Origin of the sequence: Janthinobacterium sp. FW305-129 (genome assembly GCF_020858115.1) — a bacterium.
Lineage (GTDB): Bacteria > Pseudomonadota > Gammaproteobacteria > Burkholderiales > Burkholderiaceae_D > Janthinobacterium.
Genome location: NZ_JACYMM010000012.1, coordinates 1 through 115,343, shown reverse-complemented (window position 1 = coordinate 115,343; position 115,343 = coordinate 1). Strand labels below are relative to the sequence as shown.

The following is a 115,343-nucleotide window of genomic DNA, read 5'->3' as shown; positions in this document are numbered from 1 at the left end:
TTCGCGCAGCGGGGAGGCGGCGAAGCGGCGCCGGCGGCCGCAGGAGCGGCAGGAGCCGCTATGGCGCCAGTCGCCGGCCCGGCCGGCGCTGCCGCTTCCGGCGTGAGCGTGATCAATATGCTGACCATCGCCGCGCCGCAGCAGGTGATGCTGGAAGTCAAGATCGCCGAAGTCTCGAAAACCCTCGTCGACCAGCTGGGCGCCAGCATCGGCGCGCGCGCCAGCAGCGGCAACTGGACTTACAGTTTCCTGTCGAACTTGTTGAGCGGCAACCCCAGCATGATCGACGGTTTTAATGGTAAAAACGGCAACTTCCTCACGCTCGATGCGCAAAAGCGCGACGGCCTCGTGAAAGTGCTGGCCGAACCGAACATCATGGCCATCAGCGGCCAGGAGGCCAGCTTCCTGGCCGGCGGCAAGATCTACATTCCCGTCTCGCAAGACAGCGCCACCAACAAGATCACCCTGGAAGAAAAGGAATTCGGCATTGCCGTCAAGTTCACGCCCACCGTGCTCGACGGCGGACGCATCAATCTGAAGGTGGCGCCGGAAGTGTCGGAGCTCAACAAGGACGGCATCGGCATCACCACGGGCGGCACGGCCGGCAGCGCCATCCTGCCGGCATTTACCACGCGGCGCGCCACCACCACGGTGCAATTGTTCGATGGCCAGAGCTTTGCCATCGGCGGCTTGATCAAGAACAATGTGACGACGAATATCAAGGCGCTGCCGATGCTGGGCGAGATTCCCGTGCTGGGCGCCTTGTTCCGCAGCAGCGATTTCCAGACCGACCGCACCGAGCTGGTGTTCATCATCACGCCGCACCTGGTCAAGCCGCTGGCCGGCGACTACGTGCTGCCGACGGATGCCTATGTGGCGCCCAGCCGCGCGCAATTTTTCCTGCAAGGAAAGATGGAAGGCGATGCCACGCCGCCGCCGGCGGCGGCCGACAAACAACCGGGCGCCCCAGCGGCGACCGGCTTCGACATTCAATAGGAGAGTGAGCATGCAGCGTCCTCCATTCCTTCCCCTGCTGTGCGTGCTGCTGGCATCGATCGCCGCCAGCGGCTGCGCCACCACGCCGCGCCTCGACAGCAACTTCGGCCGCAGCGTCGGTTTGCTGCGCGCCCAGCAAGTGATCAACCCGCAGGCGGGACTGAACCGCGACCCGGTGGCTGGCCTCGACGGCAAGTCGGCGGCGGCGGCATACCAGGCCTACGAGAAGACTTTCAGCGCGCCCGTGCCGCAGTCGGGCGCCATGACGATCAGCCTGGGACGCCAATGAAGATGTCACCGTTACCACAGAATAGGCAAGGCATATCGTGAAAATCGCCATCATATCCCGGGATGACAGAGTATTGGCCGAGCTGGGCCGCCTGGTCGGCAACCGTAATCCGGCGGACGACGTCGACGCCCGCAGCGGACCGCTGGAGCAACTGTATGCGGCGCAAGAGCTGCCAGACGTGCTGATGTTCGACCGGCCCGGCAACGATGGCGCCGACCTGGCCGCCATCGAGCGCCTGAGCAATCAGTTTCCGCGTCTGGCCGTGATCCTGCTGTGCCCGCAGCATTCGCCCGACTTCCTGCTGCAAGCCATGCGTGCCGGCGTGCGCGAAGTGTTGCCGTCGCCGGCGGCCGCCGCCAGCGTCTACCCGGCCCTCGAACGCATCGAGGAAAAACTCGAGCGGCGCGACAATGGCAATGGCAAGGTGCTGGCCTTCATTTCCTGCAAGGGCGGCAGCGGCGCCACCTTCATCGCCACCAACCTCGGCTATGCCCTGGCGGAAAGCGGCCACAAGCGTGTTGCCTTGCTGGACCTGAACCTGCACTTCGGCGATGCCTCGCTGTTTGTCTCCGAAAACAAGCCGCTCGCTACCCTGGCCGACGTCACGCGCGACATCCACCGCCTGGACCCGTCCTTCCTCGCTTCGAGCATGCTCAATGTGCTGCCCAATTTCAGCGTCCTGGCGGCGCCGGAAGACCCGGCCCATGCCAGCGAAGTCCAGCCCGAGCATATCGACGCCATCATCAAGCTGGCGCGGCGCCAGTACGACTTCGTGGTGCTCGACGTGGGGCGCAACCTCGATGCGGTCAGCGTGCGCGCGCTCGACCACGCCGACCTGATCTTTCCCATCCTGCAAACGACCTTGCCCTACATCCGCGACGGCAAGCGCCTGCTGGGCATGTTCCGCTCGCTGGAATACGACAAGGACAAGGTGCGCCTGATCGTCAACCGGCACGACAGGGGCGGCGAAATCCGCCTGCAGGATCTGGAGGCGGCATATGGCACGACGATCGACCGCACGGTGCCGAATCATTATGCGTCGGCCGCCGCATCGGTCAACCAGGGCATGCCGATCTTGCAGCTGGACAAGAACAGCCCCATCACGCGCTCGCTGCAGGAGTTTGCCGCCAGCCTGACGGGCGCCAGCGTCGAACCCGCGCGGCAAGGCTGGCTGAACCGCGTGCTGCGGCGCGCCTAACCCCATTCGAACAGGAATTCTTTTATGGCAACTTCCCCCGTCTCCAGCCTGTCGATCCGCGAGCGTCTCGGCAATGGCAAGATCGCCACCCTGACGCCGCAGCGCGCGCCCTCGATCGACAACCGCAGCTACCGCGAGCTGAAACAGCGCATCCATACGCTGCTGCTCGAGCGCGTCGACCTGGAAAGCATGCAGCGGCTGACGCAGGATCAGATCCGCGACGAGTTGCGCAGCCTGGTCGAGCGCCTGCTCGACGAGGAAGCCGTGGTCATCAACGATATCGAGCGCAAGAACCTGACGCGCGACATCCGCAACGAGATGCTGGGGTTTGGCCCGCTGGAAACCTTGCTGTCGGACCCGAGCGTGTCGGATATCCTCGTCAATGGCCACAAGCAAGTATATGTCGAACGGCGCGGCAAGCTGGAATTGACCGATGTCGTGTTCAATGACGATGCACATTTGATGAAAATCATTGACAAGATCGTCTCGCGCGTGGGCCGCCGCATCGACGAATCGAGCCCCATGGTCGATGCGCGCCTGCCCGACGGTTCGCGCGTCAACGCCATCATCCCGCCGCTGGCCATCGACGGGCCCGTGATGTCGATCCGGCGTTTTTCCGTCGACCCGCTGCGCCTGGCCGACCTGGTCTCCTATGCCAGCATGACGGCCGAGATGGCCGAAGTGCTGCAGGGCCTGGGCAAGGCGAAGATGAATATCCTCATTTCCGGCGGCACGGGCAGCGGCAAGACCACCATGCTGAACGTGATTTCCGGCTTTATCAGCCATACGGAACGCATCGTCACGGTGGAAGACGCGGCCGAACTGCAATTGCAGCAGCCGCACGTGGTGCGCCTGGAAACGCGCCCGCCGAATATCGAAGGCAAGGGGGAAGTGTCGCAGCGCGCGCTGGTGCGCAATGCCCTGCGCATGCGCCCCGACCGCATCATCCTGGGCGAGGTGCGCGGCGCCGAGGCGCTCGACATGCTGGGCGCGATGAACACGGGCCATGAAGGCTCGATGGCCACCATCCACGCCAATACGCCGCGCGACGCCATCACGCGGCTGGAAAACATGATCAGCATGGCGGCCGCCAACCTGCCCAGCAAGGCCATCCGCCAGCAGATCAGCTCGGCCATATCGGTGGTGGTGCAAGTGTCGCGCCTGATCGACGGCAAGCGCAAGGTCACGTCGATCCAGGAAATCACGGGCATGGAAGGCGATGTCATCACGATGCAGGAAATCTTCAGCTTCAGGCAGACGGGGGTGGGGGAGAGCGGGGCCGTCGTCGGGTATTTCTCGGCCAGCGGCATCCGTCCCCATTTCCTGGAACGCCTGAAGAGTTTTGGCGTCGGCATTTCCAGCGCGGTCTTCGAGCCGACCGGCAGCGGGCGCTGACACGGCATGGGCTATCTCTCGTATCTGGTGTATCTGCTGATCTTCCTGGCGGTCATGCTGCTGGTCGGCGCCGTGTATTTCAACCTGCAGTCGCGCGGCGCAGGCGCCGGGCGCGTGGCGCGCCGCTTGCGGGCCATGAATACGGCCAGCGACGACGCGCAGAAAATCGTCTCCATCACCAAGAACCGGCAGCTCAGCTCGCATGCGGGCATACAGGGATTGCTGGAATGGCTGCCCGGCGTGGCCGGTCTGGACCGCTTGCTGCTGCAGTCGGGCAAGGACTGGGACGTGGGCAAGCTGCTCGGCTACAGCCTGCTGGCCTGGCTGCTGGGCTTGCTGTTGGGCAGCATCAGCCCCTTGCCCTGGTATCTGCGCCTGCTGCTCAGTCTTGCCTGCGCGGCGCTGCCGCTCCTGCTCGTGATGCGCGCCAAGGCCCGGCGGCAGGCGCGCATCGAACTGCAATTGCCCGATGCACTGGACATGATGAGCCGTGCCATGCGTGCCGGCCATGCCTTTCCCACGGCCCTGAAAATGGTCGGCGACGAGATGACGGGGCCCCTGGCCGATGAATTCCGCGCCGTGTTTGACGAAGTCAATTTTGGCGTGTCGATGTCCGATGCCTTGTCGGGGCTGGCGGCGCGGGTGCCGAGCACGGACTTGCGCTATTTCGTCATCGCCGTGCTGATCCAGCGCGAAACGGGCGGCAATCTGACGGAATTGCTTGGCAGCATCAGTGCCATCATCCGCGACCGCCTTAAATTGATGGGCCAGGTGCGCGTGCTGTCGGCCGAAGGGCGCATGTCGGCCTGGGTGCTCGGTTCGCTGCCCTTTGCCGCCGCGCTGATGATGCAGGTGACGAACCCCGAGTTCCTCTCCGTGCTGTACACGGATAGCGGCGGGCGCAAGATGGTGGGAGTGGCCTTCGGCATGTTGGTGATTGGCATCTTTGTCATCCGCAAGATTGTGCGGATTCGCGTGTGAGGCTGTGAAATGAGGCAATTGACCATATACAAGGTGGCACGATGAGCGGCATGCAGATGGGCTTGTTGGTGGTGCTGTTCCTGATCGTGTTCGGCATCGTCCTGGTGCTGGCGCGGTTGTTTGCGGGCAACGCGGTGCAAGTGCGGCTCGATACCCTGGATGTGCAGAAAATAGATACGGGCAAGGCCCGCCGGATGAACCAGCGCTGGCTGGGATACCTGATCAGCCTGACCCGTCCGCTGGCCAGACTGTCGCTGCCCGAGGAGGGGTGGGAAGTATCGCCCATCCGCATCCGCTTCATCAATGCGGGCTGGCGCAAGAGCGCCGCGCCGGCGCTGTTTTACGCGGCCAAGACGGGTCTGGCGCTGCTGTTCCCCCTGCTGGCTTATCTGCTGCTGCGGCACGGCGAGTACAACCTGTTCCTGTGGCTGCTGCTGGCCGCGGCCCTGGGCTATTATCTGCCGGACTTCTGGCTCAAGCATTGCTTGAAAGAACGGCAGCGCGAAATCTTCGAAACCTTTCCCGATGCGCTGGACTTGATGACGGTCTGCGTCGAAGCGGGCCTGGCGATGGATGCCGCGCTGGCGCGCGTGGCCCAGGAAATTGGCATGAAAAGCCTGATTCTGGCCGAGGAATTGCAACTGGTGACGCTGGAACTGCGTGCCGGCAGCGCCAAGGACAAGGCCTTGCGCAACCTGGCCCTGCGCACGGGCGTGGAAGATGTCGATGCCCTGGTGACCCTGCTGATACAGGCAGAGCGCTTCGGCACGAGCATCGCCGCTTCCTTGCGCGTGCAGTCGGACGAGCTGCGCACCAAACGGCGCCAGCGCGCCGAGGAAACGGCGGCCAAGATTGCGCTCAAGCTGTTGTTTCCCTTGATTTTTTTCATTTTCCCATCCCTGCTGGTGGTGCTCATGGGGCCCGCCCTGCTGCAGATCCGCCGCGCGCTGCTGCCGGCGATGGGGGGCGCGTGATGCCGCGCTGGTTCAGGATGCCTGTCTGGTGGCTGCTGGCGTGCCTGCTGCAAGGCTGTACGGCCACGCCCGTCGCGCCACAGTGGCAGGTGCAAGGCGTGCAGCGCATCGGCCATTCCGCCGGCCAGAATGCCGCCACGTATTTGCAACTGGGCAAGTTTTACCAGGAGCGGGGCCAGCTGGAGCTGGCGGCCGGCGCCTATGCCGCCTCGATTGCCCTCGACCCGCGGCAACTGGGCGCGCGCAATGCGCAAGCCGTGCTCGATGCGCGCCAGGGCCGGCTTGAACAGGCCGCCACGGCGCTGCTGGCGCTGGTGCGCGACTATCCCGAGGCCGCCCAGCCCATGAACAATCTCGGCTATGTCTACTACCTGCAAGGGGAATTGGCGCAAGCGTCGGGCATGCTCGGGCGGGCCGTGGCGCGCGATGGCGGCACGGCGCTGGCGCGCAATAACCTGCAACTGGTGCAAGCGGCGCAAGCGATGCAGGCGGCACCAGCCGTGGCCGCCGCGCCGGCGGCGCTGGCCGGGATCAAAATCATCAATGGCAATGGCATCCGCGGCATGGCGGCGCAGGTGCGCCAGCGCGTGCGGGAGCATGGCATGGCGGTCAGCCGCCTGGCGAATCAGCCCGGTTTCCGCCAGGCACATAGCCAGATCCTGTACGCCCCCGGCCATGCGCGCCAGGCCGATGCCTTGCGGCAAGTCCTGGCGCAGCAGGGGCCGCCCGTGCAACTGGTGGCCGTCGCCAGCCTGGGGCGTGGCGCCGGCATCCGCCTGATCCTGGGACACGACCAGGCTTAACTGGAACAAGATGGCAGCAATACATTATCAGTATCACAATAACAGGGAGAAGTGCATGTATGGATTGACGAGTAGGGCTTGGCCGGCGCGCTGGGCGCATTGCCTGGCTGCCGGCACGGCAGCAACGTTGCTGGCCGGCTGTGGCGGCGGCGGTTCCGGCGGCAGCGATTGCAGCACCCTGGACCCGGGCCGCAATCCGAACCTGCCCGGCTGCGTGGTGCCGCCCGTCACGCCGGTGGCTCCCGTCACGCCCGTCGTGCCCGTGCCTGCAACCCTGGCGCTGAGCCTGAAGGATGGGGGCGGCAAGGCGACCACCTCGGTCAGCCCCGGCAACAGCGCCACCGTGCAAGCCGTCGTGAAGGATGGCAAGGGTGCGGTGCTGCCGGGCGTCTTGCTAACCTTGAACAGCAGCGACAAGAGCGCCAGTTTCACCCCGGGCGCGGCCAGCGCCCTGACGGACGCGAACGGCGTGGCCAGCATCGTCATCGCGGCGGGCAGCCAGAGCGGTGCTTTTGCGCTGACGGCCAGCGCCACGGTAAATGGCAGCGTGTTGACGTCGAGTATCAATTACACCGTGGTCTACCCGACCCTGACCCTGGGCGGCGTGGGCGTCGTGCCGGCGACCCTGTCGGCGGGCGGCACGGCCGGCCTGAGCGTGACGCTGATGAATGGCCCGGCCGTGTATGCGCCGGTGCAGTCGGTCGTCTTCAGTTCGCCTTGCGCCAGCGCCGGCAAGGCGGCCATCAGCAGCCCCGTGAATACGGTCAATGGCGTGGCCAGCACCTCGTACATCGACAAGGGCTGCGGCGCGCCGGACGTGATCACGGCCAGCACCGTCTTCAATGCCACCACCTTGAGCCAGTCGGGCACCCTGACGGTGCAGACGGCCAATGCCGGCCAGATCGGCTTTGTCTCGGCCCTGCCGCAAAACATCGCCCTGAAAGGCACGGGCGGGGCGGGGCGGCAAGAGTCGTCCACCGTCACCTTCAAGGTGCTCGACAGGAATGGCAATCCCGTCAGCGGCAAAGCGGTCAATTTCGTGCTCAATACGACGGCGGGCGGCCTGAGCCTCAATCCCGCGCAATCGACCAGCGGCGCCGACGGCAGCGTCAGCACCACGGTGGCTTCCGGCACCGTGAACACGCCGATCCGCGTCACGGCCACGCTGCAGGGCACCAGCCTGTCGACGGTGTCGGACCAACTGGTGGTGTCCACCGGCATACCCGAGCAGGACAGCTTTACCTTGACCACGTCCATGTTCAATACGGAAGGCAGCGATTTTGCCGGCTGCACCGCGCCCACGGGCGCCACCATCACGGCGCGCCTGGGCGACCACTTTCACAATCCCGTACCCGATGGCACGGCCGTCAGCTTCACGGCCGAAGGCGGCACCGTCGATGCATCCTGCCTGACGGGCCTGGTCAACACCACCTTGACGGACGGCACGGTGATCACGCAGAAAGGCGTGCCGGGTTCTTGTTCCGTGCGTTTTTGCCCCGGCAATCCCCGTCCGCTTGACGGCCGCGTGACCATCCTGGCGTATGCGCTGGGCGAGGAAAGTTTTGTCGATGCGAATGGCAACAATTTGTTTGATGCCGGCGAAAGCTACGTCGACCTGGGCGAACCGTTCCGCAATGACCGCGCCATCGTCAGCAGCAATGCCAACTTCAAGGACGATGCCTACAGCACGGGCAATGCGGTGCTTGCCGGCAATGAAAAGCCTATCGATTCGAATGGCAACGGCAGCTGGGATCAGGTGGGTGATGGACAGTACAATGGCGTCCGACGCGCTGCCTCCAGCGCCAATGCCACGGCCGCCAACACCGTGCACATACGCCAGGCCCTGGTGCAGGTGTTGTCCGGCAGCACGGCGCGTTTCACGCCCCTGGGCGCCGCTTCCGTTGATCTGGACAAGTGCGTCGATGGCAGCGTGTTCGAGAACCGGGTGCGTACCTTCCCGCTCGCCATCCGCGACGGCAATGACACCGTGTTTGCCATGAATCGTGCCGCCGTGACGGGGCTGGCGATGGATTTGCCCGGCAATCCGTTGCCGGCGGGCACGACGATCAGCTTCTCGGCGAGCAATGGCAGCATCGTCGGCGGCACCAGCTTTGTCGTGCCGAGCATCGACAGCGCCAGTTCCGCGAACTGGATCTATCCGGTGCAGATGATCAGCGACGTGACCCAGATCGGCACCACGTGCCAGCCGAACAGCGTGCGCAACGGCCTGTTGACGGTGACGGTGCGCACGCCGAATGGCATCGTGACGTCGGCGACGTATGGCGTCAGCGACTGATTGTTATACCTGCGGGCAATAAAAAAGCTGCCGGAGTCGCCTCCGGCAGCTTTTTTTAGTTCAACCCTTGCCCGGCAATCAGGCAAATGGCGTCAGCAGGGTGATCATCTGGCCAAAGATCTTCGGGCTGGCGGCGATGACGTCGCCCTTGTACAGGTAGTCCGATTCGCCGGAAAATTCACCGACGATGCCGCCCGATTCCGTGATCATCAGGGCGCCGGCGGCGATATCCCAGGGCTTCAAGCCTTTTTCGTAGAAGCCGTCCAGGCGGCCGCAAGCGACGTAGGCCAGGTCCAGCGCGGCCGAGCCAGCGCGGCGCACGCCCTGGCTGCGTTCGCCCATGATTGCGTACATCTTCAGGTATTCGTCCAGCGCGCGGGCGCTGCCGGCCACGTAGCCGGTGCCCAGCAGGGCGTTCGAGATCCGGTCCAGCTTGGTGACGCGGATGCGTTTTTCGTTCAGGTAGGCGCCGGCGCCCTTGGTGGCCGTGAACAGGTCGTTGCGAACCGGGTCGTAGATGACGGCTTGCGTGACGACGCCGCGATGCGCGAGGGCGATCGAGATGCAGTATTGCGGGAAGCCGTGGATAAAGTTGGTGGTGCCGTCCAGCGGATCGATGATCCACTGATATTCATTCTCGTCGTGCGAGTTGGCGGAAGCTCCCGATTCCTCAGCCAGGAACGCGTGGTCCGGGTAGGCTTTGGACAGCACCTCGATGATGGCTTGTTCGGCCGCCTGGTCGACGTCGGTGACGAAATCGTTATGTTGTTTTTCCGTGACGACGACGCGGTCGAGGTCAAAAGAGGCGCGATTGATGACGGCGGCGCCGCGGCGGGCGGCTTTGATCGCCGTGTTGAGCATTGGGTGCATGTGAGCTTCCGTTAAAAGCACGCGACCGCCCATGGCCGCCTTGCGGCGCCGGTACGGTAGAGTGCAAGAATGAATTAAAGAGCGGAGCGGTGCCGAAGTGGTTAAAATCCCGGCCTGGAGTCAGCGTTTTGTGACTCCGTTTCCCGAAATTTCCTGTATCGATACCGCGCAATAGCGCTATTTTAAATGAATCTGCCCGAAATCAACACGTCTCTTTTCAAACGCCTGCGATTTATTCTTGTCGAAACTAGTCGCTCTGGCAACATTGGCGCCGTCGCGCGCGCCATGAAAACGATGGGTTTTTCCGATCTGGTGCTGGTCAATCCCCGTTTTCCCGATGCCTTGACGGATGCGGAAGCGGTGGCCTTCGCCAGCGGCGCGCAGGATATCCTGTCCGGTGCGCGCATCGTCGGCTCGATCGCCGAGGCGCTCGAAGGCTGCAATTACGCGGCGGCCGTGTCGGCCCGGCTGCGCGAGTTCTCGCCGCCCGTCACGGCCCCGCGCGCCATCGCGGCCCAGCTGGCCGCCGGCGAAGACTTGCATGCGGCCGTCATCTTCGGCAACGAGCGCTTCGGCTTGCCCAACGAGATCGTCGAGCAGTGCAATGTGCTGATCAACATCCCCGCCAATCCCGAGTACTCGTCGCTGAACCTGTCGCAGGCGGCGCAGGTCGTCGCCTATGAATGCCGCGTGGCGGCCCTCGGCGACGGGCAAATCGCCAGTCCTGTCGGATTCCACGGCGACGCGGCCAGCCTGGCGCAGGTCGACGGCATGTATGCGCACCTGGAACAGGCGCTGGTCGCCATCGATTTCCTCGACGCGGATAACCCGAAAAAGCTCATGCCCCGCTTGAAACGCCTGTTTTCGCGCACGGGGCTGGAAACGGAAGAAGTCAACATCCTGCGCGGCATCGCGCGGCATATCCTGGCGGTGGCGAAAAAAGGCCCATGATAGAGACCCGGCTGCTGCGCCAGTTCATCGCCGTCGCCGAGGAACTCAATTTCCGGCGCGCGGCCGAACGGCTGCATATGGCGCAGCCGCCGCTGTCGCAGGCGATTTTGCGGCTGGAAGAAGCGCTCGGCTACCCCGTATTCGAGCGCACGAACCGCAAGGTCAGCCTGACGCCGGCGGGCACGGCTTTCCTGGCCACGGCGCGCCAGGTGCTGGCCAGCCTGGAAGAGGGCGTGGCGGCCACGCGCCGCGTGGCGCAGGGCATCGAGGGCCACTTGCGCCTGAGCTTTATCCACATCACGCCGTATGCCCACGTATTGAATGCCTTGCGCGCGTTTCGCGCCGCCTCGCCCGCCGTGCAATTCACCTTGCGCGAAGCGTCGACGCAGCAGCAGGTCGAGTGGCTGGAGCGGGGCGAGGTCGATATCGCGCTGCTGCGCGCGCCCGGGCGCAGCACGCCGGGCCTGCGCTTCGAGCGCCTGTCCGGCGAAGATATCGTGATCGCGCTGCCGTCGGACCACCGCTGCGCGGGGCAGGCGCGCGTGGACCTGGCGGACCTGGCCGGTGACGATTTTGTCGCCTCGCCGCGCGAGCTGGGCCAGGGTTTCCACGATCAGCTGGCCAGCCTGTGCCTGCATGCGGGCTTCGTGCCGCAGGTGGCGCAGCAGGCGCGCCGTTTGCAAACGGTGCTGGGCCTGGTGGCGGCCGGTTTCGGCGTGGCCCTGCTGCCGGCCAGCCTGGCGTCGTCCAGGCCTGCCGGCGTCGTCATGCTGCCGCTGGCAAGCAGCGCGCCCGAGGCCTTGCGCCAGCTCGACCTGTACATGGCGTGGAACCCGCAGCGCACGTGCGCCGTGCGCGAGCGGCTGCTGGCGCAGCTGCGGCTGTCCGCTGTTCAATAAGACTTTAAACGTCTCGTTTCAAGATAAATAAGATATTTTACAGATGATGGCCCAGGGGCCAGCATGGCGTTTTGATTGCCGGGAATGCCATGTCCAACGTTTCATCGCCCAGCCGCGCGCTGCCTCCTTCCATTTATTGGCTGTCCTTGTGCAGCTTTGCCTTCGGCTTGTCTGAATTCATCGCCGCCGGGCTGCTGACCCCCATGGCGCGCGACTTGCACGCCAGCGTGGCGGCGGCCGGCGGCGCCATTGCCGCGTATGCGCTGGGGGCGGCCATCGGCGCGCCCGTGCTGACGGCCCTGTTGGCGCGCCGGCCCGTGCGCCAGGTGCTGGTGGCCACCATGCTCGTGCTGGCGGCCGGCAGCGTGGCCATGGCGGCCGCGCCGGCGCTGGGCGCGCTGCTCGGTGTGCGCTTTGCCGTGGGCCTCGCGCATGGCGTGTTCATGGCCGTGGCTTCGCACGCGGCCACCAGCCTGGTCGACCCGTCCCGCGCGGGAAGGGCGCTGTCCATCGTCTGGCTGGGCCTGACCCTGGCGCTGGCCGGCGGCGTGCCGCTGGGGACGTGGCTGGGCGCCGTCTCGTCGTGGCGCTGGGTATTTACGGCCATCGGCGTGCTGGCCCTGTGCGGCGGCGCCGGTTTGCGCTGCGCCATGCCCGACGCGCGCCGGCAGGCCGCTGCCACGCCGGCCCTGTCCAGCCTGCGCGCCATCCTGCAGCCGCCGCTGCTGCTGGCGGCCGGGGTGGCGGCGCTGGTCAGCGTGGCCACCTTCAGCTTTTTCACGTATGTTTCGCCGTTCCTGCTGCAGCTGGGCGGGCTCGATGCGGGCTGGCTCAGCGCCGCCATGCTGTGCTTTGGCGCGTGCGCCATCGTCGGCAACCTGCTGGGCGGCTGGTGCGCGGACCGCCCCCACGCGCTGCGCTGCACCGTGCTGGCCCTGGCCGCGCTGGCGCTCAACCTGCTGGGATTTTATGCGCTGCGCACGCATCCGTTTGCCATGCTGGCCCTGTGCGGCACTTTGGGCTTGCTGTTCTTTGCCCTCGTGACCCTGTCGACCATGCGGCTGCTACGCCTGGCGCAGCAGCATTGCCCTGGCAGCGACGCCGTGGCGGCGGGCCTGAATATCGCCGCCTTCAATGCGGGGACGGCGGCTGGCGGGGCGCTGGGCGGCATGCTGATCGTCGCGTTTGGCTTGCCCGGCATCGCCATTGGCGGGGCGCTGGCGGCGCTGCTGGCCATGCTGCTGCTGTGCTTCCAGTCGCGCAAACTAGATGGCCCGCTCTAGTTTTTGCGTTCAAACGCCCACTGCCTTTGGCGTACACTGGCCTGCAAAAGGCGGTACACAACAAGGGGAGACATGGGAATGCGACGCAGATCGTTTCTGAAAATGGGCTTGCTGGGCGCCTGCGCGCTGGCCGCCAGCGGCGCCGCGTATCGGCTGGTGCGCGGGCCGGCGCCGCCGGGCCGTTTCGTGCTCGATGGCGAAGCGCGCGCGGCGCTGGCGGCCATCGTGCCGGCCATGCTGGGCAGCGCGCTGCCGCAGGATGCGGGCGCGCGGGCGGCGGCCCTCGATGGCGCCATCGCCGGCGCGGAGACGGCCATCCATGGTCTGCCCCTGGCGGCGCAGCAGGAAGTGCAGGATTTGTTTGGTTTGCTGGCGCTGGCGCCCGCGCGGCGCTTCGTCGCCGGCGTCAAGGATGGCTGGCGCGAAGCCGACCCGGCCCAGGTGGCCGCCTTTCTGCAGTCGTGGCGCACGCACCGCCTGGCCACCCTGCAGACGGCGTACCTGGCCCTGCACGACCTGATCCTCGGCGCCTGGTATGCCGATGCCGCCCACTGGGCCGCCATCGGCTATCCGGGGCCGCTGCCCGAACTGAGCGCATAAGGCATCCCATCCATGAGCACATCCCCCATTCTTGACCCCATCGCCATCGGCGTGGCCGGCGGCTGGAACGTCACCGACGCCAGCACCGTGGCCGCCGACCGCAGCTTCGAAGCGGACGTCGTCGTCATCGGCAGCGGCGCCGGCGGCGGCGTGACGGCGGAAATCCTCGCGCTGGCCGGCCTGAAAGTGCTGATCGTCGAGGAGGGCGGCTTGAAGTCATCGCAAGACTTCAAGATGCGCGAAGCGCAGGCCTATCCCGCGCTGTACCAGGAATCGGCCGCCCGCAAGACGCGCGACAAGGCCATCAATATCCTGCAGGGGCGCACGGTGGGCGGTTCGACCACCGTCAACTGGACCTCGAGTTTTCGCACGCCGCCCGGCACCCTCGACTACTGGCGCCAGCATTTTGGCTTGTCCGGCTATTCGGTGGACGCCATGGCGCCGTGGTTTGCCATGATGGAAAAACGCCTGCACGTGAGCGACTGGGCCGCGCCGCCCAATGAAAACAACGACTTATTGCGCCGTGGCGCCGCGGCGCTGGGCATCCCCACGGCCGCCATCCGGCGCAATGTGAACGGCTGCTGGAACCTCGGCTACTGCGGCATGGGCTGTCCGACGAACGCCAAGCAGTCGATGCTGGTGACGACGATCCCCGCCGCGCTGGCGCTGGGGGCGGGTTTGCTCGTGCATGCGCGCGCCGAGCGTTTCACTTTCAAGGGCGAGCGCATCGACAGCCTGCAGGTGACGGCGCTGGAAGCGGCCGGCCAGGCGCCGACGGGCGTGCGCCTGACGCTGCGCGCCAAACACTTTGTGCTGGCCGGCGGCGCCATCAACTCGCCGGCGCTGCTGCTGCGCTCGCAGGCGCCCGACCCGCACGGCTTGCTGGGCCGGCGCACCTTTTTGCACCCGACCGTGGTGTCGGCGGGCCTGTTCCCGCAGCGCGTCGACGCCTATGCGGGCGCGCCGCAGACGATTTATTCCGACCATTTTCTGCACACGGCGCCCATCGACGGCCCCATCGGCTACAAGCTCGAAGCGCCGCCTTTGCACCCGCTGCTGATGGCCACCACCATGGGCGGCTTCGGCGAGGAACATGCGCGCACCATGCGCGAATTTCCCCATGCGCACGCCTTGCTGGCGCTGCTGCGCGACGGCTTTCACCACGATTCGGCGGGCGGCAGCGTGTCCATCGACAGCTTCGGCGCGCCCGTGCTCGACTACCCGCTCACGCCCTTCATCTGGGATGGCGCGCGGCGCGCGCTGCTGTCGATGGCGGAAATCCAGTTCGCGGCCGGCGCGCGGAGCGTGTATCCCGTGCACGAGCTGGCCAGCCACTACACGAGCTGGGCCCAGGCGAAACAGGCCATCGGCGATTTGCCGATGAAGGCGCTGCTGACCAGGGTGGTCTCGGCCCACGTGATGGGCGGCTGCGCCATGTCCGACGATGCGCGCCTGGGCGTGACGGGGGCCGACGGCCGCTACCACGGCGTGCGCAACCTGTCCGTGCACGACGGCTCGCTGTTGCCCACCTCGATAGGCGCCAATCCGCAACTGACCTTGTATGCGCTGGCCGCGCGCCTGGCCAGCGGCCTGGCGCGGGAGCTGACGGGCAAGCCGGCACCCGTGCCCGCCCCAGCTTCCGCATGATCGCGCGCATCCTCAAATGGCTGATGCTGCTGCAGGTGCTGGCCGTGCTGGGCGTGGCGTACCTCGCCATGCAGGCGTGGGGCGTCGCCTCGCCCGTCGCGGCCCTGCTGCTGGGAGCTGCCATGCTGCTGGCCGTGCGCGCGCTGCTCGTGGCGCGCAATTTCTGGGACAGCCGGCGCCTGGGCAGCCCCGTGCCGGCGGAACACCAGCTGGGTGCCGGGGGCGCCGCGCGCCTGTTTCTGGGCGAATTGCGCGCCACCCTGCGGGCTTCGTCGTGGGACATGCTGCGTCCGCGCCTGGCGGCGGCTGACATCACCGCGCCGGGACGGGGACTGCCCGTGCTGCTGGTGCACGGCTATGTGTGCAACCGCGGCTACTGGGCGCAGCTGAGCCGCCGGCTGGCGCGGGCAGGCATCGCGCATGACGGCGTCGACCTGGAACCGATAGGTGCCAACATCGAGGAGTTCGTGCCGCAGGTGGAGCAAGCCATCGCGGCGCTGTGCGCCCGCACGGGCAGCGGGCAGGTCATTCTGGTGGCCCACAGCATGGGCGGCCTGGTGGCGCGTGCCTGGCTGCGCCATTACGGCGCGGCCCGCGTGGCGCGCATCATCACCATCGGCACGCCGCACCACGGCACGGCGCTGGCCAATCTGGCGGCGGGGAAGAATGCGCGGCAGATGAGCCGTATCGGTGGCGCACCGAGCGGCTGGCTGGCGCAGCTGGCCGCCAGCGAGACGCCGGAACTGCGCGCCCTGATCACGTCGATGTATTCGCACCACGATAATATTGTCGCGCCGCAAAGTTCCGCCCGCTTGCCCGGCGCGCGCAATCTGGCCTTCGGCGGCATCGGCCACGTGGCGCTGGCCAGCGATGCGCGCGTGCTGCGCCTGGTGCTGGCAGAAATCACTATCAAGAACGAAGTCGCCCGGCCCCCTTCGGCCCCCCATTTCGCCTGAATCGTGTTGTGTTTTATCTGCATGGCAAGACTGTCTCTTTTGACTCTGCTGTTGCCCGTGTTTAACAACGCAAGGGGCAGATAATGCTGTTTTCCACTGGCGTAGTGTATTAAGCTAACGTCGGAAGACGGTCGGTGGAAATTCGTTCTTGAGGCCGCTTCCGACCTTCCGCAGGCATCCGGCGGCCAGATATTTTTCTGGATGTATGGCAAGATGTTGTAGGATTGTTATGTAGCCCGCGCATGCGGAAAGATCAACGCAGGCAGAAAATGAGTCCATGCTGTTTTTATTGGGGGCGCTAATTGTCCGCACGTATCCTGATTATCGAAGATAACGCCACCAATATGGAATTGATGGTGTATTTGCTGCGTGCCTTCGGGTACACGCCGCTGGCCGCCTATGACGGTGAAGAGGGCGTGCGCATGGCGCGCAGCGAATTGCCCGACCTGATCATTTGCGACGTGCATTTGCCCAAGCTCGATGGCTATGGCGTGGTGGCGGAGCTGAAGAAAGACCCGCTGCTGCGCAAGATCCCGGCCCTGGCCGTGACGGCGCTGGCCATGGTGGGCGACCGCGAGCGCCTGCTCGAAGCGGGCTTCAATGGCTATATCGGCAAGCCGATCGAGCCCGACCTGTTCGTCGCGGAGCTGGAATCTTTTTTACCCGGGGCGCCGTCGACGCCAGTTAAAAACGACATAGCCACCATCCTGATCGTCGATGATCATGTGCTGAACCGCGAGTTCCTGACCGCATTGCTCGGTTACGGCGGCCACCGCCTGCTGGAGGCGGCCAATGGCGCCGATGCGCTGGAAATACTGCGCACCGAGCGGCCGGACCTGATCATTTCCGATATCCTCATGCCGAACATGGACGGCTACGAATTCGTCACGCGCGTGCATGCCGATCCCGCGCTGACCGACGTGCCCATCATCTTTTATACGGCCACCTACCGCGAGCAGGAAGCGATCCTGCTGGCGCAGGCGTGCGGCGTGCGCTGGGTGCTGCCCAAGCCATCCGACCCGGAAGTCATCGTGCGCACCGTCAACGAGGCGCTGGGCTTGATGCCGGCGGCGCCGGGCGCGGGCGGCGGTGCGGTGCTTCCCGCCACGGGCAAGCTGGCCGGCATCGAGCACCAGGTCAGCGGCTATCTCGACGAGCTCGAGTCCAGCAGCCAGCAGATTTCGCAGCTGGCCAGCCAGCGCGAGGGCCACGCCGCCCTTCCCGAAGACCTGGGCGTCATGACGGAGCGCCTGTCGCGCTCGCTGTCCAGCCTGCAGGCGGTGAGCCTGCGCCTGACGGCCCTGATCGAACTCGGCATCGAGCTTGGCACCGAACGCGATCCGCGCGCCCTGATCGAGGCGGGCTGCAAGGTGGCGCAGAATATCTGCGTCTCCAGGTACGCCTGCATCGGCGTGCTGGAAGAGGGCGCCGACAAGCTCAGCTATTTTTCCTCGTGCGGCGCCGAAAAAAACCTCGAGCGCATCGCCAGCGCGCCGCGCACGGGCATCCTGAACCGCTTGCTGGAACAGCGCCAGCCTTACCGCGTCAATGGCTTGAAGGGCGACCCGGGCGCGCTGGGCCTGCCCGACACGCACCCGCCCGTGCACTCCTTCCTGGGCGTGGCCATCGCCTCGCGCGAGCGCAGCCACGGCTGGCTGTACCTGGTCGACAAGCTGGGCGCGAACGAGTTTTCCGAAGTCGACGAGCGGGTCGCCGCCACGGTGGCCGCGCAGATCGCCGTCGCCTACGACAACCTGCTGCTGTACGACGAAATCAAGCGCCACCACGAGCAGCTGACCCTGGACATGGCGGCGCGCATCCGCCTCGATGAAGACTTGCGCCGCTTCCGCCTGGCGATGGACGCCACGGCCGACGCGATTTTCCTCGTCGACCGCGCCGGCATGTGCTTCGTCGACGTCAACCAGACGGCTTGCCGCATGCTCGGTTTCGAACGCGAGGACTTCCTGCGCGTGGGGCCGGGCCGCGCGCACGAGGGCGAAGCCCAGCTGGAAGAGCTGTACAACAAGCTGCTGGCCGGCGACCAGGGCGGGCCGATGACGGAATTGCAGCTGCAGCGCAAGGATGGCTCGCCGCTGTCGGTGGAAGTGCAGCGGCGCACCCTGCGCTCGGGGCAGAGCTGGATCCTGGTGGCCGTGGCGCGCGACATCACCGAGCGCAAGGATGCCGAGCAGCGCCTGATGAAGCTGGCCCATTTCGATACCTTGACGGGCTTGCCGAACCGCAGCCAGTTCTTCGCCTCGCTGACCCATTCGCTGGCCCAGGCGGCCGAGCACCAGTGGGCCGTGGCCGTGCTGTTCATGGATATCGACCGTTTCAAGAACGTCAACGATACCCTGGGCCACACCATCGGCGACGACCTGCTGCGCCAGTTTTCCAGCCGCCTCGTCGATTGCCTGCGCGTGCGCGATACCATCGGCCGCTTTGGCGGCGATGAATTTGCCACCATCCTGGTGCTGCCCGAAGGCGCCCAGCATGCCGTGGGCGTGGTCGATAAGATCCGCGAGGCGATGCGCAAGCCCTTCGACCTGCAGGGCCACGAGGTGACGGTGACGGTCAGCATCGGCATTTCCGTGTTCCCCGAAGATGGCGTCGATGCCGACACCCTGATTCAATATGCCGACACGGCCATGTACCGCGCCAAGGAAGCGGGCCGCGACGCCTTCCGCTTCTTCACGGCGGAAATGAACGCGCAATCGATGGCGCGGCTGGACATGGAAAATGCCCTGCGGCGCGCCATCGACAACGAGGAATTCGTGCTGTTCTTCCAGCCCAAGGTGAATATCATTTCGGGGCGCATCAGCGGCGCCGAAGCCCTGATACGCTGGCGCCGTCCCGGCCACGGCATGGTCTCGCCGGCCCTGTTCATCCCCCTGCTGGAAGAAACGGGCCTCATCGTGCGCGTCGGTAACTGGGTGCTCGACGAAGCCTGCAGGAAGATCAGCGAGTGGGGCGCCAGCAGCATCGGGCCCGTGCACCTGTCCGTCAACGTGTCGGGCATCCAGTTTTTCGTCGGCGGCCTGGAAGAGGAGGTGCTCAAGGCGATCCGCAAGTACGACATCGCGCCCGAGCTGCTGGAGCTGGAGCTGACGGAAAGCTCGCTGATGTCGAATGCCGAGGAAACCATCTCCGTATTGCGCAATCTCAAGGCGCTGGGCATCCAGATTTCCATCGACGATTTCGGCACCGGCTATTCCAGTCTGGCCTACCTGAAACGTTTCCCCATCGACAAGCTGAAGATCGACATCGCCTTCGTGCGCGAAGTGACCAGCAATCCGGACGACGCGGCCATCGTGCTGGCCATCATCAGCATGGCGCACAGCATGAAGCTGGAAGTGATCGCCGAAGGCGTGGAAAACGATGCGCAACTGGCCTATCTGCGGCGCCACGGCTGTGACGAGATGCAGGGCTATTATTTCAGCCGCCCCGTGCCGCACGAGGAATTCGAGCAGATGTTGATGGGTGGCAAGTTGCTACAGGCGCCGCAGGATACCGATAGCGAAGAGCAGCAAACCTTGCTGATCGTCGACGACGATGTCTTCATGCTCGACGTGCTCAGCGATTTCCTGGCGCAGGACGGCTACCGCATCCTCACGGCGCAGACGGCCGCCGAAGGCTTCGACATCCTGGCGCGCCACAAGGTGCAGGTGATCCTGTGCGACCAGTGCATGCCGCTCATGAGCGGCACCGAATTCATGGAGCGGGTCAAGCACCTGTGTCCCGACACCTTCCGCATCATGCTGTCGGCCTTTGCCGACCTGACGCCCATCATGGCGGCCATCAACCGCGGCGCCGTCGACCGCTTCTATACCAAGCCGTGGAAGGGCGCCGTGCTGCGCGAGAATATCCGCGAAGGCTTCCGCCTGCACAAGCTGCTGCATGGCCAGGTGAAGGCGGCGGCATAGGCGCTGGCCGCGTGCAAGCGACGGACTGCCGCGTGCGCTGGCGCACCTTGGGGCGCAGCTCGCTATCGAATTAGACTCCCGTCTCTAGTTTTGCTCTCTAGAATAAAAAGCATCCATGGAGTGGCATGGCCTTTCACATGACGGGAGCTGGCGATGGTGAAGAAATTGAAGGACCTGGCGGAAGACAAGGAATTGGCGAACGCCGTGCGCTCGTCCGCGCAGCAGATCTGGCAAGCGGGCCTGGGCGCCTTCGCCAAGGCGCAGGAAGAGGGCGGGCGCGTGTTTTCCAGGCTGGTGAAGGAAGGCACGGAATTCCAGAAGCGTGCCGAAGACAAGGTGGCCGATGTCAGCGACAGCGTCGGCAAGCTGGCCGATGGCGTGGGCAAGCAGGCCAGCGGCTCCTGGGACAAGCTGGAGCAAGTGTTCGAAGAGCGCGTGGCGCGCGCCCTGGCCACCATCGGCGTGCCCATGCAGCACGACATCGCCGCGCTGCACGCCAGGATCGATGCCTTGAGCACGCAGGTGGAGGCACTGTCCGCCAAGCCCGCGCCGGCGGCCAGGCCGAAGGCCGGGGCCAAGCCTGCCGTGAAGGCGGCACCGAAAGCGGCCGTCGTCAAGGCCCCGGCCAGGCCGGCAGCCAAGGCCGCGCCGCGCGCCGCAGCCAAGCCAATAAGCAAGCCAATAAGCAAGCCAGTGGGCAAGCCCGCCGCCAGGCCGGCGGCGAAGAAAAAAGCACCGGCCGCCTGAGCTGGCGCAACATCCCTCCAGCCTGCTCGCGCAGGCTTTTTTTGCCTGCGGTTTTCGCTGGCGCCGTGGGGCGCAGTGTTTCATTACGGCTATCTTAGGTGGTATGCTTGAGGCAGAACACAGAGAGATTGCCCGCCATGCTACAAAAAGCACCACGCCGTACCCGCGAACGCATCCTGGAGTTGTCGCTGCGCCTGTTCAACGAGTTTGGTGAGCCGAATATCACGACGACCGTGATCGCGGAAGAGATGAACATTTCGCCGGGAAACCTGTATTACCACTTCCGTAACAAGGACGACATCGTCAATTCGATCTTCGTCCAGTTCGAGGCGGAAATCGAACGCATCCTGACCGTGCCTGACGGGCGCCGCTCGAATATCGAGGATGTCTGGCTGTATCTGCACCTGATGTTCGAACTGATCTGGCGCTACCGTTTTTTTTACCGCGACCTCAATGATTTGCTCTCGCGCAACCGCAAGCTGGAATTGCACTTCAAATTGATCCTGGCGCACAAGATCAAGGTGGCCACGCAGCTGTGCGAAGACTTGCGCAGCGAACAGTCGCTCGAAGCGTCGGACATGGAAGTGGCTGCCATGGCGACGAATATGGTGGTCGTTGCCACCTACTGGCTGTCGTACGAGTATGTGCGCAACCCGCGCAAGTACAGCGAGCAGCAATCGATGTCCGATGCGCTGGCGCGCGGCTGCTACCAGGTGCTGTCCCTGATCGGGCCGTATTTGCGCAATGAAACGCATTTGCTGTTTCGCAAACTGTCGGAAGAGTATGTGACCAAACTCAAGAACGACTGACGCGGCTGCTGGCGCCGCGTCGTCATTTACAGGAGAGATCGATGGCTTGGAAACAATTTCCCTATCCGGACGAGGCATATGTCTACACGCCGCAGACCCTGGAAGCGGCTTGGGCGCGCCTGCATGCGGGCGACGTGGAACCGTTTCCCACGCACCCGGCGCTGGTGCAAGCCTGGCTGGCCTTCCATGCGGGCGACTTCGAGCGCGCCGTGAAGCTGGGCCTGGCCATCGGCGTGCCCGGCTATGCGGTGGCGCATAAGGCGACCTGCATCTATGCCACGCACCTGGAAGTGGACGACAGCCAGAAACTCGACATGTACGAAGAAGTGGCCGAGCGCTGCGAGCGCCAGCAGAGCGAGCAGCCGGACAATCCGGCCGGCTACTACTGGCATGCCTACAGCCTGGGCCGCTATGCGCTGGGCACCTCCGTCGTCAAGGCCCTGGCGCAAGGCATGGGCGCGCGCGTGCGAAACAGCCTGGACCGCACGATGACGGTGGCGCCCATGCATGCGGAAGCGCATATCGCGTTTGGGATTTATCATACGGAAATTATCGACAAGGTCGGCGCCATGATCGGCAGCCTGACCTACGGCGCCAACAAGGAAGACGGCTACCAGCACTTCAAGACGGCGCTGGCCCTGACGCCGTATTCGGCGCTGGCGCACAGCGAATATGCGCGCGCGTTGAATATGCTCGATGGAAAGAAAAAGCTGGCGGAAGCGCTGGCCCTGTATGAAAAGGCGGCCCAGTGCGTGGCACTGGACGCCAAGGAGCGCCTCGAGGTCGAGGCGGCGATCGATGAATTGAAAGGGTAGGGATTACTGTGATCAAGGCTTTATGTGTGTATTGCGGCGCCAACGCGGGCGTCTCGCCCGACTATGCGGTGGCGGCGCGCGAACTGGCGCGCGTGCTGGTGGCGGAAAATATCTCGCTCGTGTACGGCGGCGGCAAGGTGGGCCTGATGGGCGTGATCGCCGACGAAGTGCTGCGCCTGGGCGGCGAGGTGACGGGCGTGATCCCGACCCAGCTGGTCGAGCGCGAAGTGGGCCACATGGGCTTGACGCGCCAGTTCATCGTGAAGGACATGCATGAGCGCAAGGCGATGATGGCCAGCCTGTCCGATGCCTTCATCGCCATGCCCGGCGGCTACGGCACCCTGGAAGAGCTGTTCGAGATGCTGACCTGGGCCCAGCTGGGCTTGCACGCCAAGCCCATCGGCTTGCTCAATGTCGACCGTTTTTATGATGGCTTGATCGCCTTCGTGCAAAACGGCAAGGAGCAGGGTTTCATCCGTCCGCAGCACGCCGCTTTCCTGAACGCCGATGCCTATCCCGCAGCGCTGGTGCAGCGCCTGAAGGAGTGCGCGCCCTAGTATTGTCGGTGCGATGCGATACGGCCATGCCCTGAAAAGTGCATGGCTTTTTTTATTTCTACACGGAAAAATTGATCGAGCTCAACAATTCAATTAATAAAAATATGTCCAGAATGTTTCTTTGTATGCATGTTTTTTTGAAAATGAAGATGCTTTTTATATATGAATGTGCTCTACTGGCGTTGTTCAAAAGACAGGTCGCCGGACGCCCGGTGCAGCGCTTCCCGCGTTCCCGCGGCGACGCCCAGGAATTGCAAGTTGCCACAATCTCGCCACTTCATCATCTTGAAAGGATGCTATTTTGAAACCAATGACCTTCTTGCGCGCGACCGCCGTCGCCGCCATCCTCGCCGCTGGCGGTGCCCACGCACAAAGCACCACCATCGGCTTCGATGCGCTGGAGCAGCCCGGTATCTTCGGTTCCGTCTTCAACTCCTATTCCGAAGGGGGCTACGATTTCGACAGCAGCTTCCTGGGCCTGTTGAGTTCTGCCCATCAAAGCAACTTCGCCTATGCGGGCTCGGCCGGCCTTGGCGCCACGGTGCTGACGACGACAACCTTGAGCCGTACCGATGGCGCGGCCTTTTCGCTCAGCTCGATCAGCCTGGCTGACTTCGTGAGCTTGCCAGGCTCCTACGATGTCACGTTCGTCGGCCACCAGGTGGGCGGCGGCACGGTGACGCAGACCTTCAGCCTCGATGGCAGCCACACGTTCAGCGATTACACGTTCACTGGCTTCAACAACCTGCTGTCGGCATCGTGGAAGGAAGGTGCCTTCCACACCTTCCAGGTCGATAACATCGCCGCCAGCGTGAGCGCCGTGCCGGAACCTGCCACGTATGGCATGTTGCTGGGTGGACTGGGCCTGCTGGCCTTTTTGCGCCGCCGCAAGAACGCGGCCTGAGCCTGACCATGGCGCCGGCTTTGCCGGTCCGCGCGTAAAAAAAAAGCCGCCATTTGGCGGCTTTGTCATGCTGTCCGGCACTGGCCGTCACGACCACAGGCGCTGGCCCGACAGGTCGAGCTGGGTCAGGTACAGCCGCACGTCGAATTCGTACTGGTGGTATTGCGGTTCCATATACGTGCACAGCTTGTAGAAAGCCTTGTCGTGTTGCTTTTCCTTCACGTGTGCCACTTCGTGCACGGCGATCATGCGCAGGAATTCCAGCGGCACTTCCTTGAACATGGTGGCCACGCGGATTTCATGCTTGGCCTTGAGTTTGCCACCCTGCACGCGCGAAATCGAGGTATGCAAGCCCAGCGCATGCTGGATCACATGGATCTTGCTGTCGAACGCCACCTTGTTGATGGGCTCGGCATTGCGCAGGAATTCATTCTTCAAATCCTGCACGTACTGGTATAAAGCCTTGTCGTTGCGCACGTCGTGCGCGTTCGGGTAGCGTTTTAACAACACTTCTCCCAGCTTGTCCTGCGCGATCAGTTGCTGCACTTGCGTTTGCGTTTGTTCGGAATAGGCGCTCAGGTATTTCAGGGATGGCTGCATGCGGGGGCGGGCGGGGCGCGGAGGTGTCGGTAAGGCGAGAATGTACCATACCGCCGCGCCCCGCGTGCTGCGCCTGCCCCGGCACGGGGCCGCTGCAGCCGCCCCGTGCCGTCGTCAAGCCGGGTGGCAGCCCAGCCGTCAACCCTTGTCGTCCTCGTCCTTGTTGCCCTGCCGGCCAGTCTTCGATTGCTGCTCGGTGCTGCCGCTGCGTGCCGCCGTGCTGCTGCGGCTTTCATTGGCGCGCTGGGCCGATTGCCGGCTTTCACCGCCCTTGCGGCCGATTTCCGCCATGTGTTCGCGGTTGCGGCTGACGGCTTCGCCCCCTTTCTGTCCGGCCCGGCGCGCTTCTTCCGAGTCGAATTCATGCGCCGTGCCCTTTTGATGGGCTGCCTGGCCGCCCTTGCTGGCGATTTCGCGCTGCTGCTCCTCGTTCATGGCGGCGAAGCCGCGCTTGCTCGTGCCTTTGGTGCTGCCCGCTTCGCCGGCTTTCTGGCTGCTGCCAGCGCCTTTGCCCTGTTCATTACCTTGATTGCTAGCCATGTCGCTCTCCTTGCTGTCGAGTGGTGGTGTTCAATGTGCCTGATCGGATTGCCGGCTGGTATCGCGGCTGCGGGCCACACCGTCGCTGCGGCCCGCGGCATGCATTTTTTCGATCATTTCACGCTGGCGCTGCGTGGCTTTTTCCGTTTCTTCCGCCGTCTTGCGCACCACTTCGTCAGCGAAGGCCACGGCCGTGCGGCTCGCTTCGGGCAGGTGGTTTTCCGCCGTGCGGTTCATCTCGACATTGGCGTTGGCCATAAGGTTGCCGAGCTGATGCTGGTACTGCTGCAGCTTGTTGCTGCCGGGCTGCAGCTGCGCGGCCGCCAGCGACATGAATTCGCCCGTGTCGCGCGCGGACAGCAGCTGCTGGCTGGCGTTGCTCCATTCCTGCAGCAGATCTTGCGCCAGCCGCAGATGGAGTTCGCTCAGTTGCTGCGCTGTATCGAACAGCTTGCGCGATAGTTCCGTGGCGAAATTGCACTGGGCCTCCAGGTGGGACTTCAGGGCGGGGCTGAGACTGGGGGAAAGACTGTTTGTGAACATGTTCTACCTCAATGAAAAGCTGATTCAGAAAACACCCGGTGCACCGGATGCGACGTATGGTGAAACAAGCAAAGGGATAGACGCCGGATGGCGTGCCAGGTTCCATGGCGGATGGGCGTTTGGCGCGAGAATGGCCGCTGGCCGCCAGAAAAACGCGATGACTTTGTGCCAGATCAAATGAACGTCAATCGGTTTGCCGCGCCGCCGCCATGCCGCTTGTGTGGAAAATGCAGGTTTACAGGCCCGGCCGTGCGACAATAGCCGGCTCGCGGCAGCGCAGCCGATGGCCGGCGCGCGTGGCTGAGCCGAGCATCGCCTTACTTTTTTACCTATTTCCGCGACCATGACGCATCCCGAATACATCCTGACCCTGTCCTGCCTGGACCAGCGCGGCATCGTGCACCGCGTTTCCGGCTTCCTGGCCGAACGCGGCTGCAACATCCTCGATTCCGCCCAGTTCGGCGACCAGGAATCCCAGCTGTTCTTCATGCGCGTGCATTTCGCGCTGGAAGACGGCGCCGTCAGCGACGCCCAGTTGCGCAGCGACTTCGCCGCCCTGTCGCAAGCCATGCAGCTAAACGGCCCCTTCCACGGCCAGTTGCACGATGCGCGCGTCAAGCCGCGCGTGATGCTGATGGTGTCGAAGATCGGCCATTGCCTCAACGATTTGCTGTTCCGCTACAAGAGCGGCTTGCTGAACGTGGAAATTCCCGCCATCGTCTCGAACCACATGGAGTTCTACCAGTTGGCGGCCAGCTACAATATTCCCTTCCACCACCTGCCGCTGGCGGCCGGCGCGCCGGAAGCGGCCAAGCTGGCGCAGGAAGCGAAGATCCTCGACCTGATGGACACGCACAAGATCGACCTGGTGGTGCTGGCACGCTATATGCAGATCCTGTCGCCGGGCCTGTGCCAGGCGCTCGACGGCCGCGCCATCAATATCCACCATTCCTTCCTGCCCAGCTTCAAGGGCGCCAAGCCGTATGCGCAGGCGCATCACCGCGGCGTCAAGCTGATCGGCGCGACGGCCCATTTCGTCACGGGCGACCTGGACGAAGGCCCGATCATCGAGCAGGACGTCGAGCGCGTCGACCATGCGATGGATGCGGAAACCCTGACGGCCATCGGCCGCGACGTCGAGTGCGTGGTGCTGGCGCGCGCCGTGAAATGGTTCGTCGAGCACCGTATCCTGAAAAATGGCGACAAGACGGTGGTTTTCCGCTGATACCGACTTCACAATTCACTTTACCGAGACAGAAACACGATGGCCCTCAAAGCAACAATTTTCAAAGCCGATCTGCAGATCGCCGACATGGACCGCAATTACTACCAGGATCACGCGCTGACCCTGGCGCGCCACCCGTCCGAAACGGACGAGCGCATGATGGTGCGCCTGCTGGCGTTCGCCATCCACGCCAACGAGGCGCTGACCTTTACCAAAGGCCTGTTCGACACGGAAGAGCCGGACCTGTGGCAGAAGGACTTGACGGGCGCCATCGAGCTGTGGATCGAAGTGGGCCAGCCCGATGAAAAACGCATCCTGAAGGCGTGCGGCCGTTCGGAGCAGGTGATCGTCTACAGCTATGGCGCAACCAGCCACATCTGGTGGAAGCAGATCGCCAATAAACTGGAACGGGCGAAGAACCTGACCGTGATCAACCTGCCGTCTGACGCGGCGCAAGAGATGAGCAAGCTGGCGCAGCGCAGCATGCAGCTGCAATGCACGATCCAGGATGGCCAGATCTGGCTGACCGACAGCGTCAACACGGTGCTGATCGACCGCGAACCGGTGAAGCCGGCGCGCTGAAGTTGACTGTCTGAAACGCAAAAAGCCCGGATCGCTCCGGGCTTTTTGCATTGCGGCGCCGCTTTACGGGGCCGCGTCTTCGTCGTTGCTGACGATCACCAGCAGCTGCGCCTGCTGCGCGCCGATGCTGCGCGTGCGGTGCGGAATCAGGGCGTTGAAATACACGGAGTCGCCCGTGTGCAATTGCACGGTTTCCTGCGGGAATTCGATTTCAATCGTGCCCTGGTGCACGAACAGGAATTCCTCGCCCGCATGTTCCTTGAAGGCGGAGGCAGCGAAATCGGGCGCCGGATACACCATGAAGGGCAGCATTTTCTTCGGTGCCACGCCGGCGGCGATGCTGGCGAAATGCGGCAGCGGCGGCGTCGCGCCCGCGCTGCCCGGATCGCCGGCGCGCGTGATGGTCACGGCCGCCTGCCGGTGGCTGTCGCTGAACAGCTGCTCCACGTCCACCTGCATCGCGTGCGACAGTTTCAGCGCCACGGCGATCGAGGGCACGCTCAGGCCCCGCTCCACCTTGGACAGGTAACTCTTCGTCAAGCCGCTTTTTTCCGCCAGCTGTTCCAGTGTCCAGCCCTTGTGTTTTCTCAGCAGTTTCAGACGCATAGCCATGGTTGCATCGGTCGATTTAAAAAAACTATTGTACCTCATGACACAAAGTGTCCTAAAATACACTCAGTTTCCTCGGATTGGGTTGCACGGCTGCTGCCGTGCATGCCGGGAAGCGTAGTCAGCATGAGTGAAGGAAAGACGATGCAGCAAAATACTCCATATGAAGTCGCCGCCCCGGGCGCCAGCCTGGCCTTGTCGAAAGACGCACTGGTGGCCATCGCCGAGCGGCGCCTGGCCAGCGTCACGCCGGACAGCTCCTGGTCGGCGCAGCAAACCCTGGCGCTGTCCTGCCGCATCCTGTTCGATGGCGGGCATGATTCCGGCCTGGCAGGGCAGATCAGCTGCCGTGGCAGCCAGGACGGCACGTTCTACACGCAACAGCTGGGCCTGGGCTTCGATGAAATCACGGCCAGCAATCTGATCGAGGTCGACCAGGACCTGCGCGTGGTGCATGGCGAGGGCATTCCCAACCCGGCCAACCGTTTCCACAGCTGGATCTACCGCCAGCGCCCGGACGTGGCCTGCATCATCCACACGCATCCCACGCACGTGGCGGCGCTGTCGATGCTGGAGCAGCCGCTGCAGGTGTCGCACATGGATACCTGCCCCCTGTTCGACGATTGCGCCTTCCTGCCCTCGTGGCCGGGCGTGCCGGTAGGAAATGAAGAAGGCGAGATCATCGCCGGCGCCCTGGGCGACAAGCGCGCCATCCTGCTGGCCCATCACGGCCAGCTGGTGGTGGGCCGCACGGTGGAAGAGGCGTGCATGCTGGCCTTGCTGATGGAACGGGCAGCCCGCCTGCAACTGCTGGCCATGGCGGCGGGCGCCATCCTGCCCTTGCCGCCGGCCCTGGCGCGCGAGGCGCACGACTGGATTTCCACGGCCCGGCGCGATACGGTGACCTTCGCCTATTACGCGCGGCGCGCCCTGCGCCAGCACGCCGATTGCCTGGCATAACGACACTCACCGGAGAACACGACATCATGCAAACCTTATTTCACGGCATCATTGCCTACCCTGTCACCCCGTTCACGGCCGATGGCGGCGACGTCGACCTGCCGCGCCTGCAGCAACTGATCGAGCGCCTGATTGCCGACGGCGTGCACAGCATCGCCCCGCTGGGCAGCACGGGCGAGAGCGCCTACCTGCAGGACGCGGAGTGGGAGGCCGTTGCCGCCACGTCGCTGGCCGCCGTCGCCAGGCGCGTGCCCACGGTGGTGGGCATTTCCGACCTGACCACGGCGGGCGCCATGCGCCGCGCCCGCTTTGCGGAAAAGCAGGGCGCCGACGCGGTGATGGTCTTGCCCGTGTCGTACTGGAAATTGAGCGAGGAAGAAATCGTGCGCCACGTGGCGCGCATCGGCGACGCCGTGGGCATTCCGGTCATGCTGTACAACAATCCGGCCACCAGCGGTATCGATATGTCGCCCGAGCTGATCGTGCGCATCTGGCGCGAGGTGCCGAATGTGACGATGGTCAAGGAAAGCACGGGCGACATCCAGCGCATGCACCGGCTGGCGCAGCTGAGCGGGGGAGAGTTGCCGTTCTACAACGGCAGCAATACCCTGGCCTTTGCCGCGCTGGCGGCCGGAGCCCGCGGCTGGTGCACGGCCGCGCCCAACCTGCATGCGGGCTTGCCGCTGGCCCTGTATGCGGCCGTGCAGGCGGGCGACCTGGCGCGGGCGCGTGAACTGTTCTTCCAGCAATTGCCATTGCTGCAATGCCTGATGAAAGGGGGCTTGCCGCCCACCGTCAAGGCGGGGCTGGCGCTGCGGGGCTTTGATGTGGGTACGCCGCGTGCGCCGCTGCAGCCGCTGGGCGAGGCGGCCACGCGCGAGCTGGCCGCCGTGCTGGCCGGCCTGACGGCTTAATTCGGCGCGGCGCCCAGGCGCTTGATGCTGCTTGAGCGCTGCATGCTGCGGCTGATGCGCGGATCGCCGTAGTAGCTCACTTCGCCCGAGCCGCCGATGCTGATGGTCAGGTCGTCCTTGGCCCACACTTGCGCCTCGCCCGAGCCGCCGATGCTCACCTGCACTTCGCGCGCGGCCAGGCGGCCCGCCTGGATATTGCCCGAGCCGCCGATCGAGGCCGTCAGCTGCTCCGTCTTGCCGCTGGCCTTGAAGTTGCCGCTGCCGCCGATGGCGATGGAAACCTGGCGGCTGTCGAGGTCGCGCGCATCGATGGAGCCGGAACCGCCCACGTCGAAGCGCAGCTTTTCCGCGCGCAAGCCCGTTGCCGTGATGTTGCCCGAGCCGCCCACGCTGATGCGTTCCACCTGGCGCGCCTGGATGACGATGGTCAGGCTGCTCTGGCGGAAGTTGGCGTTGCGCTTGGCGGGGCGGATGCGCAGGGTGCCGTTTTCCACCGCCGTGTCGATCAGCGGCAGGATATTGTCGTCAGCCTCGATGGTGACGCTGTCCGTGTTGCCAATGCGCAATTCGACCGTGCCCGGCACGTTCAGCGCCACGGCATGGAAATTGCCTACTTCGCGCGTCTGCTTTTGCAGCTTGCCGCTGCCCTGGATGCTGTTGCCGGAAATCCAGTCGAGCGGCGACGCCAGCGCCGGCGCGGCCGGGATGGCCAGCGCGCAGGCGGCCAGCAGCAGGGCGGTGGCATGGCGGCGGTGGAAAAGTGGCTGTGTCATTCTTGCTCCCTGTGTTGAATTGGTATAAGTGCATGGTATGCCAGCCGGCCGCGCCCGCGTACCGCGCTGCGACAGACTGCACCGGCAGCGGCATGGAATGCAGGAGGATGCGACAGGATGGCATGAGGTATCATGCGGGTATTGGACATACGACGAGCGGCACGCGCCGCTCACACTACTGGAATTACATGCTGATCATCACCATCAAACAGGGCAAGGAAAAGAGCTTGCTGGGCCAATCGTGGATTTACGCGTCCGCGATTGAAAAAGTCGAAGGCAAGCCGCAGGAAAAAATGAAGCCCGGCTCGACGGCCATCGTGCAGAGTTCGTCGAAGCAATTCATCGCCCGCGCCGCCTACAATTCGAAGTCGCAGATCCGCGCGCGCATCTGGAGCTTCAAGGAAGACGAACCGGTCGACCACGCGCTGATCAAGCGCCGCGTGAAGGCCGCCATCGAGAAAAAACTGCCGGCCATCAAGAAGGCGGGCGAAAACCAGCTGTTGACCCTGATCAAGGGCGAGGACGAGGGCTTGCCGGGCCTGGTGGTGCAGCTGTTCGGCGGCGTGCAAGGCTATCTGATCTGCGAATTCAACGCCGGCGGCGTCGACGCGTGGAAAGTGGCCATCGTGCAATCGCTGATGGCGTCCACCGGTTGCGCCAATGTGTACGAGCGCTGCGACGACCTGATGCGCAAGGGCGAAGGCTTGCCCCTGATCGACGGCGCCCTGGCCGGCGAGGAACCGCCCGATGAAGTCATGCTGACGGACAATGGCGTGCGCTATGCGCTGGACCTCAAGACTGGGCACAAGAGCAAGTTCCGCTGAGAACTGCTGTCTGACTTGAAAACCGGCGCGAGCCGGTTTTTTACTTCATATGCGTGTCTGCAAAACGTTCAGGGCAAGGCGCATCGACGCAGACAGTACGAATAGTACGGCAAGGAGATGCAACGCCGCCATGGACGTTTTTCAGGCGCGCTACTCCAGCGGCACGCTGCGGTATTTATTCACCTCCAGCGCCGACACCGCCGGCGCATCATTGCCCCACGACGCGCGCAGATACGTCACCACGGCGGCCACTTCGGCGTCATCCATGACGGGTCCGAACGGCGGCATGCCGTAGGGGCGCGGGTTGCCGGTGGTGCCGGGCGCGAAGCCGCCGTTGAGCACGAGGCGGATGGCGTTCACGGCCGAATCCGTCGTCAGCGCGCGGTTGCCGGCCAGGGGCGGGTAGCCGGGCGGCACGCCCTTGCCGTCGGCCTGGTGGCAGCTCGCGCATTGCGCCTCATACAGTTTCGCGCCCAGCGCCAGTTGCTGCCGGGCTTGCTCCGACGTGTCGCGCGGCACCTTTTTCGCCGCTTGCGCTGGGCCGGGCAAGCTTTTCAGGTACACGGCCATCGCCTGCACGTCGGCGGTGCCCATGTGCTGCAGGCTTTGCCGCACCACTTCGGCCATGGGGCCGAAGACGGTGGCGCGCGGCGAGACGCCCGTTTGCAGCAATTCCACGATATGCGCCGTGTCCCAGTCGCCCAGGCCCGCTTCCGCGTCCGACGTCAGCGACGGCGCATACCAGCCCAGCACGGGGATCAGGCCGCCCGACAGGCCGTCGTCGCTGCCGCCCAGGGTGGTGCGGCTGCTATGGCAGGCGCTGCAGTGGCCCAGGCCCTGCACCAGGTAGGCGCCGCGGTTCCATTCCATGCTTTTTTCCGTGAGCGGCTGGTACACGCCCGGCTTGAAATACAGGGCGCGCCAGGCGGCCAGCGCAATCTGCTGGTTGTAGGGGAAGCGCAGCGCGTGCGGCGTATTCTCCTGCCGGTGCGGCGGCACGCTCTGGAAGTACGCATACAGGGCATCGCTGTCCTCGCGCTGCACCTTGGTGTAATTGGTGTACGGAAAGGCGGGATACAGCAAGCGGCCGTCTTTTGACTTGCCGTTATGGATGGCGCGCCAGAAATCGTCGGCCGTCCAACTGCCGATGCCCGTTTCCTTGTCGGCCGTGATGTTGGGCGAAAGCACCTTGCCGAACGGCGTTTGCAAGGCCCGGCCGCCCGCGTAGGGCACGCCGCCGCGCGTCGTGTGGCAAGCCATGCAATCGCCCGCCTTGGCCAGGTAGGCGCCGCGCGCGACCAGCTGTTGCTGGCTCAGGGGGCTGGCGGCGGCGGGCGGGCCGATGTCGTCGCCCGGGTACAGCACGAACCGGGCGCCGGCCACGCCGAGGGCCGCGATGGCGGCGGCGATCATCCATTTTTTCATGGCGCCACCTGCGCGCTGGAACCGGGCACGCCGCCGCAATGCAGGGGCAGGGGCACGCTGATGCCGCTGGCGGGGCGCGCATCGGCGCTGGCCACTTGCGTGCCCAGCCAGGCCGAGACGGCGCCCACGTCCGCATCCGACAGGCGCTGCGCCACTTGCGCCATGCAGTCGGGCGCGTGGGCGCGGCGGATGCCGTTCTTCCAGGCGCCCAGCTGGGCATTGATATAGTCGCGCGGCAAGCCCAGCAAGCCGGGGATGGCGGGCGCCACGCCGGCCAGTTGCTGGCCGTGGCAGGCGATACAGGCTGGAATCTTCTTGCCGGCATCGCCATGCAGCACCAATTGTTTACCCCGCGCCAGGGCCGTCGTGCCGGCGCTGCTGGGCTGGGCCGGCGGCGGGGCGGGGTGCTGCGCCGCGAAATAGTCGGCAATTTCGCGCAGGTAATCGTCCGGCAAGTGTTCCACCATATAGTTCATCATCGGATACTGGCGCCGTCCCTCGCGAAAGTTCAGCAGCTGGTTGTACAGGTAGCCGGCCGGCTTGCCGGCGATGCGGGGAAAGAAGGCGTCGTGGCGTTCCTTGGGCGCATGGCAGGCCGTGCACGCCTTGATGCGCTGTTCCAGGCTGTCGTGGCCGGCTGGCAGCGCGGCCGGCGCGGCCAGCGCCATGCCGGGCAGCGCGATGGCCAGTGCCAGCACGAGGGGGGAATGCAGTTGCACGGAAAGTCGCATGGGAAGTAACCTGTCTCGTCGGTCGATATGATGTCCCGGTGTTGCTGCCCGGATGTTGTTACCCTAGCATATACTGCGTGCTGTCACTGTGACAGGATCAGTTGTGCAATAAAACTACGGATCAGTTTGAGGAGCAGGGTTGAAACGATATGAGGAATTGGCGGAAGAAGTCGCCGCCATGATAGCCACGCAGTTGTTGTTGCCTGGCGATAAATTGCCCTCCGTGCGCCAGCAGCATGCGCGCAGGGGAGTCAGTCCGTCGACCGTGTTCCAGGCGTATTATTTGCTCGAAGCGCGCGGCATGATCGTCTCGCGCCCCCGCTCCGGCTATTACGTGGCGCCGCAGCGCGCCGCGCTGGCGCCCGAGCCGGACAGTTCGCGCCCGCTCGACGCCAGCACCACCGTCGACGTCAGCGACCTCGTCTTCGAGGTGCTGGGCGCCGTCGGCGCGCGCGACATCGTGCCCTTCGGCTCGGCGTTTCCCAGCCCGCACCTGTTTCCGATGGAAAAGCTGGCGCGGGCCGTGTCGGCCAGCATGCGCCGCCTCGACCCGTGGAGCACCGTCACGGATTTGTCGTTGGGCAATGCGGAGCTGCGCCGCCAGATCGCCTTGCGCTACCAGCTCGATGGCGTGCCCGTGTCCAGCGACGACATCGTCATCACGAACGGCGCGCTGGAAGCGCTGAACCTGTGCCTGCAAGCCGTCACGCGGCCCGGCGACACGGTGCTGATCGAGTCGCCCAGCTTTTATGCCTGCCTGCAGGCGCTGGAGCGGCTGGAACTCAAGGCGGTGGAAATTGCCACCAGCCCCCGCGACGGCGTCGATCTGGCGGCACTTGAGGAATTGCTGCTGCGCCACCGGCCCAAGGCGTGCTGGCTGATGACGAACTTCCAGAACCCGCTGGGCAGCCTGATGCCGCCGGAAAAGAAGCGCGCGCTGGTGGAGTTGCTGGCGCGCCATGGCGTGCCGCTGATCGAGGACGATGTATATGGCGAGCTGTACTTTGGCAAACAGCGCCCCGGCCTGACGAAAAGTTACGACAGCGCCGGTCTCGTCATGCATTGCAGCTCGTTCTCGAAGACGCTGGCGCCCGGTTTTCGCCTGGGCTGGGCCGTGGCGGGCCGCTACGCGCGCCAGGTGGAACGTTTGAAACTGACGACCAGCCTGTCGGCGCCGATACCGCTGCAGATGGCGCTGGCCGATTACCTGGCGCACGGCGGCTATGACCGCCATTTGCGCCAGCTGCGGCTGACCCTGGCGGCGCAGCAAAACACCATGCTGCAAGCCATCGCCGTGCATTTTCCGCCTGGGACGCGGGTGACGCGGCCCCAGGGCGGCTATTTTGTGTGGGTCGAGATGCCGGCGGGCGTCGATGCGCTGGCCTTGCACCGCAGCGCGCTGGCGGCCGGCATCAGCATCGCGCCCGGTCCCATCTTTTCCGCCACGCGCGCGTTTCGCCACTGTATCCGCCTCAATTACGGCCACCCGTGGAGCGCGCAGCTGGAAGCGGCCATCGCCGCGCTGGGGCGGCTGGCGCTGGCGGCGGCATAGCGGTACATAAAAAAGTCCCTTGCGGCAGCAAGTGTTTCATTTCAAAAAGAAATATTACTGTTATATTGGTGTATCTATAACTAATGATGGGAATGATAATGGATAACACGCAGCCGGAAGTGGGTCGTACGCCAGATACGACGATGGCCATTCTGTCCCATGTTGGCGGCCTGTTCACCAGCTGGGTGGCGCCGCTGATCATTTATTTGATCAAGAAGGATGATGCGGATAAATTTTCGGCCGAGAACGCCCGCGAAGCGCTGAATTTCCAGATCACCCTGATCATCTGGTACTTCGCCTGCTTCATCCTGTCGTTCGTGCTGATCGGCCTGTTCCTGTTCTGGATCGTGGCGCTGGCCAACCTGGTGTGCTCGATCGTCGCGGCCGTCAAGGCCAGCAATGGCATCACTTACCGTTATCCCCTGACCTTGCGCCTCGTCAAATAAGGCTGACTCGGCCGCCGGGTTCAGCCCGGGCGGCCGGGCAGTATCAGGAATGACGCAAAGTCGGGCGCCACCGCCGTGGTGGCGCCTGTTTCGTGCGACCACAGCACGACCACCGGTTCACCGGCCGGTCCCGTTTGCGCATAATCAAAACAATAGTAATCGCCCGTGCCGAACTGGGCAAACGGCAGCAGGGCGGCGGCAGCGCCGCCATCCACATTCTCCAGCCACTCTTGCCAGTCTGTGCGGTAATGGCGATCGATCGATTCCCACGTCTTGCGCGCATTGGCCGCGTCGTAGACGGGAAATACGCTCAAGGCGCCCAGCGCGCGGCCATTGTTCACCAATAACCATTGCACGTAGGAAGCGGGCAGCGCTCGCCCCAGCGCCTGTTCGGCGGCGGCGATCGCGTCGGGCGTGGTACCGATGGACTTGCTCTTGCTCATGCTGCGGGAAGGCGCACCGGCTCAGGCGGCGACCGGCGGCGGGACAGGCGGCGTGCTGGCCCGCGGGGCTTTTTGCGGCGCCACCTTGCCGCCGTCGGCGATCCAGCGGCGGTACACGCGCAGGGCCACTTGCGCATCGTCGGCCGCGTACAGGATCTGCTTTTCCGTCAGGCGCGAGGTGGCCCAGTTGGTGGTGGAGATCTTTTTCGATTTCTGCAGGTGCAGGCCGAAGAACTTGGCCACGGCCGTCTTCGCGCCCAGGTCGTTGCGCTGGCCGCCGCGCAGGGCGACGGACAGGTCGAGCACTTGCGCTGGAGCAATACCCAGCTTGTTTCGCAGGCGCTTGACGTCGTCGGACAGGCCGAAGCCCACCTTCAGGGTGGTGGTCGATTCAAGGATGGCTTTGAGTTCGGCCAGGGGCGGCGTGGCGCCCACCTGGAACAGGTAGGCGATGTCGTCGGTGGCCAGCTGGATCAGATGCGGTCCCGTGGAAGACTCGCCCTTGACGAACGTCGGCTTCGATTCCGTATCGAAGCCGATGGCATCCGCTGCCAGCAGGGCGGCCATGGCCGCTTGCGCATCGTCGCTGGTGCGTACCAGCTTGACGTGGTCGAGTGCGATGCCTTGATAGGGGGGCAGTGGCGGTGCGGCAGCTGTGTCCATGAAGCTGGATCAGCCTTTGCGCGAGAATTTCGCGGTCAGCTGATTCAGTTTTTCCAGGCGCAAGCGGTTCGCTTCTTCGGCGGCGGCCGCGTCGCGCTCGGCTTTCTTGCGCTCGGCTTCCTTCTTGAAGCGCTGCTGCAACACTTGCGTGGCGTGGTCGCGGTGGGTTTGCGTCACTTCCGCGCCGGCCGTGCCGTCGAGGTCGTAGCGTACCTTGGCTTTTTCCATCACGCGCAGGTAGCGCAGCGAACCCGTGTGGATGCCCAGCGCCGTGCGCATCAGCTTGCGGTCCAGGTCCGGCAAGCGCGCCAGGATCTGCTTGTCGATGCCGATGGACAAGGGCAGGCAATCGCGGAATGGCGGGAATTGCTCCTGGAACTGCTTCAGCAGGGCGCGCGCGGTCAGGCCGGCAGGCGCCGGCGTGGTCGCCGCTGCGGCCGCTGGGGCTGCATCGACTGGCGTGTCAGGAGTGGTGGCTTGCTGGTCTGGCGTGGAGCTGGTCATCGACATCATTGGTTGGGCTATAAAAGGGGAGCATAGCACGCGCCACAGGCAAGTGCATTGTCTTTTTTGGCAACTTGCGCACAGATAGGCGGGTCCGTGCTACAGCGGACGCAGCGCGAAATGCGGGAAATGTGTATAATGTCGGCTTGCGCTGATGACTGGACCCCGTATTCGACGGTCTGGCTCAGGTGTGCAGGGGATAGGAGCAGTGCGGTGCAGGGCCATCATTATTAATATTTTTGATATCAGATATTTTGCTTATCAATTATCCAGATAACTGGCCTTCGTGCATAATCTTGCTCTCCGCTGTGTCTTCACTGAACAACAATAGATTCAAGCCCGTTCTGGTACGGGCTTTTTTTCATTCCGCAATGTACATCGCTTATTTATCTGACCCGGCTTCGGCCCCGCCGCCGCTGGATGCGCGGGCTTTGAACGTCCCGATAGACAGGCGCCGCTGCCGTTAACACGGCAGCCGCAACAATACGCTCCATCGAGTCCGGTTTCGCAGGCTTAGGTGGAATCATTCACTTCGCGCCGACACCATCTGGTCTCGCATTAAGAGATATCTCATGAAGAATACGCCAAAAACTTTAACGTTGTCTGCCAAGGCGCCACGCCCAGCCGCGGCGCCGCTTGCCGTACCAAAAACGACTTTATCTTACTTCATCGATAATGCGCAAGCGAATCCGGAAGCCACCGTCACCACGGCGCCCACCGTCGTCACCGTGGTGAAGAAAAGCCGCTCGCGCCTGGCCGCCGTGCCGCCGGCCGAGCCGGTTGCCGAAGCGCCCGTGGCGGCTGTCGACGCCGTTGCCGAAGTCGCGGAAGCGGCCGACGCTGCACCGGTCAAGACGCCGAGCGTAAAGATCGCCCCTGGCGCCAAGGCCCCGGCCGCGCCGCGCAAGGTCAGCGAAAGCGCCGCCACGAACAAAGTGGTGACAGCAGCCCGTTCGAAAGTCGTGCGCGCCAAGCCTGAAGCGGCGCCCGTGACCATCATCACCGGCGCGCAAGTGGTCAGCAAGACCACGGACGCCGATGCCCTGGCCGCCATCGATACCTCGAATTACTTCTTGCCAACCGTCAAGGTGCCAGGCCGCCGTGGCCGTAAACCAAGCGAATTCACGCCGGAAAACGATGAAGTGGCAGCACTCAACGCCGTCGAGCGGGCCGAACTGAAGGCCGTGTCGAAAGCGCGCGACCGCAAGGCCAAGGGCGGCCTGGCCGATGCGCTGGGCGATCCGGAAGCGTCGGCAGCGGACCTGGAACGCCGCCGCAAGCAGATCACGGGCTTGATCAACATGGGCAAGGAACGCGGTTTCCTCACCTATGCCGAGATCAATGACCAATTGCCGGAAAACATCATCGATCCGGAAGCCATCGAAGGCATCATCGCCACCTTCAACGACATGGGCATCGCCGTCTACGAGCGCGCCCCTGACGCGGAAAGCCTGTTGCTGACCGACAACGTCGCCACCGTCACCAGCGACGATGAAGTGGAAGCGGCTGCCGCCACCGCCCTGTCGACGGTCGACTCCGACTTCGGCCGCACCACCGACCCCGTGCGCATGTACATGCGTGAAATGGGCGCCGTGGCGCTGCTGACGCGCGAAGGCGAGATCGAGATCGCCAAGCGCATCGAAGGCGGCCTGAAGGACATGATCCAGGCGATTTCCGCCTGCCCCACCACCATCGGCGAAATCGTTGCGCTGTCGCAAAAGATCGCGCGCGATGAAATCAAGGTCGATGAAGTGGTCGACGGCTTTGTCGACTTGAACGAAAGCAATGCCCCGGCGCCTGCCGCTGCCGCCGCGCCCGCCGCTGCCAGCGACGAGGACGAAGAGGAAGAGGAAGCCGAGGAAGAAGACGGCGACGCCAATGGCGGCGCGGCCGGTTTCTCCAGCGAACAATTGGCCCAGCTGAAAAAGAATGCGTTGGAGAAATTCAACGTCATTTCCACGCAGTACGACAAGATGCGCAAGGCGCCCGAGGGCTACAACTCGAAAGCCTACATCAAGGCGCAGGAAGCCATTTCGCAGGAATTGCTGGGCATCCGCTTCACGGCCAAGGTCGTGGAAAAGCTGTGCGACACCCTGCGCGGCCAGATGGAAGAGGTGCGCCACATCGAGCGCGCCGTGCTGGAACTGTGCGTGAACAAATGCGGCATGCCGCGCGCCCACTTCATCAAGGTGTTCCCGGGCAATGAATGCGACCTGGAATGGGTCGACCGTGAAGTCGATTGCAAGTATCCGTACAGCGCCATCCTCAGCCGCAACGTGCCTGCCGTCAAGGAACTGCAAAAGAAGATGATCGACCTGCAAGCGCGCGTGGCCCTGCCGCTGGCGGACTTGCGCAAGATCAACAAGCAGATGGCGGCCGGCGAAAAGCGCGCGCGCCACGCGAAACGCGAAATGACGGTCGCCAACTTGCGCCTGGTCATTTCGATCGCCAAGAAATACATCAACCGCGGCTTGCAATTCCTCGACCTGATCCAGGAAGGCAACATCGGCTTGCTGAAGGCCGTCGATAAATTCGAATACCGCCGCGGCTACAAGTTCTCGACCTACGCCACCTGGTGGATCCGCCAGGCCATCACGCGTTCGATCGCCGACATGGCCCGCACCATCCGCGTGCCGGTGCACATGATCGAAACGATCAACAAGATGAACCGCATCTCGCGCCAGATCATGCAGGAAACGGGCAGCGAGCCGGACCTGGCGACCCTGGCCGTCAAGATGGAAATGCCGGAAAACAAGGTGCGCGAGATCATGAAGATCGCGAAAGAGCCGATTTCCATGGAAACGCCGATGGGCGAAGATGGCGATTCGCAACTGGGCGACTTCATCGAAGACAACACGACGTTGGCGCCGCTGGACGCCGCGCTGCACGCATCGATGCGCAACGTGATCAAGGAAGTGCTCGATTCCCTGACGCCGCGCGAAGCGAAAGTGCTGCGCATGCGTTATGGCGTGGAAATGTCGAACGACCACACCCTGGAAGAAGTGGGCAAGCAGTTCGACGTGACCCGCGAGCGCATCCGCCAGATCGAGGCGAAAGCCATGAGCAAGCTGCGCCAGCCTTCGCGTTCGGATAAATTGAAGACTTTCCTGACGCAAAACTAAGCAGCAGGTAATTAAAAAAAAGAGGCGAAAGCCTCTTTTTTTACGTCTGTCGCTGTCTTACAGCAAACGCGTGCGATGCCCCTGCACGCCCGTGCGGTAGTTGCGCTGCAGCTTGTACAGCACCACGCCGCTGGCGCCGATGACGAAGGTGATCAGCAGCCAGTCCAGCGGATTGCCGCGCTGTGGCGGCGGCGCCGCGCGCGACGAGACGGCAAAAGCCTGGAATTTATGGCCGGTGTAGATGGCGCCCACCACCAGGCCGGCATCCGTGATCTTGTTGGTCAGGTACAAGCCGTCATCGCGGCGGCGCACCGTCATCACGCCTTCCTTGTAGACAAAGGTCATCGGCTCATAGCCATTGATCTCGACGCTGCCAACGATGTGGCCGGCCGCATTGACGGCGGTAGCGTAGCTGTCGCCCTGGCCTATCATGGCGCCCAGGTCGAGCATGCGCTTGCCATCCCAGGCGAACGCATGCCAGCGGCGTTTTTCCGTTTCCGACGCGCCCACGATCAGACCCGCATCATTGATGGCGGTGGCGGAACTGATGCGTCCGCCTGGCAGCGTGCCGATTTCCCGCATGCCCTCGCCGGGGCGGTAGACGAACGCGCGGCGGTAGCCGTCGCTGCGCTGTGCCGTGCCCACCACCACGCCATGCACATTCAGGCCGCTGGCATAGCTGCTGGCGCCGCCCAGCGTGCCCAGGTCTTGCAGGCTGTGGTCGGCCTGCGTGACGAACGCATGGAAGTCGCCGCCGCTCGTATCGGCATAGCCGGCCACACGGCCGTCGCGCGTGATGGCGGTGGCATAGCTGCTGTTGCCGCCCAGGGTGCCCAGGTCGCGCATGCCGAGCGTTTCCTCGTAGCGGAATGCGTGCCAGGTACCGCTGGCCGTCTGCGCGGAGCCGACCACCACGCCGTGGGCATTGATGGCCTTGGTGAAACCCTCATTGCCGCCGAGCGTGCCCAGTTCACGGATGCGGCCATGTTGGTAGACCACGGCGCGGCGCCGGCCTTCCTCTTCCGTGATGATGCCGGCGACCAAGCCCGCCGGGTTCAGGTCGGACGCGATGCTGCCATCGCCGCCTTTCTCGCCGAAGCCATGTTCGGCATGGATGCTGGCGCCGGCAAGGGGCGTTATGGACAGCAACAGCAGCAGCGCCAGGCGCGGCAGCGGATTGGCGGGAAAGCAGGAGAACCGTGGCGGCATGATAGTTTCCTCAAAGAAAAACCCTACGATACGTTCGTATGTCGTCAATACATACCTAATTTGCTACTGTTTTTGGTAACTTTTCGGCTTTCCTGTCCTGGGTGTGGCTGGGGGACGCCTGTGGCAGACGGATCGCCAGGGCCGTGCCCTGGCCCGACTGGCTGTCGATGCGCAGCTCGCCGCCCAGCGCATGCACGCGCTCGCGGATGCTTTTCAGGCCGAAGGCGGCCCGCTTGCCGTCGTCGCCCGGCTGCATGCCGATGCCGTTGTCGCTGATGCGCACGACGATGGCATCCTGCTCCTGTGCCAGCGCCACTTCCACTTCGCTGGCCTGGGCATGGCGCACGATGTTCGACAGCGACTCTTGCAGCACGCGGAAGATGGCCGACGTCTGGCGCTGGTCCAGGCCCAGGTCGGGCGCCTCGCTGTCGAGCGAGAGCTGGTAGCGGATGGCGCCGCGGCTCTGCATCTGGCGTATCAGCCATTCGGCCGCCGGACCGAGTCCCAGCTCCAGGGTGCTGGGATGCAAGTCGTTGATGATGGTGCGCACGGAGCGGATGGTGGCGTCGATGGTGTCGAGCACGCGTTGCGCATGGCTGTGCAGGCGCGGATGGCTGCCGGCCGTGCGCGCATGCAGCAGCGAGACATCGATGCGCAGCACCATCAGGTTCTGCCCCAGGTCGTCGTGGATGTCGAGCGCGATGCGGCGCCTTTCCTCTTCCTTGATGGTCTGCTGGTGGTCGGTCAGTTCGCGCAGCTGGGCCAGGGTACGCTGCAGGTTCTCCTCGTTGCGCTTGCTTTCCGTGATGTCGATGCCCATGGCGATGATCATCTGCGGCTGGCCTTGCGCGTCGAAGATGGGTTTTTTATGCGTCTGCAGCAGGCGGTTTTCCTGCAGCTGCGCATTCCATACCAATTCTTCGCGGATCACCACCTGGCGGCTGGCAAACGCTTCCTGGTCCGCCGCGTGGAATCCCTGCGTCTGGTCCGGGGGGAAGTGCTGCACGTCGCGTCCCTCGGCGATATCCTGGAACCGTACGCCCCATTGCTGCTCGCAGGCCTGGTTCATCAGCAGCATGTGCGAATCGGCATCTTTCAGGAACAGCGACAGGGGCATCATGGAAATGATGTCCTGCAGCCGCTCTTCGCTGCGCGCCAGGGCCGCTTCCGTTTGCGCGCGCATGGCGATTTCGGCGGACAGCTGGAGATTGACATCGAGCAACTGGGCCGTGCGCAGGGCCACGCGGCTTTCCAGCTCCGCATGGGCGACGCTCAGCGCGTGTTCGGCCCGCTTGTGTTCCGTGATGTCGCTGGCCAGCACGAGCGCGCCAGTCAGCTTGCCCTGCTGGTCGTACAGGCAGCGGCCGGTGATCATCGCCCAGCGTTCCGAGCCGTCGCTGTGCCAGTACTGCAGTTCACCCATGCAGCTGTGTTCCTGCGCGCGCATCAGCGGGCACAGGCGCAGCAAGGTCGCTTCGTCATAGAAGTCGCGCATCTTGTGGCCCAGCAGCTTTTCCGCCGGGATGCCCAGCATGTCGCTCAGGCGCTGGTTGACATGCAATATCGTGCCTTTTGCATCCGTTTGCCACATGCCATCCTGCGCCGTCTCGCTCAGGTCGCGGTAGCGCATGGCACTGGCGTCGAGCTGCAGGCGCGTGCTGGCGAGGCGGGCGCGCAGCACGCGCATCAGCCACATGGCCGTGCCGGCGGATACCGCCAGCAGCAGCGACAGCCAGAGATGTTCCCAGAAGTCGAGTTCCTGCCAGGCTGCGCCCGCCAGCCAGCCCAGCATGATCAGGATGAGGGCGGCGCATGCCGTACTCAAGGTTTCAATCGACCATTTGCTCATCCGCGCCCCTGGCGTCATGGTTGGCCGCTGCCGTGCGCCTGGCGCCGGAGTGGAAAAGTATCCGACGCTAGTGTAATACCAAATGTTGCTTTATTGAGAATATTTTTCCATCAGGCAAGCAAAAGGGCCGGCCCTTGCGGCGCCGGCCCCTGTGTGCCGATGGCGATGCGGCGCGATCAGCCCGTGTTGCGCAGGCCGGCGGCCACGCCGTTGATCGACAACTGGATGCCGCGGTGCACCCTTTCATCGATGCGGCTTTCCGCCGACAGGGCGCGGTTGCGCTTGATCAATTCCACTTGCAAGTGGTTCAGCGGATCGAGGTAGGCGAAGCGGTTCTGGATCGAGCGGGCCAGCAGCGGATTGCCCGCCAGGCGCTCGGTGTTGCCGGTGATCAGCTCCAGGCAGCGCAGGGTGGTGCCATGCTCGTCCGTGATGCGCTTGTAGATGCGTTCGCGCAAGTCCTGGTCCGCCACCAGTTCCGCATAGCGCGAAGCGATCGCCAGGTCCGTCTTGGCCAGCACCATGTCCATGTTCGACAGCAGGGTAGCAAAGAAGGGCCATTCGGCGTACATGGCGCGCAGGGTGGCGATTTTTGCATCTTTCGCGGCGCCGTCGGCCTCGTTGATCCAGGCGTCGATGGCGCTGCCGAAGCCGAACCAGCCGGGCAGCAGCAAGCGGCACTGGCCCCAGGAAAAGCCCCAGGGAATGGCGCGCAAGTCTTCGATGCGCTGGTTGGCCTTGCGCGAGGCGGGACGCGAACCGAGGTTCAGTTCGGCGATTTCCGCGATCGGTGTTGCTGAAAAGAAATATTCCGTAAAGCCCGGCGTTTCATACACGAGGTGGCGGTAGGCGTGATAGGCGCGGTCCGACAGCTGCGCCATCACGGCTTCGAACTGCGCCAGCTGGCCGTTGCGGGCCGGATTGGCTTCCTGCGGCGCCAGGCTCGCTTCCAGGGTCGCGGCCACCAGCAATTCCAGGTTGCGCCGGCCGATTTCCGCGTTGGAAAACTTCGAGGCGATGATTTCGCCCTGTTCCGTCAGGCGGATCTGGCCGTTGACGGTGCCCGGCGGCTGGGCCAGGATGGCTTCGTAGCTGGGTCCGCCGCCACGGCCCACGGTGCCGCCGCGGCCGTGGAACAGGCGCAGCTTGACGCCGGCCTTCCGGAAGTCGGCCACCAGCGCCAGTTCCGCCTTGTACAGTTCCCAGTTCGAGGTGAGGAAGCCGCCATCCTTGTTCGAATCGGAATAGCCAAGCATGACTTCCTGCAACTGTCCCTGCTTGGTGATCAATTGTTTGACCAAAGGCAAGGCCATGAGCTGGCTCATGATGCCGGCCGCGCGCTGCAGGTCGGGGATCGTCTCGAACAGGGGGATGACCATCAGCTCGCAGCTGCTGTCGCCTTCGCCTCCCGCCTTCCAGTCGGTGCGCAGCAAGCCCGTTTCCTTTTGCAGCAGCAACACTTCCAGCAAGTCGGACACGGTTTCCGTGTGCGAAATGATGTAATTGCGAATGGCCCGCGCGCCGTAGCGCTGGCGGATGTCGCGCGCGGCGCGCAGGATCGCCAGCTCGGAATCCGTTTCCGTGGCGTAGCTGATGTAGGGCGAGTACAGCAGGCGCGGCTGCGCCAGTTCGTTCAGCAGCAGCGCCTGCTTGTCTTCCTCGGACAGGGCCGCGTAGTCGGCGGCCACGCCGCTTTGCGCGAACAGGTCGGCCAGCACCCGTTCGTGCACGTCCGAGGTCTGGCGCATGTCGAGCGACGCCAGGTGGAAGCCGAAGATGTCGGCCGCGCGCGCCAGGGTGGCCAGGCGCGGGCGCACGAGGGCCGCGCCGTGGTGCGCTTCGAGCGAGGCGATGATGGTGCGCAAGTCGGCCACAAAGGCGGTCGCGTCCGGATAGGGGGCGGCCGCGCCCACTTCCTTGCGCAGGATGTTGGTGGCGCCCAGGGCGCGGGCCGTGGCGGCCAGGCGCGCATAGATGCCGATCAGGGCGCGGCGGTACGGCTCGTCGCTGCGGTGCGGCGAGGCATCCGGCGACTGGTCGGCCAGCGCCTGCAGTTCCGCGCTGACGCCCACCATCAGGGTCGAGACGGACAATTCCGCGCCCAGCGCGTGCACTTCATCGAGGTAAAAGTCGAGGATGGTGGTGGCGTGGCGCGCCAGCGCATGCTGCATGGTGCCCGCGTTGACGTTCGGGTTGCCGTCGCGGTCGCCGCCGATCCAGCTGCCCATCTGCACGTAGGCGGCATTGATCGGTTCGATCGTGCCGTCGCCGTTCGGGTATTCGGCAGCGATATCGTCCTCGATGTCGTCATACAGGCCCGGCAGTTCGCGCAGGAAGGTGATGCGGTAGTAGGACAGGGCGTTTTCGATTTCGTCGGCCACCGTCAGCTTCGAGTAGCGCAGCATGCGCGTCTGCCACAGGGTCGCGACGCGCGAGCGCAGCAGCTGCATGTTGGCTTGCCGCTCTTTCGGCGTCTGCGGCAGGTCGCGCTCGGCCAGCAGGCGGGCGATGTCGTGCTCGGCGTCGAGGATGCTCTTGCGCTGCACTTCCGTCGGGTGGGCCGTCAGCACGGGGGCGATCAGGGCGTCCTGGAAGAAGGTGTCGACGGTCTTGCGGGGCACGCCGGCCAGGCGCAGTTTTCTCAGCGCGAAGCTGACGCTGCCTTTTTGCGCCGGCGAGCCGGCCAGCAGGTGGGCGCGGCGGCGGCGGATGTGGTGCTGGTCTTCCGCAATGTTGGCCAGGTGCGAAAAGTAGGAAAAGGCGCGCACGACGGAAATCGTCTGTTCGCGGCTCAGTTCCTTGAGCATGGCGTCGAGTTCCAGCGCGGCGCCAGCGTCCGCTTCGCGGCGGAAGCGCACGGACGTCTGGCGTATGGTTTCCACCACATGGAAGACGGCATCGCCTTCCTGTTCGCGCAGCACGTCGCCCAGCAGGCGGCCCAGCAGGCGGATATCTTCTTTCAGCGGCGCATCCTTGTCGGAGCCGGCCGCCGGGACTATTTCTGGTGCTACTGCGTCATTGAGCATAATAAAGAACCAAAGTAAGTGTAAAAGCAAGGGAATGTGGATCGCACCGGGCGTTTGGCCGCAGAGGGGAGGGGGCGCATGATAAAATTTGTGGTCTTCAACATGGACGCTAGCCTGACTTGGCCTTCTAGGCTAAGGGATAACGATTATAGCGACGCCGGGCGCCATTCCGATACAAATTGATATCGGACGGGCGAATTGGCAACGACAATGACAGCCACAGCGAAAGAACTTGTTTTGAAAGCATCTGAATTGACCCAAAATATTCCTTCCCGCCTGGTGATCGCCACGCGCGAGAGCCGTCTTGCCATGTGGCAAGCAGAACACGTGCGTGCGCGCCTGGCCGCCCTGTATCCGCAGTGTAGCGTTGAAATTCTCGGCATGACCACACGCGGCGACCAGATTCTGGATCGCGCCCTGTCCAAGGTAGGCGGCAAGGGCCTGTTCGTCAAGGAGCTGGAAGTGGCGATGGAAGAGGGCCGCGCCGACCTGGCCGTGCATTCGCTGAAAGACGTACCGATGGAGTTGCCAGAGGGCTACAGCCTGGCCGCCATCCTCGAACGTGAAGACCCGCGCGACGCGTTCGTGTCCAACGATTACGCCAGCCTGGCCGAGCTGCCGCACGGCGCCGTCGTCGGCACCAGCAGCCTGCGCCGCCAGTCGCTGATCGCCGCGCGCTATCCGCACCTGACGATCCTGCCCCTGCGCGGCAACCTCGACACGCGCTTGGGCAAGCTCGACCGTGGCGACTACGCCGCCATCATTCTGGCCGCCGCCGGCTTGAAACGCCTGGGCCTGGCATCGCGCATCCGCGCCGTGCTGGCGCCGGAAGACAGCTTGCCGGCCGCAGGCCAGGGCGCCATGGCCATCGAGATCCGCAGCGGCCGCGCGGACGGCGCCGACCTGGTGCGCCTGCTGGCGCCGCTGAACCATGTTGATACGGCGCAAGCCGTCACGGCCGAGCGCAAGGTATCGAAGATTTTCGGCGGCAGCTGCCAGATTCCCCTGGCCGCGTTTGCCACCGTCGATGGCGAACAGATGCGCTTGCGCGCCATGGTCGCCACGCCGGACGGCGCGCGCATGGCCAGCGCCGACGTCAGTGGCCCTGCCGGCGCGCCGGAACTGCTGGGCGAACAGGTGGCCGAACTGCTGCGCGGCCAGGACGCCGCCGGCATCCTGGCCTCATGCGCCGTTACCCCCGACAACCATGAAGGCCTGGCGCCGCATGCCTGACAGCGTGGTGATCACGCGGCCCGCGGCGCAAGCGGGGCCGCTGGCCGCCAGGATCGCGGCGCTGGGCTGGCCCGTGACCCTGCTGCCGCTGCTGGAAATCCATGCGCTGGACGGTGAACAGGAATGCGCGCAGCTGCAAGCCGTGCTGGCGCGCCTGGCCGCTTACGACCTGGTGGCGTTTGTTTCGCCCAACGCCATCGACTGCGTCTTTGCGCACTTGCCCGCCTGGCCGCCAGGCGTGCCGCTGGCCGTGGTGGGCGAGGGCAGCAAGATGGCCTTGGCGGCGCACGGCGTCACGGATGCCAACGCCAGTATCACCAGTCCGCTCGACACGGCGCGCAGCGATTCCGAACACTTGTTGCTGGCGCTGGACTTGCCGGCCCTGCGCGGCAAGCGCGTGCTGATCGTGCGCGGCGATGGCGGGCGCGATTACCTGGCCGACGGCTTGCGCGCGGCCGGCGCCGAAGTCGAGTTCGTTACAGCCTACCGCCGCCAGGTGCCCAGGCTGACGCCGGCCTTGCGGGCGACCCTGGAAAACCTGTTGCAGCATAATAATGACTGGATCATCACCAGCTCGGAAGCGCTGCGCGGTTTGCTGGCGCTGCTGGGCGAAATGGGCGATGAAAAGACGGCTGTTGTGAAAATGCAACAGCAGCATCTGATCGTGCCGCACGCCCGCATTGCACAAACGGCGGCGGCCCTGGGTTTTGCCCGCGTCACCCTGACAGGTTCAGGCGACGCAGGCGTGCTCGCCGCGTTACAATCACGACCATGAACGAAATGCCTACACTCTCCGAACCGAATGCAACGCCTGGCAGCGCCGTGAAGACGGCGCCGCAGGCGGCCGACCAACCTGCCGGCCGCGCGCCGACCCTGCTGGAGCAGCTGCAAAAGCCCATGAGCATCGCCGTCATCGTGCTGGCCGTGCTGCTGGCGGCGCAAAGCTGGTCGACCAGCAAGCAGATCCGCAACCTGCGCGAAGAGGTGGCCAAGCGCCTGCAAAAGGGCGATGTCAGCAATGCCGAAACGGGCGTGCTGGCGCGCAACGTGCAAGAAGGCACGAAAGAGCTGCAAATCAAGGTGGGCGCGCTGGAAAACCGCCAGAGCGAAACCCAGAGCCAGCAGCTTGCGCTGGAACAACTGTACAACGACTTGTCGAAGAACCGCGACGAGTGGGCGCTGACGGAAATCGAGCAAGTGCTGTCGACGGCCAGCCAGCAGCTGCAGCTGGCCGGCAACGTGCCGGGCGCGCTGATCGCCCTGCAAAACGCGGACCGCAGCCTGTCGCGTTCCGACAAGCCGCAATTCATCACCATCCGCCGCGCCATCGGGCGCGACATGGAAAAACTCAAGGCCCTGCCCAGTGTCGATTCGACGGGCGTGGCCCTGCGCCTCGACGCCGTGATCGCCCAGATCGACTCGTTGCCGATGCTGTCCGACGAAACGCCGGCCTCGCCGGCCGCGCCGGAAAAGCCGGGCAAGGCCAAGGCCAAGGCCGTGCGCGATGCCGGCGGCAAGCTGGTGGGACCGCCGGCGCCGGAACCGCTGCTGCAAACCGTGCGCGACGGCTGGAATAGCTGGAGCGGCGACATGTGGGCCGATGTGCGCCAGTTGATCCGCATCCGCCGCGTCGATACGCCGGAAGCGCTGATGCTGTCGCCGACGCAATCGTATTTCTTGCGGGAAAACGTCAAGCTGCGCTTGCTGAATGCCCGCATGGCCTTGTTGTCGCGCAATGAAACGGCTTTCCGCAACGACTTGATCGCCGCGCAGGATGCGCTGGCCAAGTATTTCGACACCCGCGCCAAGGGCACGCAGACGGCGCAAGCCCTGCTGCGCCAGGTGCAGGGCAGCAATCTGGCCATCGAAATGCCAACCTTGTCCGACAGCCTGACGGCTGTGCGCAACTACAAAGCGAAGTCCTGAGCCCATGCGTCTATTTCTCTGGTTACTCGCCCTGATGGCCGCGGCGATCGGTATCGCCGTGACGGCCCGTTTCAACCCCGGCAACGTGGTGCTGTTCTATCCGCCGTACCGCATCGACTTGTCGCTGAACTTCTTCCTGCTGCTGCAGGTCGTGCTGTTCGTGCTGCTGTATTTGCTGGTGCGCGCGGTGCGCGCCACCGTGCGCATGCCGGCGCAAGTGGCGGCCTACCGCCAGCGCAAGCGTGAGCGCGATGGCAACAAGGGCTTGCGCGAAGCCTTGAAGGCCCTGTTCGAAGGCCGTTTCGGCCATGCGGAAAAAGCTGCCCTGCGCGCCGCCGAGCTGGAAGAAAACGCCGGTCTGGCCGCGCTGATCGGCGCGCGCGCCGCGCACCGCATGCGCCAGTCCGAGCGCCGCGACAGCTGGCTGTCCCGCGTCGAAGGCGATGCCAGCCTGAAAACGGCCCGTTTGATGACCGTGACGGAATTGCTGGTCGACGACCACCAGCCGGAAGCGGCCCTGGCCGCCGTGCGCGAACTCAACGCCAGCGGCACGCGCCACATCCACGCGCTGCAATGGTCGCTGAAGGCCGAGCAGCAGGCGAAGAACTGGCCGGAAGTGCTGCGCCTCGTGCGTTCGCTCGACAAGCACCGCGCCCTGCATCCGGCCCTGTCGTCGCGCCTGCGCGAGCTGGCCTACGACCATTTGCTGTCCGACCCATCGCATGACGCCGAATCGCTGATGCGCGTGTGGTCCAGCGTGCCGAGCGCCGACCGCGTCAAGCCGTACATCGCCTGCCGCGCCGCCACGGCCCTGAATGCGCGCGGCTTGCACGACGAAGCGCGCCTCGTGTGCGAAGAGTCGCTGGCCGCCGACTGGGACGAGCGCGTCGTGCGCGCCTACCGCGAAGCGGCGGCGCCGGCCGGCACGCCGGCCCTGCTGCTGCAGATCGAGCATTGCGAGCAATGGATGAAACAGCGCCCGCTGGACGCGGAACTGGCGCTGACCCTGGGCACCCTGTGCCTCAAGCAAAAACTGTGGGGCAAGGCCCAGCGCCACCTGGAGCAGGCTTTGTCCGACGCGAACGAGCCGCAGATGGTGCGCGACGCCCACCTGAAGCTGGCGCAGATGCACGATGCCTTGCAGCAGACGGAACAGGCCGCCGCGCATTACCGCCAATGCGCGCTGGCCACCATCCTGTAATCTGTTTCCCCAGACGTAAAAAAGCCGTTCAGTGCAGACTGAACGGCTTTTTTTATGCGCGCACTCCAGGGCGGAGTGCGTTGCTAATTACTTCTTCGGTACCGCAGTGCCTTCGGGCAAGGCATATGCGACCAGGGTGTCGCTCATCTTGGTGCCCAGCGAACCGTGGCCGCCGGCCATGACGACGACGAACTGGCGTCCCGACTTGTTCGACACATAGCTCATCGGCGTAGCCTGGCCGCCGGCTGGCAAACGGGCTTTCCAGATCACTTTACCGTTGCTGACGTCGTAGCCGCGGATGTAGTAGTCGAGCGTGCTGCTGAGGAAAGTCACGCCGCCACCGGTGGTGACCATGCCGCCCAGGCTGGGCACGCCCAGCGGCAAGGGAATCGGCACGGGACCGCTGTCGCGCGTGGTGCCGTTCTTGTGCATCCACACTTTCTTCATGGTGCGCAGGTCGACGGCGGCCACATAGCCCCACGGCGGTGCCTGGCACGGGAAGCCCAGCGGCGACAAAAAGGCCTTGATTTCCACGGCGAACGGGACGCCCGTCTGCGGCTGCAAGCCCATTTCGCCACCCGTGCCGCCCTTGGCCGTCGTTTCCGCGCGCGGCACGAGTTTTTCCAGGAAGCCCATGTAGTCAGGGTTGACGATCAGCAACTGACGCACGGGGTCGATGGCCGCGCCGCCCCATTCGAAGATGCCGAGCGGGCCCGGCGAGATGACGGCGCCCTTGCCGGCCGTTTGCGGCGTGAACGGGCCTTCATAGCGGCGTTCCTTGAAGATGATGCGGCAAGCGAGCTGGTCGAACGGCGTCGTGCCCCACATGTCCGCTTCGCTGATATTGCGTTCAGGCAAGAAGGTCAGGGCCGAGAACGGCTGCGTGGGCGACAGGGTGTCGCCGGCGGCAGGATTGCTCGTCGGCACGGGTTTTTCCGGTGCCGGCACGACCAGGCTGCCGTCGCGGCGGTCGATCACGTAGATGTCGCCGCGTTTCGTCGTGGCGACAACGGACGGCACTTTGCCTTTCGGCGTGTCGATGTCGACCAGCGAAGGCTGGCCGCCGATGTCCATGTCCCAGATATCGTGGTGCACGGTCTGGTAGACCCAGCGCACTTTACCCGTCGCCAGGTCCAGCGCGACGATGGCGCTGTTGAATTTCTCGCCGTTCTTGTTGCGGTTGCCGCCCCAGGTGTCGGGGGTTTCATTGCCCATTGGAATGTAGACCATGCCCAGCTTTTCATCGATGCTGGCCACGCCCCACGAGTTGGGCGAGTTGTTGGTGTAGTTCTTGCCTTCAGGGAAGGGCTTGGTATCTTCCGGCGTGGCCGGGTCCCAGTTCCACAGCAGCTTGCCCGTGACGGGATCGTAGCCGCGGATCACGCCCGATGGCTCTTCCGTCGAATGGTTGTCCGTCACGCTGGCGGCGATCACGGCCACGTTTTGCGCCACGGCCGGCGGGGAAGTTGGCATCAGGAAACCGCGTTTGATCATGGCCATGTTTTTATACAGGTTGACCACGCCGTTGTTGCCAAAGCTCTTGCACGACTCGCCCGTGTCGGCATTGACGGCGATCATGGTGCCGTCCATGGTCGGCGCCAGGATGCGGCGCGGGCATTCCATGCCAGCCGCTTCAGGGGCCGGGTTGTTCTTCGCGCGGCCCGCGTTGACGTCCCAGTAGGCGACGCCGCGGCAGATCATGTGCTGGTAGCTGGCCGCGTCGCGGTTGATCTTCGGATCGTGGCGCCAGATTTCCTTGCCCGTGTCCGGGTTCAGGGCGATGACGATATTGTGCGGCGTGCACAAATACAGCATGTCATTGACCTTCAGCGGCGTCACTTCATTGGCGATCTCGCCCGGATCGTTCGGCCCCTTGAAGTCGCCCGTGTGGTAAGTCCAGGCTTCTTTCAGGCCGGAAATATTGGCCGGCGTGATCTGCGCGGCCGGCGCGTAGCGGTCGCCATAGCCGGAGCGGCCATACGCGGACCAGTCATTGTGCTCGACGCCGGGCGCGAAATCGCCGCTGGCCGTGGCGGCCATGCTGTCGGCCGGCACGTCGCCATGCAGGTCATGGTAGTCCTGGAACAGGGCGATGACGCCGGCGATGACGGTCAGGGCCACGGCGGCGGACAGGGCCGTCCTTCCCAATTGCGGCTGTTTCTCCGCGGCGGGTGGCGCCAGGCGGCGGCTGACGAAGGGCAGCAGCAGCCAGACGGCGGCGGCAAACCAGATGTCGAGGCGCGGCAGCAATTGCCACCAGTCAAATTTCACTTCGATCACGGACCAGATCAGGGTGGCGAGCAGCAGCAGCGCCATGAATGGTTGCGCACTGCGCTTGCCTTGGAACACGAGCGCGCCTGCGATCAGCATGCCTATGCCGGCCAGCAAGTAGTACCAGGAGCCGCCGAGCGTGGCCAGCCAGATGCCGCCGCCCAGCAGGGCGAGGCCGAACAGAATGAAAATAACGCCAGTGACCTTTAATAAAGGACCGGGCCGGAAAGAGGGAATCATCATATTCCTTTTTGCAAGGATTTATCGGTGGCGCGTGATGCGCCATATTGAATTCAGGGAAGGCGTCGATTGCAGAATATGCAAAGTTTGGAATCACCAGAATGTGACAGTTTATCAGAATTGATGATTGTCTTCCGGTAGTGCCATTTTTTGGCGGGGTCGCCATTTGAATCAGATAAACTCTTCAAATAAGAGCAAATATTATGCTGGAAGAGCAGATTGCGGGGCTGGATGGGCGTTTGGCGAAGCATGTTGAAACGCCCGCGTCATTATATGCAGGCATCGCCGGATGCATGATAATGAAATTGTTGCTATAAGTGGCTGCAATAAATGCAATGCCGATTATAATAACCATGTTTGCCGCATGGTGATATTGAAATGAAAATACGCAGATATTCCAGATATTAATTCAGGCGTGAGCGTAGTATTACTTACGTGTTTTCACTTATTATTTTGGGCCGCCTGTTTATTCTTTCGCTGGCAGGCTGCGGGGGCCAGCGGGCCATGCATGCCACTGTTGCTGGCTGGACGCGCAAAACGCCGCCAGGCCGCTGCTGCATCGCACAAGCTGCCTGTACTTCGCTATAATTGCGCGGTTATAACACCATCCGCTAATGAGGAACCCCATGAGTTTGAATAACGTCTCTTCCGGCCGCGACCTGCCGAACGATTTCAACGTCGTCATCGAAATCCCGATGAATGCCGATCCGATCAAGTACGAAGTCGACAAGGAAAGCGGCGCGATCTTCGTCGATCGCTTCATGGGTACCGCCATGCATTACCCGTGCAACTACGGCTACGTGCCGAACACCCTGTCGCCGGACGGCGACCCGGTCGACGTGCTGGTCATCACCCCGTTCCCGCTGATCCCGGGCGTGGTCGTGCGCTGCCGTCCTATCGGCGTGCTGAAAATGACCGACGAGTCGGGCGAAGACGCAAAAGTGCTGGCCGTGCCAGTCGACAAGGTCCTGTCGATCTACAGCCACTGGCAAAAGCCGGAAGATCTGAACGAACTGCGCCTGCGCCAGATCCAGCATTTCTTCGAGCACTACAAAGATCTGGAAAAAGGAAAATGGGTCAAGATCGACGGCTGGTATGGCCCTGAAGTGGCCAAGGAAGAAATCCTGGGCGGCGTTGCCGCCTACAAGGCAGATGCTGCAAAAGCCTAACGTCACCCGTTAAAAAACGCTCCCCGCCAGTCATGGCCGGGAGCGTTTTTTTATGCGCGAAACGGGCTGTGCTCGTTCAATTCATCGAGATAGGCATCGATGCCGCCCCGTTCCCGTTCGAGGAAGCGCTGCACGGCGTCGGCAAAGGCCGGATGCGCCAGCCAGTGGGCGGACCAGGTCTTTTGCGGCAGGAAGCCGCGCGCCATCTTGTGCTCGCCCTGGGCGCCGCCCTCGAAAGTGGCGATGCCGTTGGCGATGCAAAATTCCAGCGGCTGGTAATACGCCGTCTCGAAATGCAGGCACGGTACGTGTTCGAGCGCGCCCCAGTAGCGGCCATACAGTGTGTCGGCCGTGTGGATCACCAGCGAGGCGGCAATGGCCCGGCCTTCGCGCTCGGCGATCACCAATAAAATATTCTGCGGCATGGCCGCGCCTATGCGCCGGAAGAAGTCCAGCGACAGATAGGGCGAGGAGCGGTGTTCCGCATAGGTATTGCTGTAGCAGCGGTGGAACAGTTTCCAGTCCGCGTCCGTGGCGTCCATGCCGCGCACCTGGCGCATGGTCACGCCCGCTTCCCGCACCTTGCGCCGCTCGGCGCGGATATTCTTGCGTTTCTTGTGCTCCAGGGTGGCAAGAAATTGCTCGAAATCCGCGTAGCCGGGATTGAGCCAGTGAAACTGCACGCCGCTGCGCAGCAGGTAGCCGGCCTCGGCCAACTGGCGTGCCTCGCTTTCCGGAGGGAACAGGATGTGGCAGGACGACACCTCGCTGGCCTGCTGCTGGGCCTGCAGGAAGGCCAGCAGGGCGGCGCGCGCTTCGCCATCGCGGGCCAGCAGGCGCGTGCCGCTGACGGGCGTAAAGGGGATAGCGGACAGCAGTTTCGGGTAGTATTCGAGGCCATGTTGCTGATAGGCATCGGCCCAGGCCCAGTCGAACACGTATTCGCCGTACGAGTGCGTTTTCAGGTACAGGGGCAGGGCGGCGGCCAGCGTGTCGCCTTGCCACAGCGCCAGGTAATTCGGTTGCCAGCCCGTGTCCGCGCTGGCGCAGCCGGACTCGTGCAGCGCATGCAAAAAGGCATAGGAGAGGAAGGGGGTGGCCTCCGCCTTGGCGTCCGCCTGGCGCGCCAGCAGTTCTGACCAGGCCGCTTCGCCAATTTCAGCCAGGGTAGTGACGATAGCCGTGCGATAATTCATTGTTGTAGTGTGCATTCATCACTCTCGGGGCGCCACCGTCGGCCTGCGCGCCCCTGTCTTGTTTAATAGAACGAAAAATATCCATCATCATCATGACAGTCAAAGTCGCAATTGCTCAAATGAATAGTACGGTCGGCGATCTGGCCGGCAACCGTGCCAAGATCTTCGACCTTTCCCGCCGCGCGTTCGAGGCGGGCGCCGATATCGTGCTCACGCCGGAACTGTCGCTGGTTGGCTATCCACCCGAGGACCTGTTGCTGCGCAATGCATTCTACGCAAAAACGCAGGAAGCGTTTGCGGCGCTGGCGGCCGACCTGGCCCAGTTCAAGGATATGCACGTGGTGGTGGGCTTGCCGCTGCAGGACGAGAAGGGCGTGCGCCACAATGCCGCCTCCGTGCTGGTCAATGGCGAAGTGCTGGGCACCTACCGCAAGCACGACTTGCCGAATACCACCGTGTTCGATGAAAAACGCTACTTTACGTCGTCGGACCAGGCTTTCGTGTTTGGCGTGAAGGGCGTGCGCTTCGGCATCAATATCTGCGAAGACACGTGGTTCGAGCACGCGCCGATGCGCGCCCGCGCGGCCGGCGCGCAAGTGCTGCTGGTGCCGAACGGCTCGCCTTATCACATGAACAAGCAGCATTTGCGCTATGAAACCATGCGCAAGAACGTCAGCGCGCAAGGCATGGCCCTCGTGTACGCCAACCTGGTCGGCGGCCAGGATGAGCTGATCTTCGACGGCGACTCGTTTGTCATGGATGCGGCCGGCACCATTTGCGCCCAGCTGCGCCATTTCGAGGAAGATCTGCAACTGGTCGAGTTCGACGGCGCCACGCCCGTGCCGCAGCCGCTGGCCACGCCGCTGACCACCGAGGCGCAGGTATACCAGGCGCTGGTGCTGGGCGTGCGCGACTATATCGGCAAGAACGGTTTCCCGGGCGTGTTGATCGGCATGTCGGGCGGCGTCGATTCCGCGCTGACCCTGGCCATCGCCGTTGATGCGCTGGGCGCCGACAAGGTGCGCGCCGTCATGATGCCGTCGCAATTTACGGCCGATATCTCGTGGATCGACTCGCGCGACATGGTAAAACGTCTGAATGTGCGCTACGATGAAATTCCGATCAAGCAAACTTTCGACGCCTTCCGCGCCACCCTGGCCGAGGAGTTCGCGGGACTGGCGGAAGACGCGACGGAAGAGAATATCCAGGCGCGCATCCGCGGCACTTTGCTGATGGCCTTGTCGAACAAGCATGGCAGCATTGTGTTGACGACGGGCAACAAGAGCGAGATGGCCGTCGGCTATTGCACCCTGTACGGCGACATGGCGGGCGGCTTTGCCGTGATCAAGGATATCGCCAAGACGCTCGTGTACCGCCTGTGTGCATACCGCAACAGCATCGCAAGCGTGATTCCCGAGCGTATTTTGACGCGCGGGCCATCGGCCGAGCTGCGCGCCGACCAGCTGGACCAGGATTCCTTGCCGCCGTATGAAATACTCGACGGCATCATGCAGATGTACATGGAAGAAAACCGGCCGATCGCCGACATTATCGAGGCTGGCTACCCGCCGGCCGACGTGGCGAAAATCACGCGCCTGATCAAGATCAATGAATACAAGCGTCGCCAGTCGCCGGTGGGCATCCGCGTCACGCACCGTGGCTTTGGCCGCGACTGGCGCTACCCCATCACTTCCAAGTTCTTTGAGTAAGCAGCTAAAGCCCACAATCCAACAATTTTAAGGAGTAGCCATGAAGCAGATTACCGCCATCATCAAACCATTCAAGCTCGACGAAGTGCGCGAGGCCCTGGCCGATGTGAACGTGACGGGCTTGACCGTGACGGAAGTGAAGGGCTTTGGCCGCCAGAAGGGCCATACCGAGCTGTACCGTGGCGCCGAGTACGTGGTCGACTTCTTGCCGAAAGTCAAAGTCGAAGTGGTGGTGGATGACAGCGTGTCGGAACTGGTGGTCGACGCCATCATCAAGGCGGCCCGCACGGGCAAGATCGGCGACGGCAAGATCTTCGTGCGCGACGTGGAGCAAGTCATCCGCATCCGCACCGGCGAGACCGGTCCTGACGCAGTGTAAGTGTTTCTGCCTGGGCTGCTGACCTTCAGCGTCCCAGGCGCATGTCGAATTTCCAGCAGATCAGGCGCAATATCGTGATGCCGCTGGCGCTGGTCCACAGCGCGAAGTCGTGCTCGGCGCCGAAGTGCATCTGCAATAAATAAGCCCAGCAGCCGAAAAACGCGCAGATGGCGTAGGGTTTTCCGTCACGAAACACCATCGGCACTTCGTTGCAGACGATGTCGCGCATCACGCCGCCGAAAATTCCCGTAATCACCCCCATCATCGAGGCAATAAAGATCGGCATGCCGGCGCGCATGGCTTCGGCCACGCCGGCGATGGCGAACATGCCCAGGCCGATGGCGTCGGCGATGACGATCAGGCGTTCCGAGACGATCTGGCGCAAATGCTGGATCAGCGGCGCGGCCGTCAGGGCCAGCACGAAGATCAGGATCGCGTATTCCTGGTGCGAAACCCAGAACAAAGGGCGCTTGTCGAGCAGGATGTCGCGCAACGTCCCCCCGCCGAACGCCGTGATGAAGGCCACGACGAACACGCCGACCAGGTCCATGCGCTTGCGGCGCGCTTCGATGAAGCCGGAAAACGCGCCCACCAGGATGGCGATGACCTCAATGATCTTGATCAGCGAGCCAGGTGGCAGTTGGGGTGGCATCATGGGTGGAGCGCGTGCACGAGACGCTAAGCAGGAAATAATTGTCACAGGTTAACATGACACGGCCCCGAATGGTGACAAACGGGGCCGTGTGCGGGGTGTAACTTGTTACTGAATTGTAATTTCTTGCTGCTAGGGCTAGCGGATGGGCTGCAGCGCTGCCGAGAGCAGCACGACGAGGGCGCCATCGCCCCCTTCCGAGCGGCGCGCCTGGCAAAAGGCGACGACTTCATCCTTTTGCACGAGCCAGCTGTGCACCATCGATTTCAACACCGGTTCCTGGCCTTTCGAGCCGAAACCCTTGCCGTGGATCACGCGCACGCAGCGCAGCTTGCGCCGCGTCGCCTGGTTCAGAAAGGCGCCAATGCCGTCGCGCGCGTCGTCGCGGCGCAAGCCGTGCAAGTCCAGCTCGTCCTGGATGGGCCAGTGGCCCTTGCGCATCTTCTTGACCACGTCCGGCCCCACGCCGGGGCGGGCGTAGTTCAGGGCCGGATCGTTTTCCAGATAATGGTCGACTTCGAACAAGTCCGACAGCGACTCGCGCAGCACGGCCGCATCGTCCTCTTCCGGAGACAATTTGCGCGCCGGCTGCTGGACGCTGGCCGTGCCCGCCTTGGGCAGGCTGGGCACGTAGCGGTCCGACTCGGGCAGGCGCTTGACGCCGCCGATGCTGGCCTTGAACAGATTGCTTTCCACGGCCTGCACCTTGACCTGCTTGGCGCGCTCCGCTTCAGCTTGCGCGCGCGCGTCCGCCTGCTCCTTGAGCTGCTTGCTGACCGCTTTCAGGTCGGCAAAGTCTTTCATCGACGCCATGCGACGCTTACTCCTGGCCTTCCAGGTAGCGCTGGGCGTCCAGTGCTGCCATGCAACCCGTGCCGGCGCTGGTGATGGCCTGGCGGTAGATATGGTCTTGCACGTCGCCGGCCGCGAACACGCCCGGCGCGCTGGTGGCGGTGGCCATGCCTTCCAGGCCGGTTTTCGTCTTGATGTAGCCGTTGTGCATGTCCAGCTGGCCTTCGAAGATGCCCGTGTTCGGCTTGTGGCCGATGGCGATGAAGACGCCATGCACGCTCAATGCTTCGACCTTGCCGTCGATGGTCGACTTGATGTTCAGGCCCGTCACGCCGCCTTCGTTGCCCGTCACTTCGTCCAGAGTGTGGTTATATTTCAACACGATCTTGCCTTCGGCAACCTTGGCATTCAGGCGGTCGATCAGGATCGCTTCCGCGCGGAACTTGTCGCGGCGGTGGATCAAGGTGACTTTATTGGCGATGTTCGACAGGTACAGCGCTTCTTCGACGGCCGTATTGCCGCCGCCGACGACTGCCACTTCCTGGTTGCGGTAGAAGAAGCCATCGCAGGTGGCGCAGGCGGACACGCCCTTGCCCATGAATTCCGCTTCCGACGGCAGGCCCAGGTACTGTGCGGATGCGCCCGTGGCGATGATCAGCGTGTCGCACGTGTATTCGTGGCTGTCGCCCTTCAGGCGGATCGGCTTTTCATTGAGGAACGTGGTGTGGATGTGGTCAAACACGATTTCCGTATTGAAACGCTCGGCGTGCTGCAGCAAGCGCTGCATCAGGTCCGGGCCTTGCACGCCCATGGGGTCGCCGGGCCAGTTTTCCACGTCGGTGGTGGTCATCAACTGGCCGCCTTGTTCCACGCCGGTGACCAGCATCGGGTTCAGGTTGGCGCGGGCGGCGTAGACGGCGGCGCTGTAGCCGGCTGGGCCGGAGCCGAGGATCAAAACGCGGGCGTGTTTGGTAGTGGTCATGGGAAGCTTCTCTATGAGTGGGGTCTATCCGAATTGGGGGCATACGCGCGAAGAACAAGGCCGTATTGCGCTTGCGCAAGCAATCCTCGATTATAGACCAAGCCGCCTGTAGCGACGAATCGTGGGGCCGCCCGGGGCATATATGGCTTAGAATACTTCCTTATTATGGGAAATTCCCTTTCAGAAACATTTTTCACCTTGCAGCGCTTCCCAGAATGACTAAACCAGCCCAGGCCAATCAAAATAGCTACACCCGAAAACCGGTCGAACGCCGGCCCTTGCCCAACCGGCTGGTACGGCTGCTGTCCGAGGCGCGCTGGTTCGCGCTGGCCGCGTTTGCCCTGTATTTCGTGCTGATACTGGCCAGCTTCAACAAGCTCGACCCGGGCTGGTCGCATGCCACGTCCGTCGACAAGGTGGCAAACCTGGGCGGCAAGCTCGGTGCGACCTTTTCCGATTTGTTGTTGTATATCTTCGGTTTTTCCGCCTGGTGGTGGTGCGTGTGGCTGCTGCGCACCGTGTGGAATGGCTACCGCCGCCTGAGTAAGCGCTTCCTGCTGGAAGAAGAGGACGTGGAGCGCGAGCACCATGTCGAGATGCTGATCCGCATCGTCGGCTTTTCCATCATGCTGATCGGCAGCATGGGCCTCGAATACCTGCGCATGGCGAAAAGCCTGCACGTGCAGCTGCCGCGCGACCCGGGCGGCGTGCTGGGCCAGCTGGTGGGGCATTCGGCCCACGTGGCTTTCGGCTTCACGGGCGCCACTTTATTACTGTTGCTGCTGTTCGGCCTTGGTTTTAGTCTGTTCTTCCACGTTTCTTGGTTGCAAGTGGCCGAACGCATCGGCGGCGCTATCGAAGACGCGTTTAATTGGTTCGTGCTGCGCTACCAGGATCGCGAAGACCGCCGCCAGGGCGAAGTGGCTGCCGTGCGCCGCGACGAAGTGGTGGTCATCGAACGGGCCAAGCACGTGGAAAAGCACGTGGCCGCGCCGCCCGTCAAGATCGAGCCGCAAGTCGTGACCGTGGTGAAATCGGAGCGCGTGGAAAAGGAGCGCCAGGCGCATTTGTTCGAGAACTTGAGCGATGGCAAGCTGCCGCCGCTGTCCTTGCTCGATGAAGCGCCGCCCGTGGTGGAAACGGTATCCGTGGAAACCCTGGAGTTTACGAGCCGCCTGATCGAAAAGAAATTGTCGGACTTTGGCGTGGATGCCAAGGTAGTGGCCGCTTACCCCGGCCCTGTCGTGACGCGCTATGAAATCGAGCCGGCCACGGGCGTGAAGGGTAGCCAGATCGTGGGCCTGGCGCGCGACCTGGCCCGTTCGCTGTCGCTCACCTCGATCCGCGTCGTGGAAACCATTCCCGGCAAGAACTATATGGCCCTGGAATTGCCGAACACCAAGCGCCAGATCGTGCGCCTGACGGAAATCCTCGGCTCCAAGGTCTACAACGATGGCGTGTCCAGCCTGACGATTGCCTTGGGCAAGGATATCGCCGGCAAGCCCGTCGTGGCCGACCTGGCGAAAATGCCCCACTTGCTGGTGGCCGGCACGACCGGTTCCGGTAAATCCGTGGGCATCAATGCGACGATTTTGTCGCTGCTGTACAAATCCGACCCGCTCGACGTGCGATTGATCCTGATCGATCCGAAGATGCTGGAAATGTCCGTCTATGAAGGCATTCCGCACTTGCTGGCGCCCGTCGTCACCGACATGCGCCAGGCCGGTCACGCGCTGAACTGGGCCGTGAACGAGATGGAACGCCGCTACAAGCTGATGAGCAAGATGGGCGTGCGTAACCTGGCCGGCTACAACGCGAAGATTGCCGACGCGAAAAAGCGCGAAGAACACATCCCGAATCCGTTCAGCCTGACGCCGGACTCGCCCGAGCCGCTGGAAAAACTGCCGACCATCGTCATCATCATCGACGAGCTGGCCGATTTGATGATGGTAGTGGGCAAAAAAGTCGAGGAATTGATCGCGCGTATCGCGCAAAAGGCCCGCGCCGCCGGTCTGCACTTGATTCTGGCCACGCAGCGCCCATCTGTAGATGTGATCACGGGTTTGATTAAAGCCAACATCCCGACGCGTATCGCCTTCCAGGTGTCGTCAAAGATCGACTCGCGCACCATTCTTGACCAGATGGGCGCGGAAACCCTGCTGGGCATGGGCGACATGCTGTACATGCCGCCCGGCACCGGCTTGCCGATGCGCGTGCACGGCGCGTTCGTGTCGGATGAAGAAGTTCACAGGGTCGTCAGCCATTTGAAGCTGCAGGGCGAACCGAATTACATCGAGGGCATCCTCGAAGGCGGCACCCTGGAAGGCGACGGCGCCGAAGGCGGCGCGCCGGGCGAGGGCGGCGGCGAGGCCGATGCCCTGTATGACCAGGCGGTGGCGGTGGTGCTGAAAAACCGCCGCGCCTCGATTTCGCTGGTGCAGCGTCATTTGCGCATCGGCTACAACCGCGCCGCCCGTCTGCTCGAACAGATGGAGCAGAGCGGGGTGGTATCAACCATGCAATCCAATGGCAACCGGGAAATCCTGGTGCCGGCGGCGAGTAGTGAACAAGGGTAAACAGAATGAAGAACACGACTTTCGCAGCAAAAATGATCATCGGCGCGGCCAGCGTCGCCTGCAGCCTGCTGTTCGCGGCCAGCGCCTCGGCCAGCGCGCTGGAACAATTCAAGAGCTTTGCCGCCGGCACCAAGTCGGCCAAGGGCGAGTTCGTGCAGCGCCAGGTCAAGAAGGCGGACGCCAGCGGCAAGGCCAAAGTTTCCACGCCAGCCAGTGGCACGTTCGAGTTTGCCCGTCCCGGCAAGTTCATCTGGACGTATCTGAAACCGTACGAGCAGCTGCTGCAAGCGGATGGCGACAAGCTGTATATCTACGACAAGGACTTGAGCCAGGTGACGGTCAAGAAACTGGGCGACGCGCTCGGTTCCTCGCCGGCCGCCATCTTGTTCGGCAGCAACGACCTGGAAAAGAATTTTACGTTGGCCGAAGCAGGCACGCGCGATGGCCTGGAATGGCTGAAAGCGACGCCGAAAGCGAAGGACACGACGTTCGACGAAATCACCATCGGCCTGCGCAACGGCGTGCCGGAAGCGATGGAATTGCGCGACTCGTTCGGGCAGACCTCGGTGCTGGCGTTCAAGAATTTCCAGAAGAATCCGGCCTTATCTGCCAATCACTTTAAATTTGTCATGCCCAAGGGCGCCGACGTCATTAATAATTAAGACTGTCGCGCCTTGCGTATGAGCCGGCCTCGCAGCAATGCGGGGCTTTTGCATTCTTGTTAGGTACCTCATTATGGCGGATCTCTTTTCCACCGCACCGCGCCAGCCGCTGGCCGAAGCCTTGCGGCCTGCTACCCTCAACGAAGTCATCGGTCAGACGCATCTGCTGGGCGTAGGCAAGCCGCTGCGCCTCGCGTTCGAGGCGGGCAAGGCCCATTCGATGATTTTATGGGGGCCGCCCGGCGTGGGCAAGACCACCCTGGCGCGTCTGATGGCGAACGCGTTCGACAGCGAATTCATCGCCCTGTCGGCCGTGTTTGCAGGGGTGAAAGATATCCGCGCAGCCATGGACCAGGCGCGCCACAGCCTGGACCAGTTCGGCAAGCACACCTTGCTGTTCGTCGACGAAATCCACCGGTTTAATAAATCGCAACAGGATGCCTTGCTGCCCTTCGTCGAATCGGGCCTGGTGACGTTCATTGGCGCCACGACGGAAAACCCCAGCTTCGAAGTGAACTCGGCGCTGCTGTCGCGCGCGCAAGTGTATGTATTGAAATCGCTCAACGAAGACGAGATGAAGCAGTTGCTGGCCAAGGCGCAAAGCACGGCGCTGACGCACCTGACGTTCGACGAGGCCGCCGCCGACACCCTGATCGGCTACGCGGACGGCGATGCGCGCCGCTTCTTGAACTTGCTGGAGCAGGCCGAGACGGCCGCCAGCTCGACGGGCACGACGGCCATCGACGCGGCCTTCGTCGACAATGCGCTCACATTAAATTCGCGCCGCTTCGACAAGGGCGGCGATAATTTCTATGACCAGATTTCCGCGCTGCACAAGTCCGTGCGCGGTTCCAACCCGGACGCGGCCCTGTACTGGTTTTGCCGCATGATCGACGGCGGCGCCGACCCGCGCTACCTGTCGCGGCGCATCGTGCGCATGGCCTGGGAAGACATCGGCCTGGCCGACCCCCGTGCATTGACCATGGTCAATGATGCGGCGGAAACGTACGAGCGCCTCGGTTCGCCCGAAGGCGAGCTGGCCCTGGGCCAGGCCGTGATCTACCTGGCGATTGCGGCAAAGAGCAATGCCGGCTACAACGCTTTTAATACCGCCATGGCGTTCGTCAAGAAAGACAAGTCGAAGGAAGTGCCGGTGCACTTGCGCAATGCGCCGACGAAGCTGATGAAGGAACTCGGCTATGGCCATGCCTACCGTTATGCGCATGACGAGCCCGATGCCTACGCGGCCGGCGAAACGTATTTTCCGGATGGCATGGCCGAACCGGGCTGGTACCAGCCCGTGCCGCGCGGCCTGGAAAGTAAAATCGCCGACAAGCTGGCGTGGCTGCGCGAGCTGGACAGGAAAGCAGGAAAACCGGCCGGCAAGGGTTGAATTACAGTCCCAGCAAGCTAAAACCGTCGTCCTGCGGCGCGTAGCCGACCAGCCGGCGCGTCGCGTCGATGGATAGCCGCTTGTAGCGGTTGTCCGACACGCCATGCACGACGTGGTAGCCGGCCGGCACGTCCGCCGCGATGCAGCAGGCCAGCAGCTGCACCACGTCGCGCTCGCTGATGAAGGCGGCGATGTCGCGCGCGCTGTGTTGTTGACCTGGCGCAAACCGGGCCACGTTGGCGATGCGCACGGCGATTGCCGTTATGCCATGCTGGTGCGCGAATGCGGAGGCCACGCCTTCGCCGAAGGCCTTGCTGGCGCCATACATGTTGGCCGGGCGCGCCGGCATGCTTTCGTGCACTTGCGCGTCCAGCGGATAGCCTTCGATGGCTTGCGCGCTGCTGGCGAATACCACTCTTTTCACCCCCTGCGCCTGTGCCGCGCGGAAGATGTTGTGCGTGCCGACGATATTCGGCTGCAGCAATTGCGTATCGAAATCGGCGCTGGCGTGCGGCACGCCGGCCAGGTGCAGCACCACGTCGATATCGGTGCAGGCGGCCAGGCAGGCGGCGTAGTCGCTGACGTCGAGCTGCATGGACGGGCAGGGCGCTTCGGCCAGCTTGCCTGTGTGCAGGTCGGCCAGGCGCAGGGAGAATTCCCCGTGCCGGCTCTTCCAGAAAACGGTGCCGATAACGCCGGCGGCGCCCGTGACGAGGACGCGCAGTGGTGGTGTTTGAGTCATGTATTCCTAATATTCAAGGTGTGAGGCAGTGCCAGGTTCAGCCAGCGCAGCAGGGCGGGGCGCGGTGCGGCCGTCCCATGCACGCGGATGCGTCCGCTGCCGACGGCTTCGACCAGCACCAGGCCGTCATTCGGGATCGTGTAGCGTTCGCCGCTGCGCAGCACGCAATCCTCGAACTGGGCGTAGGCCGTGATCCAGGCCGTGCCGGACAGGCATTCGATGACCCTGGCGTGCGCTTTTTCCAGACGCAAAGGCCGTTCGCTGCGTAATTCGTGGTCGGTATGCATGGCATCGCTCCTGTTGGTGTGCTGACAGGAACAGCTTAGGCGCTTGCGGTGAACCATGACAGATGCAGGAAAACGAAATTGTCATGCATACAGTGCGCTTCATCGTACACTGTGCTTGTCAAAAAAACGGGCAACTGTATCTGTGCGTGCCGCGCGCGGCAGCCGCATACTGAAGGGATGAACATGAGCGCGCATTTGAATCTGTACGAGCACCTGGCCAACGAGCTGGGTGCCTTGATCGACGCGCGCGTGTTCGCGCCCGGCGACCGCTTGCCGTCGATCCGCCACCTGGCGCAGCAAAAGCGCATTTCCGTCAGCACCGTGATGCAAGCCTTGCGCCTGATGGAAGACCGGGGGCAGGTTGATGCGCGGCCCCAGTCCGGCTATTTCGTGCGCCACCGGGCGCCCCGCAGGCCCTGCAGCGCCGACGCCCAGCACTTGAAGGAGCCGGCCTTTGTCGGCATCAACAATCTGTTGATGCGCGTGCTGAAGGAAAACGAGGCGCCCGATATCGTGCAGCTGGGCACGGCCTGGCCGCCCGACGAGATTTTGCCCATCAAGCGCATGCAGCGCACCATCAGCGCGGTGGCGCGGCGCGAACCGGCTTTGTTGAGCAAGGTCAGCTGCTACGACGTCAGCGAAAGCAACTTTCTGCGCCAGGTCACGCGCCGCGCGCTGGATTGGGGCAAGCTGGACCCGCACGAGATCGTCGTGACGAATTCCTGCACGGAAGCGATCAGCCTGTGCCTGCGCGCCGTCGCCAGGCCGGGCGACACCATCGCCATCGAGTCGGCCACGTATTTCGTGCTGCTGCAGATGATCGAAAGCCTGGGCATGAAGGCGTTGGAAATTCCCACCGACCCGAAGACGGGGCCGTCGCTCGATGCGCTGGAACTGGCCCTGCGAGCCGGCCTCGTGCAAGCGTGTTTGTTCGTGCCGAACGCGAATAACCCGCTCGGCTGCGTCATGCCGGAGGCCAACAAGAAGCGCTTGGCGGGCTTGCTGTCGGAATTTAATATTCCGCTGGTTGAAGACGATGTATATGGCGACCTGTGCTTTGCGCCGCAGCGCCCGTGGCCCGTGAAGGCTTACGATACGAGCGGCAATGTGCTGCTGTGCTCCTCGTTTTCCAAGGCCATCACGCCTGCCTCGCGCGTCGGTTACGTGCTGGCCGGGCGCTTCGCGCAGGAAGTGGCCCTGCTGAAAACCGTGTCGAGCGGCGCCACCAGCCATTTCTTCCAGGCCGTGCTGGCCGATTTTTTGGAAGGCAGCAGCTACGACCAGCAGCTGCGCAAGATGCGGCGCACCCTGGTGCAGCGCATCGCCCGGATGTCCGACGCCGTGGCGGCCAGCTTTCCGGCGGACTGCATGCTGTCCGAGCCGCAGGGCGGTTTCGTGCTGTGGGTGCAGATGCCGCCGCAAGTCGATGCGCTGGCCCTGCACGGCCACGCCATCGCGGACGGCGTGGCCTACATGCCGGGCCGGCTGTTCTCGGCCTCGGGCAAGTTCGGCAATTATCTGCGCCTCAATTGCGGCAATGCCTGGACGCCGCGCATCGAGCAGGCCATCGGCCGCCTGGGCCGCCTGGTGCATGAGGCCTTGTAACTATTCTTTGCGTTTCAGTCCCGCATTTTCACCGTTCGCTCCCTGTTTTTCGCCGCTGGTCGCAAGCCGGTGGCCTTGTTTGCCGCCGTTGGCTAAAGTACCACCATACCAGCAGCAGTCAAACACACAAACTAACCGGGAGTCACATCATGAACGCACTGAAAAACATGGAAATCACCTTTGTCGCCGCCGCCATCATCGCCATCGGCGCCAGCTTCGCCACCGCAGGCGCGAACACGGTGGAAGTGAGCGCCAGCAGCGTGATCGCTCAGGCTGCCGACAGCACGATGCCTGTCGTGACCGTCAGCGCCCGCCGCCTGACCGCTGCCGAAAAAGCCGCGTTCATTTAAGCAATAAGCTAAGCAGAAAATGTAAAGCGGGCGCGAGTGCCCGGCCAGGCTGCCATGACGATGGTTGACCTTGCGCAAAACTCATCGAAGTGAACTGGGTCTTGGTACAATGAGTGCTTTCGATACATCGGCACCGCCATCCACCCATGATAGATATCCAACTTCTCCGTAAAGACATCGCCACCGTCGCAGAACGCCTGGCGACGCGCAAATTCCAGCTCGACGTGGCAGGTTTTACCGCCCTCGAAGCCGAACGCAAGGCGATCCAGACGCGCACCGAGGAACTGCAGGGCAAGCGCAATGCGTTGTCCAAGCAAATCGGCATGTTGAAAGGCAAGGGGGAAGACACCTCGGCCGTGATGGCGCAAGTGGCCGGCCTGGGCGATGAGCTGAAAGCCGATGAAGCGGCCCTGAGCGTAGTGCAAGCCAAGCTGAGCGATTTCATCATGGCCGTGCCGAACTTGCCGCATGAATCGTCGCCCCTGGGCACGGACGAGTCGGGCAACGTGGAAGTGCGCAAGGTCGGCACGCCACGCACTTTTGACTTTGAAGTCAAGGATCACGTCGACGTGGGCGGCCCGCTGGGCCTCGATTTCGAAGTGGCCACCAAGCTGACCGGTTCGCGCTTCTCCGTCATGAAGGGCGGCATCGCCCGCCTGCACCGCGCACTGGCGCAATTCATGCTCAACACGCATGTGGACGAGCATGGCTACACGGAATGCTATACGCCGTACATGGTCAACGCCGATTCCCTGCGCGGCACGGGCCAGCTGCCGAAATTCGAAGCCGACCTGTTCTCGGTGAAAAAAGGCGGCGCGGAAGGCGAGGGCGAGACCTTCTACCTGATCCCGACGTCGGAAGTGTCGCTGACCAATATCGCGCGCGATGAAATCCTGGCGCTCGATCAACTGCCCCTGAAAATGACGGCCCACACGCCATGCTTCCGTTCGGAAGCGGGCAGCTACGGCCGCGACACGCGCGGCATGATCCGCCAGCACCAGTTCGACAAGGTGGAAATGGTGCAAGTGGTGCACCCGGACACCTCGTACCAGGTGCTCGATGAAATGGTCGGCCATGCGGAAGCCATCTTGCAACGCCTGGGCCTGCCATACCGCGTGATGTCGCTGTGCACGGGCGACATGGGTTTCGGCGCCACCAAGACCTTCGACCTGGAAGTGTGGCTGCCGGCGCAAAACACCTACCGCGAAATCTCGTCCCTGTCGAACTGCGAAGCCTTCCAGGCCCGCCGCATGCAGGCGCGCTTCCGCAACGCCGCCGGCAAGCCGGAACTGGCGCACACCCTGAACGGCTCCGGCCTGGCAGTGGGCCGCACCCTGGTAGCGGTGCTGGAAAACTACCAGCAGGCAGACGGCAGCGTCGAGATCCCGCCAGTGCTGCGCCCGTACATGGGCGGCTTGACGCATCTGAAGGCTTAAAATAGTCCTTTTCTTTTTGTCGCGGGCTGCTATAATCTTGCCTTCTCGCAGCAATGCGGGAAAAGACCGCAGCAAATGGAGAGGTGGCAGAGTGGTCGAATGTACTTGACTCGAAATCAAGCGTACGTTAAATCGTACCGTGGGTTCGAATCCCACCCTCTCCGCCAGAACAAATAGAGAAAGCTCCCGCAAGGGAGCTTTTTTTATTTGTGGCGGCGGAAAGGAGTACGCCCCCTGCGGGGCGTACGCGTGGGATTCGAAGACGAGCGCGTACTCGCGCGAGGCTCCCCGAATCGCCCAGATAGGTTTTGGTTTGCCAGCCCTCAGTTGCAAATCACCAATAAACCCCTACCCAACCCAACAACACCCATGCTAAAATAGCGCCTCGTTCAAACAGGCACGCCAGTTTGAATGAATAGACCGCAGTAAACGGAGAGGTGGCAGAGTGGTCGAATGTACTTGACTCGAAATCAAGCGTACGTTAAATCGTACCGTGGGTTCGAATCCCACCCTCTCCGCCAGAATAAATAAGAAAGCTCCCGCAAGGGAGCTTTTTTTATTGGGAACGCCAAAAAGCTTGCGACACATCAACGCAGGTAGAAAAACCGCCCAAAGCGCGCAGCGCAAGGCGTTTTTTCCTCCATTCAAGCTCTAATTGCCAGCGCCGCCACGAACTCAAGCTAGTGCACCAGCCGCGCCACCGCAAACGCCACACTCGACAGCGCAATCATCGTCCCCACGCAAGACAGGATGACAGCCGACTTCGCCTCAGCCACATCGGACCTGGTCGCGTAATTGGAGCGCACCACCGCCAAGTCCAGTTTCAAGCTGCTGACATCCGTCTTGAGGACAGTGATATCCGTTTTCAGGCCGGCGACATCCACTTTAAGGTCTGTCACATCCACCTTGAGACCAGCGACATCCGTTTTCAGGTCTGCCACATCCACCTTGAGACCAGCCACATCCACTTTGAGGCCAGCCACATCCGTTTTCAGACCAGCTACATCCACCTTGATGCCAGCCACATCAACCTTCAAATCAGCAACGTCCAGTTTCACGCCGGCCATGTCTTTTCCCAGTGTGTTGACTTGCTCGTCCATGGCGCAATCCTCCGTGCTTGTCACTGCATGCTCCTCGCTTTTTTCACCGCTGTCAAACAGTGTCCCGAGGGTATCGCGCATGGCTTTGCTATTGTTTGCCAGGCGTTGTGCCAGTGCCGTCACGCGCTGCAAGTCGGCCATTCCTTCGCCCTGTAGCTGCTCCGTGGCAGTCTGCAATTCGACGGTGATCTGTTCGCTGAGACTGGCTGCGACCTGCAGCCACGCATCGATCTTGCGCTGGCGCGCCTGTTGCGTGAGCGCGTCATGCCGCACCCGCGTATCGCTCAGCTTGTGCATGCTGTTCATGCCACGTCCTCTACAGTCTGGGGCCAATGCCGCTGCTGTCCACGCTACCCCTTGTCGATGCACCCCACCTTGACCCAGCTCAGCCTATGTTAATCTACTCCCTCCCATCCCGACCCCACCAATGAAAGCAATGAGCCGATTCTGGAGCAACATCGTCAGCGAGCTGACCCCCTACGTCCCCGGCGAGCAGCCGAAACTGCCCGACCTGGTGAAACTCAACACCAACGAAAACCCCTACGGCCCGTCGCCGCAGGTGCTGGCCGCGCTGCGCGAAGCGGCCAACGACTGCCTGCGCCTGTATCCCGATCCCACCGCCAGCGAACTGAAGCAAACCCTGGCCGCCTACCATGGCCTGAACAGCGCGCAAGTGTTCGTCGGCAATGGTTCCGACGAAGTACTGGCGCTGGCCTTCATGGCCTTGCTCAAGCACGATGCGCCCTTGCTGTTCCCGGACATCAGCTACAGCTTCTATCCCGTGTATTGCAAGCTGTACGGCATCGATTACCGCACGGTCGCGCTCGACGACACCATGCGCATCCGTCCTGAAGACTACCGGGGGCCGTGCGGCGCCATCATCTTCCCGAATCCCAACGCGCCCACGGGCGTGGACTTGCCGCTGGCCGGAGTGGAAACCTTGCTGCGCGATCATCCCGACGCCGTGGTGGTGGTCGATGAAGCATATGTGGATTTCGGCGGCGAGAGCGCCGTGGCCCTGCTCGACCGCTATCCGAACTTGCTGGTGGTGCAGACGTTCTCGAAATCGCGTTCGCTGGCCGGCTTGCGCGTCGGCTGCGCCTTCGGCCATGCGGACCTGATCGAGGCGCTGGAACGGGTGAAGAACAGTTTCAACTCGTATCCGCTGGACCGGCTGGCGCTGGCCGGCGCCGTCGCGTCGCTGCATGACGAAGCGTATTTCCAGCAGACGCGCCAGGCCGTGATCGCCAGCCGCGAACAGCTGACGGCGGACCTGGCGGCGCTGGGCTTCGAGGTGCTGCCGTCCGTGGCCAACTTCGTCTTTGCCCGCCACCCGCAGCATGACGCGGCGCAACTGGCGGCCGGCTTGCGCGCCAGATCGGTGATCGTGCGCCATTTCAATGCGCCGCGCATCAGCCAGTATTTGCGCATCAGCATCGGCAACCCGGCAGAATGTGCGGCCCTGATGGCGGCATTGCGCGCAGTGGTGTGACGCCATGCTGACCTTCGTACCTGCCAGCATCGCCGATGGCGAGGCGCTGGCCAGCCTGCGCGTGGCCGCCATGCGCGAAAGCCTGGAGCGCATCGGCCGCTATGATCCGCAGCGGGCGCGCCAGCGTTTCCTGGCCACCTACGACCCCGCCTGCACGTGGCAGTTGCGCCACGGCGGCGCGCTGGCCGGCTTCTATGTGTTGCGCCCGCAAGCGGATTATTTGCTGCTCGACCACCTCTACCTGGCGCCGGAATGCCAGCGCCAAGGCATGGGCGCGGCCGTGCTGGCGCGCGTGTTTGCCGAGGCCGATGCGGCCCGCAAGAGCGTGCGCGTGGGCGCCTTGCGCGGCAGCGAGGCGAACCGCTTCTATGTGCGTCACGGCTTCGTGCCGGATGGCGAGGAAGAGTTCGACCTGTATTATCGGCGCGCTCCCGCGCCTTGATGCTGCCGGCGGCGACTGTTTGTGCAACAATAATCGGATTCACACATCGACAGGACGGACAAAATGGCAAAAGTGGCATTCATCGGTTTGGGCGTCATGGGTTTCCCCATGGCAGGTCACCTGGCGGCGGGCGGGCACGACGTCACCGTGTACAACCGCAACCCGGCCCGCGCGGCAGCCTGGCTGGAGCAGCACAAGGGCAGCAGCGCCGCCACGCCGGCCGCGGCCGCTGCCGGCGCCGAGTTCGTCTTCACCTGCATCGGCAACGACAATGATCTGTATCAAGTCATCCTGGAAGAGGGCGGCTTGCTGTCCGCCATGGCGCCGGGCAGCATCCTGATCGACCATACGACGGCGTCCGCCGAAGCGGCGCGCACCATCCATGCGGCGGCGAAGGAGAAGGGCGTATTCTTCCTCGACGCGCCCGTGTCCGGCGGCCAGGCCGGAGCGGAAAACGGCAAGCTGACCGTGATGGTGGGCGGCGATGCAGAGGCGTATGCACGGGCCGAGCCCGTCATCGCCCTGTTCTCGCGCGCCGTCACCTATATGGGCGCTTCCGGTTCCGGCCAGCTGACAAAAATGGTCAACCAGATCTGCATCGCGGGCCTCGTGCAAGCCTTGAGCGAGGGCATCGCCTTCGCGGAAAACGCGGGCCTCGATGCGGCGCTGGTGGTGGACGTGATTTCCAAGGGCGCGGCGCAGTCGTGGCAGCTGGAAAACCGGGGCAAGACCATGATCGAGCGCAAGTTCGACTTCGGTTTCGCCGTCGACCTGATGCGCAAGGACCTCGGCATCTGCCTGGCCGAAGCCAAGCGCAACGGCAGCGACTTGCCCGTGACGACCTTGACGGACCAGTTCTATGGCGAAGTGCAGCAGGCGGGCGGCAACCGCTACGACACCTCCAGCCTGATCACCCGCCTGAACAAAAAGTAACTTTTTAACGCTTAAGTAAAGAGCGGCGCGTCCCTGCCCAGGGCCGCGCCGCTCGTCGTTTACGGGGGTGAAAAGTAAAAAACGTCAGTTTCCGGAACATCTGGTTTCGATTTTCATGGAAAAGCATGGACTTCGCTAGCTCATCGTGTATTATTAAAAAACGAGATGAAATGTCCCAATTTTTAAAACATTATGAGCGGACCAGCATGAAAACTAACTCCTCAGCGATAACACGCGTTGTCGACAAGAACATCCCCTATGTGTCTTCCGCCGTTGCCATCTGGCGTCCCCGCGCCGTGCTGCGCAGCTGGCCCGGCGTGGCCATCGCGCTGGTGATCGCCCTGTCGGCCACCTTTATTTCCAGCAATTACGGCGGCCCCCAGCTGCTGTATGCGCTGTTCTTCGGCCTGGCCTTCCACTTCCTCGCGTCCGACCCCACCTGCAAGCCCGGCATCGAGTTTTGCAGCAAGGTGCTGCTGCGTACGGGCGTGGCCCTGCTGGGCGCGCGCATCACCTTCAACCAGATCGCCTCGGTCGGCGTGACGCCATTGCTGATCGTCGTGGGCGGCCTGATCGCCACCTTGGGCTTCGGCTACCTGCTGGCCAGGTGGCTGAAACGCCCGATTACGGAAGGCATTCTGTCGGGAGGTTCCGTGGCCATCTGCGGCGCCTCGGCCGCGCTGGCCATCTCGGCGGTGCTGCCGCAAACCAAGGAAAACGAAAAGTTCACCTTGCTGACGGTGGTCGGCGTGACGTCGCTGTCGACCTTGGCCATGATCGTCTACCCGCTGCTGGTCAAGCTGCTGGGCTTTGACCCGACGGAAGCGGGCGTGTTTATCGGCGGCACCATCCATGACGTGGCGCAAGTGGTGGGCGCCGGCTACCTGGTCAGCAACCATACGGGCGACGTCGCCACCTTCGTGAAACTGACGCGCGTGGCCTGCCTCGTGCCCGTCGTGCTGGGCCTGTCGATCATGTTCAAGCGCAAGGACGGCAAGAGCGAAGTCGATGCGCCGCCGCTGGTGCCGTTCTTCCTGATCGGCTTTGTCTGGCTCGTCATCACCAACAGCCTGGGCCTGATCCCGCATGAAGTGAATGGCTGGATCAACAATGCCTCGCGCGCCTGCCTGGTCATTGCGATTGCCGCCCTGGGCGTGAAAACCTCGTTCCAGTCGCTGGCCTCGCTGGGCTGGCGTCCCGTGATCATGCTGGTGATGGAAACGGTGTGGATCGCCGCCTTCGTCGCCATCGCCGTGCTGCTGACGCGCTGAGCGCTGGCCATTCGCCATGAAGATCCTTGTCCTCGGCGCCGGCGTGGTCGGCACGGCATCGGCCTGGTACTTGCGCCAGGCGGGCCACGACGTGCGCGTGCTCGAACGCCAGGCGGGCGCGGCGCAGGAAACCAGTTTCGGCAACGGCGGGCAGATTTCCGTCTCGCATGCGGAACCGTGGGCCAATCCCGCCACCCTGCGCAAGGTCGTGCGCTGGCTGGGCAAGGACGACGCGCCGCTGCTGTTTCGTCCCCGCCTCGATCCGCTGCAATGGCAGTGGGCCGTGCACTACCTGCGCGAATGCCTGCCGGCCAGGGTGGCGCGCAATATGCGCCAGATCGTCGCCCTGGCCGAGTACAGCCGCCAGAGCCTGCAAGCCTTGCGCCGCGAGACGGGCATCGCCTACGATCACCTGGAACGGGGCATTTTGCATTTCTATACGGACCAGCAGGAGTTTGATAAATCGCAAACGGGCGCCGCGCTCCTGCGCGAACTGGGCTGCCCGCGCAATACCGTCAGCGCCGATGAAGTGATCCGTCTGGAACCAGCCTTGCGCCACGCGCGCAGCCGCATCGTCGGCGGCGATTTTACGGCCAGCGACGAATCGGGCGACGTGCATCTGTTTACCACGGCGCTGGCCGCGCGCGCGGCGGCGGCCGGCGTGGATTTCCAGTACGGCACCACGGTGACGCGCCTGCTGGCCGATGGCGAGCGCATCACGGGCGTGGAATGCATCGATGCGCAAGGCCGCCACCGAATCGAGCATGCGGACGCCGTGCTGGTGGCCATGGGCAGCTTTTCCGCGCCCTTGCTGCAGCCGCTGGGCATCCGCTTGATGTTGTATCCGGGCAAAGGTTATTCCGCCACCTATCCGATCATCGACCCCGTCAGCGCACCGAGCGTATCGCTGACGGACGACGGCCACAAGCTTGTGTTTTCGCGCCTGGGATCGCGCCTGCGCGTGGCCGGCACGTGCGAGCTGAACGGCTACACGCGCGAACTGAACCCCGTGCGCTGCGCCGCCATCACACGCCGCGTGCAGGCCCTGTTTCCCCACGCCTGCGATTACGGCGACCCCGTCTACTGGGCCGGCTTGCGCCCCCTGACGCCGTCGAATGTGCCCTACATCGGCGCCACGCGCTACCGCCAGCTCTACCTCAACACGGGCCACGGCACCCTGGGCTGGACCATGGGCTGCGGCGCGGGCAGGGCGCTGGCCGACCTCGTGTCGGGACGGCGGCCCGACGTCGATTTTGCGTTTTGCGGCGAAGCCCCCCGGCATGAGGCCGCTTTGGTTCAACTTAGGAGAGCACCACGATGAGAGACGACGCCATCCCCAGCCATACCCCCGGCGGCCTGACCCTGGCCGGCACCACCTACCAGTCGCGCCTGCTGGTGGGTACCGGCAAATACAAGGATTTCGAGGAAACGCGCCTCGCCATCGAGGAAAGCGGCGCCGAGATCGTCACCGTGACGATACGGCGCGTAAATATCGGCCAGGAAAAGGGCGAGCCGAACCTGCTCGACTTCATTCCGCCGTCGAAATACACGATCCTGCCCAACACGGGCGGCTGCTACAACGCGCGCGACGCCGTCTATACCTTGCAGCTGGCGCGCGAGCTGCTGGGCGGCCACCAGTTGTGCAAGCTGGAAGTGCTCGGCGATGAAAAGACCCTGTTCCCGAACATGCCGGAAACGTTAAAGGCGGCGGAGCAGCTGGTGAAGGATGGCTTCCAGGTGATGGTGTATTGCAGCGACGACCCTATCCAGGCGCGCATGCTGGAAGATATCGGCTGCATCGCCGTCATGCCGCTCGCGTCATTGATCGGCTCGGGCATGGGCATTTTGAATCCGTGGAATCTGTCGCTGATCATCGAGCAAGCCAAGGTGCCCGTGCTGGTCGACGCAGGCGTGGGCACGGCGTCGGACGCCGCCATCGCCATGGAACTTGGTTGCGACGGCATCTTGATGAATACCGCCATCGCGGCGGCGCGCGAGCCGATCCGCATGGCGCGCGCCATGAAACTGGCAGTGCAGGGCGGACGCGAGGCCTATCTGGCCGGGCGCATGCCCCGGAGAGCGGGCGTCATGAGCGCTTCGCCCTCGTCGCCGATGGCCGGGCTGATCGCCTGAGTTGCCGCATTTACCGCATTTACCGCAGTTTGCAGCACCGTTGTTGATTCTGTTTGAAGCACCCATAAAAACCACAATACCTGGAGATGACATGAAACACACACTCGTAGCGGCAGCCATCCTGGCCTCCTTCTTCGCCGGCAACGCCAGCGCCCAATCGTCCGTCACCGTGTACGGCTTGCTCGACGCGGGCTTGACGTCCGAGCACGGCGGCGCGGACGGTTCCGTCACCAAGCTGGCCACCGGCGTGCAGTCGGGCAGCCGCATCGGCTTCAAGGGTACGGAAGACCTGGGCAACAATCTGAAAGCCAATTTCCTGCTGGAAAATGGCCTCGACGTGGACACGGGCGCCAACCGCCAGGGCGCCTTGTTCGGGCGCAAGGCCTACGTGGGCCTGTCCGGCGACTTCGGCACCGTGAATCTGGGCTTGCAGCACAACCCGCTGTTCACGGCGCTGGACAATATCGACCCCTTCGAGACGGGCCTGACGGGCGCCTCGATCAACCTGATGAGCGTGGCCAGCCTGCGCACGAAAAATTCCATCATGTACGAGACGCCCAAGGTCAAGGGCCTGTCGGCATCGATCATGTATGGCCTCGGTGAAAAGCCGGACAGCAATACCCTGGGCCGCACCATCGACTTTTCCATCGACTACGCCAACGGCCCGCTCGTGCTGACCCTGGCGCACGACAACCGCAAGGATACGCCGCTGAACACGGCGAAAGTGACCTTGCTGGGCGGCACTTACGACTTCGGCCCCGCCAAGCTGCATGCCGCGTATGAAACGGACAAGGACGATGCGGGCACGGATTTCCGCAACTACATGCTGGGCGCGTCGGCTCCCGTGGGCGCGGCCGGCAGCGTGATGGCGTCGTACATCCGCAAGGATGACCGCACGAATGCGCGCCGCGGCGGGCGCCAGCTGGCCATCGGCTACACGTATGCCTTGTCCAAGCGCACGAACCTGTACACCTCGTACGGGCGCATCAGCAACGATGGCGCGGGCACCAACTTCGTTGGCGACGCCTCGAGCGGCGGCAGCGTGCCCTTGCCTGGGCATAACTCGAGCGCCTTCACGGCCGGCATGCGCCTGAAGTTCTAAACGCGGCAGTGCAGGTAGCGATGGCGGCTTGTCTGTTGCGGATAAGCCGCCATTGTTGTTTCAGGAGTGGGGCAAAGTCACAGATTCCGGATTCAGGAATGAAACAGTCCGATTTTTCATGAATTTTCATTGACAGCGCATTTCGCAACCGTTAAATTGAACACGTATTTCAAATATCGGAACAAAATATACCGATTTTTTATAAAACCGTAAGGAGACTGAGCCATGACCGATTTGTCCGACCAAAAAGCCGCCGCCGCTGCCGTTCCCGTTGGCCCGCAAAAGATGACGCCTTCCGAAGCGTTCGTGGAAACCCTGGCCGCCAATGGCGTGACCGACATGTTCGGCATCATGGGCTCGGCCTTCATGGACCCGATGGACATTTTTGCCCCGGCCGGCATCCGTTTGATCCCCGTCGTGCACGAGCAGGGCGCCGGCCACATGGCCGACGGCTATGCCCGCGTCTCGGGCCGCCATGGCGTCGTCATCGGCCAGAACGGCCCCGGCATCAGCAATTGCGTCACGGCCATTGCCGCCGCCTACTGGGCGCACACGCCCGTCGTCATCATCACGCCGGAAACGGGCACGATGAGCATGGGCCTGGGCGGCTTCCAGGAAGCGAACCAGTTGCCGATGTTCGAGGAATTTACGAAATATCAAGGCCACGTCACGAATCCCGCTCGCATGGCGGAATTCACGGGCCGCTGCTTCGACCGCGCCATGTCGGAAATGGGTCCGACGCAACTGAACATCCCGCGCGACTATTTTTATGGCGAAATCAAGGCCGAGATCCCGAAACCGAACCGCCTGGACCGCGGCGCCGGCGGCGAGCAAAGCCTGAACGATGCGGCGGAACTGCTGGCCAAGGCCAAGTTCCCCGTGATCATCTCGGGCGGCGGCGTCGTCATGGGCGAAGCGATCGAGGAATGCAAGGCCCTGGCCGAGCGCCTCGGCGCGCCCGTGGTGAACAGCTACCTGCACAATGACTCGTTTCCCGCCAGCCACCCGCTGTGGTGCGGTCCGCTCGGCTACCAGGGTTCCAAGGCGGCGATGAAACTGATCGCCCAGGCCGACGTCGTCGTCGCCCTCGGTTCGCGTCTGGGACCGTTCGGCACCTTGCCGCAGCACGGCATGGATTACTGGCCGAAGAATGCCAAGATCATCCAGATCGACGCCGACAACAAGATGCTGGGGCTGGTCAAAAAGATTTCGGTGGGCATCTGCGGCGACGCCAAGGCGGCCGCCAAGGCGATTCTTGCCCGCCTGGATGGCAAGACGCTCGACTGCGACGCCACGCGCGACGCGCGCTATGCCACCGTGCAAGCGGAAAAGGCCGCGTGGGAAGAGGAATTGACGAACTGGACGCACGAAAAAGATGCGTACAGCCTGGACATGATCGAAGAGCAAAAGAAAGAGCCAGGCAATTATCTGCACCCGCGCCAGGTCTTGCGCGAGCTGGAAAAAGCCATGCCGGAAGACGTGATGGTGTCGACCGACATCGGCAACATCAACTCGGTGGCGAACAGTTACCTGCGCTTCGAAAAGCCGCGCAGCTTCTTTGCGGCGATGAGCTTTGGCAACTGCGGTTACGCGTTTCCGACGATTATCGGCGCGAAAGTTGCCGCGCCGCACCGTCCGGCCGTGTCGTATGCGGGCGACGGCGCCTGGGGCATGAGCCTGATGGAAACGATGACTTGCGTGCGCCACAACATTCCCGTGACGGCCGTGGTGTTCCACAACCGCCAGTGGGGCGCGGAAAAGAAGAACCAGGTCGATTTCTACAACCGCCGCTTCGTTGCCGGCGAGCTCGACAACCAGAGCTTTGCGGAGATTGCGCGCGCCATGGGCGCCGAAGGCATCACGGTCGACAAGCTGGAAGACGTGGGCCCGGCCCTGAAGAAGGCGATCGACATGCAGATGAATGAAGGCAAGACGACCATCATCGAAATCATGTGCACGCGCGAGCTGGGCGACCCGTTCCGCCGCGATGCGCTGAGCAAACCGATCCGTCACCTCGACAAGTACAAAGACTACGTGTAATCAGTCAGCCCGATCCTTGTATGACCCCGGCATTGCGCCGGGTTTTATGTGCCGGAGCCATTGCTTCATGCTTCCATGGTTCCGGCACTTTTTTTACCGAATTGGAGTCGCCATGAAAGCCCTGCACCGCATCATCGAACAAGCCCGTGCCGTGCCGAAAAACATCGTCTTGTGCGAGGGCGGCGACGTGCGCGTGCTGCAGGCGGCCGCGCGGGCCGCCGCCGAAGGGCTGGCGCACATCACCCTCGTCGGCAAGCCGGCCGCCATCCTTGCCCTGGCGCACGAGCACGGGCTGGACCTCGATGCCGTGCGCCTGGTCGACCCGGCAACGTCCGAGGAGTCGGAACACTATGCCCAGCAATTGTTTGTGCTGCGTCAAGCCAAGGGCATGACGGTGGAGCAGGCGAGGATCGCCGTGCAAGACCCGTTGTGCTACGCCAACCTGATGGTGCGCCTGGGCGACGCCGACGGCTGCGTGGCGGGGGCCGTGCACACGACGGCCGACGTGGTGCGCAGCGCCATCCAGATCATCGGCGTCGATCCGGCCTTCAAGCTCGTGTCGAGCTTTTTCCTGATGATGCTGTGCGAACCGTTTCACAGCCTGAAGGGCGGTTTCATCTTTTCCGACTGCGCCCTGGTGGTCGACCCGAAGGCCGAGGAGCTGGCGGACATCGCCATGGCCGCCGCCGACAGCGCGCAAGCCTTGCTGATGGAAGAGCCGCGGGTCGCCATGCTGTCGTTTTCCACCAGCGGCAGCGCCCACCATGCGGCCGTCGACAAGGTGCATGCGGCCACGGACCGGGTCAAGGCCCAGCGTCCGCTGCTGGCCATTGATGGCGACGTGCAGCTCGACGCGGCCATCGTGGCCGAGATTTCGCAGAGAAAAGTCAAGGATTCCGTCGTCAACGGCCGCGCCAACGTGCTGGTGTTCCCGAACCTGGACGCGGGCAATATCGGCTACAAGCTGGCCGAGCGCATGGGCGGCGCCGTCGCCATCGGCCCCTTGCTGCAAGGCTTGAACAAGCCGGCCAACGATTTGTCGCGCGGCTGCAGCGCGATTGACGTGTACAACGTGATTGCCGTGACGGCCGTGCAGGCCCAGGGTGGACGCTGAATTGTTCAGCCTGCCCATGCTGGCGCTGCTGGGCGTGGTGGCGGCCGGCACGTATTTCCAGACCGTCACGGGCTTTGGCCTGGGCATGATCGTCATGGGCGTGGCCAGCGGACTGGGCCTGGCGCCCGTGCCCGCGCTGGCGGCCCTCGTCAGTTTGTTGTCGCTGGCCAATTGCCTCGTGGCATTGCCTGGCGCCTTGCACCACCTGGACTGGCGCGCCATCCGCGCGGCCAGCATCGGCTTGCTGCCGGCCATGGCGGCCGGTGTGTTGCTGTTGGGATATCTGGACCAGGCGTATGCGCCCGTCCTGAAACTGTTATTGGGCGCGGCCATCGTGTATGGCGGCGTCAGCATTTTGCTGCAGGCGCCACCGGGACCGGGCGCGGCGGACAAGCGCAGCTTTTTCATCAGCGGCGTGTGCGGCGGCCTGTTTTCTGGCCTGTTTTCGCTGGCGGGCCCGCCCCTCGTGTACCAGTTCTACCGCCAGGAAATGAGTTTAAAAACCATCCGCTACAGCCTGATCTTCCTGTTCGCCATCAGCGCGGGCGGACGTTCGCTGATGGCGGGCAGCCAGGGCCAGCTCGATGCGAAAGTGTTACTTTTGTGCATGCTAGCCCTGCCTGTCGGCGTGCTGGCCACCATGGCCGGCAAGCGCTACCCGCCACCGATCGCCCAGCGCGGCATGCGCCGCATCGCATTTGCCGTGCTGACGGCCATCGGCTTTTCGCTGATGGCGGCGGCCGTGCCGCAATTGCTGCACTAGGCCTTGAACGTCAATAAAGGTTTCAAGCGCGCCACCGATTGCAGCAAGCCCGCTTCCTCCTGCGCGGCGATGACGGGACCGATCTTTTTATACGCCATCGGCGCTTCCTCGACGCGGCGTTCTTCGCGCAGGGTCACGCACTGGAACGCCATCTCGTCGCCGCCCACCGTGGGCCGGATGGCGCGCATGGCTTGCCTGCGGATGCTGCGCCCCGCGCCGTGCGAGCACGACCACAGCCAGTCGGGATTGCCCATCCCCGTTGCCACGTAAGAATAATCGCCCATGGAGCCGGGGATCAGCGCCAGGTCGCCTGAGCGCGCCGGCGTGGCACCCTTGCGGTGGATGTTCATGCCGTGCTCGCGCAGGATAACGTTGTGCGGCACGTCCACCACCAGGCGCGATTGATCCTGCGCAAACACTTGCGCCAGGCTGTCGCGCACCAGTTCGGCCAGCACCATGCGGTTGACCCAGGCGTAGCGCGAGGCCACGCCCATGGCGTCCATGTATTCGCCGGCCAGCTCGCCCGTCAAGCCGTACAGGCCCGACTGCGGGTGGCGCACGCCTGCCGGCCACGCCTCCCTGGCGCGGTCCATCCAGCGGCTGCCGACAAAAAAACCCACGTCGCGGCTACCGCTGTGGATCATGACGACCACTTCGCCGGGCACCAGCCCGTGCCGGTACGCGGCGTGGCGGTCCATGACCGTATCGACCAGCTGGATTTCCACGAAATGGTTGCCCGATCCCGTCATGCCCAGGCTGGGGTCGCGTATCACTTCGCGCGTGCCGACCAGCGCTTCGGGTGCATGGCGCAAGCCGCCGCCCAGTTCGCGCAGGGCGATGCAAGCGTCGAGCTCGCGCAGCAAACGCTGCTTGTCGACGCGGGGCCACAAGCCATCGCCATGCAGGCTGTCGATGAACGCTTCCGGCCCCACGTCGAACAGGGCGGCAAACGCCTTCGAGCGCAGCGGCACGTTGCGGCCGTCTTCCAGCAGCACATGCTTGAGCTTGCTCAATAACTGCGGCTTGCGTGCTTCGAACTGCGCCAGGGTCAAGCCCGTCGTGATCAGGCGCATGCCGCAGGCGATGTCCGTGCCGGGGATGGCGGGGATCACCATGTCGGGGCTGGTGGCGACGATGCTGCCGACGGGCGCGATGCTGCCCGGATGGAAGTCGGGCGTGGCGCACGCCTTGCACACATGGCCATCCTGGCCCGGCACGGCGACGGCGGCAAACTCCATCAGCTGGCGCACGGCTTTTTCCTCGAGGGGAAAGTTGTGGGGCAGCAGCACGGACGCCTGGGCGTGCGGATTGCTGAGCGTATAAATGCCGTCGGCATAGGCGACGGCGATGCCCTGGCGGCGCAGGGCTTTTTGTAATCTGGATATGGGAAACACGATTCTGCTCCGGAAATAACGAATGCACGGCCCTTTTGCAAGGGCCATGTTTGTTTTCCACGCAGCAGCGACAGGAAGTGCCGCCAGCTTAGCAAATTTTACGGGGATTGCAAAGCCAGGGATGCGCACGATAGGATGAGCCACTTGCAAAATAATCAAACAGCCTTTATATTCGCGGTTCTTTCTCGAACCTCTTCCTTATTGGAGCCAAAAGTGCCTCGCTTCTTCGCCATCACCTGCTAACGCTGACGAAATGCTCTCTGCAGCATCGTTCGGCGCGTTGACGCCCCCGATTGCTGCGGCACTGTTTTTGCTCTTTCCGCACACGTATCCAGGACCACCGTCCTGATCGTCCACGCCCGAACACGTCGTCAGCACCCCTGACCCTGTATGGACACGCCCCGGTGAACGCGGCGTGGGACGCTATGTTTTTACAATCTTTGCCCTTATTTAAATACCCGCGCACGCCGCACCTGGAAGGCTCGCGCCTGCAGGACGGCGACGACGGTTCCGACCAGATGCCCCTGAAAAAGCTGGCCGGCCGGTACGTCGTCATCGAGGAAAAAATCGATGGCGCCAACTCCGCCGTGTCGTTCAGCGATGCGGGCGAGGTGCTGCTGCAGTCGCGCGGCCATTACCTGGCGGGCGGCGGCAGCGAACGCCAGTTCAACCTCTTGAAACCGTGGGCGCATGCGCATGAGCACGCCTTGCTGCATATGCTTGAAGATCAATTTGTGCTGTTTGGCGAATGGTCTTACAGCAAGCATTCCGTGTTTTACGACCGGCTGCCCCATTATTTCAACGAGTTCGACGTGTATTGCCGCCGCAGCCAGATGTTTTTGTCGACGGCGCGCCGCCACGCCATGCTGGCCGGCTCGCCCGTGCTGTCCGTTCCTGTGCTGTATGCGGGCCTGATGCCCGCGTCGCCGAAACAGCTGTGGCAGCTGCTGCGCCATTCGCTGGCCAAGTCCCGGTTGTGGCGCGACGCCTTTGAAAACGTGGTGGCGCGCGAACGCCTGCCGCTGGACCTGTGCTGGAAGCAGACGGACAAATCCGACCACGCGGAAGGCCTGTACCTGAAAGTGGAAGACGACGAGCAAGTGCTGGCCCGCTACAAGCTGGTGCGGCATGACTTTACGCAAACCATCCTTGACAGCGGCTCGCACCACAGCACGCGGCCATTGATCCCGAACCAGCTGGCGGACGGCGTCGACCTGTACGCGCCGCAGCCGCTCGTCACGTGGGAAAGCCTGGGTTTACACACCTGCAGCTCGCTCGACGAACTGGCAGCATTCTCAAGGAGTACAAAATGATGAACTGGAAAACCCTGCAGCAACTGGTGCCGCAAGCGGGCCGGTCGCCCGATTTCAACGCTTGCCTGGCCGCCTTCCCGCAACTGGAACTGGCGAAGACGACGCCGCAAAACCCCGTCTACCACGCGGAAGGCGATGTGTGGACGCATACGATGATGGTGGTGGAGTCCCTGCTGGGCATGCCTGAATATCAGCAAGCCACGCGGGCGCAGCAGGAAATCGTGTTCCTGGCCGCCTTGCTGCACGACGTGGCCAAGTGCAGCACCACGGTGATCGACCCGGTGACGGGCGCCATCGGCCAGCCGGGCCACTCGCGCAAGGGCGCGCTCGATGCGCGCATCGCCCTGTGGGACTATGACGTGCCGTTTGCCGCGCGCGAGGAAATCTGCCGCCTGATTAACGTACATCAAGTGCCGTTCTTTGCGCTGGAACAATCTCGGCGCGGCGTCACGCCGGAATTTACCGTGCGCGAACTGTCGTGGCAAGTCGATATCCGCCTGCTGGCCATGCTGGCCGAGGCCGATATCCGCGGCCGCATCTGCCCCGATCCGCAGCGCATTCTCGACGCGATCGAGCTGTTCCGCGAACTGGCGCGCGAGGAAGGCTGCTATGGCCAGCGCAGGGTCTTTGTCGACGATCACACGCGCGTGAAATATTTTCGCGGCGCCGAGGCGCATCCCGATTACTCGCTGTTCCAGGAGCCGGGTTCGCGCGTGATCGTCATGTCGGGCTTGCCCGCTTCCGGCAAGAATACGTGGGTGGACAAGCACCATCCGCGCTTGCCCGTCGTGTCGTTTGACGATGCGCGGACGGCCTTGGGTTTGAAGCACGGCAAGAACGAGGGGCAGGTGGGCGACTATGCGGAAGAGCGGGCGCGGGAACTGCTGCGCAAGGGCGAACCGTTCGTGTGGAACGCCACGCATCTGTCCAAACTGATGCGTGAAAAGACGCTCAACCTGCTGTACAAATACCATGCGCAGGTGGAGCTCGTGTACCTGGAGCAGCCGCGCAAGGAATTACTCAGGCGCAACGGCCAGCGCGACACCTCGCTCAGCAACAAGAAGTTGCAAGCGATGCTGTGGAACTGGGAAATCCCGCTGCCGATGGAGGCGCACACGGTGCGCTACGAAGTGGCCTGAAGCCCTATCGCCTCAAGCCACCCAGCAATTGCGCGATCTCGCTGAACAGCTCATTGTTCAGCGAGGCGGGCAGGGTGGTGGCCAGGCTGCGGCTGTAGTAGGCGCCCAGGTCCAGGCCCAGGCCCAGCCCGCAAATTTCCACGGCGCCCTGTGCTTCGCGGCGCGCCACCACTTGCTTTAAATGTTGCGCCAGATAAAACTCGTCGTTGGCCAGATTCGTGGCCGTATCCATCGGACAACCGTCTGACACGACGAGCAGGATGCGCCGCCGCTCGGGCCGCGCCAGCATGCGGCTGCACGCCCAGTCCACGGCTTCGCCATCGACGCCTTCGCGGTACAGGTCCGCCTTCAGCAGGGCTGCGATGTCGGGCCGCGCGCGGCGCCAGTTCGTGCCGCCATCCTTGAACACCATGTGCACGAGTTCGTTCAAGCGGCCCGGATGGGCGGGCGAGCGGGCGCGCATCCAGTCGCGTTTGACGCGGCCCCCATTCCACGCGCCCGTCGTAAAGCCCAGCAATTCCGTCGTGATGCCGGCCTGGTCCAGCGCGCGCAGCAATATGTCCAGCAGCACGGCCACGGATTCCGCATGCGTCTTCATGGAGCCGGAGCAATCGACAAGAAAAGTGACCAGGCAATCGGCCTGCGGCAAAAATTGTTCCTTGCGAAACAGCCTGCGTTCGGAAGGTGAGCTGATCAGCTGGGCCAGGCGCCGGCCGTCGATATAACCCTCTTCCTCGCCGAACGACCAGCCGTCGCGCTCGGGCACGGCCAGCAATTGCGTGAAGCGCCGGGCCAGGCGGGCCGTGTTGATGCCGAGGCTGGCGATGCGCGCATCCATGCGTTCGCGGTAGTCGAGCAGCAGGGCGCGGCGCACGAGTTCGCCCGCCCTGTCTTCGCGGTCATATGCCGTGCAGTAAATCTTGTAGCCGCCGTCGCCATCGCTGAACGCGCGGCTGTCGCCCAAGGGCGCCGCGTCGGGCAGGTGGTCGTTATCGCTGTCGAAATCGAGCAGCAGCTTGAACGCCGCCTGCGCTTTCGCGTCGCCGGCCTCGTCCTGGCTGCCGTCGCGCGCCGCTTGTGCCTCTTTCAGCATGGCATCGACGGCATGGGCGATGGCCAGCGCATGGCGGGCAAAGGCGGCCTGGTCGGCGCGGTGGCGGCGCAAGCCCGCCAGGTCGCCGCTCAGTTGCGAGGAAACGGACCAGCGCGTCGCCTCGATGAAATCTTCCGTCTTTTCCAGCACGGGCCGGGCCGTCAGGCGCGACCAGCACATCTGGAATACCGTATACAAGAGCAAGCCGGAAGCGCCCTCGGCCAGGCCGGAATCGTAGAACGCGTGCGACCAGGCAGTAAAACGGTGGCGCAGGTTGGCGATGACGCCCGCATGTTGATCTGGCGCAAGCGTTTCCACCCTTAACTGTTCCAGCAGCTCGAAGACGAGCCGCGCCACGGGCTCGGGCGGGCACAGCGACTTGTGCAGGGCCGCATCCGTGTGCAGCAAACGCAGGGCCACGCTGTCGGCCGCGCCGCGCAGCGACGGCAAATCCTGCAGCGCCGCATCGGGCTGCAGATGGGCGGCGTGGATGGGCAGGGGACGGTGGCCGTCGTGCAGGCGCCGTCCGCGGTAGCGGATCGCCGCCTGTCCGCTCAGTGCGCGGATGGCGCCCGCGCACAGCTCGTCCGTTTCCTGCTGTTCGCGCGTGTAGGCGGCGGGAGCAGTGACTTCGGCGCTCATGCCTGGCTCGCCAGCAATTCCTCATTGAAACAGCGCTGGTAATACTCGGCCACCATGGGCCGCTCGGCCTCGTCGCATTTGTTGAGGAAGGACAGGCGGAAGGCGAGGGCCGGGTCGCGGAAGATCTGGCAATTCTCCGCCCAGGTAATCACCGTGCGCGGCGACATCAGGCACGCCAGGTCGCCCGCCGCATAGCCGTGGCGCGTCAGGCTGGCCACGGCCACCATGCTGCTTGCCAGCTGGCGGCCCGCCGCGTCGTTCATGGCGGGAACTCGCGCCAGCACGATGTCCGTTTCTTCGTCCTGCGGCAAATAGTTCAGGGTGGCAACGATGTTCCAGCGGTCGATCTGCGCGTGATTGAGCACTTGCGTGCCGTGGTACATGCCGTTCAGGTTGCCCAGGCCCACCGTGTTCGAGGTGGCGAACAAACGGAAGTGGGGATGCGGCGTGATGACCCGGTTCTGGTCGAGCAAAGTAAACTTGCCGTCGCGTTCCAGAATGCGCTGGATGACGAACATCACGTCGGGGCGGCCCGCGTCGTATTCATCGAAGATCAGGGCCACAGGGCGTTGCAAGGACCAGGGCACGATGCCTTCCTGGAATTCCGTCACCTGCTGCTGTTCGCGCAGCACGATGGCATCCTTGCCCACCAGGTCCAGGCGGCTGATGTGGCCGTCCAGGTTGACGCGCACGCAGGGCCAGTTCAGGCGCGCCGCCACTTGCTCGATGTGCGTGGACTTGCCCGTGCCGTGCAAGCCCTGCACCATCACGCGGCGGTTGTGCGTGAAGCCGGCCAGAATCGCCAGGGTCACGTCCTTGTTGAAGCGGTAGGCGGGATCGATGTCGGGCACGTGCGGGTCGCGTTCCGTGAAGACGGGCACGAGCAGGTCGCTGTCGATGTTGAACAGGCTGCGCACGGACTGCAAGGTTTGCGCTGCGGCGGCGGGGGGGTGTTGGCGTGAATCTGGCACCTTGTTCTCCTGTGAAACCGCAGCATGGGCGCTACGGCGGTTATGTGTGAGCTGCGGAGTTACTTGATTGCAATGCGTCGTCGTCCCCGCCCGTCGTCGGCATGGTTTCCGATTCGATGGCGGCCAGGGCTTGCGCGGCGCGTTGCAATGCTGGCAAGAAATGTAAAGCCTTGTCGTGCGTCAAACGGATGATGGGCGCCTGGATCGCCACGGCCAGGTTCGAACGGCCATTCGGGTTCGGCACCAGCACGGCCACGCACAGCAGGCCGGGCAGGAATTCTTCGTCGTCCAGCGCGTAGCCGTTGCGGCGCACCAGTTCCAGTTCGCGTTCCAGCTTGGCGGGGTCCGTTTCCGTCTTGTCCGTAAAGCGCGTCAATTCCATGTGGCCCAGCAGGCGGCGCCGCTGCACGGGCGTCATCTGCGCCAGGAACAGCTTGCCGCTCGACGAGCAGTGGGCCGGCACGCGTGAACCGGGATGCAGGTAGAAGCGCAGCGGGGCCGCCGTTTCCACCCGGTCCAGGTACACCACTTCGCTGCCGCTGAAGGCCGTCAGGTTGCAGCTTTCGCCCACTTCCTCGACCAGCTGGCGCAAGACCATGCGGCGGGCGCCATGGAAAGTGTTGTTAATCAAGAGGTTCGACGCCAGGCGGCGCAGGCGCACGCCCGTGCTGTAGTGGCGGCCGTCGCTCTCGCGCTGCAGCACGCCCACGCTTTCCAGCTGTTGCAGCATGCGGTGCAGGGTGGGTTTCGGCAGCCCCGTTTCTTCCACCAGCGCTTGCAGCGACAGCAGTTGATCTTTTTCGGCAATCACTTCCAGCAAGGCAAACAAACGCATCGTGGGCGTGTCGCCTTCCAGTTTTTCCGGCTCAAGTTTTGGGGATGAAATCATGTCCATGGTGGCCTCGGTTGGGTATCTGAGTGTTACATCAGCTTATTTCATTTTCGAACTCAAATTGTACCGTTTCCTCGAAATTCTGTTTGACTTTTGATTGCCGAACGCTTAAATTGAATTGTATATCAAATTTCGGAACAAAATATACCGTTTTTTGATAATTTAGCTTAAGTTCATCACTACAGACCAGGAGACACCCATGAATGACATGACCGAGCAAAAAGCCGCCGCCGCAGCGGCCATCCCCACCGGCCCGCAAAAGATGACGCCTTCCGAAGCGTTCGTGGAAACCCTGGCCGCCAATGGCGTGACCGACATGTTCGGCATCATGGGCTCGGCCTTCATGGACCCGATGGACATTTTTGCGCCCGCCGGCATCCGCCTGATCCCCGTCGTGCACGAGCAGGGCGCCGGCCACATGGCCGACGGCTATGCCCGCGTCTCGGGCCGCCATGGCGTCGTCATCGGCCAGAACGGCCCCGGCATCAGCAATTGCGTCACGGCCATCGCCGCCGCCTACTGGGCGCACACGCCCGTCGTCATCATCACGCCGGAAACGGGCACGATGAGTATGGGCCTGGGCGGCTTCCAGGAAGCGAACCAGTTGCCGATGTTCGAGGAATTTACGAAATATCAAGGCCACGTCACGAATCCCGCCCGCATGGCGGAGTTCACGGGCCGCTGCTTCGACCGCGCCATGTCGGAAATGGGTCCGACGCAATTGAACATCCCGCGCGACTATTTTTATGGCGAAATCAAGGCCGAGATCCCGAAACCGAACCGCCTGGACCGCGGCGCCGGCGGCGAGCAAAGCCTGAACGATGCGGCCGAGCTCTTGGCCAAGGCCAAGTTCCCCGTGATCATCTCGGGCGGCGGCGTCGTCATGGGCGAGGCGATCGAGGAATGCAAGGCGCTGGCCGAGCGCCTGGGCGCGCCAGTGGTGAACAGCTATCTGCACAACGACTCCTTCCCCGCCAGCCACCCGCTGTGGTGCGGTCCGCTCGGCTACCAGGGTTCCAAGGCGGCCATGAAACTGATCGCCCAGGCCGACGTCGTCGTCGCCCTCGGTTCGCGTCTGGGCCCGTTCGGCACCCTGCCGCAGCACGGCATGGATTACTGGCCGAAGAACGCCAAGATCATCCAGATCGATGCGGACAACAAGATGCTGGGCCTGGTCAAAAAGATTTCGGTCGGCATCTGCGGCGACGCCAAGGCGGCCGCCAAGGCGATTCTTGCCCGCCTGGACGGCAAGCAGCTCGACTGCGACGCCACGCGCGAGGAACGCTATGCCACCGTGCAAGCGGAAAAGGCCGCGTGGGAAGAGGAATTGACCAACTGGACGCACGAAAAGGATGCGTACAGCCTGGACATGATCGAAGAGCAAAAGAAGGAGCCGGGCAACTACCTGCACCCGCGCCAGGTGCTGCGCGAGCTGGAAAAAGCCATGCCGGAAGACGTGATGGTGTCGACCGACATCGGCAACATCAACTCGGTGGCGAACAGCTACCTGCGCTTCGAGAAGCCGCGCAGCTTCTTTGCGGCGATGAGCTTTGGCAACTGCGGCTATGCGTTCCCGACCATCATCGGCGCGAAAGTTGCCGCGCCGCACCGTCCGGCCGTGTCGTATGCGGGCGACGGCGCCTGGGGCATGAGCCTGATGGAAACGATGACCTGCGTGCGCCACAACATTCCCGTGACGGCCGTGGTGTTCCACAACCGCCAGTGGGGCGCGGAAAAGAAGAACCAGGTCGATTTCTACAACCGCCGCTTCGTTGCCGGCGAGCTCGACAACCAGAGCTTCGCGGAAATTGCGCGCGCCATGGGCGCCGAAGGCATCACGGTCGACAAGCTGGAAGACGTGGGGCCTGCCCTGAAGAAGGCGATCGATATGCAGATGAATGAAGGCAAGACCACCATCATTGAAATCATGTGCACGCGCGAGCTGGGCGACCCGTTCCGCCGCGATGCGCTGAGCAAACCGATTCGTCACCTGGACAAATATAAAGACTATGTTTAAGTCAGCGGCCCTGTGAGGATCTGGCCTGTGACCAAATTCTCACAGATTGTCACGAAAACATCATAATTTCATTAAAGAATACAAGGCGTCCCGTTTTTTGGATTATTTGATTTGACAAGGCCATGCTTAAGGCTTAAATTCAATAAAAGACAAAAAACGGAACGTAGCGTATCAAAAACGATTTACGGAGACCACCATGAACCACCCTGTACCGCACACCGACGCCGTCACCATCGACTTCCTGCAAGCGTTCGGCGATGCCTGGAACCGCCACGATATCGAGGCCCTGATGGCCGCCATGGCTGACGACTGCGAATTCCACGCCGTCGCCGGTCCTGACTTGCTGGGCAAGAGTTTTATCGGCCGCGACGCCGTGCGCGCCGGTTTCGAGCTGGCCTGGCAAACCTTTCCCGACGCCGCCTGGCTCAACCCCGTGCACTTCGTCAGCGGCCAGCGCGGCGTGACGGAGTCGACCTTTGCCGGCACCAAGGCGGATGGCACGCGCATCGAGGCGCGCATGGTCGACATCTTCACCTTCCGCGACGGCAAGATTGCCGTGAAGAACGCCTTCCGCAAGGATCGCCCACCCGTCGTCAAAGCTTGAGCCAGTACGTTCACCGGGAATGATCATGAACAAACCTGTCGACACCCCATCTGACGTACTGGGCAACAGCACCGCCGCCCGCACGGCCTATGATCCCGCCTTCGATCCGCTCGTGGCCCAGCGGCCCGGCCACGGCAATGCCTACGCGCCCACCTACTGGATCGGCACGGCCGGCGAACCGCCCGCCGACGACGGCCCCATCACGCATGACATCGACGTCGACGTGGCCATCATCGGCTCGGGTTTTACCGGTCTCTCCTGCGCCATCTTTCTTGCTCAGGAACACGGCATCAAGGCCACCGTGCTGGAAGCGAACCGGGTCAGCTGGGGCTGCAGCACGCGCAACGGCGGCCAGGCGCAATGCACGACGGGCCGCCTGAAGCGCTCGCAGTGGATCGCCCGTTACGGCATGGACACGGCCCTGAAACTGCACACGGAAGTGTGCGACGCCATGGAAACCTTCAAGAAGATCACGGCCGACATCGATTGCGACCCGCAGCCGGGCGGCCACCTGTACATCGCCCACAAGGCGAAAGCCATGCCCGCGCTGGAAAAAGAAGCCAAGGTCATGCGCGAGATCTTCAAGTACGACGCGCGCATCCTCGACGCCGACACCGTCAAGCGCGAATTCGTCGACGACAAGGAAGCGGCGGGCGCGCTGCACGAGCCGGAAGGCATCGGCATCCACGCGGGCAAGCTGGCCTTCGGCTACCTGCGCAAGGCGCGCGCGCTGGGCGCCAAGGTACATCCATCGAGCCCCGTGATGGGCTGGGAAACGCGCAACGGCGTGCATTATCTGCAAACGCCGGGCGGCGTGGTGCGTGCCCGTTCCGTGGCCGTGGCCACGGGCGGCTACACCTCGCCCCACCTGCATCCGCAGGTGAAAAACCGGCTGCTGCCGATTTTGTCGAATTCCATCGTCACGCGCCCGTTGACCCCGGCGGAAATCGAGGCGTGCAATTTCCGCACCCACCAGGTGATCACGGATACGCGCATCTTGCGCCACTACTACCGCTTGATGCCGGACAACCGCGTGCAGATCGGCAGCCGCAGCGCCATCACGGGCGCCGACGCGCCGGACGACAGATATAAACAGTTTTTGATCAACGATCTGCACCGCAAGTTCCCCGCGCTGACCGGTATTCCCATCGATTATTCGTGGTGGGGCTGGGTCGACGTCAGCCACGACATGATGCCGCGCATCGTGCAACCGGACCCGAAGCAATCGATTTTCTATTCGCTCGGTTACGGCGGCAACGGCGTCATGTATTCGGCGCAGGCGGGCCGGCGCATGGCCGAGCGCATCGCGGGCAAGGCCAGCGACACGGGCTTGCCGATCTTTAATTCGAAATTGCCGTATCCCAACATGATGGAACTGGTCGAGTCGCAAGCGTTCGCCCCGTTCCGCCGCCTGGGCCAGCGCTTCCTGTACCGCTGGTATCACTTGAAGGATGAAGTTTTTTAAATAGTAATAGCAGTAGCCGTACTAAGCCGCCGCATGGTTGACAAAGAGCAAACAGCGGCGCCTCCCGAAAGGGATGAGATTGCCCGAACGTTCACACATAACAATAACTTGGAGTGAGACATGAACACCTACACGAGCAAAACCCCGAGCAAAACCCTGAGCAAAACGGTTTTTTCAACGATGCGCCGCGCCGTCCTCGGCACCCTGGTGCTGGGCGTCGCCCTTGCTTCCAGCGGTACCGCCCTGGCGCAAGGCAAGGAAGTGACGATTGCCTATCAGGAAATCAACGGTCCCTTCCTGGTGGCGATCGCCAGCGGCGAAGTGGAAAAAACCACCGGCTATAAAATCAACTGGCGCAAGTTCGACTCGGGCGCCAAGGTAGCCACGGGCATGGCATCGGGCGACGTGCAGATCGGCGTCATCGGTTCCAGCCCATTGACGGCGGCCGTCAGCCGCGGCGTCGACCTGCAGCTGTTCTGGATCATCGACGACATCAATGAAGCGGAAGCGATGGTGGCCCGCAACGGCGCCGGCATCACCAAACCGGCCGACTTGCGCGGCAAGAAGATCGCCGTGCCATTTGTTTCCACCACGCACTTCCACACCATGTTCGCGCTGGAAACGTGGGGCATCAAGCCCACGGAAGTGAAGTTGCTCAACATGCAGCCGAACCAGATCGCCGCCGCCTGGGAGCGGGGCGACATCGATGCCGCCTTCGTGTGGGATCCGGCCTTGAGCAAACTCAAGCAAAACGGCAAGGTGCTCGTCACTTCCGGCGAACTGAGCAAGAAGGGCAAGGCCACGTTTGACGGCATGGCCGTCGAGCGCGCCTGGGGCGAAGCGAACGCGGACTTCATGGCCAAGTTCGTCAAGGTGATGGCCGCTGCCGACGCCGACTACCGCGCCAATCCGAAGGCGTGGACCATCGATTCGCCGCAAGTGAAAGCCAACGTCAAGCATTCGGGCGCAGCTGCCAAGGACGTGGCCGCTTCCGTGGCCCTGTACGCCTATCCATCGTTGCAGGAGCAGGCTTCGCCCGCCTGGCTCGGTGGCGGCGCAAAGGGCGGCGTGGCGCAAGCCTTGCTGGCCACGGCGCAATTTTTGAAGGGCGAAGGCAAGATCGATACGCTGGCCCCTGACTACGCCAAATATGTGACACCCAGGTATGCACAGGCCGCCGGCCTGCTGAAGTAAACGTTGTGCGATGGCGCGCCTGCGGGCGCGCTGACTGAACAGAGTGCGTTGAACAGAACTGTGGGGACACGATGGAAAATCTGTACGTCAAGGATGTCAGCGTGATTTATCCGGGCAAGACGGCCGGTGAACGCGTACATGCCTTAAATAATATCAATCTCACCATCAATAGCGGCGACTTCGTCGTCGCGCTCGGTGCTTCCGGTTGTGGCAAGACAACCTTGCTGAGCCTGATGGCGGGCTTTATCGCCCCGTCCAAGGGTGAAATCATGCTCGGGGACAATAAAGTGGAAGGGCCGGGCGCCGACCGTGGCGTCGTGTTCCAGAAACATGCCTTGCTGCCTTGGCTGAACGTCATGGAAAACGTGGAATTCGGCCTGAAGCTGCAAGGCGTGCCGAAAGCCGTGCGGCGCGAACAGGCGGCGAAAAACCTGGCGCTGGTCGGCTTGAAGGACTTTCACGACAATATGATCTACCAGTTGTCGGGCGGCATGCAGCAAAGGGTGGGCATCGCCCGCGCCCTGACCAGCAATCCCGCTATGCTGCTGATGGATGAACCGATGGCGGCGCTCGACGCGCTGACGCGCGAAACCATCCAGGAATTGCTGCTCGATATCTGGGCCAAGTCCAGCACCATGTTCTTCTTCATTACCCACAGCGTCGACGAGGCGCTGTTCCTGGCGAACCGGCTGATCGTCATGTCGCCCCGTCCGGGCCGCATCACGCACACGTATGAACTCGATTTCAACAAGCGCTTCCTCGAATGCCGCGATGCGCGCGCCGTGAAATCGAGCCCGGACTTCATCAAGATGCGCGAAACAGTACTCAACATCATTTATGGCGACGAGCGCGCCGTCAATAAAGAGCTGGAGGTGTCCCATGCATAGCCCATCCGCCGTGGGATTTCCTCCCACCAACGCCAAGCGCGCCGGCTTTTTTGGCCGCCTGTTCGCTCCCCGCTGCGCCATGCCCGGCGAAGCGTTCGGTGCGCCGGGGCAGGGCAATTCCAGCCGCATCGCCACCGTCACCGTCATCGCCGTGCTGCTGCTGTGGTTTGGCGTGACGGCCAGCGGCATGGTGAAACCCTTGTTTTTACCTTCGCCGCAAGCCGTGTATGAAAAATTCATCATGGCGGCCACCACCGGGTTCGGCGGCGCCACCCTGTGGGAACACACGGTCGCCAGTCTGGTGCGCGTGTTCGGCGCCTTCGGCCTGGCTTGCCTTTTTGCCATCCCCATCGGCGTGATGATGGGCGTGAACCGCGTGGCACGCGGCATCTTCGACCCCTTGATCGAGTTCTACCGCCCGCTGCCGCCCCTCGCTTACTTGCCACTGGTCATCATCTGGTTCGGCATCGGCGAGTTTTCGAAGGTCTACCTGATCTTCCTGGCCATCTTCGCGCCGATGGCCATCGCGGCCCGCGCCGGCGTCAGCTCCGTGTCGCTGGAGCAAATCCACGCCGCGTACTCGATGGGCGCCACCCGCTTCCAGGTCATCGTGCACGTAATTTTGCGCGCGGCGATTCCGGAAATCCTCACCGGCATGCGCATCGGCATCGGCGTGGGCTGGACCACCCTGGTGGCGGGCGAGATGGTGGCGGCCACGCGCGGCCTCGGCTACATGGTGCTCAGTGCTTCCGAGTTCCTCGCCAGCGATGTGGTGATCATGGGCATCATCGTGATCGGCTTCTTCGCTTTCCTGTTTGATTTGATGATGCGCTACCTCGAACGTACCCTCGTGCCATGGAAGGGCAAGGTGTAAGACGTTCCCGGGAGTGGCGCGCACGCCACAAGTGTTGCCGCCGCTCCCTTTTTTTAATCCGCAATAAGCCGTACTTACCCTCCAGCGCGCTTGCCCCTTGGGCGCCGCGCCGGGCCGCTGCATTTCCAGATTGACTTATGGAATGCGGCCAACCAGACTGATTCACACGATGTATCGATGCTGCTTGACGGTGTTGCCTAAATAAAACAAAGCCGCGCGGCAAGAGCAAGCCGCAGCAGGCAGGGCGCACCGAGCTTCAGAGATTTTCAGGAGACAAAACATGATTAGCGAATCGCATAACAGTACCGGCTTGCAGCACTCGCTGAAGCAACGCCACATGAGCATGATCGCCATCGGCGGCGTGATCGGCGCCGGCCTTTTCGTTGGCAGCGGCGTCATCGCCAAGGCTGCCGGCCCGGCCGCCATCCTATCCTTCTTGCTCACGGGCGGCCTCGTCGTCCTGATCATGCGCATGCTGGGCGAGCTGGCTTCGTCCCTGCCCGTGGTCGGCTCCTTTTACGAATATGCGCGCCTGGCCTTCGACGACAAGCCGAAGGTGTCGAAATTCCTCGGCTTCATGAGCGGCTGGATGTACTGGTATTTCTGGGTCGTCGTCGTGGCCCTGGAAGCCATCGCCGGCGCCAAGCTGGTCAACTTCTGGCTGCCCGACGTGCCATCGTGGTCCATCAGTCTGGTCTTGCTCGTGTCGATGACGGTGCTGAACCTGTTCTCGGTGAAAGCGTTCGGCGAATTCGAGTTCTGGTTCGCTTCGATCAAGGTGGTCGCCATCGTCGTCTTCCTGTTCGTCGGCGCGCTTTTCCTCACGGGCAGCTTGCCCAACAGCATCCCAAGCCTGGGCTTTTTGACCAGCCATGGCGGCTTCATGCCGCACGGCTGGGGCCCCGTACTGAGCGGCGCCGTGGCCGCCACGGCCTTTTATTCGGGCGCCGAAATCGTCACCATCGCCGCCGCCGAAACGTCGGACCCGGCCAAGGCCATCGCCCGCGCCACCAATTCCGTCGTCACCCGCGTGCTGATGTTTTATGTCGGTTCCATGTTCGTCGTCGTCTGCATCGTGCCCTGGGATTCGCCGGCCATCGCCACGCCCTTCGTCAGCGCCCTGACCGTCATGAATATCCCGTACGCGGCCCACATCATGAACGCCATCATTTTGACGGCCGTGCTGTCGGCCCTGAACTCCAGCCTGTACGCCTCGTCGCGCATGATCTTTGCGCTGACGCGCCGCGGCGATGCCCCCACGGGCCTGGTCAAGCTGAGCAAGAATGGCGTGCCGATTCGCGCCATTTTGTTCAGCACCTTGTTCGCCTACTTTGCCATTGCCGTCTCGTATGTGTCGGCCGACCTGGTCTTCCCCTTCATCGTCAATTCCTACGGCATTCTGATCCTGTTCGTGTACCTGCTCATTGCGATATCTCAATTGCGCCTGCGCCGCCGCCTGGAACGCGAATGCCCGGAACGCATCAAGGTGCGCATGTGGCTTTTCCCCTATCTTACGTATTTCACCATCATCGCCATGCTGGTGATCCTGGGGGCCATGAGCGTGTCGTCCGATACGGAGCAGCGCGTGTCGTTCTGGTTCGGCTTGTTGAGCGTGGTCATCATGAGCGTCATGTACTACATCAAGAAGCTGGTCAACGATGACCGCAACGGCGGTGCCTCCGCCGACACCAAAGTGGAGCTCAAACATGTCTGATACGACTTTGTTGCCCGCCAGCCGGCGCCGCTTCCTGCGCACGACGGCCGCCCTGGGCGCCGCCGCCGTGGCGGGGCCTGGGTCGGCCCTGGCTGCCTCTGTCACCTTGCCGTTTGAAAACGGCGAGCGCGAACTGGTGGCCTTTCCGCAAAAGCGCCCGCTGATCCTGCTGACCAGCCGCCCGCCCCAGCTGGAAACGCCGTTCAGCGTGTTCAACGAGGGGGCCATCACGCCCAACGACGCGTTCTTCGTGCGCTATCACTGGAGCGGCTTGCCCACCAGCATCGATGGCGGCAGTTACCGCTTGCGCATCGGCGGCCTCGTCAAGACGCCGCTGGAGCTGTCGCTGGCGGAACTGAAACAGCTGGCCGAGCCCGTCGACGTGGTGGCCGTGACGCAATGTTCGGGCAACAGCCGCGGCTTCTTTGCCCCGCGCGCCAACGGCGGGCAGCTGGGCAATGGCGCCATGGGCAATGCCCGCTGGACGGGCATCCCCCTGAAAACCGTGCTGGAAAAAGCCGGCATCGCGGCCAATGCCGTGCAGGTGGCCTTCAACGGCCTGGAAACGCCGCCCGTGGGCGACGGCCCCGACTTCCAGAAAGCCTTGTCCGTCGAGCACATCATGGCCGGCGACGTGCTGCTGGCCTGGGCCATGAATGGCGAGGACATTCCTTTCCTCAACGGCTATCCGCTGCGCCTGATCGTGCCGGGCTACTATGGCACTTACTGGGTCAAGCACTTGAGCGACATCACGGTGCTGGACAAGCCGTTTGACGGCTTCTGGATGAGCACGGGTTACCGCATCCCCGACAACGGTTCCGGCTTCATCGAGCCGGGCACGCCCGTGGGCAAGACGACGCCGATCAGCCGCCTCAACGTGCGCTCCTTCATTACCAGCGTGCAAGATGGCGCGCGAGTGAAGGCGGGGCACGACCTGGCCTTGCGCGGCATCGCCTTCGATGGCGGCCAGGGCATCAGCGAGGTGACCGTGTCGGTGGACGGCGGCCAGACGTGGCAGGAAGCAACGCTGGGCAAGGACCTGGGACGCTTCTCGTTCCGCGAGTGGACGATGGTCATGAAGGCGCCGCGCAAGGGCAAGCACGTGCTGATGGTGCGCGCCGTCAACCGCATCGGCCAGAGCCAGCCCATGAAAGCCCTGTGGAATCCCATGGGTTATATGCGCAATGTGGTGGAAACCACGCGCATTCAGGCAGTCTGAGGAGAATCATATGAAGATAATACTTGCCGCGCTGGCACTGTCGGCGGCGGGCAGCGCGTGCGCGCTGGACATCCACTTGCCGCCGGAAACGGCGGCCTATAAACCCAGCGAATTGCCCGGCTACCAGCTGGTGCAGCGCAACTGCATGACGTGCCACGCGGCCCAGTACGCATCGACCCAGCCGCCCGCTTCGCCGCGCGCCTACTGGGAAGCGACCGTCAAGAAGATGAAGAAGCCGTTCGGCGCCCAGTTTGACGACGCGGACATGCCGGCCATGGTCGACTACCTGGTGAAAACCTATGGCGCGGAGCGGGGCGCCGCGGCGCCTGCCGTCGCAACGAAGCCCGCCGCAGCGGCTGTCCCGGCCGCTGGCGGCAAGGATGTGAAAACCTTGCTGGCGGCAAATGGCTGCATGGCTTGTCACGCCCTCGACCAGAAAGTGGTCGGCCCCGGCTTTGCCGAGGTGGCCGCCCGCTACAAGGGCAAGGACGGCGTTGCCGCCGTGGCGGCGAATATCCGCAGCGGCGGCGCCGGCAAATGGGGGCCCGTGCCCATGCCGCCGTTCAGCCAGCTCAGTGTAGCCGATGCGGCGGCCCTGGCGAAATACGTGCTGTCCAGGTAGCGCCTGGCCAGCGCGGCACGCCAGCGCACTTCACCTCTCTTCCTCCGCGCAGCCGGTAGGTCGGTCTTGTGTCCGACATGCCAGCTGGCTGTCACGCCTGTATTTTTCAAGCATTCCAGGGCGGGAATTAATTCATTAATAACTCATTTTTACAAGAATGTTACACGCTCTTGTGGGGCAAGAAATTGCGTCATGGAAAGAGAATCAGTGTATGCAAAACAATAACATTGTTTTATCTTGCGACAATATCAATAAGTCGTCATTGGAACAACTATTTGTGCTGCGAAAAGTAGCATGTCGATAGTCATGTTGCGGAAGATTTGTTGCATGAAGACAACGAATTTCTTGGTGGAAAGGTGCATTTTCCCGCGACTTTGAGGATTTTGCCGATGTTCGTGTTTGGGCTGCACCAATGTAGGGAATCAGTCCCCCAGGCAAGTATTTTCTCTTCTCATGGCGCGCTAAAATGGATCAATGTTGCTGTTGAGAATTTTATTCTTCCGTTGCTATTTTATTTAACATTGGTAGCAAAAGAATATCTTTCTTCGCGCTCTTGTATTCCCCGCCAGTGCCGCCGGAAACGGCGTGCCTGGCGCGGGCGCGCCGCCTGAAAGGATGACCTTGAATACCAAATTACTTCCACTGACCTTGCTGGCGCTGATCCAGACCGCCTGGGCCGTCGATCCCCCGAATGCCGGCAGCCAGTTGCAGCAGATTCCCGTCGCGCCACAGTTGCCGAAAGTGCCGCCAGCCATCCGCGTGCAGCAGGGTAACGTGCCGGCCACCACGGTGGGCGATACCACGCGCATCAGCGTGCAGCGCCTGCGTATCGCGGCGCCGCCCGTGTTTGCCGAGAGCGAACTGGTCGCCGCCACGGGTTTTGTCCCCGGCAGCGAGCTGACCCTGGGCGAGCTGCGCGCCATGGCGTCCAAAATTGCCAGCTATTATCAGAACCGCGGTTATTTCCTGGCGCAGGCGTATCTGCCCGCGCAAGACATCCACGATGGCGTCGTCGCCATCGACGTGCTGCCGGGCCGGTATGGGCAAGTGCAGCTGCGCAACCAGAGCAATCTGTCCGACGGCCTGGCCGGCACGCTGCTGGCCGGCCTGGATGGGCAGGTGATTTCCACGCCGCCACTGGAGCGGCGCTTGCTGCTGCTGTCGGACTTGCCGGGCGTGCAGGTCAGCTCGACCCTGGCGCCGGGGGCGTCCCTGGGGGCGTCCGACCTCATCGTCGACGTGCAGCCCGGCGCGCGCTTCAACGGCAGCATCGACGTCGATAACCAGGGCAACCGCTACACGGGCCGCAACCGCATCGGCGCCACCCTGAACATCAATGAACTGGCTGGCATCGGCGACGTGGCCACCGTGCGCGCCTTCACGTCGGCTGACGGCCTGAACTATGGCCGCCTGGCCTACCAGGGGCAGGCGGGCTTGCTGCGCCTGGGCGGCGCCTACACGTACATGGATTACAAGCTGGGCAAGGAATTTGCCGTGCTCGACGCCAAGGGCACGGCGAAGATCGCCAGCGCCTACGGCAGTTATCCGCTGATCCGTTCGCGCAGCAACAACCTGTATGCGCAGGTCAGCTATGACGACAAGACCTTCCAGGACCGGACGGAATCGACGGGCAGCGTCAACGACAAGACGGCCAGGGTGTGGATGCTGAACCTGAATGGCGACGGCAAGGACGGCTGGGGCGGCGGTGGCGTCAGCACCTATTCCATCACGTACACCACGGGCAAGATCGATATCGGGACGCTCGATGCCTTGCTGCTCGACCAGCTGACGGTGAAAAGCAACGGCCACTTCAACAAGCTTGCCTTCAACGGGGCGCGCGTGCAAAGCCTGGGCGGCGAGACGAGCCTGTTCGGCACCATCAGTGGCCAGGCAGCATCGAAAAACCTCGATGTCTCGGAAAAGATGGGCATCGGCGGCGTGGGCGGCGTGCGCGCCTATCCGGGCGGCGAGGCGTATGGCGACCAGGGCTACGTGCTGAATCTGGAATTGCGCCAGAACGTGACGGCGTTCACGGCCTTCCCGGGCCAGCTGCAGGTGCTGGCCTTTGCCGACACGGGCACCGTCAAGCTGAACCGCGATGCCTGGAGCGCCGGCGACAACCGCCGCACCCTGAGCGGCGCCGGCGTGGGCGTGACGTGGACGGGCGCCAATGCGCTCGTGCTGAAGGCGTATTACGCGCACAAGCTGGGCAATGCCAAGGCGACCTCGGCACCCGATGCGGCAGGCCGTTTCTGGCTGCAAGCCATCAAATATTTCTAAATTACTACATCAATAAAAACATCAGGACATTGCCATGAACCGCATCTACCGCTCCATCTGGAACCAGGCCACCGGCGCCTACGCCGCCGTTTCCGAAAACGTCAAATCCGCCGGCAAGCGCTCGATGCCCGGCAGCAGCGGTGGCGGGGCGCATTTTGCCTTGACCGGCATGGCGGCGGCCCTGATGCTCGGCTATGGCTCGCTGGCACTGGCGGGGCCGGCGGGCGGCACGGTGGTGGCGGGGCAGGCAACGATCAACGGCGCGCCGGGCGTGACGGTGATCCGGCAGGGCAGCCAGAATGCCGTGATCAACTGGGCCAGTTTCAATATCGGCAAGGGCGAGTCGGTGCAGTTCCAGCAGCCCAACAGCAATGCGGTGGCCCTGAACCGCGTGCTGGGCAGCGACGGCACGACCATCCTGGGCAACTTGTCGGCCAATGGCAAGGTGTTCATCGTCAACCCGAACGGCGTGCTGTTCGGCCGGGGCGCGTCCGTGAACACGGCGGGCCTGGTCGCTTCGACCCTGGATATTTCCAATGCCGACTTCATGGCCGGCAATTACAAATTTAGCGGCAACGGTAGCGGCAAGGTGCTGAACCAGGGTTCGATCAGCGCGCCGGGCGGCTATGTGGCCTTGCTGGGCGCCAACGTCTCGAACGAAGGCACGATCCAGGCACGCCTGGGTTCGGTGGCGCTGGCGGCGGGCAGGGCCATCACCCTGGATGTGGCCGGTGATGGCTTGCTGAACGTGGCGGTGGACCAGGGCGCCGTGGGTGCGCTGGTGCATAACGGCGGCATGATTAAGGCGGACGGCGGCAGCGTCGTGCTGACGGCGCAGGCGGCGGGCGACTTGCTGAAAACCGTCGTCAACAACACGGGCGTGATCGAGGCGCATACGATAGACACGCGCGGCGGCACGATCAAGTTGCTGGGTGACATGCAAAGCGGCACGGTGCACGCGGGCGGCACCCTGGACGCCAGCGCGCCCGCTGAAGGCAATGGCGGCTTCATCGACACCTCGGCCGCGCACGTGAAGATCGACGATGCGCTGAAGGTGACGACGGCCTCAAGCAAGGGCCTGTCCGGCACCTGGCTGATCGACCCGACCGACTTCAATATCGCCGTCTCCGGCGGCGACATGACGGGCGCCTTCCTCAGCAACTCCTTGAAATCGGGCAACGTGCAGATCCAGAGCGTGTCGGGCGGCAGCGGCACGCAGGGCAACATCAACGTCAATGACAACGTCAACTGGACGGCCAACAAGCTGACCCTGACGGCACAGAACAATATCAATATCAACAAGGCCATGCGCGGCGCGGGCACGGCCAGCCTGGCGCTGGAATATGGCCAGAGCGTGCTCGCCGCCGGCAATCTGTCCACGTACAACGTCAAGGCCGAAGTGGATTTGCCATCGGGGAATAACTTCAGCACCAAGCTGGGCAGCAATGGCAGCGTCGTCGTGTATCAGGTGATCAACAGCCTGGGCGCCTTCAACAGCACGACCGGCAGCGACGTGCAAGGCATGCAGGGCAATTTGTCCGGCAACTATGTGCTGGGTAGCAATATCGACGCGCGCGGCACCTCCGGCTGGGACGGCGGCCAGGGCTTTGTGCCGATCGGCAGCGCCGGGACGCCGTTTACCGGCAAGTTTGACGGCCTGGGCCATGAACTGTATGGCTTGACCATCAACCGCCCCGAGACGCCGGCGGCGATGTTCGGCAATATTGGCGTGGCTGGCAGCGTGCGCAACCTAAGCTTGAGCAATGTCAATATTTCGGGTTCGCAGGCCGCGTACGGTGCCGCGTATACCGACATCGGCGCGCTGGCGGGCCGCAATAACGGCACCATCGAAAATGTGTCCAGCAGCGGCGCCGTGCATGGTTCCGGCTACATCAACATGGGCGCGCTGGTGGGCACCAATGCCGGCACGCTCAGCAACAGCCGCGCCGCCGGCACCGTTGTTGCCGGCGCGTATGGCGCCGCCGGCGGCCTGGTCGGCGTGAATGCGGCCGGCGGCTTGATCAAGGGCAGTTCCAGCGCCGTGGCCACCACCTCTACCAACTATTTCGCAGGCGGCCTGGCCGTATTCAACCGCGGCACGATCAGCGACAGCTACGCCACGGGCGCCATCAGCGTCGGCAGTGCTGGCGGCAGCTACGGCGGCGGCCTGGCAGCCATTAACACGGGTGGCGGCACGGTCACGAACAGCTATGCGACGGGCAATGTCACGGGAACTTCCGGCCTGGGTGGCTTGGTGGGGCGGATAGAAAGCGGCGCGGTAACGAATAGCTATGCCACTGGCAATGTGACCGGGACGAATAATCTCGGCGGCCTGGTCGGGGTGTCTGCTGGCCCGATAAGCAACAGCTATGCGACGGGCAACGTGACGGGCAACTCCACCGTGGGCGGCGTGGTGGGCTACAACATCGGTGTTGCCCTCACCAATACATATTATTCGGGCAAGCTCACGACGACCGGCATCAATAACGGCGCCATTGTCGGCGACCACAATGGTGGCTCCATCGTCAATGCCTATTTCAACAACATCCTGAATTCGGGGTTAAGCGCCGTTGGTGTGGTCAGCAATGGCGCAAGCACCGTGGCCCAGGGCTTGAGTGCGGCGCAGATGTTGCAAGGGAGTAATTTCACGGGATTCAATTTCACCAGTACGGCAGGTGCGACGGGCAACAACTGGGTCATCGTCAGCGGCGACGGTTCGATCAATGGCGCGGCCGCCGGCACGCGCCCGATGCTGGCGTCGGAGTGGTCGAATACCATCAATTCCACGCACCAGTTGCAATTGATGGCGATGAACAAGGCTGCCAGCTACACCTTGGGCAGCAGCTTCAGCGCGGCCGGCACGGCGGCGAATGGCAACGATGTGTGGGGCAGCACGGGCTTCATCCCCGTCGGCACGGCGGCTTCGGCCTTTACGGGCAGCCTGGACGGCACAGGCCATATCATTTCCAATTTGAATATCGCCAAGGCGGGCGTGAGCGATGTGGGCCTGTTCGGCGCCATCGGCAGCGGCGGGGCGGTGGCGAACGTGGGTCTGTCCGGCGGCAGCGTGGCGGGCGGCACCAATGTGGGCGCGCTGGCCGGCAGCAATGCGGGCACGATCAGCGGCAGCTTTGCCACCAGCGGCGTGACGAGCACGTCCACCGGAGGCGGCCTGGTGGGCAGCAATACGGGCACGGTGGTGGACAGCTATGCGAGCGGCACCGTGAGCGGCACCAGCACCGTTGGCGGCCTGGTCGGCAGCAATGGCGGCAGCATCGCCAACAGCTATGCGAATGGCGGCGTGAGCGGCACCAGCAATGTGGGCGGCCTGGTGGGCGCCAATGCGGGCAGCGTCACGGGCAGCTATTGGGACACGGTGGCCAGCGGCCAGGCGAATAGTATGGGCGGGACGGGCAAGACGACGGCGCAGCTGAAAAACCTGTCGAATTACACGGGCGCCGGCTGGGAGCTGGGGCAGATGTGGGTAGTCTACGACGGCCAGAGCGCGCCTTTCCTGCGCTCGTTCATGAAGCAGGTCGCCGTGCGCGTTTCCTACGACAGCAAGGTGTATGACGGCGTGGCCTACGCAGGCGGCAGCAATAGCGTCACGTATTCGAACACGGTGGCGGGCGCCAGCCTGCTGGGCACGCCCGTGTATGCGGGCAATGCCGCGGGCGCCGTGAATGCGGGCACGTATGGCGTGTCGGCCAGCGGCTTGTACTCGTCGGGCGGCCAGTCCGGCTACGCCATCAGCTATATCGATGGCGGCCTGGTGATCACGCCCAAGTCCGTCACCCTGAGCGGCGCGGCGGTGGGCGACAAGGTGTACGACGGCACCACCGTGGCCGCCATCAGCGGCACCCTGAACGGCGTGCTGGCGGGCGACCTGGCCAATGTCAGTTCGACCGTAAATGGCACGTACGCCAGCAAGAATGCGGGCAACGGCATCGCCGTGACGGTCAACGCGGCCCTGGGCGGCAGCGCCGGGGGCAACTATGCGCTGGCGCCCGTGAACGGCTTGACGGGCAATATCAGCAAGGCCACCATCAGCGGCGTGAGCGGCATTGTTGCTGGAAATAAAGTGTATGACGGCACTGCCACGGCCAGCCTGAACACGGCGGGCGCCACGTTTGCGGGCATGGTGGGCGGCGACAGCCTGAGCGTGTCGGGCGCCAGCGGCAGCTTCGGCGACAAGAACGCCGCGACCGGCAAGGCGGTCAGCATCAGCGGCATCGTGCTGGGCGGCACGGACGCCGGCAACTACAATTTGACCAATGCCACGGCCAGCAGCACCGCCGATATCAGCAAGGCCACCATCACCGGCGTGGCCGGTATCGTTGCTGGAAATAAAGTGTACGACGGCGGTGTGGCCGCCAGCCTGAACACGGCAGGGGCCTCGTTTACGGGCATGGTCGGTGGCGACAGCTTGACGGTCTCGGGCGCCAGCGGCAGCTTTACCGACAAGAACGCCAGCAATGGCAAGACAGTCAATATCAGCGGCATTACCCTGGGCGGCACGGATGCTGGCAATTACAATTTCACCAATACTTTGGCCAGCAGCACAGCCAACATCAGCAAGGCCACCATCAGCGGCGTGAGCGGCATTGTTGCTGGAAATAAAGTGTATGACGGCACTGCCACGGCTGGCCTGAACACGGCGGGCGCCACGTTTGCGGGCATGGTGGGCGGCGATACCCTGAACGTGTCGGCCGCCAGCGGCAGTTTCAGCGACAAGAATGCGGGCACAGGCAAGGCGGTCAGCATCAGCGGCATCGTGCTGGGCGGCACGGACGCGGGCAACTACAACCTGGCCAGCAGCACGGCCGGCAGCACAGCCGATATCACTGCCAAGGCGCTGACGCTGACGGGCTTGAGCGGCAACAATAAGGTCTACGACGGCACGGCCGATGCAAACCTGACCGGCGGCACCTTGAATGGCTTGGTCAATGCGGAAACCCTGGGCTTTGCCGTGCAGGGCGCCAGCTACAGCGACAAGAACGCGGGCACGGGCAAGGCCATTACGATCGGCGGCGTGACCCTGAGCGATGGCAGCGGCCTGGCAGGCAACTACACGCTGAGCGCGCCTGGCGGCTTGACGGGCGATATTGCGAAAGCAACGATTACCGGCATTACTGGCTTGAGCGCCGAGGACAAGGTCTATAACGGCAACCTCAGCGCCAGCCTCAGTGCCGGCTTGGCTGTGATCAATGGCAAGATTGCCGGTGACGACGTGCAATTGTCCAGTGCGAACGGCGCCTTTACGGATAAAAACGTTGGGACCAACAAGGCCGTCAATATCAGCAATATCACCTTGTCCGGCAGCGACCTGGGAAATTATAATTTTAGCAATAATACGGCCACTGCCACGGCGAATATCACGCCCAAGGCCGTCACGCTTTCCGGTGTGACAGCCGACAATAAAGTCTATGATGGCACGACGGCGGCAGTCTTGTCGGGCGGTACCTTGAGCGGCATGGTCGCGGGTGAAACGCTGAGCTTCAGCGGCGGCGTGGGCAGTTTCAGCGACAAGAACGCCGGCACGGCCAAGGTGGTCGCGATCAGCGGCACGACCTTGCAGAATGGCACTGGCCTGGCCAGCAACTACACCTTCACCAGTCCGGGCAACGTGACTGCCGACATCAGCAAGGCCAGCATCAGCGGCGTGTCGAACGTGGGAGTCAACAACAAGACCTATGATGGTCAGAAAACGGCCACCTTGAATGGCACGGCGACCTTCACCGGCATCATCGGCGACGACAGCCTGACGGTGGCGGGCAATGGCGAATTCAGCGACAAGAATGCGGGCACGGGCAAGACCGTCAACGTCAGCGGCATCACCCTGGGTGGCGCGGATGCGGGCAACTACCTCCTGGGCAGCACGACGTCCAGCGGCGTGGCCGATATCGCCAAGGCCAGCATCGGCAGCGTGTCGAACGTGGGCGTCAACAACAAGACTTACGATGCCTCAGCCACGGCCACGCTCAACGGCGCGGCGACCTTCAATGGCATGGTCAATGGCGACAGCCTGACGGTAGCGGGCAATGGCGCCTTCAGCGACAAGAACGCGGGCACGGGCAAAACGGTGAACGTCAGCAACATCACCCTGGGCGGCGCGGACGCGGGCAACTACCTCCTGGGCAGCACGACGTCCAGCGGCGTGGCCGATATCGCCAAGGCCAGCATCAGCGGCGTGTCGAACGTGGGCGTCAACAACAAGACCTATGATGGCCAGAAAACGGCCACCTTGAATGGCACGGCGACCTTCACCGGCATCTTCGGCGACGACAGCCTGACGGTGGCGGGCAATGGCGAATTCAGCGACAAGAATGCGGGCACGGGCAAAACGGTGAACGTCAGCAACATTACCCTGGCTGGCGCGGATGCGGGCAACTACCTCCTGGGCAGCACGACGTCCAGCGGCGTGGCCGATATCGCCAAGGCCAGCATCGGCAGCGTGTCGAACGTGGGCGTCAGCAACAAGACCTATGATGGCTTGAGAACCGCCACCTTGAATGGCACGGCGACCTTCGATGGCATTATTGGCAACGACAGCTTGAGTGTCGCAGGCTCTGCTTTGTTCAGCGACAAGAATGCTGGCACGGCCAAGGTTGCGATGGTTAGCGGCATCACGCTGGCTGGTGCGGATGCTGGCAACTATATCCTGGGCAGTAATGTATCCAGCGGCACGGCCGATATCACGCCGAAAGCCCTGACGGTGACGGGCCAGGTGGCCGGCAACAAGGTCTACGATGGCAATGCGGTGGCGCAACTGAGCGGCGGCAGCCTGGCCGGCCTGGTGGGCGATGAAACCCTGGCCATCGGCGGCCAGACGGCGGCCTTCAGCGACAAGAACGCGGGCAATGCGAAAGCCGTGACCGTCAGCGGCACCACCTTGCTCGACGGCACTGGTTCGGCCAGCAACTACACGGTGGCCAATCCGACCGGCTTGACGGCCAGCATCACGCCAGCGTCCATCAGCGCCATTGCCGGTATCGTGGCCGCGAACAAAGTGTACGACGGTGGCACGGCGGCCAGCCTGAACCTGGCTGGCGCCACCTTCAATGGCCTGGTGGCTGGCGACGCCTTGAGCCTGGCTGGCGGCCCCGTGCTTGGCGCGTTCAGCGACAAGAATGCGGCAAGGGGCAAGACCGTAACCATCAGCGGCCTGGCCCTGGGTGGCGCCGATGCGGCGAACTACGTGCTGGCCAGCAGCCTGGCCAGCACCACGGCAGATATCACGCCAGCGGCACTGACGGTCAGCGCCAGCGGCGTCAACAAGGTATATGACGCCACCACGAATGCTGTCGTTTCCTTGCGCGACAACCGTCTCGGCAATGATCAGCTGAGCATTGCCAGCGATGGCGCCAGCTTCAGCGACAAGAATGCGGGCGCGGGCAAGACGGTGACGGTGGCCGGCATACGCCTGAGCGGCGCGGATGCGGGCAATTACGTGGTCAACAGCAGCGCCAGCACGACGGCCACGATCTCGCAGGCGGCGCTGACGGTGAAAGTCGATAACGCTGAAAAAGACCAGGGACGCGCCAATCCCGACTTCCGCGCCAGCTACAGCGGCTTGCTCGGTGGCGATACGCTGGCGGCTGAAGTGAGCGGCAACCTGGCGTTCAGCACGCCGGCGGCGACGACTTCCGCAGCTGGCAATTATCTGGTATCGGCATCGGGCCAGGCGTCGAACAACTACGCCCTGAACTATGTGGATGGCGTGCTGACAGTCAAGCCGACGGAAGCGCTGCAAAGCGCAGTGGCGAACGTGATCGCCGCCGTCGCCGTGGCCCCGTCGCAGGGCAATATGGTGCAGGCCGACATGATCGTCAGTGGCGAGACGGCGCCAGGCAAGCCTGCCGCCGCGCAGGAGGCGCCGCGCGAGGCAGAGACGGGGAGCGCCGGCAGCGCGCCGGCCGTGCAGTTGGCCGGCAATGTCGTCGGCAATGTCTTGCCAGGCCTGCGCCTGAGCGTGGTCGATAGCGGCCTGCGCCTGCCGGCCGAAGCTGGCGGCAACACGCGCCAGGACAGCCAGTAAAGCAAGCGGCGCCGCCGCATGGTGGCGCCGGAGTGCCGCTTCGTGTTTCGAAGCGGCATTTTTTTTACCGGTGCATCGTTGCCGCGCTCTTATAATGGCGGCACCATCCTTGATTTCCGTCAGAAGAGCAGCGCTGAACAGAAAGTACAATCGCATGACATCCAATTTCATCGGCGTGGCCGGCTTGCCACGCGCCGGTTCCACCTTGCTGTGCCAGCTGCTGGCGCAGCATCCCGACCTGCATTGCGAAGGCAATAGCTCGCCCCTGTGCAACGCCTTGCTGGGCATGCGGCGCATGGTCAGCGACGACGCGTTTTTCCTGTCGCAGCTCGACAGCACCTTCGATGCCAGTTATGGCCACCTGAAAACGGCCATGCAGGGTTTCCTGCGCGGCTGGTACCAGGATTGCGGTAAGGAGGGCGTGGTGGACAAGAACCGCGCCTGGCTGCATTGCGTGGAGCTGCTGCTGCAACTGGCGCCGGAAGCGAAAATCATCGTCTGCGTGCGCGAACTGGGCCAGGTCTACGGCTCCATCGAAGCGCAGCACCAGCGCACCATCCTGCTTGATTTTGTCGACCATCTGGCCGATTTCGACCGCCTGGGCCGTGCCGACATGCTGTTTGCCAAGGACCGCACCATCGGCGCTCCCTTGAGTTCCCTGCATGCCGTGCTGGACCTGCCCGTCGAGGTGCAGCAAAAGCTGTATTTCGTGCGTTTCGAGGATTTGATGGCGCGGCCGGTGGAATGCATGTCGCACCTGTATACATGGCTGGGCCTGGCACCGTTCCAGATCGATCCGCACGATCTTGCCGTGGGTATCCAGGAAAGCGACAGCCATTACCGCATGAAATACACGCACCGCCAGCAGGCGACGATCAGCGCGCCCAAGCCGCATGCGATACCGCCGCGTATCCAGGCGCAGATCGAAAGCGCGTATGGCTGGTTTTATGAGCTGTATTATCCACAACACCAGCGCGTGGCAACGCCATCCGTCTGAAAATACGTGCGGCAGTGCTGATACCACTTGCCGCACCGCTGCCGGCGCGGTATTGCTGGAGCCGGCCGCATATCTTTCCCGCTCATTCTTTGCCAACGGTGCCGTGGGCACCGGCGCTGATGCAACTGGTATTGTAAAAAACACCGTTGTATAAAACCACTTGACTACCAATTTAGGGCGTCGCATTCTCTGTGCAGAAAGCCGATGCTTCGCTGCGCTTTCTTTACGTACAACATAAAAAGCTACTTCGATAGTTTTCGTATAACGTTCAGGAGACAATGTGAAGACACGGCAAATCAGCCGGCTGGCCTCGCCCTTGATGGCAGGCCTGCTGGGCAGCGCGCTGCTCGCTTGCGGCGGCAATTCCACCACCGAACCCCCGTCGACCCTGCTGGCCGCCACCGCCGGCAGCGACAGTTGCGCTGCCTGGAGCGCCGCTGCCGTCTATACGGCGGGCCAGTGCGCCGTCTACGACGGCAAGGTGTACCGGGCCAAATGGTGGGTGCAGGGCACGGCGCCGAACAACGACCAGTGGGGACCGTGGAGCCTCGATACCAGCACGCCGACGCCCACCCCGACGCCAACGCCCACTCCGACGCCAACGCCCACACCGACACCGACACCGACACCGACACCGACACCGACGCCAGGCGTGCCCACCAGGGCCCAGGCCGAAGCCAACGAGGCGGCGCTGACGAATAACGATTTCTTCCGCAAGGTCAAGGCCTCGATCCGCACCCTGGGCAATGCGGCCGTCGAAGCCGTGCAGCCTGGCCTGGCCGGCAACCCGCTCAACGTCAAGCGCGTCGAGCGCCTGCTGCCGGCGGCAAAGTGGGATTATTATTTTGCCGCGCGCGACGCCAGCTACACCTACCAGCGCTTCCTGCAAGCCGTGGCCAAGTTCCCCGCCGTGTGCGACGACTACGGCGACGGGCGCAATGCGGACGCCATCTGCCGCCACAGCCTGGCCACCATGTTCGCCCATTTCGGGCAGGAAACGGGCGACCACAACGCCAGCAGCCCGCTGCCGCAATGGCGCCAGGGCTTGAAGTATTTGCGCGAGCTGGGCTGCGACGAGACGGGCGCCGGCTGCGGCTACAACATCGAGTGCGCGGATCCCGTCTTCAACAAGGTATGGACGTGCGGCAAGAATGCCGACGGCAGCTTCAAGAAGTATTTTGGACGCGGCGCCAAACAGCTGTCCTACAACTACAACTATGGGCCGTTTTCGCAAGCCATGCATGACGGCGATCAATCCGTGCTGCTGAAAAATCCCGACCTCGTCGCCTCGACCTGGCTGAACCTGGCCTCGGCCACGTTCTTCTTTGTCTATCCGCAACCGCCGAAGCCATCGATGTTGCACGTGCTCGACGGTACGTGGGTGCCCAACGCGGCCGATACGGCAGCCGGCGCGGGCAATAACTTCGCCACCACCATCATGATCATTAATGCCGAATGCGGGCAGGGCACGGAAAAGCAGGCCGCGCAAAACCGTATCGATTACTACAAGCAATTTGCCGCCGACATGGGCTGGGATTATTCCGGCGAACAATTGTCCTGCGCCAACATGCAACGCTTCACCCCGGCCAGTTCCGCTGCCTACAACATCTACTGGGAAAAGAACTGGAGCGCCGGTGGCGAGAACCAATGCCAGCTGGTCAGCTATCAAACCCCGTACAGCGCCTTGCTGGCCGGGAACTACGTGAAATGCGTGGAAGCCAACTGGAATGTGAAGTTGCAGTAGCAGTCTATGCAGGAAAGCCGGCCAGGGATAACAGTTGACAAGAGCCCCTTGAGGGGCCTGCAACAGCTCTCGATGTACAACCATAACGGAGACAACAATCACATGAAATCGAATGCATTATTGATGGCCCTGCTCAGCGGCGTACTCGTCGCTTGCGGCGGCGGCCAGGAAGGCACGACCGCCACGCCGAACACCCTGCTGGCCGCCGTGGAAGCGTGCGCCGTCTGGGATGCCGCTACCGTCTACACGGGCGGCCAGTGCGTGCTCTACCAGGGCGTCACCTACAAGGCCAAGTGGTGGACGCAGGGTAATGTCCCCAGCGCCACCGACACCTGGGGGCCATGGGCTGTGATCGATACCCCAACGCCGACCCCGACCCCGACCCCGACGCCGACGCCAACCCCGACACCGACGCCGACGCCAACGCCGACGCCGACGCCAACGCCGACGCCAACGCCGACCCCCACGGCTTGCCGCCCGGACGGCCTGATTTCGGCCGTGCCGAATGTGCCGTATTGCAAGGTATATGACGCGAATGGGCGCGAAGTGCTGGGCAATGGCTTGAACCGGCGCATCGTCGGCTACTTCGCCAGCTGGCGCACGGGCGTCGATGGCAGTCCCACGTATCTGGTGAATAACCTGCCGTGGGATAAGATCACCCACCTGAACTACGCGTTCGCCTCCGTCGACCCGGCCACGTCGAAAATCGCCATCGGCAGCGGCGCGGCCAATCCGGACACGGGCCTGACGTGGCCCAACGTGCCGGCCGCGGCCATGGACCCGTCCTTGCCGTACAAGGGCCATTTCAACTTGCTGGCGCAATACAAGAAGAAGTATCCAGGCGTGAAACTGATGATTTCCGTGGGCGGCTGGGCCGGCAGCGGCGGCTTTTACACGGCCACGACGAATGCGGACGGCAGCATCAATACGGCCGGCATCAATACCCTGGCCGACTCGATGGTGGCGTTCGTGCGCCAGTACAACTTCTTCGATGGCGTCGATGTCGATTACGAACACCCGACCACCAACAATGAAGCGGGCAATCCGAACGACTTCGCCGTGTCGAAACCGCGCCTGGCTGGCTTGATGACGAGCTACAACGTGCTGCTGAAGGTGCTGCGCCAGAAGCTCGACGAAGCGGCCGTGCAGGACAATAAATACTATCTGCTGACCATTGCCGGCTCCGCCTCGGGCTGGGTCTTGCGCGGCGAGGAAAATATGTCGGGATTGAAATATCTCGATTACGCCAGCCTGATGTCGTACGACTTGCACGGCGCGTGGAACCAGTACGTGGGCCCGAACGCGGCGCTGTTTGACGACGGCAACGATGGCGAGTTGCGTGCCGGCAATGCCTACCAGTACCAGAACATCGGTTACCTGAACACGGACTGGGCCTACCGCTACTACCGGGGCGCCATGCAGGCGGGACGCATCAATATCGGCGTGCCGTTCTACACGCGGGGCTGGAAGGATGTGACGGGCGGCACCAATGGCCTGTGGGGCACGACGCCGCTGATCAGCTCCACGGTCACTTGCGCCGGCACCAAGACATGCGGCACGGGCGCGACCGGCATCGACAACGTGTGGTACGACCTCGATTCGCAAGGCAAGCCGACGCCGGGCGGCGGCAACCCCATCTGGCATGCGCTGAACTTGCAAAACGGCATCGTTCCAAGCTACCTGGACGCCTATAAAGTCACGGACAAGGCGCTGGTGGGCAGCTATGTGCCGTACTACAGCAGTACCATGGTGGCGCCGTGGCTGTGGAATGCGACCAAAAAAGTGTTCATTTCCACGGAAACCACGCAATCGATCGCGGCCAAGGCCCAATACATCGTCAACAACAATATCGGCGGCGTGATGATCTGGGAAATGGCGGGCGACTATGCCTGGGATGCCACGCGCAATGGAGGCAAGGGCGAGTATTTCATGGGCACCACCCTGACGGACGTGCTGTACCAGGCTTTCCGCACGGCTGGCGCGTATGGCAACAAACGCGCCGAAATCGCCATGCCGGGCACGGCGGCCAACGTCAGCATCACCCTCGGTGGCTGGAAGCTGGGCGACAACAACTTCCCCATCAACCCGGTGATGACGGTGAAGAACAACACCACGTCGACCTTGCCGGGCGGCACCGTGGTGGAGTTCGATTATCCCGTCTCGGCGCCGTCGGACATGAGCGACCAGTCCGGCTTCGGCTTGACGGTGATCAATGCCGGCTACACGGGGCCGAACAATATCGGCGGCTTCACGAAGAACTACAACCGGGCCCGTTTCGCGATTCCCGCCTGGCAATCGCTGGCGCCGGGCGGCTCCGTGGCGCTGACCCTGAACTACCGCTTGCCGATCTCGGGACCGGCCAACTACACGGTCACCGTGGGCGGCACCAAGTATGCGCTGACGCAAGAGTATCCGGAATTGCCGGTGGCGCTGCCGTAAAGTTGTTGATGTCGTAAAGTAAAAAGGGCGGAACCGAGGTTCCGCCCTTTTTAATTGCGGCCGTTAAGCTGGCTTAAAACCAAGTTTCCACCTGGAAACCATACGACGTGCCGCTGGTATTGTTGTTGTAGATCGGGCCGCCGTTGTTCGACGCATTGACCGAGGCGGTGGCCGCATCGTT

95 protein-coding genes and 2 tRNA genes (1 of these 97 running past the window's edge) are annotated in these 115,343 nt (G+C 63.3%); 71 read left to right on the top strand and 26 right to left on the bottom strand.

Annotation, left to right across the window (positions count from 1 at the left end):
• The 8 genes in view from IGS61_RS22965 to IGS61_RS22930 are tightly spaced (at most 55 nt apart) and all read left to right on the top strand, a layout consistent with a single transcriptional unit that may run on beyond the window.
• Window positions 1-996, top strand: partial view of a type II and III secretion system protein family protein gene (locus IGS61_RS22965; RefSeq protein ID WP_230541724.1) — the 3' portion only. 540 nt of this gene lie to the left of the window's left edge; the window shows 996 of its 1,536 coding nt (coding positions 541-1,536); the start codon falls outside the window, past its left edge; it ends in the stop codon at window positions 994-996.
• 10 nt (window positions 997-1,006) lie between these two features.
• Window positions 1,007-1,285 (top strand): pilus assembly protein, encoded by a 279-nt coding sequence (locus tag IGS61_RS22960; protein WP_230541723.1) that lies wholly within the window; start codon window positions 1,007-1,009, stop codon window positions 1,283-1,285.
• Between the two features lie 37 nt (window positions 1,286-1,322).
• Complete coding sequence (locus IGS61_RS22955; RefSeq protein ID WP_230541722.1) at window positions 1,323-2,483, top strand: AAA family ATPase; 1,161 nt, start codon at window positions 1,323-1,325, stop codon at window positions 2,481-2,483.
• A 48-nt stretch (window positions 2,484-2,531) separates the two neighbouring features.
• The gene (locus tag IGS61_RS22950) at window positions 2,532-3,878 is read left to right on the top strand and encodes a CpaF family protein (protein WP_442908097.1); all 1,347 of its coding nucleotides are present in this window, start codon (window positions 2,532-2,534) and stop codon (window positions 3,876-3,878) included.
• 6 nt (window positions 3,879-3,884) lie between these two features.
• A complete protein-coding gene (locus IGS61_RS22945; protein ID WP_230541720.1) occupies window positions 3,885-4,859 on the top strand; it encodes a type II secretion system F family protein in 975 nt (324 codons plus the stop codon).
• Window positions 4,860-4,900: 41 nt separating this feature from the next.
• Entirely contained in the window at window positions 4,901-5,833 is a 933-nt protein-coding gene (locus tag IGS61_RS22940) for a type II secretion system F family protein (RefSeq protein ID WP_230541719.1), read from the top strand.
• The gene (locus IGS61_RS22935) at window positions 5,833-6,636 is read left to right on the top strand and encodes a LytR C-terminal domain-containing protein (RefSeq protein WP_230541718.1); all 804 of its coding nucleotides are present in this window, start codon (window positions 5,833-5,835) and stop codon (window positions 6,634-6,636) included. The genes IGS61_RS22940 and IGS61_RS22935 overlap by 1 nt, the downstream gene beginning before the upstream one ends.
• A gap of 55 nt (window positions 6,637-6,691) precedes the next feature.
• The gene (locus IGS61_RS22930) at window positions 6,692-8,932 is read left to right on the top strand and encodes an Ig-like domain-containing protein (protein WP_230541717.1); all 2,241 of its coding nucleotides are present in this window, start codon (window positions 6,692-6,694) and stop codon (window positions 8,930-8,932) included.
• Between the two features lie 78 nt (window positions 8,933-9,010).
• Here IGS61_RS22930 and IGS61_RS22925 read toward each other — a convergent pair whose 3' ends face one another.
• Window positions 9,011-9,793: an inositol monophosphatase family protein gene (locus IGS61_RS22925; RefSeq protein WP_034758799.1), complete on the bottom strand. Its 783-nt coding sequence runs from the start codon at window positions 9,791-9,793 to the stop codon at window positions 9,011-9,013.
• Between the two features lie 195 nt (window positions 9,794-9,988).
• On the opposite strand from IGS61_RS22925, the gene IGS61_RS22920 reads away from it, so the two are divergent.
• From IGS61_RS22920 to IGS61_RS22865, 12 genes are all read left to right on the top strand, one after another.
• Window positions 9,989-10,753: an RNA methyltransferase gene (locus IGS61_RS22920; RefSeq protein WP_230541716.1), complete on the top strand. Its 765-nt coding sequence runs from the start codon at window positions 9,989-9,991 to the stop codon at window positions 10,751-10,753.
• Window positions 10,750-11,652 carry a LysR substrate-binding domain-containing protein gene (locus IGS61_RS22915; protein ID WP_230541715.1) on the top strand — a complete coding sequence of 301 codons (903 nt, stop codon included), beginning with the start codon at window positions 10,750-10,752 and terminating at the stop codon, window positions 11,650-11,652. Before IGS61_RS22920 ends, IGS61_RS22915 begins: the two co-directional genes overlap by 4 nt.
• An 89-nt stretch (window positions 11,653-11,741) precedes the next feature.
• A complete protein-coding gene (locus tag IGS61_RS22910) occupies window positions 11,742-12,935 on the top strand; it encodes an MFS transporter (RefSeq protein WP_230541714.1) in 1,194 nt (397 codons plus the stop codon).
• 72 nt (window positions 12,936-13,007) lie between these two features.
• Window positions 13,008-13,535 carry a hypothetical protein gene (locus IGS61_RS22905; RefSeq protein ID WP_230541713.1) on the top strand — a complete coding sequence of 176 codons (528 nt, stop codon included), beginning with the start codon at window positions 13,008-13,010 and terminating at the stop codon, window positions 13,533-13,535.
• Between the two features lie 12 nt (window positions 13,536-13,547).
• Complete coding sequence (locus IGS61_RS22900) at window positions 13,548-15,182, top strand: GMC family oxidoreductase (RefSeq protein WP_230541712.1); 1,635 nt, start codon at window positions 13,548-13,550, stop codon at window positions 15,180-15,182.
• A complete protein-coding gene (locus IGS61_RS22895; RefSeq protein WP_230541711.1) occupies window positions 15,179-16,138 on the top strand; it encodes an esterase/lipase family protein in 960 nt (319 codons plus the stop codon). The genes IGS61_RS22900 and IGS61_RS22895 overlap by 4 nt, the downstream gene beginning before the upstream one ends.
• A gap of 302 nt (window positions 16,139-16,440) precedes the next feature.
• Complete coding sequence (locus tag IGS61_RS22890) at window positions 16,441-20,061, top strand: EAL domain-containing protein (protein ID WP_230541710.1); 3,621 nt, start codon at window positions 16,441-16,443, stop codon at window positions 20,059-20,061.
• Window positions 20,062-20,214: 153 nt separating this feature from the next.
• Window positions 20,215-20,808 (top strand): phasin family protein, encoded by a 594-nt coding sequence (locus IGS61_RS22885; RefSeq protein WP_230541709.1) that lies wholly within the window; start codon window positions 20,215-20,217, stop codon window positions 20,806-20,808.
• 137 nt (window positions 20,809-20,945) lie between these two features.
• Window positions 20,946-21,617, top strand: coding sequence for a TetR/AcrR family transcriptional regulator (locus IGS61_RS22880; RefSeq protein ID WP_034758777.1), 672 nt, complete (start codon window positions 20,946-20,948; stop codon window positions 21,615-21,617).
• A gap of 41 nt (window positions 21,618-21,658) precedes the next feature.
• Window positions 21,659-22,432: a hypothetical protein gene (locus IGS61_RS22875; protein WP_230541708.1), complete on the top strand. Its 774-nt coding sequence runs from the start codon at window positions 21,659-21,661 to the stop codon at window positions 22,430-22,432.
• Between the two features lie 11 nt (window positions 22,433-22,443).
• Complete coding sequence (locus IGS61_RS22870) at window positions 22,444-22,989, top strand: TIGR00730 family Rossman fold protein (protein WP_230541844.1); 546 nt, start codon at window positions 22,444-22,446, stop codon at window positions 22,987-22,989.
• 310 nt (window positions 22,990-23,299) lie between these two features.
• Window positions 23,300-23,893: a PEP-CTERM sorting domain-containing protein gene (locus tag IGS61_RS22865; protein ID WP_230541843.1), complete on the top strand. Its 594-nt coding sequence runs from the start codon at window positions 23,300-23,302 to the stop codon at window positions 23,891-23,893.
• Window positions 23,894-23,980: 87 nt separating this feature from the next.
• Here the strand turns inward: IGS61_RS22865 and IGS61_RS22860 are convergent, their stop codons facing one another.
• The 3 genes from IGS61_RS22860 to IGS61_RS22850 all read right to left on the bottom strand — a co-directional run bounded on the left by IGS61_RS22860 (window position 23,981) and on the right by IGS61_RS22850 (window position 25,576).
• Window positions 23,981-24,493 (bottom strand): M48 family metallopeptidase, encoded by a 513-nt coding sequence (locus tag IGS61_RS22860; RefSeq protein WP_230541707.1) that lies wholly within the window; start codon window positions 24,491-24,493, stop codon window positions 23,981-23,983.
• A 138-nt stretch (window positions 24,494-24,631) separates the two neighbouring features.
• Window positions 24,632-25,033 carry a KGG domain-containing protein gene (locus IGS61_RS22855; protein WP_230541706.1) on the bottom strand — a complete coding sequence of 134 codons (402 nt, stop codon included), beginning with the start codon at window positions 25,031-25,033 and terminating at the stop codon, window positions 24,632-24,634.
• Window positions 25,034-25,063: 30 nt separating this feature from the next.
• Window positions 25,064-25,576, bottom strand: a complete 513-nt coding sequence (locus IGS61_RS22850; RefSeq protein WP_230541705.1) for a phasin family protein — start codon at window positions 25,574-25,576, stop codon at window positions 25,064-25,066.
• On the opposite strand from IGS61_RS22850, the gene IGS61_RS22845 reads away from it, so the two are divergent.
• The 3 genes from IGS61_RS22845 to IGS61_RS22835 all read left to right on the top strand — a co-directional run bounded on the left by IGS61_RS22845 (window position 25,575) and on the right by IGS61_RS22835 (window position 27,383).
• Window positions 25,575-25,757, top strand: coding sequence for a hypothetical protein (locus IGS61_RS22845; RefSeq protein WP_230541704.1), 183 nt, complete (start codon window positions 25,575-25,577; stop codon window positions 25,755-25,757). The two genes, IGS61_RS22850 and IGS61_RS22845, sit on opposite strands and share 2 nt — an antisense overlap.
• Before the next feature lie 162 nt (window positions 25,758-25,919).
• Window positions 25,920-26,801, top strand: a complete 882-nt coding sequence (gene purU, locus IGS61_RS22840) for a formyltetrahydrofolate deformylase (RefSeq protein ID WP_230541703.1) — start codon at window positions 25,920-25,922, stop codon at window positions 26,799-26,801.
• Between the two features lie 39 nt (window positions 26,802-26,840).
• On the top strand, window positions 26,841-27,383 hold the full coding sequence (locus IGS61_RS22835) for a YaeQ family protein (protein WP_230541702.1): 543 nt from the start codon (window positions 26,841-26,843) through the stop codon (window positions 27,381-27,383).
• Window positions 27,384-27,446: 63 nt separating this feature from the next.
• Here IGS61_RS22835 and IGS61_RS22830 read toward each other — a convergent pair whose 3' ends face one another.
• Complete coding sequence (locus IGS61_RS22830) at window positions 27,447-27,995, bottom strand: helix-turn-helix domain-containing protein (protein ID WP_230541701.1); 549 nt, start codon at window positions 27,993-27,995, stop codon at window positions 27,447-27,449.
• 141 nt (window positions 27,996-28,136) lie between these two features.
• On the opposite strand from IGS61_RS22830, the gene IGS61_RS22825 reads away from it, so the two are divergent.
• A complete protein-coding gene (locus IGS61_RS22825) occupies window positions 28,137-28,952 on the top strand; it encodes an aldolase (protein WP_230541700.1) in 816 nt (271 codons plus the stop codon).
• Window positions 28,953-28,978: 26 nt separating this feature from the next.
• Window positions 28,979-29,866: a dihydrodipicolinate synthase family protein gene (locus IGS61_RS22820; RefSeq protein WP_230541699.1), complete on the top strand. Its 888-nt coding sequence runs from the start codon at window positions 28,979-28,981 to the stop codon at window positions 29,864-29,866.
• Here the strand turns inward: IGS61_RS22820 and IGS61_RS22815 are convergent.
• Window positions 29,863-30,639, bottom strand: a complete 777-nt coding sequence (locus IGS61_RS22815; protein WP_230541698.1) for a head GIN domain-containing protein — start codon at window positions 30,637-30,639, stop codon at window positions 29,863-29,865. The genes IGS61_RS22820 and IGS61_RS22815 overlap by 4 nt on opposite strands.
• 188 nt (window positions 30,640-30,827) lie before the next feature.
• On the opposite strand from IGS61_RS22815, the gene IGS61_RS22810 reads away from it, so the two are divergent.
• On the top strand, window positions 30,828-31,463 hold the full coding sequence (locus IGS61_RS22810) for an SAM-dependent methyltransferase (protein WP_034758744.1): 636 nt from the start codon (window positions 30,828-30,830) through the stop codon (window positions 31,461-31,463).
• A 150-nt stretch (window positions 31,464-31,613) separates the two neighbouring features.
• On the opposite strand, the gene IGS61_RS22805 is transcribed toward IGS61_RS22810, so the two are convergent.
• Together IGS61_RS22805 and IGS61_RS22800 are read right to left on the bottom strand one after the other, a co-directional pair.
• The gene (locus IGS61_RS22805) at window positions 31,614-32,888 is read right to left on the bottom strand and encodes a c-type cytochrome (protein ID WP_230541697.1); all 1,275 of its coding nucleotides are present in this window, start codon (window positions 32,886-32,888) and stop codon (window positions 31,614-31,616) included.
• Window positions 32,885-33,619: a c-type cytochrome gene (locus IGS61_RS22800; RefSeq protein ID WP_442908092.1), complete on the bottom strand. Its 735-nt coding sequence runs from the start codon at window positions 33,617-33,619 to the stop codon at window positions 32,885-32,887. The genes IGS61_RS22805 and IGS61_RS22800 overlap by 4 nt, the downstream gene beginning before the upstream one ends.
• A 139-nt stretch (window positions 33,620-33,758) precedes the next feature.
• Here IGS61_RS22800 and IGS61_RS22795 point away from each other — a divergent pair, with 139 nt between their 5' ends.
• Together IGS61_RS22795 and IGS61_RS22790 are read left to right on the top strand one after the other, a co-directional pair.
• On the top strand, window positions 33,759-35,171 hold the full coding sequence (locus tag IGS61_RS22795) for an aminotransferase-like domain-containing protein (protein WP_230541696.1): 1,413 nt from the start codon (window positions 33,759-33,761) through the stop codon (window positions 35,169-35,171).
• A gap of 98 nt (window positions 35,172-35,269) precedes the next feature.
• On the top strand, window positions 35,270-35,617 hold the full coding sequence (locus IGS61_RS22790) for a DUF4870 domain-containing protein (protein ID WP_230541695.1): 348 nt from the start codon (window positions 35,270-35,272) through the stop codon (window positions 35,615-35,617).
• A 20-nt stretch (window positions 35,618-35,637) separates the two neighbouring features.
• Here the strand turns inward: IGS61_RS22790 and IGS61_RS22785 are convergent, their stop codons facing one another.
• From IGS61_RS22785 to IGS61_RS22775, 3 genes are read right to left on the bottom strand one after another with little or no spacing between them, the layout of a single operon-like run.
• On the bottom strand, window positions 35,638-36,060 hold the full coding sequence (locus IGS61_RS22785) for an SMI1/KNR4 family protein (protein WP_230541694.1): 423 nt from the start codon (window positions 36,058-36,060) through the stop codon (window positions 35,638-35,640).
• A 21-nt stretch (window positions 36,061-36,081) separates the two neighbouring features.
• On the bottom strand, window positions 36,082-36,723 hold the full coding sequence (locus IGS61_RS22780) for a 3'-5' exonuclease (protein ID WP_230541693.1): 642 nt from the start codon (window positions 36,721-36,723) through the stop codon (window positions 36,082-36,084).
• Window positions 36,724-36,732: 9 nt separating this feature from the next.
• Entirely contained in the window at window positions 36,733-37,227 is a 495-nt protein-coding gene (locus IGS61_RS22775; RefSeq protein WP_442908091.1) for a ProQ/FINO family protein, read from the bottom strand.
• Between the two features lie 572 nt (window positions 37,228-37,799).
• Between IGS61_RS22775 and rpoD the strand changes: the two genes are divergently transcribed.
• On the top strand, window positions 37,800-40,349 hold the full coding sequence (rpoD, locus tag IGS61_RS22770; RefSeq protein WP_230541691.1) for an RNA polymerase sigma factor RpoD: 2,550 nt from the start codon (window positions 37,800-37,802) through the stop codon (window positions 40,347-40,349).
• Window positions 40,350-40,406: 57 nt separating this feature from the next.
• Here the strand turns inward: rpoD and IGS61_RS22765 are convergent, their stop codons facing one another.
• From IGS61_RS22765 to ppc, 3 genes are all read right to left on the bottom strand, one after another.
• On the bottom strand, window positions 40,407-41,558 hold the full coding sequence (locus tag IGS61_RS22765; protein WP_230541690.1) for an HAF repeat-containing protein: 1,152 nt from the start codon (window positions 41,556-41,558) through the stop codon (window positions 40,407-40,409).
• A 55-nt stretch (window positions 41,559-41,613) separates the two neighbouring features.
• Window positions 41,614-43,407 (bottom strand): PAS domain-containing sensor histidine kinase, encoded by a 1,794-nt coding sequence (locus tag IGS61_RS22760; RefSeq protein WP_230541689.1) that lies wholly within the window; start codon window positions 43,405-43,407, stop codon window positions 41,614-41,616.
• A gap of 176 nt (window positions 43,408-43,583) precedes the next feature.
• The gene (gene ppc, locus IGS61_RS22755; RefSeq protein ID WP_230541688.1) at window positions 43,584-46,433 is read right to left on the bottom strand and encodes a phosphoenolpyruvate carboxylase; all 2,850 of its coding nucleotides are present in this window, start codon (window positions 46,431-46,433) and stop codon (window positions 43,584-43,586) included.
• Window positions 46,434-46,643: 210 nt separating this feature from the next.
• On the opposite strand from ppc, the gene hemC reads away from it, so the two are divergent.
• Genes hemC through IGS61_RS22735 form a run of 4 tightly spaced genes read left to right on the top strand, consistent with a single transcriptional unit; the run spans window position 46,644 to window position 50,793 of the window.
• On the top strand, window positions 46,644-47,666 hold the full coding sequence (gene hemC, locus IGS61_RS22750) for a hydroxymethylbilane synthase (protein ID WP_230541687.1): 1,023 nt from the start codon (window positions 46,644-46,646) through the stop codon (window positions 47,664-47,666).
• Window positions 47,659-48,441 (top strand): uroporphyrinogen-III synthase, encoded by a 783-nt coding sequence (locus IGS61_RS22745; protein WP_230541841.1) that lies wholly within the window; start codon window positions 47,659-47,661, stop codon window positions 48,439-48,441. The genes hemC and IGS61_RS22745 overlap by 8 nt, the downstream gene beginning before the upstream one ends.
• The gene (locus IGS61_RS22740) at window positions 48,438-49,592 is read left to right on the top strand and encodes a uroporphyrinogen-III C-methyltransferase (RefSeq protein WP_230541686.1); all 1,155 of its coding nucleotides are present in this window, start codon (window positions 48,438-48,440) and stop codon (window positions 49,590-49,592) included. Before IGS61_RS22745 ends, IGS61_RS22740 begins: the two co-directional genes overlap by 4 nt.
• Before the next feature lie 4 nt (window positions 49,593-49,596).
• Window positions 49,597-50,793 carry a heme biosynthesis protein HemY gene (locus IGS61_RS22735; RefSeq protein ID WP_268994018.1) on the top strand — a complete coding sequence of 399 codons (1,197 nt, stop codon included), beginning with the start codon at window positions 49,597-49,599 and terminating at the stop codon, window positions 50,791-50,793.
• 87 nt (window positions 50,794-50,880) lie between these two features.
• On the opposite strand, the gene IGS61_RS22730 is transcribed toward IGS61_RS22735, so the two are convergent.
• Window positions 50,881-53,307: a membrane-bound PQQ-dependent dehydrogenase, glucose/quinate/shikimate family gene (locus tag IGS61_RS22730; RefSeq protein ID WP_230541685.1), complete on the bottom strand. Its 2,427-nt coding sequence runs from the start codon at window positions 53,305-53,307 to the stop codon at window positions 50,881-50,883.
• 623 nt (window positions 53,308-53,930) lie between these two features.
• Between IGS61_RS22730 and ppa the strand changes: the two genes are divergently transcribed.
• Window positions 53,931-54,473, top strand: coding sequence for an inorganic diphosphatase (gene ppa, locus IGS61_RS22725; RefSeq protein WP_086139428.1), 543 nt, complete (start codon window positions 53,931-53,933; stop codon window positions 54,471-54,473).
• Between the two features lie 50 nt (window positions 54,474-54,523).
• Here the strand turns inward: ppa and IGS61_RS22720 are convergent, their stop codons facing one another.
• Complete coding sequence (locus tag IGS61_RS22720; RefSeq protein WP_230541839.1) at window positions 54,524-55,669, bottom strand: GNAT family N-acetyltransferase; 1,146 nt, start codon at window positions 55,667-55,669, stop codon at window positions 54,524-54,526.
• A gap of 92 nt (window positions 55,670-55,761) precedes the next feature.
• Here IGS61_RS22720 and IGS61_RS22715 point away from each other — a divergent pair, with 92 nt between their 5' ends.
• The gene (locus tag IGS61_RS22715) at window positions 55,762-57,378 is read left to right on the top strand and encodes an NAD+ synthase (RefSeq protein ID WP_230541684.1); all 1,617 of its coding nucleotides are present in this window, start codon (window positions 55,762-55,764) and stop codon (window positions 57,376-57,378) included.
• Window positions 57,379-57,418: 40 nt separating this feature from the next.
• The gene (locus IGS61_RS22710) at window positions 57,419-57,757 is read left to right on the top strand and encodes a P-II family nitrogen regulator (protein ID WP_034758685.1); all 339 of its coding nucleotides are present in this window, start codon (window positions 57,419-57,421) and stop codon (window positions 57,755-57,757) included.
• Between the two features lie 25 nt (window positions 57,758-57,782).
• Here IGS61_RS22710 and IGS61_RS22705 read toward each other — a convergent pair whose 3' ends face one another.
• The 3 genes from IGS61_RS22705 to trxB all read right to left on the bottom strand — a co-directional run bounded on the left by IGS61_RS22705 (window position 57,783) and on the right by trxB (window position 60,183).
• Window positions 57,783-58,412 (bottom strand): trimeric intracellular cation channel family protein, encoded by a 630-nt coding sequence (locus IGS61_RS22705; protein WP_034786156.1) that lies wholly within the window; start codon window positions 58,410-58,412, stop codon window positions 57,783-57,785.
• Between the two features lie 135 nt (window positions 58,413-58,547).
• Window positions 58,548-59,222: a Smr/MutS family protein gene (locus tag IGS61_RS22700; RefSeq protein ID WP_230541683.1), complete on the bottom strand. Its 675-nt coding sequence runs from the start codon at window positions 59,220-59,222 to the stop codon at window positions 58,548-58,550.
• A gap of 7 nt (window positions 59,223-59,229) precedes the next feature.
• Window positions 59,230-60,183 (bottom strand): thioredoxin-disulfide reductase, encoded by a 954-nt coding sequence (gene trxB / locus IGS61_RS22695; RefSeq protein WP_034758671.1) that lies wholly within the window; start codon window positions 60,181-60,183, stop codon window positions 59,230-59,232.
• A gap of 215 nt (window positions 60,184-60,398) precedes the next feature.
• Here trxB and IGS61_RS22690 point away from each other — a divergent pair, with 215 nt between their 5' ends.
• The 3 genes from IGS61_RS22690 to IGS61_RS22680 all read left to right on the top strand — a co-directional run bounded on the left by IGS61_RS22690 (window position 60,399) and on the right by IGS61_RS22680 (window position 64,814).
• Window positions 60,399-62,759, top strand: coding sequence for a DNA translocase FtsK (locus IGS61_RS22690; RefSeq protein ID WP_230541682.1), 2,361 nt, complete (start codon window positions 60,399-60,401; stop codon window positions 62,757-62,759).
• Window positions 62,760-62,764: 5 nt separating this feature from the next.
• Window positions 62,765-63,421, top strand: coding sequence for an outer membrane lipoprotein chaperone LolA (gene lolA / locus IGS61_RS22685; protein WP_076572525.1), 657 nt, complete (start codon window positions 62,765-62,767; stop codon window positions 63,419-63,421).
• 73 nt (window positions 63,422-63,494) lie between these two features.
• Entirely contained in the window at window positions 63,495-64,814 is a 1,320-nt protein-coding gene (locus IGS61_RS22680) for a replication-associated recombination protein A (protein ID WP_230541681.1), read from the top strand.
• Window position 64,815: 1 nt separating this feature from the next.
• Here the strand turns inward: IGS61_RS22680 and IGS61_RS22675 are convergent, their stop codons facing one another.
• Window positions 64,816-65,556 carry an NAD-dependent epimerase/dehydratase family protein gene (locus tag IGS61_RS22675; protein ID WP_230541680.1) on the bottom strand — a complete coding sequence of 247 codons (741 nt, stop codon included), beginning with the start codon at window positions 65,554-65,556 and terminating at the stop codon, window positions 64,816-64,818.
• On the bottom strand, window positions 65,553-65,843 hold the full coding sequence (locus IGS61_RS22670) for a DUF2917 domain-containing protein (RefSeq protein WP_230541679.1): 291 nt from the start codon (window positions 65,841-65,843) through the stop codon (window positions 65,553-65,555). Before IGS61_RS22670 ends, IGS61_RS22675 begins: the two co-directional genes overlap by 4 nt.
• Window positions 65,844-66,026: 183 nt before the next feature.
• Here IGS61_RS22670 and IGS61_RS22665 point away from each other — a divergent pair, with 183 nt between their 5' ends.
• The 5 genes from IGS61_RS22665 (at window position 66,027) to IGS61_RS22645 (ending at window position 69,755) form a co-directional block, all read left to right on the top strand.
• Window positions 66,027-67,448 (top strand): aminotransferase-like domain-containing protein, encoded by a 1,422-nt coding sequence (locus IGS61_RS22665; protein WP_230541678.1) that lies wholly within the window; start codon window positions 66,027-66,029, stop codon window positions 67,446-67,448.
• A gap of 149 nt (window positions 67,449-67,597) precedes the next feature.
• Window positions 67,598-67,798 (top strand): hypothetical protein, encoded by a 201-nt coding sequence (locus tag IGS61_RS22660; protein WP_230541677.1) that lies wholly within the window; start codon window positions 67,598-67,600, stop codon window positions 67,796-67,798.
• 146 nt (window positions 67,799-67,944) lie between these two features.
• A complete protein-coding gene (serS, locus tag IGS61_RS22655) occupies window positions 67,945-69,234 on the top strand; it encodes a serine--tRNA ligase (RefSeq protein ID WP_230541676.1) in 1,290 nt (429 codons plus the stop codon).
• A gap of 77 nt (window positions 69,235-69,311) precedes the next feature.
• Window positions 69,312-69,401 (top strand) — tRNA-Ser (locus IGS61_RS22650).
• Between the two features lie 264 nt (window positions 69,402-69,665).
• Window positions 69,666-69,755, top strand: a tRNA-Ser gene (locus tag IGS61_RS22645).
• 159 nt (window positions 69,756-69,914) lie between these two features.
• Here IGS61_RS22645 and IGS61_RS22640 read toward each other — a convergent pair.
• Window positions 69,915-70,640, bottom strand: a complete 726-nt coding sequence (locus tag IGS61_RS22640) for a hypothetical protein (protein WP_230541675.1) — start codon at window positions 70,638-70,640, stop codon at window positions 69,915-69,917.
• Between the two features lie 130 nt (window positions 70,641-70,770).
• On the opposite strand from IGS61_RS22640, the gene hisC reads away from it, so the two are divergent.
• From hisC to IGS61_RS22590, 10 genes are all read left to right on the top strand, one after another.
• Window positions 70,771-71,826 (top strand): histidinol-phosphate transaminase, encoded by a 1,056-nt coding sequence (gene hisC, locus IGS61_RS22635; protein WP_230541674.1) that lies wholly within the window; start codon window positions 70,771-70,773, stop codon window positions 71,824-71,826.
• Window positions 71,827-71,830: 4 nt separating this feature from the next.
• Window positions 71,831-72,268 carry a GNAT family N-acetyltransferase gene (locus IGS61_RS22630; protein ID WP_230541673.1) on the top strand — a complete coding sequence of 146 codons (438 nt, stop codon included), beginning with the start codon at window positions 71,831-71,833 and terminating at the stop codon, window positions 72,266-72,268.
• A 63-nt stretch (window positions 72,269-72,331) separates the two neighbouring features.
• Entirely contained in the window at window positions 72,332-73,201 is an 870-nt protein-coding gene (locus IGS61_RS22625; protein ID WP_128139945.1) for an NAD(P)-dependent oxidoreductase, read from the top strand.
• 206 nt (window positions 73,202-73,407) lie between these two features.
• Window positions 73,408-74,472 carry a YeiH family protein gene (locus tag IGS61_RS22620; RefSeq protein WP_230541672.1) on the top strand — a complete coding sequence of 355 codons (1,065 nt, stop codon included), beginning with the start codon at window positions 73,408-73,410 and terminating at the stop codon, window positions 74,470-74,472.
• 16 nt (window positions 74,473-74,488) lie between these two features.
• On the top strand, window positions 74,489-75,793 hold the full coding sequence (locus IGS61_RS22615; RefSeq protein WP_230541671.1) for a D-amino acid dehydrogenase: 1,305 nt from the start codon (window positions 74,489-74,491) through the stop codon (window positions 75,791-75,793).
• The gene (locus tag IGS61_RS22610) at window positions 75,790-76,605 is read left to right on the top strand and encodes a thiazole synthase (RefSeq protein ID WP_230541670.1); all 816 of its coding nucleotides are present in this window, start codon (window positions 75,790-75,792) and stop codon (window positions 76,603-76,605) included. The genes IGS61_RS22615 and IGS61_RS22610 overlap by 4 nt, the downstream gene beginning before the upstream one ends.
• 91 nt (window positions 76,606-76,696) lie before the next feature.
• Entirely contained in the window at window positions 76,697-77,707 is a 1,011-nt protein-coding gene (locus tag IGS61_RS22605; RefSeq protein WP_230541669.1) for a porin, read from the top strand.
• A 225-nt stretch (window positions 77,708-77,932) separates the two neighbouring features.
• Window positions 77,933-79,747, top strand: a complete 1,815-nt coding sequence (xsc, locus tag IGS61_RS22600) for a sulfoacetaldehyde acetyltransferase (RefSeq protein WP_230541668.1) — start codon at window positions 77,933-77,935, stop codon at window positions 79,745-79,747.
• A gap of 112 nt (window positions 79,748-79,859) precedes the next feature.
• Window positions 79,860-80,861, top strand: coding sequence for a phosphate acetyltransferase (gene pta, locus IGS61_RS22595; protein WP_230541667.1), 1,002 nt, complete (start codon window positions 79,860-79,862; stop codon window positions 80,859-80,861).
• Window positions 80,862-80,877: 16 nt separating this feature from the next.
• On the top strand, window positions 80,878-81,624 hold the full coding sequence (locus tag IGS61_RS22590) for a sulfite exporter TauE/SafE family protein (RefSeq protein ID WP_230541838.1): 747 nt from the start codon (window positions 80,878-80,880) through the stop codon (window positions 81,622-81,624).
• On the opposite strand, the gene IGS61_RS22585 is transcribed toward IGS61_RS22590, so the two are convergent.
• Window positions 81,621-83,018 carry an RtcB family protein gene (locus IGS61_RS22585; RefSeq protein ID WP_230541666.1) on the bottom strand — a complete coding sequence of 466 codons (1,398 nt, stop codon included), beginning with the start codon at window positions 83,016-83,018 and terminating at the stop codon, window positions 81,621-81,623. The genes IGS61_RS22590 and IGS61_RS22585 overlap by 4 nt on opposite strands.
• 425 nt (window positions 83,019-83,443) lie before the next feature.
• Here IGS61_RS22585 and IGS61_RS22580 point away from each other — a divergent pair, with 425 nt between their 5' ends.
• Window positions 83,444-84,331, top strand: a complete 888-nt coding sequence (locus tag IGS61_RS22580; protein WP_230541665.1) for an RNA ligase family protein — start codon at window positions 83,444-83,446, stop codon at window positions 84,329-84,331.
• A complete protein-coding gene (locus IGS61_RS22575; protein ID WP_442908090.1) occupies window positions 84,328-85,470 on the top strand; it encodes an AAA family ATPase in 1,143 nt (380 codons plus the stop codon). The genes IGS61_RS22580 and IGS61_RS22575 overlap by 4 nt, the downstream gene beginning before the upstream one ends.
• A gap of 4 nt (window positions 85,471-85,474) precedes the next feature.
• On the opposite strand, the gene IGS61_RS22570 is transcribed toward IGS61_RS22575, so the two are convergent.
• The 3 genes from IGS61_RS22570 to IGS61_RS22560 are packed head-to-tail and all read right to left on the bottom strand — an operon-like array spanning window position 85,475 to window position 89,065.
• Window positions 85,475-87,205: a cobaltochelatase CobT-related protein gene (locus IGS61_RS22570; protein WP_230541664.1), complete on the bottom strand. Its 1,731-nt coding sequence runs from the start codon at window positions 87,203-87,205 to the stop codon at window positions 85,475-85,477.
• Window positions 87,202-88,176, bottom strand: coding sequence for an AAA family ATPase (locus IGS61_RS22565; protein ID WP_230541663.1), 975 nt, complete (start codon window positions 88,174-88,176; stop codon window positions 87,202-87,204). Before IGS61_RS22565 ends, IGS61_RS22570 begins: the two co-directional genes overlap by 4 nt.
• Window positions 88,177-88,216: 40 nt before the next feature.
• Window positions 88,217-89,065, bottom strand: coding sequence for an IclR family transcriptional regulator (locus tag IGS61_RS22560; RefSeq protein WP_442908089.1), 849 nt, complete (start codon window positions 89,063-89,065; stop codon window positions 88,217-88,219).
• 211 nt (window positions 89,066-89,276) lie between these two features.
• Between IGS61_RS22560 and xsc (IGS61_RS22555) the strand changes: the two genes are divergently transcribed.
• The 15 genes from xsc (IGS61_RS22555) (at window position 89,277) to IGS61_RS22480 (ending at window position 115,162) form a co-directional block, all read left to right on the top strand.
• A complete protein-coding gene (gene xsc, locus IGS61_RS22555; protein WP_230541836.1) occupies window positions 89,277-91,085 on the top strand; it encodes a sulfoacetaldehyde acetyltransferase in 1,809 nt (602 codons plus the stop codon).
• A 196-nt stretch (window positions 91,086-91,281) separates the two neighbouring features.
• Window positions 91,282-91,689 carry a nuclear transport factor 2 family protein gene (locus IGS61_RS22550; RefSeq protein ID WP_230541661.1) on the top strand — a complete coding sequence of 136 codons (408 nt, stop codon included), beginning with the start codon at window positions 91,282-91,284 and terminating at the stop codon, window positions 91,687-91,689.
• Between the two features lie 25 nt (window positions 91,690-91,714).
• The gene (locus tag IGS61_RS22545) at window positions 91,715-93,154 is read left to right on the top strand and encodes an NAD(P)/FAD-dependent oxidoreductase (RefSeq protein WP_230541660.1); all 1,440 of its coding nucleotides are present in this window, start codon (window positions 91,715-91,717) and stop codon (window positions 93,152-93,154) included.
• A 120-nt stretch (window positions 93,155-93,274) separates the two neighbouring features.
• On the top strand, window positions 93,275-94,348 hold the full coding sequence (gene tauA, locus IGS61_RS22540) for a taurine ABC transporter substrate-binding protein (protein WP_230541659.1): 1,074 nt from the start codon (window positions 93,275-93,277) through the stop codon (window positions 94,346-94,348).
• A gap of 71 nt (window positions 94,349-94,419) precedes the next feature.
• Complete coding sequence (locus IGS61_RS22535) at window positions 94,420-95,235, top strand: taurine ABC transporter ATP-binding protein (protein ID WP_070219220.1); 816 nt, start codon at window positions 94,420-94,422, stop codon at window positions 95,233-95,235.
• Between the two features lie 79 nt (window positions 95,236-95,314).
• Window positions 95,315-96,109 carry an ABC transporter permease subunit gene (locus IGS61_RS22530; protein ID WP_051959683.1) on the top strand — a complete coding sequence of 265 codons (795 nt, stop codon included), beginning with the start codon at window positions 95,315-95,317 and terminating at the stop codon, window positions 96,107-96,109.
• A 280-nt stretch (window positions 96,110-96,389) separates the two neighbouring features.
• Entirely contained in the window at window positions 96,390-97,823 is a 1,434-nt protein-coding gene (locus IGS61_RS22525; protein WP_230541658.1) for an amino acid permease, read from the top strand.
• Entirely contained in the window at window positions 97,816-99,042 is a 1,227-nt protein-coding gene (gene sorA / locus IGS61_RS22520) for a SorA family sulfite dehydrogenase catalytic subunit (protein WP_230541657.1), read from the top strand. The genes IGS61_RS22525 and sorA overlap by 8 nt, the downstream gene beginning before the upstream one ends.
• A 10-nt stretch (window positions 99,043-99,052) precedes the next feature.
• A complete protein-coding gene (sorB, locus tag IGS61_RS22515; RefSeq protein ID WP_230541656.1) occupies window positions 99,053-99,664 on the top strand; it encodes a SorB family sulfite dehydrogenase c-type cytochrome subunit in 612 nt (203 codons plus the stop codon).
• Window positions 99,665-99,987: 323 nt separating this feature from the next.
• Complete coding sequence (locus IGS61_RS22510) at window positions 99,988-100,275, top strand: hypothetical protein (protein WP_230541655.1); 288 nt, start codon at window positions 99,988-99,990, stop codon at window positions 100,273-100,275.
• 10 nt (window positions 100,276-100,285) lie between these two features.
• Window positions 100,286-101,944 carry a ShlB/FhaC/HecB family hemolysin secretion/activation protein gene (locus IGS61_RS22505; protein ID WP_230541654.1) on the top strand — a complete coding sequence of 553 codons (1,659 nt, stop codon included), beginning with the start codon at window positions 100,286-100,288 and terminating at the stop codon, window positions 101,942-101,944.
• A 34-nt stretch (window positions 101,945-101,978) separates the two neighbouring features.
• Window positions 101,979-109,982, top strand: a complete 8,004-nt coding sequence (locus tag IGS61_RS22500; protein WP_230541653.1) for a YDG domain-containing protein — start codon at window positions 101,979-101,981, stop codon at window positions 109,980-109,982.
• Between the two features lie 154 nt (window positions 109,983-110,136).
• A complete protein-coding gene (locus IGS61_RS22495; protein ID WP_230541652.1) occupies window positions 110,137-110,979 on the top strand; it encodes a sulfotransferase family protein in 843 nt (280 codons plus the stop codon).
• A gap of 280 nt (window positions 110,980-111,259) precedes the next feature.
• Window positions 111,260-112,723, top strand: a complete 1,464-nt coding sequence (locus tag IGS61_RS22490) for a glycoside hydrolase family 19 protein (RefSeq protein WP_230541651.1) — start codon at window positions 111,260-111,262, stop codon at window positions 112,721-112,723.
• A 102-nt stretch (window positions 112,724-112,825) separates the two neighbouring features.
• Window positions 112,826-115,162, top strand: a complete 2,337-nt coding sequence (locus IGS61_RS22480) for a chitinase C-terminal domain-containing protein (protein ID WP_329958085.1) — start codon at window positions 112,826-112,828, stop codon at window positions 115,160-115,162.
• Window positions 115,163-115,343 lie beyond the last annotated feature (181 nt).

Coding starts and splice junctions, on each gene's coding strand:
- IGS61_RS22960 (WP_230541723.1), top strand. CDS start 1,007: ATGCAGCGTCCTCCATTCCTTCCCCTGCTGTGCGTGCTGCTGGCATCG.
- IGS61_RS22945 (WP_230541720.1), top strand. CDS start 3,885: ATGGGCTATCTCTCGTATCTGGTGTATCTGCTGATCTTCCTGGCGGTC.
- IGS61_RS22940 (WP_230541719.1), top strand. CDS start 4,901: ATGAGCGGCATGCAGATGGGCTTGTTGGTGGTGCTGTTCCTGATCGTG.
- IGS61_RS22935 (WP_230541718.1), top strand. CDS start 5,833: ATGCCGCGCTGGTTCAGGATGCCTGTCTGGTGGCTGCTGGCGTGCCTG.
- IGS61_RS22930 (WP_230541717.1), top strand. CDS start 6,692: ATGTATGGATTGACGAGTAGGGCTTGGCCGGCGCGCTGGGCGCATTGC.
- IGS61_RS22925 (WP_034758799.1), bottom strand. CDS start 9,793: ATGCTCAACACGGCGATCAAAGCCGCCCGCCGCGGCGCCGCCGTCATC.
- IGS61_RS22920 (WP_230541716.1), top strand. CDS start 9,989: ATGAATCTGCCCGAAATCAACACGTCTCTTTTCAAACGCCTGCGATTT.
- IGS61_RS22915 (WP_230541715.1), top strand. CDS start 10,750: ATGATAGAGACCCGGCTGCTGCGCCAGTTCATCGCCGTCGCCGAGGAA.
- IGS61_RS22910 (WP_230541714.1), top strand. CDS start 11,742: ATGTCCAACGTTTCATCGCCCAGCCGCGCGCTGCCTCCTTCCATTTAT.
- IGS61_RS22905 (WP_230541713.1), top strand. CDS start 13,008: ATGGGAATGCGACGCAGATCGTTTCTGAAAATGGGCTTGCTGGGCGCC.
- IGS61_RS22900 (WP_230541712.1), top strand. CDS start 13,548: ATGAGCACATCCCCCATTCTTGACCCCATCGCCATCGGCGTGGCCGGC.
- IGS61_RS22895 (WP_230541711.1), top strand. CDS start 15,179: ATGATCGCGCGCATCCTCAAATGGCTGATGCTGCTGCAGGTGCTGGCC.
- IGS61_RS22885 (WP_230541709.1), top strand. CDS start 20,215: ATGGTGAAGAAATTGAAGGACCTGGCGGAAGACAAGGAATTGGCGAAC.
- IGS61_RS22880 (WP_034758777.1), top strand. CDS start 20,946: ATGCTACAAAAAGCACCACGCCGTACCCGCGAACGCATCCTGGAGTTG.
- IGS61_RS22875 (WP_230541708.1), top strand. CDS start 21,659: ATGGCTTGGAAACAATTTCCCTATCCGGACGAGGCATATGTCTACACG.
- IGS61_RS22865 (WP_230541843.1), top strand. CDS start 23,300: ATGACCTTCTTGCGCGCGACCGCCGTCGCCGCCATCCTCGCCGCTGGC.
- IGS61_RS22860 (WP_230541707.1), bottom strand. CDS start 24,493: ATGCAGCCATCCCTGAAATACCTGAGCGCCTATTCCGAACAAACGCAA.
- IGS61_RS22855 (WP_230541706.1), bottom strand. CDS start 25,033: ATGGCTAGCAATCAAGGTAATGAACAGGGCAAAGGCGCTGGCAGCAGC.
- IGS61_RS22845 (WP_230541704.1), top strand. CDS start 25,575: ATGTTCTACCTCAATGAAAAGCTGATTCAGAAAACACCCGGTGCACCG.
- IGS61_RS22850 (WP_230541705.1), bottom strand. CDS start 25,576: ATGTTCACAAACAGTCTTTCCCCCAGTCTCAGCCCCGCCCTGAAGTCC.
- purU (WP_230541703.1), top strand. CDS start 25,920: ATGACGCATCCCGAATACATCCTGACCCTGTCCTGCCTGGACCAGCGC.
- IGS61_RS22835 (WP_230541702.1), top strand. CDS start 26,841: ATGGCCCTCAAAGCAACAATTTTCAAAGCCGATCTGCAGATCGCCGAC.
- IGS61_RS22830 (WP_230541701.1), bottom strand. CDS start 27,995: ATGGCTATGCGTCTGAAACTGCTGAGAAAACACAAGGGCTGGACACTG.
- IGS61_RS22825 (WP_230541700.1), top strand. CDS start 28,137: ATGCAGCAAAATACTCCATATGAAGTCGCCGCCCCGGGCGCCAGCCTG.
- IGS61_RS22820 (WP_230541699.1), top strand. CDS start 28,979: ATGCAAACCTTATTTCACGGCATCATTGCCTACCCTGTCACCCCGTTC.
- IGS61_RS22815 (WP_230541698.1), bottom strand. CDS start 30,639: ATGACACAGCCACTTTTCCACCGCCGCCATGCCACCGCCCTGCTGCTG.
- IGS61_RS22810 (WP_034758744.1), top strand. CDS start 30,828: ATGCTGATCATCACCATCAAACAGGGCAAGGAAAAGAGCTTGCTGGGC.
- IGS61_RS22805 (WP_230541697.1), bottom strand. CDS start 32,888: ATGAAAAAATGGATGATCGCCGCCGCCATCGCGGCCCTCGGCGTGGCC.
- IGS61_RS22800 (WP_442908092.1), bottom strand. CDS start 33,619: ATGCGACTTTCCGTGCAACTGCATTCCCCCCTCGTGCTGGCACTGGCC.
- IGS61_RS22790 (WP_230541695.1), top strand. CDS start 35,270: ATGGATAACACGCAGCCGGAAGTGGGTCGTACGCCAGATACGACGATG.
- IGS61_RS22785 (WP_230541694.1), bottom strand. CDS start 36,060: ATGAGCAAGAGCAAGTCCATCGGTACCACGCCCGACGCGATCGCCGCC.
- IGS61_RS22780 (WP_230541693.1), bottom strand. CDS start 36,723: ATGGACACAGCTGCCGCACCGCCACTGCCCCCCTATCAAGGCATCGCA.
- IGS61_RS22775 (WP_442908091.1), bottom strand. CDS start 37,227: ATGACCAGCTCCACGCCAGACCAGCAAGCCACCACTCCTGACACGCCA.
- rpoD (WP_230541691.1), top strand. CDS start 37,800: ATGAAGAATACGCCAAAAACTTTAACGTTGTCTGCCAAGGCGCCACGC.
- IGS61_RS22765 (WP_230541690.1), bottom strand. CDS start 41,558: ATGCCGCCACGGTTCTCCTGCTTTCCCGCCAATCCGCTGCCGCGCCTG.
- IGS61_RS22760 (WP_230541689.1), bottom strand. CDS start 43,407: ATGAGCAAATGGTCGATTGAAACCTTGAGTACGGCATGCGCCGCCCTC.
- ppc (WP_230541688.1), bottom strand. CDS start 46,433: ATGCTCAATGACGCAGTAGCACCAGAAATAGTCCCGGCGGCCGGCTCC.
- hemC (WP_230541687.1), top strand. CDS start 46,644: ATGACAGCCACAGCGAAAGAACTTGTTTTGAAAGCATCTGAATTGACC.
- IGS61_RS22745 (WP_230541841.1), top strand. CDS start 47,659: ATGCCTGACAGCGTGGTGATCACGCGGCCCGCGGCGCAAGCGGGGCCG.
- IGS61_RS22740 (WP_230541686.1), top strand. CDS start 48,438: ATGAACGAAATGCCTACACTCTCCGAACCGAATGCAACGCCTGGCAGC.
- IGS61_RS22735 (WP_268994018.1), top strand. CDS start 49,597: ATGCGTCTATTTCTCTGGTTACTCGCCCTGATGGCCGCGGCGATCGGT.
- IGS61_RS22730 (WP_230541685.1), bottom strand. CDS start 53,307: ATGATGATTCCCTCTTTCCGGCCCGGTCCTTTATTAAAGGTCACTGGC.
- ppa (WP_086139428.1), top strand. CDS start 53,931: ATGAGTTTGAATAACGTCTCTTCCGGCCGCGACCTGCCGAACGATTTC.
- IGS61_RS22720 (WP_230541839.1), bottom strand. CDS start 55,669: ATGAATTATCGCACGGCTATCGTCACTACCCTGGCTGAAATTGGCGAA.
- IGS61_RS22715 (WP_230541684.1), top strand. CDS start 55,762: ATGACAGTCAAAGTCGCAATTGCTCAAATGAATAGTACGGTCGGCGAT.
- IGS61_RS22710 (WP_034758685.1), top strand. CDS start 57,419: ATGAAGCAGATTACCGCCATCATCAAACCATTCAAGCTCGACGAAGTG.
- IGS61_RS22705 (WP_034786156.1), bottom strand. CDS start 58,412: ATGATGCCACCCCAACTGCCACCTGGCTCGCTGATCAAGATCATTGAG.
- IGS61_RS22700 (WP_230541683.1), bottom strand. CDS start 59,222: ATGGCGTCGATGAAAGACTTTGCCGACCTGAAAGCGGTCAGCAAGCAG.
- trxB (WP_034758671.1), bottom strand. CDS start 60,183: ATGACCACTACCAAACACGCCCGCGTTTTGATCCTCGGCTCCGGCCCA.
- IGS61_RS22690 (WP_230541682.1), top strand. CDS start 60,399: ATGACTAAACCAGCCCAGGCCAATCAAAATAGCTACACCCGAAAACCG.
- lolA (WP_076572525.1), top strand. CDS start 62,765: ATGAAGAACACGACTTTCGCAGCAAAAATGATCATCGGCGCGGCCAGC.
- IGS61_RS22680 (WP_230541681.1), top strand. CDS start 63,495: ATGGCGGATCTCTTTTCCACCGCACCGCGCCAGCCGCTGGCCGAAGCC.
- IGS61_RS22675 (WP_230541680.1), bottom strand. CDS start 65,556: ATGACTCAAACACCACCACTGCGCGTCCTCGTCACGGGCGCCGCCGGC.
- IGS61_RS22670 (WP_230541679.1), bottom strand. CDS start 65,843: ATGCATACCGACCACGAATTACGCAGCGAACGGCCTTTGCGTCTGGAA.
- IGS61_RS22665 (WP_230541678.1), top strand. CDS start 66,027: ATGAGCGCGCATTTGAATCTGTACGAGCACCTGGCCAACGAGCTGGGT.
- IGS61_RS22660 (WP_230541677.1), top strand. CDS start 67,598: ATGAACGCACTGAAAAACATGGAAATCACCTTTGTCGCCGCCGCCATC.
- serS (WP_230541676.1), top strand. CDS start 67,945: ATGATAGATATCCAACTTCTCCGTAAAGACATCGCCACCGTCGCAGAA.
- IGS61_RS22640 (WP_230541675.1), bottom strand. CDS start 70,640: ATGAACAGCATGCACAAGCTGAGCGATACGCGGGTGCGGCATGACGCG.
- hisC (WP_230541674.1), top strand. CDS start 70,771: ATGAGCCGATTCTGGAGCAACATCGTCAGCGAGCTGACCCCCTACGTC.
- IGS61_RS22630 (WP_230541673.1), top strand. CDS start 71,831: ATGCTGACCTTCGTACCTGCCAGCATCGCCGATGGCGAGGCGCTGGCC.
- IGS61_RS22625 (WP_128139945.1), top strand. CDS start 72,332: ATGGCAAAAGTGGCATTCATCGGTTTGGGCGTCATGGGTTTCCCCATG.
- IGS61_RS22620 (WP_230541672.1), top strand. CDS start 73,408: ATGAAAACTAACTCCTCAGCGATAACACGCGTTGTCGACAAGAACATC.
- IGS61_RS22615 (WP_230541671.1), top strand. CDS start 74,489: ATGAAGATCCTTGTCCTCGGCGCCGGCGTGGTCGGCACGGCATCGGCC.
- IGS61_RS22610 (WP_230541670.1), top strand. CDS start 75,790: ATGAGAGACGACGCCATCCCCAGCCATACCCCCGGCGGCCTGACCCTG.
- IGS61_RS22605 (WP_230541669.1), top strand. CDS start 76,697: ATGAAACACACACTCGTAGCGGCAGCCATCCTGGCCTCCTTCTTCGCC.
- xsc (WP_230541668.1), top strand. CDS start 77,933: ATGACCGATTTGTCCGACCAAAAAGCCGCCGCCGCTGCCGTTCCCGTT.
- pta (WP_230541667.1), top strand. CDS start 79,860: ATGAAAGCCCTGCACCGCATCATCGAACAAGCCCGTGCCGTGCCGAAA.
- IGS61_RS22590 (WP_230541838.1), top strand. CDS start 80,878: ATGCTGGCGCTGCTGGGCGTGGTGGCGGCCGGCACGTATTTCCAGACC.
- IGS61_RS22580 (WP_230541665.1), top strand. CDS start 83,444: ATGTTTTTACAATCTTTGCCCTTATTTAAATACCCGCGCACGCCGCAC.
- IGS61_RS22575 (WP_442908090.1), top strand. CDS start 84,328: ATGATGAACTGGAAAACCCTGCAGCAACTGGTGCCGCAAGCGGGCCGG.
- IGS61_RS22570 (WP_230541664.1), bottom strand. CDS start 87,205: ATGAGCGCCGAAGTCACTGCTCCCGCCGCCTACACGCGCGAACAGCAG.
- IGS61_RS22560 (WP_442908089.1), bottom strand. CDS start 89,065: ATGATTTCATCCCCAAAACTTGAGCCGGAAAAACTGGAAGGCGACACG.
- xsc (WP_230541836.1), top strand. CDS start 89,277: ATGACCGAGCAAAAAGCCGCCGCCGCAGCGGCCATCCCCACCGGCCCG.
- IGS61_RS22550 (WP_230541661.1), top strand. CDS start 91,282: ATGAACCACCCTGTACCGCACACCGACGCCGTCACCATCGACTTCCTG.
- IGS61_RS22545 (WP_230541660.1), top strand. CDS start 91,715: ATGAACAAACCTGTCGACACCCCATCTGACGTACTGGGCAACAGCACC.
- tauA (WP_230541659.1), top strand. CDS start 93,275: ATGAACACCTACACGAGCAAAACCCCGAGCAAAACCCTGAGCAAAACG.
- IGS61_RS22535 (WP_070219220.1), top strand. CDS start 94,420: ATGGAAAATCTGTACGTCAAGGATGTCAGCGTGATTTATCCGGGCAAG.
- IGS61_RS22530 (WP_051959683.1), top strand. CDS start 95,315: ATGCCCGGCGAAGCGTTCGGTGCGCCGGGGCAGGGCAATTCCAGCCGC.
- IGS61_RS22525 (WP_230541658.1), top strand. CDS start 96,390: ATGATTAGCGAATCGCATAACAGTACCGGCTTGCAGCACTCGCTGAAG.
- sorA (WP_230541657.1), top strand. CDS start 97,816: ATGTCTGATACGACTTTGTTGCCCGCCAGCCGGCGCCGCTTCCTGCGC.
- sorB (WP_230541656.1), top strand. CDS start 99,053: ATGAAGATAATACTTGCCGCGCTGGCACTGTCGGCGGCGGGCAGCGCG.
- IGS61_RS22500 (WP_230541653.1), top strand. CDS start 101,979: ATGAACCGCATCTACCGCTCCATCTGGAACCAGGCCACCGGCGCCTAC.
- IGS61_RS22495 (WP_230541652.1), top strand. CDS start 110,137: ATGACATCCAATTTCATCGGCGTGGCCGGCTTGCCACGCGCCGGTTCC.
- IGS61_RS22480 (WP_329958085.1), top strand. CDS start 112,826: ATGAAATCGAATGCATTATTGATGGCCCTGCTCAGCGGCGTACTCGTC.